General features: G+C 27.6%; 130 protein-coding genes and 1 other annotated feature (1 of these 131 cut by a window edge). Of the genes, 116 read left to right on the top strand and 14 right to left on the bottom strand.

From position 1 onward, the window contains the following. The 22 genes from thrB to MTX53_RS05620 all read left to right on the top strand — a co-directional run. Window positions 1–52, top strand: partial view of a homoserine kinase gene (gene thrB, locus MTX53_RS05515; protein ID WP_244835255.1) — the 3' end only. The gene continues 842 nt to the left of window position 1, outside the view; the window shows 52 of its 894 coding nt (coding positions 843–894); its start codon lies beyond the left edge, outside the window; its stop codon occupies window positions 50–52. Beyond that, window positions 52–489, top strand: a complete 438-nt coding sequence (locus tag MTX53_RS05520; protein ID WP_244835256.1) for an ACT domain-containing protein — start codon at window positions 52–54, stop codon at window positions 487–489. Before thrB ends, MTX53_RS05520 begins: the two co-directional genes overlap by 1 nt. 28 nt (window positions 490–517) lie before the next feature. Then, complete coding sequence (locus MTX53_RS05525) at window positions 518–2,503, top strand: methyl-accepting chemotaxis protein (protein WP_244835257.1); 1,986 nt, start codon at window positions 518–520, stop codon at window positions 2,501–2,503. A 180-nt stretch (window positions 2,504–2,683) separates the two neighbouring features. Beyond that, window positions 2,684–3,823: an ATP phosphoribosyltransferase regulatory subunit gene (gene hisZ, locus MTX53_RS05530; protein WP_244835258.1), complete on the top strand. Its 1,140-nt coding sequence runs from the start codon at window positions 2,684–2,686 to the stop codon at window positions 3,821–3,823. Continuing rightward, window positions 3,824–4,450: an ATP phosphoribosyltransferase gene (gene hisG, locus MTX53_RS05535; protein WP_244835259.1), complete on the top strand. Its 627-nt coding sequence runs from the start codon at window positions 3,824–3,826 to the stop codon at window positions 4,448–4,450. 18 nt (window positions 4,451–4,468) lie between these two features. Then, window positions 4,469–5,755 carry a histidinol dehydrogenase gene (hisD, locus tag MTX53_RS05540; protein ID WP_244835260.1) on the top strand — a complete coding sequence of 429 codons (1,287 nt, stop codon included), beginning with the start codon at window positions 4,469–4,471 and terminating at the stop codon, window positions 5,753–5,755. Window positions 5,756–5,765: 10 nt separating this feature from the next. Continuing rightward, a complete protein-coding gene (gene hisB / locus MTX53_RS05545; protein WP_244835261.1) occupies window positions 5,766–6,353 on the top strand; it encodes an imidazoleglycerol-phosphate dehydratase HisB in 588 nt (195 codons plus the stop codon). A gap of 15 nt (window positions 6,354–6,368) precedes the next feature. Then, window positions 6,369–6,989, top strand: coding sequence for an imidazole glycerol phosphate synthase subunit HisH (gene hisH, locus MTX53_RS05550; RefSeq protein ID WP_244835262.1), 621 nt, complete (start codon window positions 6,369–6,371; stop codon window positions 6,987–6,989). Continuing rightward, the gene (gene hisA, locus MTX53_RS05555; RefSeq protein WP_244835263.1) at window positions 6,986–7,708 is read left to right on the top strand and encodes a 1-(5-phosphoribosyl)-5-[(5-phosphoribosylamino)methylideneamino]imidazole-4-carboxamide isomerase; all 723 of its coding nucleotides are present in this window, start codon (window positions 6,986–6,988) and stop codon (window positions 7,706–7,708) included. Before hisH ends, hisA begins: the two co-directional genes overlap by 4 nt. Window positions 7,709–7,720: 12 nt before the next feature. Next, window positions 7,721–8,482, top strand: a complete 762-nt coding sequence (gene hisF, locus MTX53_RS05560) for an imidazole glycerol phosphate synthase subunit HisF (protein WP_244835264.1) — start codon at window positions 7,721–7,723, stop codon at window positions 8,480–8,482. A 10-nt stretch (window positions 8,483–8,492) separates the two neighbouring features. Beyond that, entirely contained in the window at window positions 8,493–8,822 is a 330-nt protein-coding gene (gene hisI, locus MTX53_RS05565; RefSeq protein WP_244835265.1) for a phosphoribosyl-AMP cyclohydrolase, read from the top strand. 16 nt (window positions 8,823–8,838) lie between these two features. After that, window positions 8,839–9,165 carry a phosphoribosyl-ATP diphosphatase gene (gene hisE / locus MTX53_RS05570; protein WP_244835266.1) on the top strand — a complete coding sequence of 109 codons (327 nt, stop codon included), beginning with the start codon at window positions 8,839–8,841 and terminating at the stop codon, window positions 9,163–9,165. Between the two features lie 67 nt (window positions 9,166–9,232). Further along, complete coding sequence (locus tag MTX53_RS05575) at window positions 9,233–10,420, top strand: DegT/DnrJ/EryC1/StrS aminotransferase family protein (RefSeq protein WP_244835267.1); 1,188 nt, start codon at window positions 9,233–9,235, stop codon at window positions 10,418–10,420. A 256-nt stretch (window positions 10,421–10,676) separates the two neighbouring features. Then, a complete protein-coding gene (locus MTX53_RS05580) occupies window positions 10,677–11,507 on the top strand; it encodes a hypothetical protein (protein ID WP_244835268.1) in 831 nt (276 codons plus the stop codon). A 93-nt stretch (window positions 11,508–11,600) separates the two neighbouring features. Continuing rightward, a complete protein-coding gene (gene tig, locus MTX53_RS05585) occupies window positions 11,601–12,884 on the top strand; it encodes a trigger factor (RefSeq protein ID WP_244835269.1) in 1,284 nt (427 codons plus the stop codon). A gap of 126 nt (window positions 12,885–13,010) precedes the next feature. Next, a complete protein-coding gene (gene clpP, locus MTX53_RS05590; RefSeq protein ID WP_244835270.1) occupies window positions 13,011–13,616 on the top strand; it encodes an ATP-dependent Clp endopeptidase proteolytic subunit ClpP in 606 nt (201 codons plus the stop codon). 32 nt (window positions 13,617–13,648) lie between these two features. After that, entirely contained in the window at window positions 13,649–14,938 is a 1,290-nt protein-coding gene (gene clpX, locus MTX53_RS05595) for an ATP-dependent Clp protease ATP-binding subunit ClpX (RefSeq protein ID WP_244835271.1), read from the top strand. 136 nt (window positions 14,939–15,074) lie between these two features. Next, a complete protein-coding gene (gene lon, locus MTX53_RS05600; RefSeq protein ID WP_244835272.1) occupies window positions 15,075–17,390 on the top strand; it encodes an endopeptidase La in 2,316 nt (771 codons plus the stop codon). A 14-nt stretch (window positions 17,391–17,404) separates the two neighbouring features. After that, a complete protein-coding gene (yihA, locus tag MTX53_RS05605) occupies window positions 17,405–18,001 on the top strand; it encodes a ribosome biogenesis GTP-binding protein YihA/YsxC (RefSeq protein ID WP_244835273.1) in 597 nt (198 codons plus the stop codon). Window positions 18,002–18,141: 140 nt separating this feature from the next. Next, window positions 18,142–18,618, top strand: coding sequence for a hypothetical protein (locus MTX53_RS05610; RefSeq protein WP_244835274.1), 477 nt, complete (start codon window positions 18,142–18,144; stop codon window positions 18,616–18,618). A gap of 29 nt (window positions 18,619–18,647) precedes the next feature. After that, window positions 18,648–18,887, top strand: coding sequence for a hypothetical protein (locus MTX53_RS05615; protein WP_244835275.1), 240 nt, complete (start codon window positions 18,648–18,650; stop codon window positions 18,885–18,887). Between the two features lie 81 nt (window positions 18,888–18,968). Continuing rightward, complete coding sequence (locus MTX53_RS05620) at window positions 18,969–19,427, top strand: hypothetical protein (RefSeq protein ID WP_244835276.1); 459 nt, start codon at window positions 18,969–18,971, stop codon at window positions 19,425–19,427. Between the two features lie 109 nt (window positions 19,428–19,536). On the opposite strand, the gene MTX53_RS05625 is transcribed toward MTX53_RS05620, so the two are convergent. Both MTX53_RS05625 and MTX53_RS05630 read right to left on the bottom strand, forming a co-directional pair. Continuing rightward, entirely contained in the window at window positions 19,537–20,481 is a 945-nt protein-coding gene (locus MTX53_RS05625; RefSeq protein ID WP_244835277.1) for a hypothetical protein, read from the bottom strand. Between the two features lie 58 nt (window positions 20,482–20,539). Beyond that, window positions 20,540–20,950: a Fur family transcriptional regulator gene (locus MTX53_RS05630; RefSeq protein ID WP_244835278.1), complete on the bottom strand. Its 411-nt coding sequence runs from the start codon at window positions 20,948–20,950 to the stop codon at window positions 20,540–20,542. Between the two features lie 177 nt (window positions 20,951–21,127). Here MTX53_RS05630 and MTX53_RS05635 point away from each other — a divergent pair, with 177 nt between their 5' ends. Then, window positions 21,128–21,445 (top strand): hypothetical protein, encoded by a 318-nt coding sequence (locus MTX53_RS05635; RefSeq protein WP_244835279.1) that lies wholly within the window; start codon window positions 21,128–21,130, stop codon window positions 21,443–21,445. 55 nt (window positions 21,446–21,500) lie between these two features. On the opposite strand, the gene MTX53_RS05640 is transcribed toward MTX53_RS05635, so the two are convergent. Continuing rightward, window positions 21,501–22,982 (bottom strand): nicotinate phosphoribosyltransferase, encoded by a 1,482-nt coding sequence (locus MTX53_RS05640; RefSeq protein ID WP_244835280.1) that lies wholly within the window; start codon window positions 22,980–22,982, stop codon window positions 21,501–21,503. Between the two features lie 109 nt (window positions 22,983–23,091). Here MTX53_RS05640 and MTX53_RS05645 point away from each other — a divergent pair, with 109 nt between their 5' ends. Beyond that, window positions 23,092–25,095, top strand: coding sequence for an ATP-dependent helicase (locus MTX53_RS05645; RefSeq protein ID WP_244835281.1), 2,004 nt, complete (start codon window positions 23,092–23,094; stop codon window positions 25,093–25,095). A gap of 114 nt (window positions 25,096–25,209) precedes the next feature. Next, window positions 25,210–26,295: an aspartate-semialdehyde dehydrogenase gene (gene asd, locus MTX53_RS05650; protein WP_244835282.1), complete on the top strand. Its 1,086-nt coding sequence runs from the start codon at window positions 25,210–25,212 to the stop codon at window positions 26,293–26,295. Window positions 26,296–26,353: 58 nt separating this feature from the next. Here the strand turns inward: asd and MTX53_RS05655 are convergent, their stop codons facing one another. Then, window positions 26,354–26,965: a hypothetical protein gene (locus MTX53_RS05655; RefSeq protein ID WP_244835283.1), complete on the bottom strand. Its 612-nt coding sequence runs from the start codon at window positions 26,963–26,965 to the stop codon at window positions 26,354–26,356. A gap of 161 nt (window positions 26,966–27,126) precedes the next feature. Here MTX53_RS05655 and MTX53_RS05660 point away from each other — a divergent pair, with 161 nt between their 5' ends. The 10 genes from MTX53_RS05660 to MTX53_RS05705 all read left to right on the top strand — a co-directional run bounded on the left by MTX53_RS05660 (window position 27,127) and on the right by MTX53_RS05705 (window position 37,940). After that, complete coding sequence (locus tag MTX53_RS05660; RefSeq protein WP_244835284.1) at window positions 27,127–29,175, top strand: cell division FtsA domain-containing protein; 2,049 nt, start codon at window positions 27,127–27,129, stop codon at window positions 29,173–29,175. Window positions 29,176–29,195: 20 nt separating this feature from the next. Then, window positions 29,196–30,377: a M20 family metallopeptidase gene (locus MTX53_RS05665; RefSeq protein WP_244835285.1), complete on the top strand. Its 1,182-nt coding sequence runs from the start codon at window positions 29,196–29,198 to the stop codon at window positions 30,375–30,377. 166 nt (window positions 30,378–30,543) lie between these two features. After that, complete coding sequence (gene rny, locus MTX53_RS05670) at window positions 30,544–32,079, top strand: ribonuclease Y (protein WP_244835465.1); 1,536 nt, start codon at window positions 30,544–30,546, stop codon at window positions 32,077–32,079. A gap of 136 nt (window positions 32,080–32,215) precedes the next feature. Continuing rightward, window positions 32,216–32,476 (top strand): HPr family phosphocarrier protein, encoded by a 261-nt coding sequence (locus MTX53_RS05675; RefSeq protein ID WP_244835286.1) that lies wholly within the window; start codon window positions 32,216–32,218, stop codon window positions 32,474–32,476. A gap of 138 nt (window positions 32,477–32,614) precedes the next feature. Beyond that, entirely contained in the window at window positions 32,615–34,045 is a 1,431-nt protein-coding gene (gene purB / locus MTX53_RS05680; RefSeq protein WP_244835287.1) for an adenylosuccinate lyase, read from the top strand. 159 nt (window positions 34,046–34,204) lie between these two features. Further along, window positions 34,205–35,356 carry a DUF6398 domain-containing protein gene (locus MTX53_RS05685; protein ID WP_244835288.1) on the top strand — a complete coding sequence of 384 codons (1,152 nt, stop codon included), beginning with the start codon at window positions 34,205–34,207 and terminating at the stop codon, window positions 35,354–35,356. A gap of 114 nt (window positions 35,357–35,470) precedes the next feature. Then, window positions 35,471–36,127, top strand: a complete 657-nt coding sequence (locus tag MTX53_RS05690) for an HAD family hydrolase (protein ID WP_244835289.1) — start codon at window positions 35,471–35,473, stop codon at window positions 36,125–36,127. A gap of 38 nt (window positions 36,128–36,165) precedes the next feature. Continuing rightward, complete coding sequence (locus tag MTX53_RS05695; protein ID WP_244835290.1) at window positions 36,166–36,930, top strand: potassium channel family protein; 765 nt, start codon at window positions 36,166–36,168, stop codon at window positions 36,928–36,930. A 66-nt stretch (window positions 36,931–36,996) separates the two neighbouring features. Beyond that, complete coding sequence (locus MTX53_RS05700) at window positions 36,997–37,629, top strand: GTP pyrophosphokinase family protein (protein WP_280527287.1); 633 nt, start codon at window positions 36,997–36,999, stop codon at window positions 37,627–37,629. A 77-nt stretch (window positions 37,630–37,706) separates the two neighbouring features. Further along, window positions 37,707–37,940, top strand: coding sequence for a hypothetical protein (locus MTX53_RS05705; RefSeq protein WP_244835291.1), 234 nt, complete (start codon window positions 37,707–37,709; stop codon window positions 37,938–37,940). Window positions 37,941–37,995: 55 nt separating this feature from the next. Here the strand turns inward: MTX53_RS05705 and MTX53_RS05710 are convergent, their stop codons facing one another. Then, on the bottom strand, window positions 37,996–38,529 hold the full coding sequence (locus tag MTX53_RS05710; RefSeq protein ID WP_244835292.1) for a DNRLRE domain-containing protein: 534 nt from the start codon (window positions 38,527–38,529) through the stop codon (window positions 37,996–37,998). 165 nt (window positions 38,530–38,694) lie between these two features. Between MTX53_RS05710 and MTX53_RS05715 the strand changes: the two genes are divergently transcribed. Beyond that, entirely contained in the window at window positions 38,695–39,390 is a 696-nt protein-coding gene (locus tag MTX53_RS05715) for a hypothetical protein (protein WP_244835293.1), read from the top strand. Window positions 39,391–39,400: 10 nt separating this feature from the next. Continuing rightward, the gene (locus MTX53_RS05720; protein ID WP_244835294.1) at window positions 39,401–40,714 is read left to right on the top strand and encodes a folylpolyglutamate synthase/dihydrofolate synthase family protein; all 1,314 of its coding nucleotides are present in this window, start codon (window positions 39,401–39,403) and stop codon (window positions 40,712–40,714) included. A gap of 45 nt (window positions 40,715–40,759) precedes the next feature. Here the strand turns inward: MTX53_RS05720 and MTX53_RS05725 are convergent, their stop codons facing one another. After that, window positions 40,760–41,008 (bottom strand): TIGR03905 family TSCPD domain-containing protein, encoded by a 249-nt coding sequence (locus MTX53_RS05725; protein ID WP_244835295.1) that lies wholly within the window; start codon window positions 41,006–41,008, stop codon window positions 40,760–40,762. A 142-nt stretch (window positions 41,009–41,150) separates the two neighbouring features. Between MTX53_RS05725 and MTX53_RS05730 the strand changes: the two genes are divergently transcribed. After that, entirely contained in the window at window positions 41,151–42,053 is a 903-nt protein-coding gene (locus tag MTX53_RS05730) for a YncE family protein (protein ID WP_244835296.1), read from the top strand. A 12-nt stretch (window positions 42,054–42,065) separates the two neighbouring features. Here MTX53_RS05730 and MTX53_RS05735 read toward each other — a convergent pair whose 3' ends face one another. Beyond that, window positions 42,066–42,593 carry a DUF4364 family protein gene (locus tag MTX53_RS05735; protein ID WP_244835297.1) on the bottom strand — a complete coding sequence of 176 codons (528 nt, stop codon included), beginning with the start codon at window positions 42,591–42,593 and terminating at the stop codon, window positions 42,066–42,068. A 102-nt stretch (window positions 42,594–42,695) separates the two neighbouring features. On the opposite strand from MTX53_RS05735, the gene MTX53_RS05740 reads away from it, so the two are divergent. Continuing rightward, a complete protein-coding gene (locus MTX53_RS05740; protein WP_244835298.1) occupies window positions 42,696–43,475 on the top strand; it encodes a polysaccharide deacetylase family protein in 780 nt (259 codons plus the stop codon). Window positions 43,476–43,555: 80 nt separating this feature from the next. Further along, complete coding sequence (locus tag MTX53_RS05745) at window positions 43,556–44,215, top strand: single-stranded DNA-binding protein (protein WP_244835299.1); 660 nt, start codon at window positions 43,556–43,558, stop codon at window positions 44,213–44,215. Window positions 44,216–44,295: 80 nt separating this feature from the next. Here the strand turns inward: MTX53_RS05745 and dapD are convergent, their stop codons facing one another. Continuing rightward, the gene (dapD, locus tag MTX53_RS05750) at window positions 44,296–45,006 is read right to left on the bottom strand and encodes a 2,3,4,5-tetrahydropyridine-2,6-dicarboxylate N-acetyltransferase (protein WP_244835300.1); all 711 of its coding nucleotides are present in this window, start codon (window positions 45,004–45,006) and stop codon (window positions 44,296–44,298) included. A gap of 162 nt (window positions 45,007–45,168) precedes the next feature. Here dapD and MTX53_RS05755 point away from each other — a divergent pair, with 162 nt between their 5' ends. Further along, entirely contained in the window at window positions 45,169–46,308 is a 1,140-nt protein-coding gene (locus tag MTX53_RS05755) for an aminotransferase class I/II-fold pyridoxal phosphate-dependent enzyme (RefSeq protein ID WP_244835301.1), read from the top strand. Between the two features lie 58 nt (window positions 46,309–46,366). On the opposite strand, the gene dapB is transcribed toward MTX53_RS05755, so the two are convergent. Both dapB and dapA read right to left on the bottom strand, forming a co-directional pair. Further along, window positions 46,367–47,122: a 4-hydroxy-tetrahydrodipicolinate reductase gene (gene dapB, locus MTX53_RS05760; protein WP_244835302.1), complete on the bottom strand. Its 756-nt coding sequence runs from the start codon at window positions 47,120–47,122 to the stop codon at window positions 46,367–46,369. A gap of 10 nt (window positions 47,123–47,132) precedes the next feature. After that, window positions 47,133–48,011: a 4-hydroxy-tetrahydrodipicolinate synthase gene (dapA, locus tag MTX53_RS05765; protein ID WP_244835303.1), complete on the bottom strand. Its 879-nt coding sequence runs from the start codon at window positions 48,009–48,011 to the stop codon at window positions 47,133–47,135. Window positions 48,012–48,192: 181 nt separating this feature from the next. On the opposite strand from dapA, the gene MTX53_RS05770 reads away from it, so the two are divergent. The 3 genes from MTX53_RS05770 to hslO all read left to right on the top strand — a co-directional run bounded on the left by MTX53_RS05770 (window position 48,193) and on the right by hslO (window position 50,171). Further along, window positions 48,193–48,453, top strand: coding sequence for a small, acid-soluble spore protein, alpha/beta type (locus MTX53_RS05770; protein ID WP_244835304.1), 261 nt, complete (start codon window positions 48,193–48,195; stop codon window positions 48,451–48,453). Window positions 48,454–48,533: 80 nt separating this feature from the next. Further along, window positions 48,534–49,268: a class I SAM-dependent methyltransferase gene (locus MTX53_RS05775; RefSeq protein ID WP_244835305.1), complete on the top strand. Its 735-nt coding sequence runs from the start codon at window positions 48,534–48,536 to the stop codon at window positions 49,266–49,268. An 18-nt stretch (window positions 49,269–49,286) separates the two neighbouring features. Next, window positions 49,287–50,171, top strand: coding sequence for an Hsp33 family molecular chaperone HslO (hslO, locus tag MTX53_RS05780; RefSeq protein ID WP_244835306.1), 885 nt, complete (start codon window positions 49,287–49,289; stop codon window positions 50,169–50,171). A gap of 109 nt (window positions 50,172–50,280) precedes the next feature. Here hslO and MTX53_RS05785 read toward each other — a convergent pair whose 3' ends face one another. After that, complete coding sequence (locus tag MTX53_RS05785) at window positions 50,281–50,994, bottom strand: DUF6873 family GME fold protein (protein ID WP_348521806.1); 714 nt, start codon at window positions 50,992–50,994, stop codon at window positions 50,281–50,283. A gap of 88 nt (window positions 50,995–51,082) precedes the next feature. Here MTX53_RS05785 and ytxC point away from each other — a divergent pair, with 88 nt between their 5' ends. The 30 genes from ytxC (at window position 51,083) to MTX53_RS05935 (ending at window position 78,861) form a co-directional block, all read left to right on the top strand. Then, window positions 51,083–51,976, top strand: a complete 894-nt coding sequence (gene ytxC / locus MTX53_RS05790) for a putative sporulation protein YtxC (RefSeq protein ID WP_244835307.1) — start codon at window positions 51,083–51,085, stop codon at window positions 51,974–51,976. A 145-nt stretch (window positions 51,977–52,121) separates the two neighbouring features. Next, window positions 52,122–52,643, top strand: a complete 522-nt coding sequence (infC, locus tag MTX53_RS05795; protein ID WP_244835308.1) for a translation initiation factor IF-3 — start codon at window positions 52,122–52,124, stop codon at window positions 52,641–52,643. Between the two features lie 20 nt (window positions 52,644–52,663). After that, window positions 52,664–52,861 carry a 50S ribosomal protein L35 gene (rpmI, locus tag MTX53_RS05800; RefSeq protein ID WP_244835309.1) on the top strand — a complete coding sequence of 66 codons (198 nt, stop codon included), beginning with the start codon at window positions 52,664–52,666 and terminating at the stop codon, window positions 52,859–52,861. Window positions 52,862–52,889: 28 nt separating this feature from the next. After that, complete coding sequence (rplT, locus tag MTX53_RS05805; RefSeq protein ID WP_244835310.1) at window positions 52,890–53,249, top strand: 50S ribosomal protein L20; 360 nt, start codon at window positions 52,890–52,892, stop codon at window positions 53,247–53,249. An 88-nt stretch (window positions 53,250–53,337) separates the two neighbouring features. After that, window positions 53,338–54,684: a TrkH family potassium uptake protein gene (locus MTX53_RS05810; RefSeq protein ID WP_244835311.1), complete on the top strand. Its 1,347-nt coding sequence runs from the start codon at window positions 53,338–53,340 to the stop codon at window positions 54,682–54,684. Window positions 54,685–54,698: 14 nt separating this feature from the next. Next, the gene (locus MTX53_RS05815) at window positions 54,699–55,367 is read left to right on the top strand and encodes a TrkA family potassium uptake protein (protein WP_244835312.1); all 669 of its coding nucleotides are present in this window, start codon (window positions 54,699–54,701) and stop codon (window positions 55,365–55,367) included. A 16-nt stretch (window positions 55,368–55,383) separates the two neighbouring features. After that, complete coding sequence (locus tag MTX53_RS05820; protein ID WP_244835313.1) at window positions 55,384–56,157, top strand: RNA methyltransferase; 774 nt, start codon at window positions 55,384–55,386, stop codon at window positions 56,155–56,157. A 54-nt stretch (window positions 56,158–56,211) separates the two neighbouring features. After that, window positions 56,212–56,439 (top strand) — a binding site (T-box leader). Between the two features lie 68 nt (window positions 56,440–56,507). Further along, window positions 56,508–57,527 (top strand): phenylalanine--tRNA ligase subunit alpha, encoded by a 1,020-nt coding sequence (gene pheS, locus MTX53_RS05825; RefSeq protein ID WP_244835314.1) that lies wholly within the window; start codon window positions 56,508–56,510, stop codon window positions 57,525–57,527. A gap of 38 nt (window positions 57,528–57,565) precedes the next feature. Continuing rightward, window positions 57,566–59,944 carry a phenylalanine--tRNA ligase subunit beta gene (gene pheT, locus MTX53_RS05830; protein ID WP_244835315.1) on the top strand — a complete coding sequence of 793 codons (2,379 nt, stop codon included), beginning with the start codon at window positions 57,566–57,568 and terminating at the stop codon, window positions 59,942–59,944. A gap of 245 nt (window positions 59,945–60,189) precedes the next feature. Continuing rightward, a complete protein-coding gene (gene mraZ, locus MTX53_RS05835; protein ID WP_244835316.1) occupies window positions 60,190–60,618 on the top strand; it encodes a division/cell wall cluster transcriptional repressor MraZ in 429 nt (142 codons plus the stop codon). A gap of 12 nt (window positions 60,619–60,630) precedes the next feature. Then, on the top strand, window positions 60,631–61,563 hold the full coding sequence (gene rsmH / locus MTX53_RS05840) for a 16S rRNA (cytosine(1402)-N(4))-methyltransferase RsmH (RefSeq protein ID WP_244835317.1): 933 nt from the start codon (window positions 60,631–60,633) through the stop codon (window positions 61,561–61,563). Window positions 61,564–61,588: 25 nt separating this feature from the next. Beyond that, on the top strand, window positions 61,589–62,092 hold the full coding sequence (locus tag MTX53_RS05845) for a cell division protein FtsL (protein WP_244835318.1): 504 nt from the start codon (window positions 61,589–61,591) through the stop codon (window positions 62,090–62,092). Window positions 62,093–62,132: 40 nt separating this feature from the next. Then, window positions 62,133–64,397 carry a stage V sporulation protein D gene (locus MTX53_RS05850; RefSeq protein ID WP_244835319.1) on the top strand — a complete coding sequence of 755 codons (2,265 nt, stop codon included), beginning with the start codon at window positions 62,133–62,135 and terminating at the stop codon, window positions 64,395–64,397. A gap of 67 nt (window positions 64,398–64,464) precedes the next feature. Next, window positions 64,465–65,916 (top strand): UDP-N-acetylmuramoyl-L-alanyl-D-glutamate--2,6-diaminopimelate ligase, encoded by a 1,452-nt coding sequence (locus MTX53_RS05855; protein ID WP_244835320.1) that lies wholly within the window; start codon window positions 64,465–64,467, stop codon window positions 65,914–65,916. Between the two features lie 15 nt (window positions 65,917–65,931). Beyond that, a complete protein-coding gene (gene murF / locus MTX53_RS05860; protein ID WP_244835321.1) occupies window positions 65,932–67,284 on the top strand; it encodes a UDP-N-acetylmuramoyl-tripeptide--D-alanyl-D-alanine ligase in 1,353 nt (450 codons plus the stop codon). A 37-nt stretch (window positions 67,285–67,321) separates the two neighbouring features. Continuing rightward, window positions 67,322–68,296, top strand: coding sequence for a phospho-N-acetylmuramoyl-pentapeptide-transferase (gene mraY / locus MTX53_RS05865; RefSeq protein WP_244835322.1), 975 nt, complete (start codon window positions 67,322–67,324; stop codon window positions 68,294–68,296). Between the two features lie 31 nt (window positions 68,297–68,327). Further along, window positions 68,328–69,458 (top strand): stage V sporulation protein E, encoded by a 1,131-nt coding sequence (gene spoVE / locus MTX53_RS05870; RefSeq protein ID WP_244835323.1) that lies wholly within the window; start codon window positions 68,328–68,330, stop codon window positions 69,456–69,458. 145 nt (window positions 69,459–69,603) lie between these two features. Beyond that, complete coding sequence (locus MTX53_RS05875; protein ID WP_244835324.1) at window positions 69,604–70,356, top strand: FtsQ-type POTRA domain-containing protein; 753 nt, start codon at window positions 69,604–69,606, stop codon at window positions 70,354–70,356. Between the two features lie 21 nt (window positions 70,357–70,377). Then, window positions 70,378–71,103 carry a DUF881 domain-containing protein gene (locus MTX53_RS05880; protein ID WP_244835325.1) on the top strand — a complete coding sequence of 242 codons (726 nt, stop codon included), beginning with the start codon at window positions 70,378–70,380 and terminating at the stop codon, window positions 71,101–71,103. Between the two features lie 12 nt (window positions 71,104–71,115). Next, window positions 71,116–71,484, top strand: coding sequence for a small basic family protein (locus tag MTX53_RS05885; protein WP_244835326.1), 369 nt, complete (start codon window positions 71,116–71,118; stop codon window positions 71,482–71,484). 4 nt (window positions 71,485–71,488) lie between these two features. Next, window positions 71,489–72,214: a DUF881 domain-containing protein gene (locus MTX53_RS05890; RefSeq protein ID WP_244835327.1), complete on the top strand. Its 726-nt coding sequence runs from the start codon at window positions 71,489–71,491 to the stop codon at window positions 72,212–72,214. Window positions 72,215–72,289: 75 nt separating this feature from the next. After that, entirely contained in the window at window positions 72,290–72,952 is a 663-nt protein-coding gene (locus MTX53_RS05895; protein ID WP_244835328.1) for a YggS family pyridoxal phosphate-dependent enzyme, read from the top strand. A 12-nt stretch (window positions 72,953–72,964) separates the two neighbouring features. Continuing rightward, window positions 72,965–73,420 (top strand): cell division protein SepF, encoded by a 456-nt coding sequence (locus tag MTX53_RS05900; protein ID WP_244835329.1) that lies wholly within the window; start codon window positions 72,965–72,967, stop codon window positions 73,418–73,420. Window positions 73,421–73,428: 8 nt separating this feature from the next. Then, on the top strand, window positions 73,429–73,698 hold the full coding sequence (locus MTX53_RS05905) for a YggT family protein (protein WP_244835330.1): 270 nt from the start codon (window positions 73,429–73,431) through the stop codon (window positions 73,696–73,698). Then, on the top strand, window positions 73,695–74,462 hold the full coding sequence (locus MTX53_RS05910) for a YlmH/Sll1252 family protein (RefSeq protein ID WP_244835331.1): 768 nt from the start codon (window positions 73,695–73,697) through the stop codon (window positions 74,460–74,462). The genes MTX53_RS05905 and MTX53_RS05910 overlap by 4 nt, the downstream gene beginning before the upstream one ends. Before the next feature lie 13 nt (window positions 74,463–74,475). After that, window positions 74,476–75,150: a DivIVA domain-containing protein gene (locus MTX53_RS05915; protein WP_244835332.1), complete on the top strand. Its 675-nt coding sequence runs from the start codon at window positions 74,476–74,478 to the stop codon at window positions 75,148–75,150. A 103-nt stretch (window positions 75,151–75,253) separates the two neighbouring features. After that, complete coding sequence (locus MTX53_RS05920; RefSeq protein ID WP_244835333.1) at window positions 75,254–76,168, top strand: RluA family pseudouridine synthase; 915 nt, start codon at window positions 75,254–75,256, stop codon at window positions 76,166–76,168. 9 nt (window positions 76,169–76,177) lie between these two features. Next, on the top strand, window positions 76,178–76,714 hold the full coding sequence (pyrR, locus tag MTX53_RS05925) for a bifunctional pyr operon transcriptional regulator/uracil phosphoribosyltransferase PyrR (RefSeq protein ID WP_244835334.1): 537 nt from the start codon (window positions 76,178–76,180) through the stop codon (window positions 76,712–76,714). Window positions 76,715–76,728: 14 nt separating this feature from the next. Further along, entirely contained in the window at window positions 76,729–77,892 is a 1,164-nt protein-coding gene (locus MTX53_RS05930; protein ID WP_244835335.1) for a class I SAM-dependent RNA methyltransferase, read from the top strand. Window positions 77,893–78,015: 123 nt separating this feature from the next. Then, window positions 78,016–78,861, top strand: a complete 846-nt coding sequence (locus MTX53_RS05935) for a MurR/RpiR family transcriptional regulator (protein WP_244835336.1) — start codon at window positions 78,016–78,018, stop codon at window positions 78,859–78,861. Between the two features lie 43 nt (window positions 78,862–78,904). Here the strand turns inward: MTX53_RS05935 and MTX53_RS05940 are convergent, their stop codons facing one another. Beyond that, a complete protein-coding gene (locus tag MTX53_RS05940; protein WP_244835337.1) occupies window positions 78,905–80,641 on the bottom strand; it encodes an NFACT RNA binding domain-containing protein in 1,737 nt (578 codons plus the stop codon). 164 nt (window positions 80,642–80,805) lie between these two features. Here MTX53_RS05940 and dapF point away from each other — a divergent pair, with 164 nt between their 5' ends. From dapF to scpB, 42 genes are all read left to right on the top strand, one after another. After that, the gene (dapF, locus tag MTX53_RS05945; protein WP_244835338.1) at window positions 80,806–81,636 is read left to right on the top strand and encodes a diaminopimelate epimerase; all 831 of its coding nucleotides are present in this window, start codon (window positions 80,806–80,808) and stop codon (window positions 81,634–81,636) included. A 15-nt stretch (window positions 81,637–81,651) separates the two neighbouring features. Beyond that, a complete protein-coding gene (locus tag MTX53_RS05950) occupies window positions 81,652–82,665 on the top strand; it encodes a DUF5050 domain-containing protein (protein ID WP_244835339.1) in 1,014 nt (337 codons plus the stop codon). Window positions 82,666–83,109: 444 nt separating this feature from the next. Beyond that, window positions 83,110–84,144: a GspE/PulE family protein gene (locus tag MTX53_RS05955; RefSeq protein WP_348521811.1), complete on the top strand. Its 1,035-nt coding sequence runs from the start codon at window positions 83,110–83,112 to the stop codon at window positions 84,142–84,144. Between the two features lie 47 nt (window positions 84,145–84,191). After that, complete coding sequence (locus MTX53_RS05960; RefSeq protein WP_244835340.1) at window positions 84,192–85,199, top strand: type II secretion system F family protein; 1,008 nt, start codon at window positions 84,192–84,194, stop codon at window positions 85,197–85,199. Continuing rightward, window positions 85,196–85,630 (top strand): hypothetical protein, encoded by a 435-nt coding sequence (locus MTX53_RS05965; protein ID WP_244835341.1) that lies wholly within the window; start codon window positions 85,196–85,198, stop codon window positions 85,628–85,630. Before MTX53_RS05960 ends, MTX53_RS05965 begins: the two co-directional genes overlap by 4 nt. Next, the gene (locus MTX53_RS05970) at window positions 85,631–86,053 is read left to right on the top strand and encodes a hypothetical protein (RefSeq protein ID WP_244835342.1); all 423 of its coding nucleotides are present in this window, start codon (window positions 85,631–85,633) and stop codon (window positions 86,051–86,053) included. After that, entirely contained in the window at window positions 86,043–86,489 is a 447-nt protein-coding gene (locus MTX53_RS05975) for a hypothetical protein (RefSeq protein ID WP_244835343.1), read from the top strand. Before MTX53_RS05970 ends, MTX53_RS05975 begins: the two co-directional genes overlap by 11 nt. After that, window positions 86,482–86,868: a hypothetical protein gene (locus tag MTX53_RS05980; RefSeq protein WP_244835344.1), complete on the top strand. Its 387-nt coding sequence runs from the start codon at window positions 86,482–86,484 to the stop codon at window positions 86,866–86,868. The genes MTX53_RS05975 and MTX53_RS05980 overlap by 8 nt, the downstream gene beginning before the upstream one ends. 13 nt (window positions 86,869–86,881) lie before the next feature. Next, window positions 86,882–87,493, top strand: a complete 612-nt coding sequence (locus MTX53_RS05985; RefSeq protein WP_244835345.1) for a hypothetical protein — start codon at window positions 86,882–86,884, stop codon at window positions 87,491–87,493. Continuing rightward, window positions 87,477–87,926, top strand: coding sequence for a hypothetical protein (locus MTX53_RS05990; RefSeq protein WP_244835346.1), 450 nt, complete (start codon window positions 87,477–87,479; stop codon window positions 87,924–87,926). The genes MTX53_RS05985 and MTX53_RS05990 overlap by 17 nt, the downstream gene beginning before the upstream one ends. Before the next feature lie 52 nt (window positions 87,927–87,978). Beyond that, a complete protein-coding gene (locus MTX53_RS05995) occupies window positions 87,979–88,278 on the top strand; it encodes a hypothetical protein (RefSeq protein WP_244835347.1) in 300 nt (99 codons plus the stop codon). A gap of 161 nt (window positions 88,279–88,439) precedes the next feature. Further along, entirely contained in the window at window positions 88,440–88,997 is a 558-nt protein-coding gene (efp, locus tag MTX53_RS06000) for an elongation factor P (RefSeq protein ID WP_244835348.1), read from the top strand. A gap of 9 nt (window positions 88,998–89,006) precedes the next feature. Continuing rightward, window positions 89,007–89,366, top strand: coding sequence for a CD1247 N-terminal domain-containing protein (locus MTX53_RS06005; RefSeq protein WP_244835349.1), 360 nt, complete (start codon window positions 89,007–89,009; stop codon window positions 89,364–89,366). A 119-nt stretch (window positions 89,367–89,485) separates the two neighbouring features. Beyond that, a complete protein-coding gene (gene spoIIIAA / locus MTX53_RS06010; RefSeq protein ID WP_244835469.1) occupies window positions 89,486–90,385 on the top strand; it encodes a stage III sporulation protein AA in 900 nt (299 codons plus the stop codon). Continuing rightward, entirely contained in the window at window positions 90,373–90,891 is a 519-nt protein-coding gene (gene spoIIIAB, locus MTX53_RS06015; RefSeq protein ID WP_244835350.1) for a stage III sporulation protein SpoIIIAB, read from the top strand. Before spoIIIAA ends, spoIIIAB begins: the two co-directional genes overlap by 13 nt. Window positions 90,892–90,905: 14 nt before the next feature. Next, the gene (spoIIIAC, locus tag MTX53_RS06020; protein WP_244835351.1) at window positions 90,906–91,103 is read left to right on the top strand and encodes a stage III sporulation protein AC; all 198 of its coding nucleotides are present in this window, start codon (window positions 90,906–90,908) and stop codon (window positions 91,101–91,103) included. A gap of 8 nt (window positions 91,104–91,111) precedes the next feature. Then, on the top strand, window positions 91,112–91,495 hold the full coding sequence (gene spoIIIAD / locus MTX53_RS06025; protein WP_244835352.1) for a stage III sporulation protein AD: 384 nt from the start codon (window positions 91,112–91,114) through the stop codon (window positions 91,493–91,495). Window positions 91,496–91,504: 9 nt separating this feature from the next. After that, window positions 91,505–92,701 carry a stage III sporulation protein AE gene (spoIIIAE, locus tag MTX53_RS06030; RefSeq protein WP_244835353.1) on the top strand — a complete coding sequence of 399 codons (1,197 nt, stop codon included), beginning with the start codon at window positions 91,505–91,507 and terminating at the stop codon, window positions 92,699–92,701. A 1-nt stretch (window position 92,702) separates the two neighbouring features. Then, window positions 92,703–93,269, top strand: a complete 567-nt coding sequence (gene spoIIIAF / locus MTX53_RS06035; RefSeq protein WP_244835354.1) for a stage III sporulation protein AF — start codon at window positions 92,703–92,705, stop codon at window positions 93,267–93,269. A 14-nt stretch (window positions 93,270–93,283) separates the two neighbouring features. Further along, window positions 93,284–93,889 carry a stage III sporulation protein AG gene (spoIIIAG, locus tag MTX53_RS06040; protein ID WP_244835355.1) on the top strand — a complete coding sequence of 202 codons (606 nt, stop codon included), beginning with the start codon at window positions 93,284–93,286 and terminating at the stop codon, window positions 93,887–93,889. A 39-nt stretch (window positions 93,890–93,928) separates the two neighbouring features. Beyond that, window positions 93,929–94,450: a SpoIIIAH-like family protein gene (locus MTX53_RS06045; RefSeq protein WP_244835356.1), complete on the top strand. Its 522-nt coding sequence runs from the start codon at window positions 93,929–93,931 to the stop codon at window positions 94,448–94,450. A gap of 108 nt (window positions 94,451–94,558) precedes the next feature. Further along, entirely contained in the window at window positions 94,559–94,930 is a 372-nt protein-coding gene (locus MTX53_RS06050; protein WP_244835357.1) for an Asp23/Gls24 family envelope stress response protein, read from the top strand. Between the two features lie 50 nt (window positions 94,931–94,980). Then, entirely contained in the window at window positions 94,981–95,379 is a 399-nt protein-coding gene (gene nusB / locus MTX53_RS06055; RefSeq protein ID WP_244835358.1) for a transcription antitermination factor NusB, read from the top strand. Between the two features lie 17 nt (window positions 95,380–95,396). Continuing rightward, the gene (locus MTX53_RS06060) at window positions 95,397–96,245 is read left to right on the top strand and encodes a tetrahydrofolate dehydrogenase/cyclohydrolase catalytic domain-containing protein (protein ID WP_244835359.1); all 849 of its coding nucleotides are present in this window, start codon (window positions 95,397–95,399) and stop codon (window positions 96,243–96,245) included. After that, on the top strand, window positions 96,235–97,431 hold the full coding sequence (xseA, locus tag MTX53_RS06065) for an exodeoxyribonuclease VII large subunit (RefSeq protein WP_244835360.1): 1,197 nt from the start codon (window positions 96,235–96,237) through the stop codon (window positions 97,429–97,431). The genes MTX53_RS06060 and xseA overlap by 11 nt, the downstream gene beginning before the upstream one ends. Before the next feature lie 13 nt (window positions 97,432–97,444). After that, window positions 97,445–97,666 (top strand): exodeoxyribonuclease VII small subunit, encoded by a 222-nt coding sequence (xseB, locus tag MTX53_RS06070; RefSeq protein ID WP_244835361.1) that lies wholly within the window; start codon window positions 97,445–97,447, stop codon window positions 97,664–97,666. Next, on the top strand, window positions 97,656–98,525 hold the full coding sequence (locus MTX53_RS06075) for a polyprenyl synthetase family protein (protein WP_244835362.1): 870 nt from the start codon (window positions 97,656–97,658) through the stop codon (window positions 98,523–98,525). Before xseB ends, MTX53_RS06075 begins: the two co-directional genes overlap by 11 nt. A 12-nt stretch (window positions 98,526–98,537) precedes the next feature. Further along, window positions 98,538–100,409, top strand: coding sequence for a 1-deoxy-D-xylulose-5-phosphate synthase (gene dxs, locus MTX53_RS06080; RefSeq protein ID WP_244835363.1), 1,872 nt, complete (start codon window positions 98,538–98,540; stop codon window positions 100,407–100,409). A 1-nt stretch (window position 100,410) separates the two neighbouring features. Then, window positions 100,411–101,220 carry a TlyA family RNA methyltransferase gene (locus tag MTX53_RS06085; RefSeq protein ID WP_244835364.1) on the top strand — a complete coding sequence of 270 codons (810 nt, stop codon included), beginning with the start codon at window positions 100,411–100,413 and terminating at the stop codon, window positions 101,218–101,220. Window positions 101,221–101,237: 17 nt separating this feature from the next. After that, complete coding sequence (locus MTX53_RS06090; RefSeq protein ID WP_244835365.1) at window positions 101,238–102,065, top strand: NAD(+)/NADH kinase; 828 nt, start codon at window positions 101,238–101,240, stop codon at window positions 102,063–102,065. A gap of 22 nt (window positions 102,066–102,087) precedes the next feature. Beyond that, window positions 102,088–102,537: an arginine repressor gene (locus tag MTX53_RS06095; protein ID WP_244835366.1), complete on the top strand. Its 450-nt coding sequence runs from the start codon at window positions 102,088–102,090 to the stop codon at window positions 102,535–102,537. Window positions 102,538–102,553: 16 nt separating this feature from the next. Then, window positions 102,554–104,281, top strand: coding sequence for a DNA repair protein RecN (gene recN / locus MTX53_RS06100; RefSeq protein WP_244835367.1), 1,728 nt, complete (start codon window positions 102,554–102,556; stop codon window positions 104,279–104,281). A 154-nt stretch (window positions 104,282–104,435) separates the two neighbouring features. Continuing rightward, window positions 104,436–105,605, top strand: coding sequence for a SpoIVB peptidase (spoIVB, locus tag MTX53_RS06105; protein ID WP_244835368.1), 1,170 nt, complete (start codon window positions 104,436–104,438; stop codon window positions 105,603–105,605). A gap of 329 nt (window positions 105,606–105,934) precedes the next feature. Beyond that, window positions 105,935–106,756 carry a sporulation transcription factor Spo0A gene (spo0A, locus tag MTX53_RS06110; protein ID WP_244835369.1) on the top strand — a complete coding sequence of 274 codons (822 nt, stop codon included), beginning with the start codon at window positions 105,935–105,937 and terminating at the stop codon, window positions 106,754–106,756. A 404-nt stretch (window positions 106,757–107,160) separates the two neighbouring features. Next, entirely contained in the window at window positions 107,161–107,931 is a 771-nt protein-coding gene (locus MTX53_RS06115; RefSeq protein WP_244835370.1) for an ABC transporter permease, read from the top strand. Continuing rightward, the gene (locus tag MTX53_RS06120) at window positions 107,924–108,670 is read left to right on the top strand and encodes an ATP-binding cassette domain-containing protein (RefSeq protein WP_244835371.1); all 747 of its coding nucleotides are present in this window, start codon (window positions 107,924–107,926) and stop codon (window positions 108,668–108,670) included. The genes MTX53_RS06115 and MTX53_RS06120 overlap by 8 nt, the downstream gene beginning before the upstream one ends. 4 nt (window positions 108,671–108,674) lie before the next feature. Further along, window positions 108,675–109,649, top strand: a complete 975-nt coding sequence (locus MTX53_RS06125) for an NrtA/SsuA/CpmA family ABC transporter substrate-binding protein (protein WP_244835372.1) — start codon at window positions 108,675–108,677, stop codon at window positions 109,647–109,649. 177 nt (window positions 109,650–109,826) lie between these two features. Further along, window positions 109,827–110,459 carry a stage II sporulation protein M gene (gene spoIIM / locus MTX53_RS06130; RefSeq protein WP_244835373.1) on the top strand — a complete coding sequence of 211 codons (633 nt, stop codon included), beginning with the start codon at window positions 109,827–109,829 and terminating at the stop codon, window positions 110,457–110,459. Window positions 110,460–110,536: 77 nt separating this feature from the next. Further along, window positions 110,537–111,415: a tyrosine-type recombinase/integrase gene (locus MTX53_RS06135; RefSeq protein ID WP_244835374.1), complete on the top strand. Its 879-nt coding sequence runs from the start codon at window positions 110,537–110,539 to the stop codon at window positions 111,413–111,415. Between the two features lie 195 nt (window positions 111,416–111,610). Continuing rightward, window positions 111,611–112,801: a D-alanyl-D-alanine carboxypeptidase family protein gene (locus tag MTX53_RS06140; RefSeq protein WP_244835375.1), complete on the top strand. Its 1,191-nt coding sequence runs from the start codon at window positions 111,611–111,613 to the stop codon at window positions 112,799–112,801. 109 nt (window positions 112,802–112,910) lie between these two features. Beyond that, window positions 112,911–113,663, top strand: coding sequence for a segregation/condensation protein A (locus MTX53_RS06145; protein ID WP_244835376.1), 753 nt, complete (start codon window positions 112,911–112,913; stop codon window positions 113,661–113,663). Next, complete coding sequence (scpB, locus tag MTX53_RS06150; RefSeq protein WP_244835377.1) at window positions 113,656–114,243, top strand: SMC-Scp complex subunit ScpB; 588 nt, start codon at window positions 113,656–113,658, stop codon at window positions 114,241–114,243. Before MTX53_RS06145 ends, scpB begins: the two co-directional genes overlap by 8 nt. 15 nt (window positions 114,244–114,258) lie before the next feature. Here the strand turns inward: scpB and ytfJ are convergent, their stop codons facing one another. Both ytfJ and MTX53_RS06160 read right to left on the bottom strand, forming a co-directional pair. Further along, complete coding sequence (ytfJ, locus tag MTX53_RS06155; RefSeq protein ID WP_244835378.1) at window positions 114,259–114,714, bottom strand: GerW family sporulation protein; 456 nt, start codon at window positions 114,712–114,714, stop codon at window positions 114,259–114,261. A gap of 9 nt (window positions 114,715–114,723) precedes the next feature. Next, the gene (locus MTX53_RS06160; RefSeq protein ID WP_244835379.1) at window positions 114,724–115,245 is read right to left on the bottom strand and encodes a DUF2953 domain-containing protein; all 522 of its coding nucleotides are present in this window, start codon (window positions 115,243–115,245) and stop codon (window positions 114,724–114,726) included. Window positions 115,246–115,343 lie beyond the last annotated feature (98 nt).

Genomic DNA, 115,343 nt, shown 5'->3' on the forward strand with positions numbered 1-115,343 from the left:
AAAAGAGTTAATGATTGACTTAAATGGTGCACAGGTAGAAGGAGATTTTTAATGAACGGAAATTATTTAGTTATAGATAAAACTGTACTTCCAGATGTTTTTGAAAAAGTACTTGATACAAAAAAGCTATTAAAAAGCGGTAAAGTTAAAGAAATAACTGAAGCTGTTAAAATAACTGGAATAAGCAGAAGTGTTTATTATAAATATAAGGAGTATGTTTTTGATTTTTCAGAATCTTCAGAAGGAAGAAAAATTACAATAAATGTATATATAAAAAATGAAAAAGGAGTTTTATCAAATATAAGTAAATATATTTCAAAAAAAGGTGGAAATATACTGACAATATATCAAGGCTTGCCACTTAATGGTAGAACCAACATAATAATAACAATAGATATATCAACTTTTAATGGTGATATAAAAACTTTAACAGAAGATATAGAAAAAGTTAAATATGTAGAAAAAGTAGAGTTCCTTGGTATGGAGTGATAAAAAAATTTTAGGGGATTGAGGAAAAATGAAAACAAAATCAATAAAAAACAAGATACTAATGAGTGTTCTTCCAATTGTAAGTATTGTATGTATTATTTTAGCTGCATATGCTTATATAATTGTTAGAAAGTCACTTATAGAAAAGTCGTCTGATATGCTTCAAGAAATTGCAAGGGTAGCTTCTAATGAAGTAGATAATGCTATAGAAAAAGATTTAGCTGTAATTGAATCAGCATCAAAGGATACTAATTTTATTAATAATGGGGAAATAACGTTAGAAGATTTAGACGAATTAAAAAACATGGTTGAATCAAAAGAATTTTATAATTCTGGAATAGTTTATGAAGATGGTAGTATACATTATATTGATGGATCTATTATTGATATAAGAGATAGAGACTTTTTTAAAGAGGCAATGAACGGTAAATCTTTTGTCAGCAAACCGTTTATCAGTAGGATAGATAGAAGAGTAATTGTAGCAATGTCAAGCCCTATAGAAGTTAATGGAAATGTAGTTGGCGCAGTTGTTGGACTTAAAAGTGGGAGTGAGTATTCAACTATTACAAATAAGATAAATGTTTTAGATGCAGGTTCTGCATTTATGGTTTCGTCTGATGGAACTTTAATTGCAAGTAAGGATACAGATAAAGTATTAGATCAGTATAACCTTTTAGATGATCAAAATTTATCTAAAATATGCACAAATATGGCACAGGGACAGACTGGTATAGAAACTTATGTTGATGAAAATAAAAATAAACAATATGTTTCTTATGCACCAGTTTCAGATAAAGGATGGTCACTTGCTGTTCAAATTGATGAAAATACACTTTTATCGCAAGTAAAGAAAATTCTGATAGCGACAGTTATTATAGCAGTAATAGGAATTGCTCTTGTTATATATTTTACTTATAGAATTACAAATAAAATTTCAAAGAATATTGAAAACATAAAATCATCTCTTGAAGTAATAAATTCTGGGGACTTTACAGTAGAACTTGATGAAAATGGATTAAAAGATAATACTGAAATAGGAAGTATGAATAGGGCAATTGAAGGCACTATAGATAAAATGGGAGTTATCTTTTTAAATATGAAAAAGAACTCAACTACTATAAATGATGAATCTACAAATCTTGCATCTATATCAGAAGAGCTTTTAGCTTTAACAAATAATATATCAGAGGCTATAGGTGAGGTTGCAAAAGGAAATACAAGTCAGGCATCTGATTTAACATCAATAACTGGTGAGTTAAATGAATTTTCAACAAGTATGAATGAGATGAATTCTGATATTAAAAAAATAAATGTTCATGTTAAAGATGTTGGCACAAAATCTCAGACAAGCAATAAAGAACTTAATAAGATTGCTCAGGTGCTTCAGGAATTAAATCAAAATTTTGATAGGTTTATTAATTCGTTAAATAACATGAATAAGGATGTAAATGAAGTTAATAAAATGACAGATTTTATTAATCAAATATCTGAACAGACTAATCTTTTAGCTCTTAATGCAGCAATTGAAGCAGCAAGGGCTGGAGATGCAGGGAAAGGATTTGCAGTTGTAGCTGAAGAAATAAGAAAACTTGCAGAAGCATCTAAAGAATCAGCAGGAAAAATTAATAATGTAATTAAAAATGTTTTAGACGGAACAAGTGAGATGGTTGATAAAGCATCTATAATGCAAAAAGGTATGAATAAGCAAAATGATGTTATAAATAGTTCTTTAAAGGCATTTAAAGATATCAATAAAAACATAGACATAATAGTACCTAAAATTGAATCAACAGTAGAAAATTTTGATAATCTTGATTCAAAGAAAAACAATATCATGGAAAAGATTGAGAATGTATCTTCAGTTTCAGAAGAAATTTCTGCAACTTCAGAAGAAATTGCAGCATCTTCAGAGGAACTTACAAAAGCAGGTGATGAAGTTGCAAATTCTGCAATGGAACTTACAAAAGCAACAGATTCTATGAATAAAAAACTTTCTGCCTTTAAAGTAAAATAATAAAGAAAAAGTTAAGTATTAATCGCATACATAGAAAATATTTCTATGTATGCGATTTTTATATATTTATTATTGACAGAAAAATGAAAATAAGCTACACTATTATTATATTATTAGTTTAGCACGTTAAATCGATAAATTAATAAATTAATAAATTAATAAAATAAAGGGGCTTTATTTATGAACAAAAGGAATATGCTTCCGGAAGGAACAAGAGACATTATACTTGATGATTGTATAATTAAAAGGACGCTAGAGAGAAAAATAGATGATTTATTTAAAAGCTGGGGATATAGCGAAATAGTAACACCTACACTTGAATTTTATGAAACTTTTAATAATAAGGTTAGTCTTAATGAAGAAGATATGTACAAATTTTTTGATAATAAAGGACATATTTTAGTATTAAGACCTGATATGACAATTCCAATAGCAAGAGTTATGCAGACTAAATTAAAAGACGAAAAACTTCCTGTAAAAATGAGATATTCGTCTAATGTTTTTAGAGTTCATGAGAGTCTTTTAGGAAAAAGAAACGAATTTACTGATTGTGGAGTAGAAAATATAGGTAGCAGTGATATTGAAAGTGATTTTGAGATGATAGTTTTAGCACTTGAAGCTCTAAAGAATCTGGGACTTAAAAATTTTAAACTTGAAATTGGAAATATTGGATTTTTTAAAAGCGTACTTAAAAGTGTTGATATAGGTGATGATGAGAAGAAAAAGCTCGCATCATTAATTCAGAATAAAAGTCTTAAAAATCTTGAAGATTATTTGGATAGTTTAAATATAAGTGAAGAGTATAAAAGATTTTTTAATAAGCTTCCATGGATGTTTGGTGGAAGAGAGATATTAAATGAAGCTAAAAAGCTTGTATTTAATAGAGAACTTAAAGAAAATCTAGATTATCTTGAAGATATATATAACAATGTTGAAAAAATGGGGTATGGAGAAAATGTTACATTTGATCTTGGATTAGTGCTTAGATTAAATTATTATACAGGAATTATTTTCAGAGGATATTGTGATAAAGTTGGGGATACTATTTTAAGAGGCGGGAGATATGATAAGCTTATAAAAATAAAAGATAAATATGTTCCATCTGTAGGTTTTTCAATAACTGTAGATTCTCTTATTGAAAATATGAAAGAAAGTGGAACATATAAAAAAGAAGAAAAAGTTATCTTATATTATAATCCAGATAAAAAAATTGAAGCCGTTAATAAAAGCAATGAGCTTAGAAAAAATGGTCAGATTGTAAGTATGATATCAAGTAATTATATTTCAGATTTTAAGATTGTAAAAGGGGTTGAAAAGTAAATGAGCATAAGCATTGCACTAACTAAGGGAAGACTTGAAAAAGAAACAATTAAGATTCTTAAAAAGGCAGAATATGATCCTTCTGAAATGATAAACAAGGGTAGAAAACTTGTTTTTAAAGATAAGAAAGCTGATATAAAGTATTTTTTAGTAAAAGCTGCTGATTCAATTACGTATGTTGAACATGGAGTTGCAGATATTGGAATTGTAGGAAAAGATACAATATTAGAGAGCTCAGATGGTTTTTATGAAGTACTTGATTTGGGATTTGGGAAATGCAAATTTATTGTAGCCTCTCTTCCACAAAATGATATATTTAAAAAAGTAGGGCATATAAAAATTGGCAGTAAGTATCCAACAGTTGCAAAAGAGTACTTTAAAAAAATGAATATGGACGTAGAGGTTATAAAGATAGAGGGTTCTGTAGAACTTGCACCAATTTTAGGTCTCTGTGATGCAATAGTAGATATTATGGAAACTGGAACTACATTAAAAGAGAATGGGCTAGTAGTATTTGATACTGTATGTGATATAAGTGCAAGACTTATAGTAAATAAAGCAAGTTTTAAAATGAAGCAAAAAGAAATAGAAAGCTTTATTCAAAAAATAAAAAATGTTATAGATTAAATTTTGGGGGAATAAAATATGCTAAGTTTAATGGAATTAAATAATGATAATAAAAATGAACTTATAAAAAAACTTCAGTCAAGAATGCAGGAGACTGATGAAAAAGTTATAGAGAGCGTAAATTATATAATAAATAAAGTTAGAAATGATGGAGATAAAGCACTTTTTGAATTTACAGAAAAATTCGATAATGTTAAGCTAGACTCTCTTTTAGTAACAGAAGAAGAATTAGACAAATGTTTTGATAAAGTTGAAGATAAATTCATTGAAGCAATAACGCAGGCAAAAGAAAATATAGAGTATTATCACAAAAAACAAAAATCAAATGGATATATTTTAACAAAAGAGGATGGGGTGTTTTTAGGACAGAGAGTGCTTCCATTAAATAGAGTTGGTGTATATGTTCCAGGAGGTACAGCAGCTTATCCTTCATCAGTTCTTATGAATATTGTACCTGCAAAAGTAGCAGGAGTTAGTGAAATTGTTATGGTGACACCACCTGATAAAAATGGTGGAATTAATCCTTATATAGGAGTTACAGCTAAAATAGCTGGAGCAAAAAAAATATATAAGATTGGAGGAGCACAAGCTATAGCTGCTTTAGCATATGGAACTGAATCATTAAAGAAAGTAGATAAAATAGTAGGCCCTGGAAATATATTTGTTGCAACTGCAAAAAAACTAGTATTCGGACAGGTTGATATTGATATGATAGCTGGACCATCTGAAATACTTGTTGTTGCTGATGAAAAATCTGATCCATCATTTGTTGCAGCAGATTTAATGAGTCAGGCTGAACATGATAAACTTGCATCTTCTATATTAGTAACTACATCAAAAGATCTTTATAAAAAAGTTGAAAATGAACTTGAAAAACAGGTAAAAACACTAGGGAGAGAAGAGATTATAAGGGAATCATTAAAAAATTTTGGAAAAGCTATAATATGCAGCAGTATCGATGAATGTATAGATATATCAAATGAAGTTGCACCTGAACACTTAGAACTTATGATAGATGATCCAATGCTTTATTTAGGAAAAGTAAAAAATGCAGGATCAGTATTTTTGGGAAGATATTGTCCTGAACCAGTAGGAGACTATTTTGGAGGCACAAATCACGTCCTTCCAACAAGCGGAACTGCAAGATTTTTCTCGCCACTCTCAGTAGATAGTTTTATCAAAAAATCATCATTTTTATGTTACTCAGAAAAAGCTATTAGAGAAAATGGAGAGAAGATAATAACTTTAGCTGATAAAGAAGGACTTACAGCACATGCTAATTCTATAAAAGTAAGATTAAAATAGGGGTGTTTTTATGAGTCAAAGATATGCAAGTATTGAAAGAAATACGAATGAAACAAAAATTAAATTTGAAATAGATCTTGATGGTGAAGGAAAAGCAGATGTAAAAAGTGGTATAGGCTTTTTAGATCATATGCTTAATCTTTTTGCATTTCACAGTAGAACTAATATTAATTTAAGATGTGATGGAGATCTTTATGTATGTGATCATCATTCTATAGAAGATATAGGAATTGCAATGGGATTAGCATTTAAAGAAGCTCTTAAAGATAAAAAAGGAATTAATAGATATGGAAGCTTTTTTATACCAATGGATGAAACTCTTGCGTTTTCATCTATTGATATAAGTGGTAGACCATATTTAGTATTTGACTGCAGTTTTAATCGTGAAAAAGTAGGAGAAATGTCTACTGAAATGACAGAAGAATTTTTTAGAGCTTTTGCAATGAATTCAGGAGTAACACTTCATCTTAAAGTTTTATATGGGTCAAATGATCATCATAAAATAGAAGCACTTTTTAAAGCATTTGCAAGATCGATAAAAGAAGCCAAAGAGATAAAAGATGGGGATGCAGTTCCATCAACTAAAGGAGTTCTCTAAAAAGGGGGTTATATAATGATTACTATCATAGATTATGGAATGGGAAATTTAAAAAGTGTACAAAATGCACTGAAATTTTTAAATATTGAAAGCAAAATCTCAAAAAAAGAAGAAGATTTTGAAAATTGTGATGGATTAATTCTTCCAGGAGTTGGAGCTTTCCCAGATGCTATGGATAATATTGAAAAAGCATCTATAGATAAATATATAAAAAAACAAGTAAGTAATGGAAAAATGATTCTTGGTATCTGTCTTGGCATGCAGCTTTTATTTGAAAAAAGTTATGAGGGCATTGAAAAAAATGGTCTTGCACTTTTAAAGGGAAACATATTAAAGATGGAAGACGATAAGGAGAATAATATAAAAATACCTCATATTGGTTGGAATAGTCTTAAATTTAAAAAAAATGATAGTATCCTTAAAGGATTAGATGAGGAAAGTTATGTTTACTATGTTCATTCATATTTTGCTAGCAATATAAATGAAAAAAATCTTATATGTTATTCCGAGTATGGCAATAATAGGATTCCAGGAATAGTAAGAGATAAAAACATAATAGGGGCACAATTTCATCCGGAAAAAAGCGGAGAGATAGGTCTTACTATATTAAAGAATTTTGGGGAGTTGATTAGATGATAATATTACCAGCAATAGATATAATAGATGGAATGCCTGTTAGGTTATACCAAGGAGATTACAGTAAAAAAGAGATAGTGTCTAAGGATGTATTAAGCGCAGCATTTTCTTTTGAGAAAGCAGGGGCGTCATATATACATCTAGTAGATTTAGATGGTGCAAAAAATGGTACAAATGCGAATCATGAACTAGTAATTAAAGTTGCTAAAAATGTAAATATTCCTGTAGAACTTGGAGGCGGCATAAGAGACATGGAGACAATTGAGTATCTTCTTGATAATGGAGTATCGCGTATAATTCTTGGAACAAGTGCCATTGAAGATGAGGAACTTTTAAAAAAAGCAGTAGAAAAATATAAAGATAGAGTTGCTGTAGGAATAGATTGCAAAGATGGTAAAGTTTGCGTACGAGGCTGGCTTGAAAAAAGTGACCTTAATTATATAAATTTTGCTAAGAAAATGGAATCATTATCTGTATCAACTATAATTGTTACAGATATAAGTAAAGATGGAACACTTGAAGGACCTAATGTAGAGATGCTTAGAGAATTAAAAAATAATGTTAATATAAATATAATAGCATCAGGCGGAATATGTAATATGGATAATATAAAAGAACTTGCAAAACTTAATCTTTATGGAGCAATAACAGGAAAAGCAATTTATAAAGGGACATTAAATTTAGAAGAGGCGGTTAAATATACAAATTCCGTTATGTAAGGGGGCAATTTTATGCATACAAAAAGAATAATTCCATGTCTTGATGTAAAAGAAGGAAAAGTTGTAAAGGGAATAAATTTTGAAGGACTTGTAAATGTAGGAGATCCCGTGTCACTTGCTAAGAAATATTATAAAGAAGGGGCAGATGAACTTGTATTTTTAGATATTACAGCAACGTATGAAAAAAGAAATATAATGATAGATGTTGTTTCTAAAGTTGCAAAAGAAATATTTATTCCATTTACAGTTGGCGGTGGACTTAGAAATATGGATGATATAAAAAATATTTTAAGAGCAGGTGCTGATAAGGTAAGTTTAAATTCAGCGGCAGTAAGAGATAAGAATCTTATAAAAGAGGGAGCATTTTATTTTGGAAATCAATGTATAGTTCTTGCATGCGATGCAAAAAAAAGACAGGATAATACAGGATGGAATGTAGTAATAGATGGTGGAAGAACAGATACGGGAATGGATGTTTTAAAATGGGTAGAGGAAGCAGTTAGCCTTGGAGCTGGTGAGATTTTATTAACATCAATGGATTCAGATGGAACTAAAAAAGGATTCGATTTAGAACTTACAAAGGCAGTCTCATCTATAACAAATGTTCCGACAATAGCATCAGGAGGATGTGGAAAGCTTGAAGATTTTTATGATGTGTTTAAGGATAATACTGCTGATGCAGCACTTGCAGCTTCATTATTTCATTATGGAGAACTTAAAGTTTCAGAAGTTAAAGATTATTTAAAAAATAAAAATATTAGTGTTAGAATATAGGGCAGGTATTATGGATATAGAAGAAAAAATAAAAGATATTGATTTTAAAAAAGGAAATGGACTTATTCCAGCAATAATTCAGGATTATATAAATAAAGAAGTACTTATGCTTGGATATATGTCAAGAGAAAGTCTTGTAAAAACACTTGAAGGTGATACAACATGGTTTTATTCAAGATCAAGAAAGTGTTTGTGGAATAAAGGAGCAACATCAGGACATTTTCAATATGTTAAGGATATAAAAATAGATTGTGATAATGATACAATTTTAATTTTAGTAGAACAAAAAGGAGCTGCTTGTCATACTGGAAATAGAAGCTGCTTTTATAGAAATTTATAAATTTGGAGGGAATAAAATGAGTGATAGCATAAATGAATTATTTAAAGTAATATTAGATAGAAAATTAAATGGTGAAGAAAAATCATATACTAAATATTTATTTGATAAAGGTCTTGATAAAATTTTAAAAAAAGTTGGAGAAGAGTGTACAGAAGTTATTATTGCAAGTAAAGATGATAAAAAAGAAGATCAAGTTTATGAGATATGTGATCTAATTTATCACGTCCTAGTTCTTATGGCAGAGCTTGGCATTTCTACAGACGATATAGAAGAAGAATTAGAAAAAAGAAGTGATAAGGCAAATAATTTTAAAGGAGAAAGAAAACCTGTTACAAAATTATAATTGAGTCTTTTATAATTGAATGTTATAATATACTCTTAAAGAATAATTTAGAGAGGGATGTATTATAATGAAACAGAATAAGAAAATACCATTTTCTCCACCTGACATTACAGATGATGAAGTTAGAGCTGTTAGTGATGTTTTAAAATCAGGATGGATTACATCAGGCCCAAGGCTTGCTGAATTCAATAAGAGAATTGCAGAGTTTTGTGAAACTAAGCATGCATTTGCTGTTAATAGTGCTACAGCGGCTATGGAATTAATATTAACTGTTCTTGATATTAAAGAAGGAGATGAAATAATAACAACTCCTTATACATACACTTCAACTTCAAGTGTAGCAGTTCATAGAAATATAAAGCCTATAATGGTTGATGTGAAAAAAGATTCTTTTATGATGGATCCAGAAAAAGTGGCAGATAAGATAACTGATAAGACAAAGGTTATAATGCCAGTTGATATAGCAGGAGTTCCATATGATTATGATGCCTTAAAAAAGGTTTTAAAGGATAAAAATAGAGAAGATATAATGATTCTTGTAGATTCAGCACATTCTTTTGGTGCTAAATATAAAGGAAAAAGAGTTGGAAGCCAGTGTGATTTTCATTCGTTCTCTTTCCATGCTGTTAAAAATCTTACAACAGCAGAAGGTGGAGCGTTAGTTTTTAATGATAATCATTATATGGGTCAGGAAGATTTATTGAAAAATCTTCAGATCACATCAATGCATGGACAATCAAAAGATGCCATGAGCAAATTAAAAGCTGGAGCATGGGAATATGATATTGTAAATCCAGGAATGAAATGTAATCTTACAGACATAGCTGCTGCTATAGGCTTAAAACAACTTGATAGATATGAATCTATGCTTGAAAAGAGAAAACAAATATTTAAAGTATATACTGATATTTTAGGAAAAGAAGATTTTTCTATAATTCCGTTTAGTAAAAATGATGAAGGAACTGAAACATCTTATCATTTATATTTATATAGAGTAAAGGGTTTAAGCCTTGAAAAGAGAAATGATGTAATTTCTGATATGGCAGAAAAGGGAATAGCTACAAATGTTCATTATAAGCCTTTACCTATGATGACAGCATATAAGAATTTAGGATATGATATTAAAGATTATAATAATGCATATAATCAGTTTATAAATGAAATATCACTTCCAGTTTATAGCACATTATCTCTAGAAGATGCTAAGTATGTAGCTGAAAATCTTGTAGATTCAATAAAGAAAGTATTAAAATAGAGAAAAATTTATAGAAAATCAGCATACATATCTAAAAAAATACAAATATAAATATTTTTTGACAAATATGTATCTATCTGGTAAAATTTAAGAGCCTGCTTTTGAAAATTTTATTATTTTAAAAGCGACTCTTTTTCGAGTTTTAAGGAAAGTTTATTATTAATATTATTTTAATATTTATCGACTGGATTTATATAATGTAATAATATATAATGAAATAGTCGTAAATTTTATTCAGTTGTTGGAGGTAATAATTTTGGGACGACCAAGTATTTTTAGTAAAGAATATGAAAAGCGTATGAAAAGACGGAAAAAGAATATAACGCTTATTGTAGTTGTCTTATTATTAGCAGTATTAGTAGTAGGTATAAAATTTTTAATAAAACCTATAAAAACATCAAATATCAGAGATAAACTTCAAGCATGGATTGATAGTGATGCAGAATATAATAAAACTTCAGTAGATGATATAGAGCAAAATGAGAAGCCTTCTCAGAGTGAAGATACTTCTGAAGATAGTAAAAGTGAATCAGAAGAAAATGAAAGTAAAAAAGAGACAGTGGATCTTGTATTAAATGATGGTACAACACTGAAGGCATCATATGAAACTGATAGTGAAGATAAAAAGATATTTACAGAAGTTGATACTAGTGGATCTGATATTTATTATGATATAAGCCCATCTAAGCAAAGTATTATTGTATTAGATAAGACTCAGAACATGATATTATATGATGCTAATGGCAATAATAAGATTATAACAAAAAATCAATATGTTTCGTCAAAAGGTTCATCATTTAATAAAGATGATATTTTAAATACTAATCCATCGTATATATGGAATGAAAGCCCTAAATTTTTGTCTGATAATAAAATTATATTTGTAACAAACAGACCTTATTTTGGCACATCAGCAAATAATCAATATATTTGGATTACAGATTTAAATACTAATCAAGATATAGTATTATGGAATAATAAGGGAAGATCCATATCTATAGGAAATAAGGATGATAAGGGAATTGCAGTAGAGATAGATGGAAAGTCATTTCATGTTGATACTGATGGAAATATATTAAATGATTAAATTTTTTGTAAATATGTTTGATAAAAATTAGGTGTTTATGGTATAATGACTTAGTTAAATGAGATGCGCAAGTTTTAGGAGGAAAGAATAAAAATGAATGCAAAAGTTGAAAAAATAGAAACAAATGAAGTTAAAATTGAAATTAAAGTTGAAGCTGATAAATTTGATGCAGCTTTAGTTAAGGCGTATAACAAAAATAAATCAAGATATAACTTACCTGGATTTAGAAAAGGAAAAGCTCCAATGGCTATGGTTAAAAAAATGTATGGAGCAGGAGTATTCTATGAAGATGCAATTAATTTTGCAATTGATGGATCTTATCCAGAAGTATTAAAGGAACAGAATATAAGACCTGTTGATTATCCAAAGATAGATGTAGTAGAAGTTGGAGAAGGAAAAGATTTAGTTTATACAGCAACTGTTACAACATATCCAGAAGTTGAACTTGGAGAATACAAGAATCTTGATGCTAAAAAACCTGTATATGAAGTTGATGAAAAAGAAATCGACAAACAAATAAAAGAAATGCAGGAAAAGAACGCAAGAATAGAAGATAAAAAAGAAGGAACAATTGAAAAAGGAAATATTGCAGTTATAGATTTCAAAGGATTTATCGATGGAAAAGAATTTGAAGGTGGAGAAGGAAAAGATTATCCACTTGAAATTGGTTCAGGATCATTCATTGATAATTTTGAAGATCAGTTAGTAGGACTTAAAGCAGGAGATAGCAAGGATGTTAATGTTAAATTCCCTGAAAATTATGGTAAAGATGATTTCAACGGAAAAGATGCTAAGTTTGAAGTAACTGTTAAAGAAATTAAAGTAAAAGAATTACCAGCATTAGATGATGAATTCGCTAAAGAAGTTTCAGATAAAGATACATTTGCTGAATTCAAAGATGAATTAAAAAATAATGCTAAAAAAGCTAATGAAGATAAGGCTGAAAGAGAATTTGAAGAAGCAGTTATTACAAAAGTAATTGAAAATTCAAAGATGGATGTTCCAGAAGTAATGATCGAAAAAGAAATTGATGCTATGATGAAAGATCTTGAAGGAAGATTAAAATATCAAGGATTAGATATTAAGCAGTACATGAAGTATACTGGAAATACGGTTGAAAAAATGAGAGAGTTCATGAAAGAAAATGCTGAAAGAAAAGTTAAGGCTGATTTAGTATTAAATGCTATTGCAAAGAAAGAAGATATAAAAGCAGATGAAGATCAGATTAATGCAAAAGCATTAGAACTTGGAAAAATGTACGGACCAAAAGATCCAGAAAAGATGGCTAAGATTTTAGTTAAAGCTCAGAGAAATATGATTGAAAGTGATTTAATTATTGAGAATACAATTAAATTAATAAAAGACAATTGTAAATAATCGTTAATTTTACTATTTAGATTGATTGCCAGAATTATTTCTGGCAATTATTTTAAATATATATTAACAAAAATTTAAATTAATTATATAATTAAATAATAGTTAATTATTAAAGGAGGTTATTTTATGAGTTTGGTGCCTATGGTTGTAGAACAAACAAGCAGAGGAGAACGTTCTTATGATATATTTTCTAGATTATTAAAAGATAGAATTATCATGTTAAGCGGAGAAGTAAATGATGATAGTGCAAACTTAATAGTAGCACAATTATTATTCTTAGAAAGTGAAGACCCAGATAAAGATATTTATTTATATATAAATAGTCCAGGAGGTGCAATTACTTCAGGAATGGCAATCTATGATACCATGCAGTATGTAAAATGTGATGTATCCACAATTTGTATTGGAATGGCTGCATCAATGGGTGCATTTTTATTATCATGTGGGGAAAAGGGAAAAAGATTTGCACTTCCTAATTCTGAGATAATGATACATCAGCCTTTAGGCGGATTTCAAGGTCAGGCAACTGATATAGAGATACATGCAAAAAGGATTTTAAAGATTAAAGAATCTTTAAATGAAATATTAAGTAAAAACACAGGAAAATCATTAGATAAGATTAAATCTGATGTTGAAAGAGATAATTTTATGACAGCTGAAGAAGCCAAAGAGTATGGGCTTGTTGATAAAGTTATAACTGCACATAAAAATTCAAAAAATGAGAATAATTAGTTCTTCTAAAATTAATGAAGTGAGGTGAATTTATGGCTAAGAACGATGACAAAAAACAGCTAAAATGTTCATTTTGTGGAAAGACTCAAGACCAGGTTAAGAGATTAATTGCAGGACCTGGAGTGTATATATGTGATGAATGTATTGAACTTTGTTCTGAAATAATAGCAGATGAATTTCAGGATTCTTCTGATTTTGATCCGAAAAGTGTACCTAAGCCTTATGAGATTAAAGAATATTTAGATTCATATGTAATAGGACAGGAAAAAGCAAAAAGATCATTAGCTGTTGCTGTTTATAACCATTATAAGAGAATAAATACTATTAGTGATGATAATGATGTAGAACTTTCAAAGAGTAATATTCTTCTTGTAGGTCCTACAGGCTCAGGAAAAACATTACTTGCACAGACTTTAGCAAGATTTTTAAATGTTCCATTTGCAATAGCAGATGCAACAACATTAACAGAGGCTGGTTATGTTGGAGAAGATGTAGAAAATATTCTTCTAAAACTTATCCAAAATGCTGATTATGATGTTGAAAAAGCTGAAAGAGGAATTATTTATATTGATGAGATAGATAAGATTGCTAGAAAATCAGAAAATCCATCAATAACAAGAGATGTTTCTGGTGAAGGAGTTCAGCAAGCACTTTTAAAAATTCTTGAAGGAACAGTAGCTTCAGTACCACCTCAGGGCGGAAGAAAGCATCCTCATCAGGAGTTTATACAGATAAATACTGCTAATATATTATTTATCTGTGGTGGTGCTTTTGATGGAGTAGATAAGATAATTGAAAAAAGAACAAGAAAGAGTTCAATGGGATTTGGTGCAGACATTCAGTCAGTTACTGAAAAAGATATAGGTGTAGTTCTTCAGGAGATTACTCCAGGAGATTTACTTAAGTTCGGTCTTATTCCTGAATTTGTTGGAAGACTTCCTAAGCTTGTTACATTGCAGTCACTTGATAAGGATGCATTAATTGAGATTTTAACTAAACCAAAGAATGCACTTGTTAAGCAATATAAGAAGCTTTTTGAATTAGATGATGTAAAGCTTGAATTTGATAATAAAGCTTTAAAAGCTATAGCAGAGGAAGCAATTGATAGACAGACTGGAGCAAGAGGACTTAGAGGAATTATCGAAGATCTAATGACAGATACTATGTACGATATTCCTTCAGATAATTCAATTGTAAAAGTTACAATTACAGAAGATTGTATAAAGAAACACGATAAACCTATAGTAGATAAGCTTGAAAACGGTGAAGAAAGACCAGCTATTGTAAAAAAGAGAGCAAAAAAAACTATTGAAACTGCATAAAATATAGAAGTTTATAAGCTAAGCCATTGTAGTATTATTACAATGGCTTTCTTTTTAAAATTATTGAAAAAATATTAATTTATGTGTATACTAGAAAAGTCATAAAGAATTTAAGGATAGGTGGGGTAGTATTACTATGAAAAAAACAATAACACTTCCTTTAATACCTCTGAGAGGATTAATTGTCTTTCCAAAGGTAGTTTCACATTTTGATGTAGGAAGGAATATATCTATAAATGCAATAGATAATGCTATGCTTAATGAACAGAAGATATTTGTATCAGCTCAAAAAAGTATAGATACAGAAGAACCATCTGTAGATGATATATATAAGGTTGGAGTAATATGTAAAATTAAACAAGTTCTTAAGACATCTGATAAAACTTTAAGAGTTTTAGTTGAAGGTATTCAAAGAGCTGAAATTGTTTCTTTTACGAAAAATGATGATAAGAATTATATAAGTACTGATGTTAATAAGATTACTGAAAGAAATAGCAGAAGTGAAAAAATATGTGCTTATTCTAAAGTGCTTAAAGATTCTTTTTTAGAATTACTTAACTTATTAGAAGATGATTATTACGAGGCTGTAAAAAATATTGATCCTATGGAAAATATAAGCGGATTTTCTGATATGGTATCATCATATGCATTTACAGATAATAAAATAAAACAAGAAATACTAGAAACAATAAATATTAAAAGCCGTATTGAAAAAATTATAGAAAGGCTTAAATATGAGATTGAACTTGCTAAAATTCAAAGGTCTTTAGCTGAGAAGTTAAAAGTATCTCTTGATAAAGAACAAAAAGAATACTTTTTAAGACAACAAATGAAAGTAATTTCAAACGAATTGGGCGATGAGGAAGATAAAGATACACTAATTGAAAAACTTAAAGAGAGATTTAAAAAACTCAGAGCACCAAAAAATGTAAAAGAAAAGTTTGAATCTGAATTAAAGAGACTTAGAACTTTAGGATTATATTCATCTGAAGGAAATGTTGTTCTTACATATCTTGAGTGGATACTTGATATTCCATGGAGAAAATCAACTAAAGAAGTAATTGATATAAAAAAAGCAAAAAATATATTAGATTTTGAACATTCAGGTCTAGAAAAGATAAAAGAAAAAATACTAGATTATTTAACTGTCAAAAATTATAATAAAGCTTCTGATGCACCTATATTGTGCTTAGTGGGACCTCCAGGAGTAGGTAAATCATCAATAGCTAGCTCAATCGCAAAAGCAACTAATAGAGCATATTCAAGAATTTCTCTTGGAGGAATAAAAGATGAGGCTGAAATAAGAGGACATAGAAGAACATATGTTGGCGCAATACCAGGACGATTTGTTTATGCTTTAAAAGAAGCTAAGTCTATGAATCCACTTATACTACTTGATGAAATTGACAAGATTGGTTCTGAAAATAATATAAGTCCAAGCGATGCTCTCTTAGAGGCACTAGATTCAAAGCAGAATAATAAATTTAGAGATAATTACCTAGAGCTTCCACTTGATTTATCAAAAGTAATGTTTATCGTTACAGCTAACACACTTAAAACTGTACCTAGACCACTTATAGATAGAATGGAAATAGTAGAAGTGTCTGGATATACGAGTGATGAAAAGCTTTCTATTGCTAAAGATCATTTGATACCTAAGATAAATGAGAAGTATAAAAGTGCTTCTAAGGATATAAGTATATCAGATAATGCTATTAAAAAGATAATAGATTCTTATACACGAGAAGCTGGAGTACGTGATCTTGAAAGAAAATTAGAAACTATTTTTGTAAAATCATTATCAGAATCAATAAATAAAAAGCTTAATTCTATAAAGATTAATCAGAAAAACGTAGAAAAGTATCTTGGAAAGATAGAATTTGAGATTGAAAAAATTGAGCCAAAAGATAAAATTGGTGTTGTAAACGGAATGGCATGGACTGAATATGGTGGAGATACACTTGAACTTGAAGCTGTTTCTATGACTGGATCTGGAAAGCTTGAACTTACAGGTAAGCTTGGAGATGTTATGCAAGAATCTGCAAAAACAGCATTTAGTTATGTAAGAGCAAATGCAGAAAAATATGGAATCAATGACAAATTTTATTTACATAAGGATGTTCATATCCATGCACCTGAGGGAGCAATTCCAAAGGATGGACCATCTGCAGGTGTTGGTATGGTAACTGCAATAGTCTCAGCTTTATCTAATAAAAAGGTTAAACATAATGTGGCAATGACAGGAGAAGTTACTTTAACTGGAAGAGTTTTAAAAATAGGTGGACTTAAAGAAAAAACTATTGCTGCATATAGATCTGGAGTTGATACGATAATAATACCTAAGGATAATTCAGAAGATGTAGGCGATATACCTGAAAAAGTTTTAAGTAATATAAAAGTTATAAAAGCTGATAGGGTAGATGATGTATTAGATAATGCATTAGTTGATTAAGAAAGGATAATTTTATGAGAATAAAACAATCAGAATTTATTATCTCAGCAGTAAAAAAAGCGCAGTATCCTATAGATAATAGAGCAGAAATAGCATTTGTAGGAAAATCAAATGTAGGAAAAAGTTCTCTTATAAATGCTATTACAAATAGAAGGAAACTTGCAAAAGTTAGTCAGACTCCTGGAAAAACAAGGTTAATTAATTTTTTTCTTATAAATAATGATTTTTATCTTGTTGATCTTCCCGGATATGGATATGCAAAAGTATCAAAATCTGAAAAAGAAAAATGGGGCAAGATAATAGAAACTTATCTTACAGGAAGAGAAGAGCTAAAAAGAGTTGTATTATTAGTCGATTCAAGACATAAACCAACATCAGATGATATTTTGATGCATGAATGGATAAAGCATTTTGGATATGATGAGATTATTATTGCAACTAAAAGTGACAAATTAAAGAATTCTGAGTTTAAGAAGAATGAAAAAGTAATAAAGGATACATTAGGTTTATCTGAATCTGGTAAATTATATTTTTTCTCATCTTCTAATAAAAAAGGAATTGATGAATTAATTAATAATTTATTCCTTGATTATGCAAAAGATTTAGATTAATTTAAGGATTATAAATAAGAGAAGTCGTGTGAATATAAAATTCATATGACTTCTCTTATTTTATATCATTAAATAAGTGTCAAAAAAATTTGAAAAGAATAGTATATAGTATAAAAAAATATTTCCAAGGAGGAGTTAATATGGAAATGAACGATATCCTTAATGGGTTGAATTCAACTGACGAAGGATGCAATAGCAATGATACTGCTAACAATAATAGTTGCTGTCAGGACTGCTTTGGCGGATTAGGAACAAATGCTGGCTGTGGCTGTGGCGGAAGTTGTGGATGTAGCGGAAATGGTGGATGTGGATTCAATAGTTGGATTTGGATTTTATTAATATTATTTTACTGTGGATGTGGTGGTAGTGGAATTTTAGGAAATAGTGCAAACAATAATTCTTGTTGTACTTGCTGCTGCAAAAATCCATGCTGCTGTAAGAAAGAAGAAAATTCATGCTGCTGCCCAAGTAATAACACTAGTGGCGGTGGAATATTAGGAAACTGTTCTTCATGGTTATTCTTATTAGTAATTTTATTTATATGTAATGGCTGCCGTGGAGGATCACTTTGCGGATCATGTAACAACAATGGACTCTGTGGTTCAATGGGATACTAGTAAGTTTAATTTAGAAAGGAGAGATATTTATGTCTAAGAAAAAAGACAAATGTTGTTGCAAGAAAGTTGATTGTTGCTGCTGCAATAATAAAAATAATTCAAACTGTGCAGTAGTTGCTCCAATATTATTTTTATTAATAGCATGTGGATCAGGGCTTTTAAGTTGTAATAAATCTTATTTGATTATTTTACTATTCTTATTATGTGGTGGAAGTTTCTTTAATTTCTTAGGTAGCAATAATATGTCAAATAATTGCTGCTGCTGCTAATTTAAGAGGTAAGTGGAGGACTTTTGTCCTCCAAAAAACAAAAAAAGTTTTACATATAATTATTTTGATGGAGGGCTATTAATGGCAAAACACAAACACAGGGATCAAGAAAAAAGTCAGGGTGATAATAATAATGGATTTAATAATAGCAGCAGTCCGTTTCAGATAGATCCTATGAATATTATTAGCATGCTATCTGGAGGAAATTTAGATATTAATAGTTTATTATCACAAATGAATATGAATGGTTTTAATATGGGTGCATTATCACCTTTTGCAGGAATGGCTGGACTTAATAATAATGGATTTAATAATAATAATAGTAATATTAATAATAATGAAGATGAAACAGATACAATTTTTGATGGCAAAAATGAAGATTTAACTGAAAAAAATTTAGACTTAGATAGAGAATATATAGATGAGAATATAGAATTTTTAGTAAATTTGAAAAAATTTGTTCATCCAGACAGAATTAGATTTATAGATCAAATAATAAAGTTTTATAAAGAAGGAAAATTTAAAAAAAATAAAGAGTAATGTATAGATATTTTTTATATGGTAATAATAAATATTGTAACAGAAAATAAATATCTGTTACATAGTACTTAATGAAAGTAAATTTCATTAAGAACCCCCCATCCCCTTTTTAGGCCGCTTTATCGCGGCCTTTTATAGATATTGAAGAAATTTTAAAATCAGAATCAGATTTTTTTAAAGTAATAGTTATTATACATTCTTTTGATATACTACTATTTTGATGTTCAGACTTTGAAAATGATAAAAAACATTTTATTGATATTGGATTGCTTTTTTCATCCCACTTATAATCATAAAAGAAAGCATTTTGAAAATAATATGAGTATTTTTTCTTGTCAAGATTCCAAAGCATTGAAAGTTCTTTTTTGGGAATGGAAACAGAAAAAATATCAGGAAGAGTGTCTATATCATATTTTAATTGAATTATATCTATAAATTTTAGAATATTATTTAATGATGGAACTTGATTATTAGATGACGTAGTATCTAAATATTTGTTATTTACAAGCATGAATGAATCAATCGATGAATTTCCAATTTTTGATTCTAAAGAATAGCATGTTGGAGATTTAGTATTATTTGAATCGAGAATACCAAATATATTTTTAGATGAAGAATAAAAATTATTAAAACTCTTATTCTTCATATTATAATTGAAACAGTATAAAATATTATTGCCGTTTTTACTTCCTTGCAATATTATATCCTTAACTCCATTTCTTGATAGATCATATAGAAATACCTTTGGTTTAAGACTTTGATTTATATCAAAAAGTTTTTTGTCATCAGTTAATGAAGACAAAAGAAGAGTATTTTCTATTGATTTTAAACTAAAATCAATTTTATTATTTCCGTTTATTTGTTCTAATTTTTCTTTTTTGCCATCACCATTTAAGTCATAATTTGATAAATCCGCAGATAAAACTGGATTTATTGTTTTTATAGTAGAAAATTTATATCTTGTAAAATAAAATATTAAACTTAAAAAAACAAAGAAAGAAAATACAAATATAAATTTATATAGAAAAATTTTTTTTGATTTAGCACAACTCATTATGTATCACCTCATAAGAAATATATGAGGCTTTTAAAAAAATAAGTACAATTATATTTTATCTACAGTTTTTACATATCCCAAAAAAATAAACTTTACTGCTTAAAATCTTATAGTCAGTATATTTTTCAGCTATAGTATTTATTTCATCTAATGAAAATTCAGGATCAAAATCATCAACTTTTCCGCACTTTATACACTTAATATGAGGATGATTTTTTGCATTAGCATCGTATCTAAAAGAATCTTCGCCAGCATTTAATTCCTGAATAAGTCCTACCTTAGATAAAGTTTTTAATGTCTTATAAACAGTAGCAAGACTTATTGTAGGAAATGTTTTTTTAATATTACTATATACAGTTTCAGCAGAAGGATGTGCTGTAGTCCCTCTGAGATATGTATATATTGCAAGCCTTTGAGGTGTAAGTTTTAATTTTTTTTCTTTGAAAATAGATGCAATTGTATCCATAAAAATCTCCTTAGTATATTTATTCTTATATAATATAACATTAATTTATATGAATAGTCAATATTAAATAAGAATTATTCTTTCATACTATATAAACGTTGTATAAATTAGAAATATCTGATAAACTAAAATAGTAATATATATTTAAAAATGATATCTATATTGGAGGCGTATTTTATGGCTAAATATAAAGTTGGAGATGAACTATTAATAGTTAATGATCCTACTAAAGATAATAAGAAGTTAAAGGACTTGACAAAGCTTACTGTTGATGGTGACTTCGCTCAGATTTCATGGGGAATAAAGATTATTGATGTTGAGTATAATAATCCAAATGTCACATTAACATATAAAAACTGTAAAGGTGAAATAAATAAAGTCTTTTCTGTATGTAAAGACTCAGAAAATTTTGATAATGAAAAAGTCCTTGAAAAAGCTCTACTTAGAGCATTTCAGAATGAAATAATTAATATTTCTGTGATAAAGAATAATTAAATTATTAAAAAATGACTGATGAATTATTTTCATCAGTCATTTTTTAATAAATTCTTTAATTTTCATTATACGAATCAGAATATTTTCTAAGTAGTGTCTGTTTTAAAGTCCATAGGTTTTCTGATAAATCTACATAGTAAGTATGAGGATTTTCAAATCTTAAAACTTCTGGCCAAAGTTTTGCAGTTTCACTTTTTACTATATCTCTAATCTCAAGTGCTGTAGGAGAGGTATAAGTCTGTTTTCCATTTTTAAATATTTGAGTTTGAATTTCTTTTGCATAGAAATTCTTTATTTTCTTTCTCTTCCATGTATGTATAGGATTAAAGATAGTAAGTGGCTTTGTAGTATCAATTTTTTCATTTCTTAAAGTAATTAAATCTGCGATAGCTTTATCTGATGATTTATCAAATAGTCTTACTATTTTTTTAAAGCCTGGATTTGTTATTTTTTCATCATTTTCGCTGATTTTTATCTTTGGTACGATTTCTCCATTTTTATCTTCTACTGCTGAAAGTTTATATACTCCACCAAATACGGGTTCTGATTTTGCAGTTATAAGTCTTTCACCTACTCCAAATGAGTCTATTACAGCTCCTTGACTTAAAACGTCCTCAATTATATATTCATCAAGTGAATTTGAAATTATGATTTTACAATCATTATATCCTGCATCATCTAAAATTTTTCTACATTTTTTAGTGAGATAAGTAATATCACCTGAATCAATTCTTATACCGATTGGACGCTTATTTAATGGTTTTAGTACATCATTAAATACTTTAATTGCATTTGGAAGACCAGATTTTATAACGTTATATGTATCTATTAAGAGTACACAGTCATCTTGATTTATTTCAGCCCATGCTTTAAAGGCATCATATTCAGTATCAAATAACTGTACCCAGCTATGAGCCATTGTACCAACAGCAGGAATATTAAACATTCTGTCTGAAATTGTACATGCAGTAGAACTACATCCACCAATAACAGCAGCTCTTGCACCATATATTGCACCATCATATCCTTGTGCACGTCTTGATCCAAATTCCATAACAGGTCTATTTCCAGCAGCTCTTGTTATTCTATTAGCTTTTGTAGCTATAAGTGTCTGATGATTTATAGTTAAAAGTACCATTGTTTCAAGAAGTTGAGCCTGAATAACTGGTCCTCTTACAGTAACAAGTGGTTCTCCTGGGAATACTGGGTTACCTTCTGGGACTGCCCATACATCACATGTAAAGTTAAAATCTCTTAAATATTCTAAGAAACGTTCATCAAAGCAATCTTTTCTTCTTAAATATTCGATATCATCATCGGAAAATTTAAGATTATTAAGATATTCTATAAGCTGCTGAACTCCTGCCATTATGCAGTATCCACCACCATCAGGAATTCTCCTGAAAAACATATCAAAATAAGCTGTTTTATCTTTTAATTCTTTTTCAAAATATCCATTACCCATTGTAAGTTCATAAAAATCAACGAGCATGGTAAGATTTCTTTCGTCTTTAACATTAAAAACTGTATTGTTCATAATAAACTCCTTTTCATTAAAATCTTAAAACTATTGTACATCTATAAAAAGGTTATTACAATAGAAAATGGATATAATAACAGTGTGTGAAACTGAGAAAGGATGTAAAATGAAGATAAATTTAGATAAATATCAAATAAATGCGGTTAAGACAGAAAATAGAAATTCTTTAATTATAGCTGCACCTGGTTCTGGAAAAACTACAGTAATAATAAATAGAGTTAATTATCTTATAGATAAGAAGAAAGTTTTTTTGGGTAACATTATAGTAATAACATTTACTAGAGCTGCATCTATTGATATGAAATCAAGATATAAGGATAAGTTTAAAAGAGATTCATCACCTTTTTTTGGAACTTTCCATGGACTATTTTATAAAATACTTATTAGGGATGGTTTAAACATAAAAATTATTGATGAACATATAAAAATAAAAATAATTGGGAACGTATTATCTGAGTATTTTGATGATTCAGCAAAAGATAAAATAAAAGATGTACTTAATAATATATCACTATACAAAACATCAGGAGAAGATTTTAGTAAGTTTAAACCGTCTATTTCAAAAGAAATTTTTGAAAAATGTTTAAATACTTACGAAGAATATAAAAATGCAAAAGGAGAGTTTGATTTTGATGATCTAGCTATAAAAGCTATTGATCTTTTAAAGAAAAATGAAAGCCTTAGAAACGGTTATAAGAAGCTATTTAAATATATACTTGTAGATGAATTTCAGGATTGCGATCAGCTTCAAATAGAATTTTTAAAACTTATGAATGATGAAAAGAATTCGTTATTTGCAGTTGGAGATGAAGACCAATGTATTTACTCATTTAGAGGCTCAAAACCAGAATATATGGTCACATTTGATAAAATATTTAGTGATGCTAAAAAATACTATTTATCAATTAATTATAGAAGTAAAAAAAATATAATAGAATTTTCTAAAAATCTTATATCATATAATAAGGAAAGAAATGATAAAAAGATAATTGCAAATAATATTCAAGATGGTACAGTAAGATGGATTCAGACTTTTAATGAACATAGTGAGTCTGACAATATATCAAGTATAATAAAGAAATATTATGATAAAGGAATTCTTTACTCAAAAAACGCGGTTTTATATAGAACGAATTCAGAATCTTTATCGATAATTGGAAGTTTTATAAGAAACAAAATTAAGTTTTGCCTTTTAGATAAAGGATATAATTTTTTTGAACATTTTATAGCAAAAGATATAGTTTCATATTTAAAATTATCAATAGATAATTATGATATAGATAGTTTTATAAGAATAATTAATAAACCGTTTAGATATATAAGCAAAGAAAATATAAATTATGTAAGAAATTATATGGAAAGAAAATCACCATTTGATATTTTACTTGAAAAAAATGATATTCAGCCATTTTTAAAAAAAGCAATAAGCGATTTTAATAAGGATATAAATTATCTTAACAAAATATCACTTTCTTCTGCAATACAGTATATATTATCAGATTTAAAATATATGGAGTATTTAAAAAACTATTCTGAAAAATTTAAACAAGATTTCGAAGAATGTGAGGAAATTGTAGAGGAATTTAAATCGGCAGCAGAAGGATTTTCAACAATTTTTGAACTTTTAGAATATATAGATAATTTTAAAAAAGAAATAGAAAAAAATAGAAGAAAAAAACCGGAAGATGGAGTTATACTTGGAACCATACATAGTGTTAAAGGAATGGAATTTAATAATGTATATATAATAAATGTGTGTGAAGATACAATTCCATATTATAGCTTCAAAAATAATGATATTGAAGAGGAGAGAAGATTATTTTATGTTGGAATAACACGTTCAATAGATAATCTTTACGTTTATTCTCCTAAAAATAGAAGTGGAAATTTTAAAGACGCATCAAGATTTATAAAAGAAGCAAGGCTTGATAGACTAAAGTTTGACACATATGGATTTAAAAAAGGAGATAAAGTTATGCATCAGACTTTTAAAAATGGTTTAGTAGAGGAAATAGATAATGGTAAAATTACAATTAAATTTGATAAAGGAATTACAAGAAGTTTTAATCTTGATATATTAATGACAAATTCTCTTTTGAAAAAAGATTAAGAATGTATCGAAAAAATTGATACAAACAATAAAAATTATCAATTTTACTAATTTAAATTTCCATGATATCATATAAACATAAATAAAGAAATAAATATTTGGGGTGATTTTATAATGGAAAAGAAACTAAAAGTTGGAGTAATAGGAGCCACAGGAATGGTAGGTCAAAGATTCATAACTTTACTTGAAAACCATCCATGGTTTGAAGTTACTGCTTTAGCTGCAAGTAAAAGATCTGCAGGAGTAACTTATGAAAAGGCAGTAGACGGAAGATGGAAAATGGATTCTGATATACCAGAAAAAGCTAAGAATATGGTAGTTATGGATGCAGATGATGTAGATGCAGTTTGTGAAAAGGTTGATTTTGTTTTCTGCGCTGTTTCATTAAATAAAGAAGATACAAAAAAACTTGAAGAAAAATATGCAAAACATGAAACACCAGTTGTATCAAATAACTCTGCAAATAGAGGTGTAGAAGATGTTCCAATGATGATTCCTGAAATCAATTCAGATCATATGAAAGTAATTGAAACTCAGAAAAAGAGACTTGGTACAAAGAGAGGATTTATTGCAGTAAAACCAAATTGCTCAATACAAAGTTATGTTCCTGCAATTAATGCTTTAAAAGAATATGGTCCAAAGGTTATTTTAGCATGCACATATCAAGCAATATCAGGAGCAGGAAAAACTTTTAAAGAAATGCCTGAAATTCTTGATAATGTTATTCCTTATATTGGTGGTGAAGAAGAAAAAAGTGAAAAAGAACCACTTAAAATTTGGGGAACAGTTCAAGATGGAAAAATTGTCAATGCAACTAATCCAGTTATTACAACACAGTGCTTAAGAGTACCTGTAAGTAATGGACATATTGCAGCCGTATTTGTTAAATTCGATAAGAAGCCTTCAAAAGAAGAAATAATAAATGCATGGGAAAATTACAAAGCACCAGAAATAGTAAGAAATCTTCCATCTTCACCAAAGAAATTTTTAAGATATATGCAGGAAGATAATAGACCTCAGCCAAAACTTGACCGTGATTATGAAAATGGCATGGGAATTAGCATGGGTAGATTAAGAGAAGATGTACTTTATGATTATAAATTTGTATGCCTATCTCATAATACATTAAGAGGTGCAGCAGGCGGCGGAGTATTATCCGCAGAACTTTTAACTGCAGCAGGGTATATTAAGTCTAAATAATTTAAAACAAATATTTTATGGATGAAAAATATTATTTTTCATCCATTATTATTTATAGTTAGTTGTTTTTATACTTATTAAGTAATTCATATGATATTATGTTTACATTCTCTGCCCAAATATTACTTTCTGAGTACGAAGTTCCAATATTCCATATGCTTGTACCCTTATGATATAGTCCTGATGGAGAAATATATTGCTTACTTAAAAGGCTAGCAGTATCTTTTATGCAGGAAGCTTTACTTTCAAAAGTTCTGTATCCTCCACGACTTATTCTCCAACTTGATATATTATTTTGATTTGTAGCGAGTATATTTTTGCCATGCCCACTTTCAAGCCTTGTAAGAGCTATTAAAAAAATTGAATTTATAGGATTATCTAAGTTTTCGGCTTCAACGAAAGCTTTTGCACATTCTTTTGTTTGGTAAGTTGTTCCAGAAAGCATATCATAAGCTTTTTCTATACTGATATTACTTTTTATTGATATGTTGTATGGATTATATACAATTTCAGGTGATTTCGCTTTTATTGTCATTGACGATTTAAGTGTTATAGGTGCTATCTCTATTGATGAATTTTTTCCTATATTTCCTACATCGGCAGATACAGGAGTTGGTATAATTAAAAGTACAATAATAATTAGTAAAATAGCTATTTTGCTATTAAACACAGACATCATCTCCTTAATGGGAATAATTGTATATTATTTTCCAATAAATGTCAAGAGAAAATTTTCTTTTGTATATTACTGTTAATAACTTCATTGTAAGTAAATAAAAACTATTATATAATTTATATTGAGTAATTTATAAAGAAGGTTGTGCTTATAATATGGAAATAAAAAATTTTAATCAGAAAGATATTATTTTTTCATTAGATATAGGAACAAGATCAATAATAGGTACTGTCGGAATTGTTCAAGACAAAAAATTTAATGTCATTTCGGAAAAATATTTGGAACATGAAGAAAGAGCTATGGTTGATGGACAAATTCATGATATAAATTTAGTATCGCTTACAGTAAGCCGTGTAAAAAAGGCGCTTGAAGATGAAATGGGATTTAAACTTTCAGAAGTTTCAATTGCAGCTGCTGGAAGACTTTTAAAGACAATTACAATAAAGACCGATCTTGAAATTGATTCTGATACTGAAATAGATAAAGAACTTATAAGAAGCCTCAATTTAAGTGCAGTAAAGAAGGCTGAGGAAGAAATAAAAAGTTCAACTGAAGGAAAACTTTATTGTGTGGGATATTCAGTTAAGGCATATTATTTAAATGGATATGTTATTTCTAATCTTTTAGGACATAAAGGAGATAATATATCTGCTGAAGTTATAGCGACATTTCTTCCGCGTTCAGTTGTTGATTCTTTATATTCTGTTATGAATAAAGTAAATTTGAAAGTAGTAAGTCTTACATTAGAGCCTATTGCTGCCATGGAAGCTACAATTCCTAAAAAATTGAGACTTTTAAATCTTGCACTTGTAGATATAGGAGCAGGAACTTCTGATGTTGCAATAAGTTCAGATCAAACTATAAGTGCTTATGGAATGGTTCCCCTTGCAGGTGATGAGATTACAGAAAAAATAGTTACAGAATATCTTGTGGATTTTAATGAAGCAGAAGATATAAAAAGAAAACTTTTAGATAATGATGAAGTCACATTTACAGATGTAGTTGGGATAGAAAATACAATAAAATCTGATGAAATTTTAAAAGTTATAGATAGTACTATATCAAAAATCGCAGAAGAAGTTTCAAAGAAAATAATTGAACTTAATGGAGATAAATCTCCAAGTGCAGTTTTTCTAGTTGGAGGTGGAGCACACACTCCATTTATAAGTAAAAAAATTGCACAAAACTTAAATATACCTGAGACAAGAGTTGCTATAAAAGATAGAAATTCTATAAATGACTGTATATCTAATAATAATCTTGGCTCATCAGGTGTTACAGTACTTGGAATAGCACTAGTTGCAATAAGAAATTCAGGAACAGATTTTATAGATGTTGTTTTAAATGATGAACCGATAAGTTTGTTTAATTCACATAAACATACAGTTATGGATGCACTTATACAGGCTGGAGTAAATCCATCATTAATGATCGCTAAAACTGGAAAAGCAGTTAGGTTCACATATAATGGTAATAAACGAATAGTATTTGGAAATCTTGGAAAAAATGCAGAGATAAAAATAAATGGTGAAAAAGCAAACATTGAATCTGAAATAATTGAAAATGATAATATAGATGTTATGTTTGCTAAAGATGGAGATAATGCACATCCTAAAATTTCTGAATATATAAACAGCATAAATTCTATTTCAGTGTATATAGATAATAATATAGTAAATTTAGATCCTATAATTATAGTAAATGAGGATAGAAAAGATATTAATTATATTATAGAAAATGGGGATAATATTAAGATATTTATTCCAAAATCAATTTCTTATATTAAAAAGTATGTTTTAAAAACAGATGATGATTTATTTATAAATGATAATAAGGCTGATGAATCGTATATTGTAACTGAAGGCGAAAAGATATTTACTAAGAAAAAAATTGAAAGTTTAAATACTCAAAGTGAAGATTATATAGAAGAATCAGCAGTAGAAATAGGCGATATTAAAAAATTAGATAAAAAAGAAGATTTAATTAGTAAAGGAAAAAGTTTGCATGTTACAGTAAATGATGAAGAAGTTACTTTAACAGGTAAAGATGAATACGTAGTTGTTGATGTGTTTAATTTCTATGATTTTGATCTTACTATTCCAAAAGGTATTATACATATCACAGTAAATGGAGCAGATGTGCAATATACTTATTCTTTAAAAGAAAATGATGTGATAAAGATATTTTGGCAGAATATCAAATAATTATTAAGGAGAATTATAAAATGGTAGATTTTAAAAAAGAAGCACATGATATAAAAGATAAATTAATTTCAATAAGAAGACATTTTCATTCTTATCCTGAATTAGATTTTGAAACTAAGAAGACCGCAGATTATATTAAAAATATATTAAAAGAAAATAATATAGAATTCAAAACTTCAGGTGTATCAGGTGTTATTGGAATAATACGTGGTACAAAAAATGGAAATAATAAAATTATAGCACTTAGAGCTGATATAGATGCTCTTCCTATAAAGGAAGAAAACAAAGTAAGTTATGCATCTAAAATAGATGGAAAAATGCATGCATGTGGTCATGATGCACATGCAACTGTTCTTCTAGGAGCTGCAATGATTTTAAATAGACATAAGGATGAATTTTCAGGTATAGTTAAACTATTTTTTGAACCTGCAGAAGAAACAACAGGAGGAGCAGTTAAAATGATTCAGGAAGGAGCACTTGAAAATCCATCACCAGAAGGAATTTTAGGGCTTCATGTAGATGAAAATGTTAGTACTGGGAAGATAATGATAAAAAATGGAGTTGTAAATGCTGCTTCAAATCCATTTAAAGTGAAAATCATAGGAAAAGGTGGACATGGTGCATATCCATCACATAGTGTAGATCCAGTTGTTATTACAAGTCATATAATACTTGCACTTCAAACAATAGTAAGTAGAGAAATATCTCCTGTAAATCCTGCGGTAATAAGTATAGGAATGATAAATGCAGGAAGTGCTGCAAACGTAATACCAAAAGATGTCGTTTTTGAAGGCATGATACGAACAATGACTAAAGAAGACAGGGAGTTTGCAATTAAAAGATTAAAAGAAATAGTAAACGGAATAGCTCAAAGTTCAAGAGCAAAAGCAGAAATAGAGATTGTTGAAAGCTATCCTTGCTTATATAATGATGATAAATTTGTTAAATTAATAAGAGAATCAGCAGAAGAAATAATAGGAAAAGAAAATGTACTAGAGCAAAAAGCACCTAAAATGGGAGTTGAAAGTTTTGCATATTTTGCTAATGAAAAGCCTTCAGCATTTTACTTTTTAGGATCAGGAAATGAAGAAAAATGTACAACGGAGCCTGCTCATTGTAGTACATTTAATGTAGATGAAGACTGCCTTGAGATAGGCGCATCTATACAGGCTTTAGCCGCTTTTAAATTCTTAAATAATTAAATTTTATATATGATAGTAAAACTTGACATCAATATAATAATAATATAAAATGATAGAGTAATACTGGTTTATCATATTCCAAATAATTCAGTGAGAAGAATATGACACCTACTATACTTTCTTATTGATTATAAAAAAGAAGTGATTAGGAGGTGTTTATGTGAATATAGTAACTTTAATAATAATAGATATTATAGTTCTATTAATTTTAGGAATGATAGTATACAAAATTATAGAAAATGAATCTAAGAAAAAGGCAGAATTACTAAAGAATCAGGCTAAAGATGAACTTGATAAGGCTAAAAAAGATGGTGAAACTTATAAAAAGGAACTTATTTTTGAAGCTAAAGAAGAAGTTCATAAGATGAGAAGTGATTTTGACAGAGAATCTCGTGACAGAAGAAATGAGGTTCAGAGGCTTGAAAGAAGAGTTTTACAGAGAGAGGAATCGCTCTATAAAAAGGGTGATCAACTTGAAAAGAGAGAACAGACAATAAGCGACAGAATGGCAGAAGTTGAGAAAACTGAAACAGAAGCTCAAAAGCTTTATGAAAAGAGAAGAAGTGAACTTGAAAAAATAGCTTCTTTAACTGGTGATGAAGCAAGAGAAATTCTTTTGGATGAAGTTAAAAAGGAAATTTCTCATGATGTTGCAGTTATGATTAAAGACATTGAAAGCAGAGCAAAAGAAGATGCTGATAAGAAAGCAAAAGAAATTATTACAACAGCTATTCAAAGATGTGCTGCGGACCATGTATCTGAGTCGACTGTACATGTTGTGTCTCTTCCAAACGATGAAATGAAAGGCAGAATTATCGGAAGAGAAGGAAGAAACATTAGGACTTTAGAAACTTTAACAGGGGTAGATTTAATAATTGATGATACTCCAGAAGCAGTAATACTTTCAAGTTATGACCCTATAAGAAGGGAAATAGCTAGAATAGCACTTGAAAAGTTAATAGTGGATGGCAGAATTCATCCTGCAAGAATCGAAGAAATGGTTGAAAGAGCAACAAAGGATGTTGAAGTAAACATAAAAGAAGAGGGCGAACAGGCCGCTCTTGAAACAAATGTTCATGGACTTCATCCAGAGCTAATAAGGCTTTTAGGAAGGCTAAAATACAGAACAAGTTATGGTCAGAATGTGCTTAAACATTCAGTAGAAGTATCATATCTTGCTGGAGTTATGGCCTCAGAGCTTGGATTAGATGTTGCTTTAGCTAAAAGAGCAGGTTTACTACATGATATTGGAAAAGCAATTGATCAAGAAGTTGAAGGACCTCATGCTTTAATAGGTGGGGATATTGCTAAAAAGTATCATGAATCTACGTTAGTTGTTAATGCTATTGCTGCTCATCATTCGGATGTCGAAATGCAGTCCTTAGAAGCTGTACTTGTTCAGGCAGCAGATGCTGTATCTGCAGCAAGACCTGGCGCAAGACGAGAAGCTGTTGAGACATACATTAAGAGATTGGAAAAGTTAGAAGAAATTGCAAATTCATATGAAGGTGTAGAAAAGTCATATGCCATTCAAGCTGGCAGAGAGATTCGAATTATGGTTAAACCAGACAAAATTGATGATGCAGGAGCAGCTGAACTTGCACACAATTTAGTTAAAAATGTTGAAGAACAACTTGAATACCCAGGACAGATAAAAATAAATGTCATAAGGGAAACAAGATCAATAGACTATGCAAAATAAAAAAGGCTTTATTAAAAGCCTTTTTTTTACATAATTGAATAATGGGTAAACTTATGCTTGAAATTAATTGAGAAATCGTTTATACTGAAATAGTTAAGTGCTATATTTATTATATTTATGTAAAGAGGTGTGTGTTATGACAGAAAAAGAAGTTGTAGTAAAAAATGGTTCAGGACTTCATGCAAGACCAGCTACATTATTAGTAAAAAAGGCTTCATCTTTTAAGTCAGATATTAATATAGAATATAATGGCAAGAAAGCAAATGTAAAAAGCCTTATCGGAGTTTTATCTCTAGCTGTTACTGAAGGAGCAAAGATTAAATTCTCTGCTACTGGTGCTGATGAAGCCGCAGCTGTTGAAGAATTAGCAAAATTAGTTGAATCATTAGAAGATTAATTTTATAAAAGGGGTTCCTTATTTTAAGGAACCCCTTTTTTATTTTAGTATAATTACTGATTAAATACAAAAAATATGATATAATATGAGAGTTATGATAGAAAAAATTCGCAGATTATTACTTTTGGAGGTTTTTTAATGAGAAATTTATACAGTACACCTTTAAATTCAAGGTATGCATCTAAGGAAATGAGTTTTATATTTTCCGAAGATAAAAAGTTTACTACTTGGAGAAAATTATGGGTAGCTCTTGCTGAATGCGAAAAAGAGTTAGGCCTTAATATTACAGATGAACAAATAAAAGAGTTAAAAGCTCATGTAAATGATATTAATTATGATGATGCAGCAAAAAGAGAAAAAGAAGTAAGACATGATGTAATGAGCCATGTATATGCATATGGACTTCAGTGCCCTCATGCAAAAGGAATAATTCATCTTGGTGCTACTTCATGTTTTGTTGGAGATAATACAGATATTATAATAATGAGAGATGCTCTTTATTTAATAAAAGAGAAGATAGTTACAGTATTAAATCATCTTAAAAATTTTGCATTAAAGTATAAAGATATGCCAACACTTGGATTTACACATTTTCAGCCTGCACAGCTTACAACTGTTGGAAAGAGAGCAACACTTTGGATGCAGGATCTAGTAATGGATATTGAAAATATAGATTTTGTTATTGAGAATTTAAAGCTTAGAGGCGTTAAAGGAACTACAGGTACACAGGCAAGTTTTATGGAACTTTTTGATGGAAATCAGAAAAAAGTTAAGAAGTTAGATCATATGGTAGCTGAAAAAATGGGCTTTAAGAAATCATTTGCAGTTACAGGTCAGACTTATCCAAGAAAACTTGATTCAATTATCTTAAATACATTATCAGAAATTGCACAAAGTGCCTATAAGTTTAGCAATGATTTAAGACTTCTTCAAAATATGAAAGAGATGGAAGAGCCATTTGAAAAACATCAGATAGGATCTTCAGCAATGGCATATAAGAGAAATCCTATGAGAAGTGAAAGAATGAGTTCTCTTTCAAGATACGTTATAGTTGATTCATTAAATCCAGCTATAACAGCAGGTACACAATGGTTTGAAAGAACTCTTGATGATTCTGCAAATAAGAGATTATCAATTTCTGAAGGATTTTTAGCACTTGATGGAGTACTTAATTTATATATAAATATTGCAGAAAATATGGTTGTATATGATAAGGTAATAGGATCTCATGTACAGAGAGAACTTCCATTTATGGCAACTGAAAATATTATGATGGAAGCTGTAAAAAATGGCAAGGATAGACAAGAACTTCATGAAAAGATAAGAGTACATTCAATGGCAGCAGCCCAAAGAGTTAAAGGTGAAGGACTTAATAATGATTTAATAGATAGAATCATTAATGATAAATCATTTGGACTTACTAAAGAAGAAATTCTTGGAATTATAGATCCTTCTAAATTTATAGGAAGAGCTCCAAGCCAGGTTACAGAATTTATAGATGAATATGTAAATCCTATAATAGATTCAAACAAGGAAGCTATAAAGATAAAGAGTGATATAACTGTTTAATCGTATATATTTCTGCAGATATTAAACATACTGAATGTTATTCTCCCAAATAATAAATATGTAGAAATTACATTAATATATGTGGTATAATAAAAAAAGTGCAAAAAAATATAAAGGTTTTGTATTTTGATACAGAACAAACAAAGGAGTTATCAGGAAATGCAGAAATTATCTAAAGCAGTAGATGATAAGTATGAAGATATTAGTAATAAACTGAGCGATTTTTCAGATAAATTTCTTACATCTGATTATAAAAGTTTATTAATAAGATCATTAAAATTGATATATGAGAATAATAAAGAGAATTTAATGAAAGGTAAAAGTGAATCATGGGCTTGCGGTTTAGTTCATGCGTTAGGAACTATAAATGGGCTTTTTGATTCAAAAAATGATATTTCTCTAAAAGTTTCTGATTTATATAAAGCATTTAATATAAGTAGTAGTACAGGTCTTAATAAATCAAAAGACGTAAGAAAATTATTATCGCTTGATGAGAATTCTGATAAATGGAAAATATCAAAAAATATGCAGAATGAACAATTTAGGTTTTTAGTAGATAGAAGATATTTTAAAGCACAAAAAGTTGCTGATTATGCATGGAATATGAAAAACTTTAAAGACAGTCAGGTTTATGCTAAGGATGCATTAAAAATATATGAAAATTGTTCAGATGCATATATAATATTATCAAAAAATCCAGCTTTAACAGATTCTGAAAAGATTGAAATTTTAAATAAAGCAGTAATGGCAGCACAGAATGTATTAGGAATTAAAGATGACTTAGATACTGTAGATAAAAGAATTTATAGTTTACCAATAGCAAGACAGTTTTTTGGTGCTAAGTATACTTTAGCAAAACATTTATGGAAGATTGGAAAAAGAGAAGAAGCTATTACTAATCTTAAAGATGTAGTCAATTTTGATAAAAAAGATTTATTAATGGCTAAAGGACTTCTTTCACATTGGCTTATAGAAAATAATCAGTATAATGAATGTCAAGAACTGTTAAAGAAATATAATGATAGATCTCTTATGCTTATTTATGCTGAAGCTGCTCTACTATTTAAAATGAATGATAAAAGCGATGCTGAGAAAGCTTTAAGAAGAGCATATAAGAGAAATCAATATGTATTTGATTATATATTAGGAATTAAGAAGTTACCTAAGGTTTTACATAAAGTAACGAAAAAAGGTTCAAATGAAGAAGCTATATTTTATGCGAAGCTAGGACTTAATATATGGGATAATGAAGAAATGAAATCGTGGATTAAAGTTAAAAAACTCGATTTTGAAATTGAGAAAATGATTTAAAAAAAACCTGCATTTTATGCAGGCTTTTTTATTTAAGCTTAAACTATAATTTATTTTTCAGTATCTTACTTTTTTGTATAATTAAAATATTTAAATTTAGGAGATGATTCTACTTTGGAAGAAGATTTACATATATTATTTGATTTAGATGGAACAATTACTGACTCTTGTACAGGAATAATTAATTCCATAATATATTCGCTAAAGTATTTTGGAATAGATGAAAAAAATATGGAAAAATTAAAAAAATTTATAGGACCGCCACTTTTGGAATCTTTTAGTAAATATTATGGCTTTAATAAAGAAAAATCACAAAAAGCATTATATAAATATAGAGAATATTACGCCGATAAAGGAATATTTGAAAATTTTTTATATGATGGAATAGAAGATTTATTAAGAAGACTAAAAGAAAAAGGAATACATATAGTTCTTGCAACATCAAAACCAGAAGTTTATGCAAAGAAAATTCTTAAATATTTTAATATAGATAAGTATTTTGATTTTGTATCTGGAGCAGATTTTGAAGAGACAAGGGTTAATAAAGATGAAATTATATATTATGCATTAAAAGAACTAAATATTACTAATAAATCAAAAGTTATAATGATAGGTGATAGGCAGTATGATATTTTAGGAGCTAAAAAAAATGGAATAAAGTCGATAGGAGTATTATATGGATTTGGAACATTAGAAGAACTCAAAACAAATGGTGCTGATTTTATTGCAAAAAATGTTTCGGATATTTTTAAAATTATTAGTAATGTATAATAATTTTTTTTATTACAATAATAATAATGGTGATAAATTTGAAGCTCAAAGAAGATAAAAGTAGATTTGATATTCTTATTGGATTATTATCTTTAATTTCTGGATTAATTGTGATTATAGATGAAAAGAATAATTTTAATTATGAATTTTATATTTTATTATTAATAATTAGCTGCTTTATATGGTTAATATTTTTTGTGGAATTTATTTATAAATTTTCTCTTTCAAAATATAAATTAAGTTTCTTTTTATATAATAAAATAGATCTGTTATCATTAATACCATATTATATTTTTATTTATATGCTTAAGAATTATGATGCATATAGATTTCTTATTTTAATACATATTTTGAAGATAATTAAATTTTCAGTTATGATGATTAAATTTGAAAAACGTATTTTTAATAATGTAAAAAATAATCGCATTTTATATCTTTTTACAATAACCATATCAATTATTATAATTGGTTCAATGAGCATATCTATAGTGGAAAAAAAATCTTTTTCTGATTCATTGTGGTTAACTATAGTAACAATTACAACTGTAGGGTATGGAGATATTAAGGTCAATACGAAACCTGGAAGATTTATAGCAGGAATACTAATGGTTATAGGAGTAGGCTTTGCAGGTCTTCTAACTGGTGCTATCTCTTCTTATTTTATAAAGGGTTCTTTTAAAAAGAATAGTAATTTTGAAATTGAAAAAATAAAGAAAAAACTTGATTCTTTTGACGATCTTACAGATAAAGAAATATTAGACATATGCGATAAACTTAAGAAACTTAAAGAAAAGGAAAAATAAAACGGGGGGACATTTGTGGAAACCAAAAAAAATTTATGCGAGAAATTTTTTCCCCAGGAAAAAAGTATCACGCAGCAGTATGAAGAAAAATTTGATGAAATAGAACGTATAAGTATGATATATAGATCTGCTATAAAAGAAATAAGTACAAAAATATCAGTACTTAATGACGAATTTAGCGTAGATAGAAAAAGAAATCCTATAGAGTATATAAAAACTAGAGTTAAATCTCCAAAGAGTATAATGGGAAAACTTGAGAGAAAAGGTTTTGAAATGACTATGAGATCTGCAATGCAAAATTTAAACGATATTGCTGGAATAAGAGTAATATGTTCTTTTGTAAGCGATATTTATGAAATTGCAGATCTTTTAATAAATCAGGATGATATAACTTTAATTCAGAAAAAAGATTATATAAAAAATCCAAAGAAAAATGGCTATAGAAGTCTACATCTTGTACTTGAAGTACCAGTATTTTTTTCTGATAGCGTAAAGCCAATACGTGCAGAAGTACAGATTAGAACTATAGCAATGGACTTTTGGGCAAGCCTTGAGCATAAATTATATTATAAAACAGAAATAGGAGAAGATACTTCTTATATAAGAAAAGAACTTAAAGAGTGTGCTGATGTTATTTCATCTACAGACTTAAAAATGCTTGAAATTCAAAAGGAAGTTGAAAAAATTGGATCTAAGTAAATAAAAATAGAGTAGTACATATTTTAATTCTTATGAATATTATAAATTATAAAACTATTTTTATTTGGAGGATATGAATGAATGGGTATCAGCTTATAAGCAAATTGCAGACTAAACTTAAACAAGATCCTGAATTTGCAATGAAATTTAACAGAACAGTAAATCAATTAAAAAATGTTCCAGGACTTCAAATGAAGATACTTAAGATAGCACAGCTTAGAACTGAACAAGAGAGACAGAGAGCTATAAATACACTTCCTAAGAATGCAAGAAATGCTGTTTATGAACTTCTTGAATTGCTTGAAAAATAGCTTGAAAAACATTTAGAATTAGGATGCTGCAAAGTGCAGTATCCTTTTTAATAAATTATAAAATTATTAGACATGGAGGATTAGAGGAAGTAGTTGAGCATATATTAAGTACTGAAAGTTTGTTCTTTGAATTTGTTTTAAGTGTAATTCCAAAATTATTTTTATTCTTTATCCATGAATTAATAAAATTTGTTATATTTATGCTTATATATTTGCCAACATCATTTATTCCGATATTTAGTTCTATTTGACTTTCATGATCTACTTTAGGAAATGAATTCCATGTAACAGTTGAATAATTATAATTTTCTAAGTTTTTATATAGAGAAAATGTATTATTTCTATAATATTTTATTTCTGGATATATAGAACTTATTTTAAAACATAGGTAAGCTGTTTTTACTTGCATATTATTTAGTGGTGTTAGATTAAATTTAAATAGAGACTTGTATATGATTATTCCAGAATCAGTTTCATCTTTTTTTAATCCAGACAAGAGATATTGAGAATGGCTAAAATTCTTATTTGATTCTTCACTAGATACGTAAGTTACATCACTAGCATTGAATGTAATGTTTGATTTTAACATAAGAAACTCCTTATACTTAATTTAGACAATATTGCCTCAATACATGTTATGATAGTTATTTGGAAATGTTGCATATAAATAAAATTTTATATATGTATTAAAACAAGGAGAAATATGTTAAAATTAATTTATTAAAAATTTGAGAATTTATGGAGGTATGCTATTATGAATAGTAAGAAAATAAAATTTATAGGTACAGGAGTAGTATGCGCATTAGCTACAGTTTCAACACTTTCTGCAATTAAAAAAATTAAAGATTTGTTTAAAAGAGAGTTTAATAATTTAAATTTTTCTACTGGCATAATACGACAATTTGGAACATTATATTTAGATGATGAAAAAGTTAAACGACCATTAGATTTTGTAGATTATAGTGATATAAGAGAATATAATGGTGAAAAAATTGAAATAAGAAACACAGATAAAGATAATGTTTATAAATTATCATGGATTGAAATAAATTACGAAGATAAAAAGATGCTTATAAGCGATAGAAATATATTAAAAAATATTTCTTTTGATGAACTTGACCTTTTAGGTTTTGTTAAAGGAAAAGTTATTACAATTGATGGATATAATTTCATGTTAAGATTATTAAAAGAGTCAGATATTGAAAGAGAATGGGAAAAATATATATTAAACGAAAATGATATATTAGGACTCCCAGATAAAGTAAATCAGGATGAATTTGAAAAAGATGTAGAAGATTTATGGCATAATGAAATACCATCATTTATTTATAGCAAAAAATTAGATAATACTAAATACTGTTTAGAAAAAGGTAAAGATACTAGAAAAGAATACAGAGATTTTAAAGAAAATACAGGATATAGACCAGTTTTACAGTTACTAGAAGATTAGGAGATAAAAAATGAATTATGAAGAAGCAATGTCGTATTTAAATAGTTTTCATCGTTTTGGCTCAAAAGCAGATTTGAAAAGGACTGAGCATATTTTAGAGATGCTTAAAAGTCCTCATAAAAAAGTAAAATTCATACATGTAGCAGGAACAAATGGAAAAGGTTCAATAACATCAATAATAGCCGAAATTTTGAAAGAATATGGTTATAAGACAGGTATGTATACTTCTCCATATTTAAATGAATTTGAAGAAAGAATCCAGATAAATGGTGTAAATATAAAAAAGGATGATCTAGCGTTTATTATGGATAAAGTAAAAAAAGCTATTGACACTTCAATTTCTGAAGGATATAGTTATCCTTCACAGTTTGAAGTAACTACAATTGTAATGTTTTTATATTTTTACATTAAAAAAGTAGATTATGCAGTTATAGAAGTAGGACTTGGAGGAAGACTTGATTCAACTAATGTATTAACATCATTAGTAAGCGTTATTTGTGCTATAGGGTATGATCATATGGCTATACTTGGAGACACATTAGACAAGATAGCATATGAAAAGGCAGGAATAATAAAAAATGATTCTATAACAGTTGTATATCCTCAAGATTCTGAAATAACTGATGTTATAGAAAAAAGAGCTTATGAGAAAAATTCAAAAATAAAAATACTTTCACCAAACGATGTTGAGTTTTTAGGAATATGTTTTGATAAAGATAAAATTTATCAAAAAGTAAAAATAAAAACAGAATTTAATGATTATGAGATGAAATTTTCTCTTATTGGGAAATATCAAGTGCTAAATTTATTGACTGCTGTAAATTCAGTAGAACTATTTTTTAAGAAGGAAGATATAAAAATAAATAAAAAAATAATAGAAAATGCTGCATCAAATGTAAAATGGAAAGGAAGACTTGAACTTTTAAATAGAAAACCTAAAATTCTTATAGATGGTGCGCATAATATTCAAGGCGTTTCATCGCTGAAAGAAAGTATTGAATTCTATTTCAAATATAAAAAGTTATTTCTTATTATAGGAATTCTAGATGATAAAGAAGTGGATAAAATGATAGAAACTATATGTCCTATGGCATTTAGAGTATATACACTTTCACCAATTAGCGATAGAGCATCAGATAGTGAGACTTTAGCTAAAAAAATTGTTAAATACAATAAAAATACAGTTGCATTTAATGATTATAAAGCTGCATTTATTGATGCATTAAATAAAGCAGATGACGATGATATGATTCTTATATGTGGCTCATTATATATGATAGGAGATATGAGAGAAATAATTGTAAATTATTTTGATGATATATAAATGAAATACTTTACTGTAAGTATAAAAGGACTTAATTCGATGGAATTAGGCCCTTTTTTTCCATTCTAAAAGTGCTTTAGAAAGTTGATCAGGACATGAGGTATTTTTACTTCCACATTTTATTCCAGAAAGTTTTTTATAAGCTTCATCTATAGACATTCCTTTAACAAGAGCGCTTATTCCTTGAAGATTACCAGAGCACCCACCTACAAAGTTAACAGATTTTATTTTATTGTTCTCTATTTCAAGATCAATTCTTGATGAACAGGTTCCTTTTGTTTCATAAGAAAACATGATTTATCCTCCTTTAAGTCTATCCTAAATACAAAAATATAATATAATATAATACTCAAATAAGCAAGTTCAATGTCACAATATAGAAAAGTAAGGAATAGATTATTAATGAAATATTATTTAAACAGTAGGAGAATAAATGATGAGTTCTGTAATATTATGTAATAATGGAAATGATGATATTAACGTTATAGATGTGAAAAAATTAGTTAAAAAGAGAATAATTTCATCATGCCATAATTCTGTTTCAGGGCATCATGGGCTTATAATTTATAGGGGAGACATATACACAACAGATAATTTAAAAAACAGCATAACAAAATTTAGTTTAGCATCATATAAATATGAGAATTATTATATAGGAGCACATCCAAATGACATTGCAATTTTTAATCTAAGAAAAGCATATATATGTTGTGGGGAGTCTGATTCTGTAATATTATTTAATCTTAGGACTAAAATGATAAATATCCAGATCCCAGTAGGAAGACAGCCACATAGTATTGAATTGTATAATGAAAGAAGAAGAATATTTGTTGGAAATATGGGAGAGAATACAGTCTCAGTAATTAATTGTTTTTCTGATCACGAGATAAAAAGAATAAAAGTCAGATTACATCCTGTAAAACTTAAAATATCTAGAAATAGAAGATACTTATATATTTGTAGTGCTGATTTTGACAAAGGAAAAGAGGGAAGCATTGAAATAATTTCACTAGCTAAAAATGAAGTCGTTTATGAAATAAGAGTCGGTTTTTGTCCGTCGGACATCTTTGAAGACGAAAACAATCTTTTATATGTTACTAACTTTTTGGGAGAATGCATCAGCATAATAGATTTAAAAGAAAAAAGTGTAGTAAAAAATGTCTATATAGGTGGAATGCCTAAATCAATACTCAAAATAAATCAAAATATTTTTATATCAGACTATGAAAATGGGAAAATAGACATATTAAGCACACCTTTATTTAAAAAAATAAAAAGCATAAATATAGGACCAGAACCTAATAATATGCTTTTTATTAATAAGAGCTTTATTGAATAAGCATACAAAATATTATTCGATAAAAAGAGAAAATATACTATTGTACAATTTCGATGGATTACTTTTCCATTTTTTGCATATAGAAATAGCCTGTTCTTTAGTAGGAACGGTAAGCTTTACTTCCATTAATATTGAACCATTTTCAAGTGCATTTAAATCTATTATAAATGTATCGTCTTTACCTAGTGTATAATCCGCATTTATAGTAAGTTCTTTCTTTATAATCTTAAGATTATCTTCAATAAATTTATCAAAGAAATCCATATTAGCTTTAGAAATTCTATCTTTAAATAAAGAAAGAACAGTTTTACCTTTCTTAGTTATTGAGAGAAGCTTTTTTTTATTATTATATGATATGTATTCTACAAAAGCCGATTCAATTAATTCAGATAAATATTGCTGAAAATTGAAATAGTTTAGAAAAGTGTTCTCCAGCATAATATCAGTAAATTGAGTATTGGATATAGGAGTATCCAGCTTATTTAAAACATATAACATCAATAATTTGTTCTCTGCAAGTTCTGCTGAATTTTCGTACATGATAACCTCCAAACTGTAATTATAACTTATACTTTAAATTATAACATAAATTATTTAATGGTGAATATATTAAATAAAGAATTAATAAAATGGATTGATAATATGAGCTATGTAAAAAATAAAGTTGTACTTACTATTTTTCTTATAGTGTCTGTTGTATCAGTACTGCTTTATTATAAATTTCAAAATTTTACAGTAGGAAATGAATCGCATAGCATCCCCATTTATTCTGTAGATACAGATAAAAAATGTGTTAGTATTACTTTCGATGTTAATTGGGCTAAAAAGGATAATTTAGGAGTAATACTTGATATTCTAGATAAGTATAATATTAAAGGAACTTTCTTTTTAATGGGAGGATGGATTAATTATAATGATTCAAATCTTAACTATACGAAAGACATAGCTAAAAGAGGGCAAGAAATAGGTATTCATAGCTATAGTCATTGTGATTTTACGAAAGTATCAAGCGAAAAAATAGCAGAGGAACTTGAAAAAACTAATGAAACAATTGAAAAATGTACTGGTAAGAGAACAAATTTATTTAGATTTCCGAGCGGATCATATAATAATAAATCTGTTGATGAAGTAAAAAAAAGGGGATATATTCCAATTCAATGGGATGCTGATTCTGTTGACTGGAAAGAAGAGGGACTAGATATAGAATATAAACGGGTTATGAAAAGAGTTTCAAATGGTTCTATCTTACTATTCCACAATAATGCAAAATACACACCTGAGAATTTAGAGAGAATTATTAAAGAATTAAAAGATAAAGAATATTTATTTAAAACTGTTGGCGATATGATTTATAAGGATGATTATTACATTGATAATAATGGAAGACAATATAAATTAATAAAAAACTTGAAAAATAAATAACATTTGTATTATAATGGTAATATATGCAGGACAAAGCATATAGTGGCAACAATATTCACTGATAGAGAGAGGGTTTACAAATGGATAATTTAATGTTAAATAACAAAATTTATCTTGAAGGAAAGGTAGCAACCAAATTAGAATTTAGTCATGAGATGTATGGAGAAGGGTTTTACACTTTTAATCTTGATGTAATGAGACTTAGTGATTCGGTAGATACTCTTAATGTAACAGTATCTGAAAGACTTATTACAAATATGCAGATTGATGTTGGAAGTGAAATCATTGTAGAAGGACAGTTAAGATCATATAATAAGTTTATTGATGGTTCTAATAAACTTATTTTAACTGTATTTGCCAGAAATATTGAATCATGCACTCAAAAGAGCAAAAATCCAAATGAAATATTCTTGGACGGGTATATCTGCAAAGAACCAGTTTATAGAACAACTCCTTTTGGAAGAGAGATTGCAGATGTGCTTCTTGCTGTAAACAGAGCATATAATAAGTCAGATTATATACCTACTATTGCATGGGGAAGAAATTCAAGATTCTGTCAGACATTGAATGTAGGTGACAAAATTAAGGTTTGGGGAAGACTTCAGAGCAGAGAATATCAGAAAAAAATATCTGAGGACAAAGTCATAAAGAAAGTAGCTTATGAAGTTTCTATTTCTAAAATGGAAAAGTCTGAAAAATCTGAAAAAAGCGATTCTCAAAACCAGGAAGGCGCAGTCTAACTGCAAACGAATAAATTATTTCTGCCTAAAACTAAAAAAGCCTTTGTACTAATTAGAAATTAGTGCAAAGGTTTTTTATTTTATTTTCTTAAATCATCTAAAAGTTTAGTTTTTCCTTTAGTTTTGTTATCTACAGATTTAATTATTTTAGCAGGAGATCCAGCAACTACGACACCTTCAGGTACATCTTCAGTTACAACAGAACCTGCAGCAATAACAGATCCGTTTCCAACTTTAACACCTTCAAGGATTACTGAATTAGCTCCTATAAGAACATTATCACCTATCATGCATGGATCTTTACTTGGTGGTTCTAAAACACCAGCAACAACAGCACCAGCACCTAAATGAACATTATTACCAAGTTTTCCTCTAGCACCTACTACAGCATTCATATCTACCATAGTTTCGTCTCCAATTTCTGCACCTATGTTAATTACTGCACCCATCATAATTACTGCATTTTTACCAATAGATACTTTATCTCTTATGATAGCACCAGGCTCGATTCTTGCATCAATTTCTAATAAGTCAAGCATTGGAATAGCAGAATTTCTTCTGTCATTTTCAAGTCTGAAATGTTTAATTAATTGCTTATTGTCGAGAATTATTTTTGTTATTATATCAGATTCTCCAATAAGTAAGTAAAATCCGTTTGAACCATACCATTCGATCTCACTAAGATCTGCTTTAGATAGATCTCCGTTTACGTATACTTTTACTGGTGTTGCTTTCTTTGATTCTTTTATGTATCTAGCTATTTCATATGGATCTGTTAAATTATATGACATTATATCATCCTTTCTTATTTGTAAAATAAATATTACTAATATAATTATAATAAAAATTCAGAAAAAATTAAAGAGTAATAATAAAAAATATAAATAATTGAAATAAGTATTATTACGTTGTAAAATTAATACTATATCCATAAAACGAGGAGGAGCAATATTATGAACGATAATATTTTAAATATACAAATATCAGGAATAAGAAAATTTGCTGAGAAGGTTAAAAATGTAGAAGGAGCAATATCTTTAACTATTGGGCAACCTGACTTTAATGTTCCTTGCAGTGTAAAATCTGCTATGATTGACGCAATAAATGAAAATAAGACATCATATACTTCAAATGCAGGAATAGAAGAATTAAGAGAAGAAATTTCAAAATATTTGAAGACAATAGGAATAAAGTATGATAAAGATGAAATTATACTTACAATTGGAGGAAGTGAGGGGCTATATGCAGCTTTTTCAGCACTACTATCTAAGAAAGATAAAATACTTATTCCAACTCCAGCATATCCTGCATATGAAAATATATCCAAAATACTTGGAGCTGATGTAATAAATTATGATTTAAATTCAGATTTCTCAGTAAATATTAATAATATAAAAGAAAAAATAAAATTTAATAAAGATATAAAATATTTAATGCTATCATTTCCATCAAATCCTACAGGAGCACTCATGACTTATGAAAATATGAAAGAATTAATAGAGATAATAAAAGAAAATAATCTCTATGTTATTGATGATGGAATGTATGCTTCAATAATATTTGATAAATATTATTCAGTTGCTCAAGATGAAGATTTAAAGAATCAAGTAATATATATAAGTGGTTTTTCAAAGATGTTTTCAATGACTGGACTTAGAATAGGATACGTTGCATGCGGCAAAAAAATACTTAAGGAAATTTCAAAAGTTCATCAGTATGGTGTATCATGTGCACCTTCAATTTCTCAATATGGTGCACTTGAAGGCTTAAAAAATTGCAGAAGTGATGTTGAAAATATGAGAAAAATATTTGAAAACAGAAAAAATTATTGTATGAAAAGGCTTAAAGAACTTGGTTTTGATGTTAATGAGCCAAAAGGTGCATTTTACATATTCCCTTCAATTAAAAAATTTAATATGACATCAGAAAAATTCTGTGAAAAACTTTTAACTGAGGGAAAAGTTGGGTGTGTTCCGGGATCTGCTTTTGGAAAAGGTGGAGAAGGATATATGAGAATTTCTTATTGTTATTCAGATGATACTTTAAAAGAAGCATTTGATAGAATTGAAATATTTTTGGCTAAATTAAAATAGATAGTATAAAAAAGAGAGCTTAAATATTTAATAAAAGCTCTCTTTTTGCATATATAATCTATTTAAGATTTAAAACATCAGTCATATCATAAAGACCTGGTTTTGTTATAGAACTCATATATATACATGCTTTAATTGCACCTACTGCAAAAAGTTCTCTTGATGTTGCTTCGTGTGAAAAAGTAATATTTTCAGAAGCACCTGCAAATAAAACATCATGTTCTCCAGCAATTGTACCTCCTCTTATTGCATGAATTCCAATATCATTTTTTTCTCTCTTAGATGAGCCATGTCTTCCATATACATATTTCATGTCGTTTTCTACAGAATTTTTTATAGAATCTGCAAGCATAAGAGCTGTACCACTTGGAGCATCAACTTTTTGGTTATGATGTTTTTCAATTATTTCAACATCATAGCTGTCATTTAAAATAGGAGCTATTTTCTTTAAAACATAGCATAAAACATTGATTCCAAGAGACATATTGCCTGATCTAAATAATGGGAGTGACTTACTTTTTTCATTTATAAGTTCAATTTGTTTATCAGAAAAACCTGTAGAACATATAATAAAAGGTTTTTTAGTCTTTTCTGTTAAGTCTATAAGGTTTTCTAATGCATCTGCTCTTGAAAAATCTAATAAAACATCATAATCTAAATTTACTTCAGAAGGAGATTTAAAAACAGGATAGGGCATATTGTCATTAAATTTATCTATACCAGCTATAATCTCAATATTGTTATATTTTTTGCTACATTCAGTAATCATTTTTCCCATTTTACCTGAGCAACCATTAAGTAATACTTTTATCATTATTTATCACCTACATTAAATTATTATTTTTTAAAGTTTCCTTTAAAATTTTTAAATTTTTATCTTCCATATCACATAGAGGCAGTCTTAGAGGTCCTACATCATATCCTAAAATATTCATAGCTGTTTTTACAGGAATAGGGTTTGTTTCTATAAATAGTGTATTTGTAAGTTTTAAAGTATCAAGTTGGATTTTTAAAGCTTCATCTAATTTTCCATCAAGATAATTTTGTACAATTGCATGAACTTTATCTGGAATTATATTTGCTAGAACTGAAATAACCCCTTTTCCTCCAATAGAGAGAATAGGAATAATCTGATTATCATTGCCAGAATAAATATCTATAGTATCTCGTACAAGCTCTTTCATTTTAATGATCTGACTTAAGTCTCCACTTGCTTCTTTAATAGCAGCTACATTTTTTAATTTTGAAAGCTTAAGAAGTGTTTCTGGCATTATATTAACACCTGTTCTTCCTGGTACATTATAAAGTATTATTGGAATATTTACTGAATCATTAATAGCTTTATAATGGAGTAGTAGACCTTTTTGTGTAGTTTTGTTATAGTACGGAGTAATAACAAGTAATCCATCAGCACCACATTCTTCACAAAATTTACTCATCTCTATACATTTTTTAGTATCATTTGATCCTGAACCTGCAATAACGGGAATACGCTTATTTACTGTATCAACTGTAAATTTTATTACTTTTTTCTTTTCATAATCAGTCATAGTTGATGCTTCACCTGTTGTTCCACAAATTATTATTGCATCAGTACCCATCTTTATGTGCCATTCAATTAATTCCTTGAGCTTTTTATAATTTATACCTGCGAAAGTAAATGGTGTGACAATAGCAACACCTGAACCTGTAAATATTGACATTGTTTTTTCCTCCATTTTATTTCTTATACCATAATATACAGTTAAATTCTATGTTGTAACCAAAAAGATAAATATTTATATAACTATTATAAATAAATGTAAGCTAAATATCTAGTAATGTATTAAATATAAAAAAATATTTAGGGTATACTAAAAAATATATTACAAAGGAGGTTTTTTTATGTGCAGTGTACCGCTTAAAAAAGTTATAAAGTCAAAGCTTAAAAGTAATAAAGAGCTCACTAAAGAAGAAAGAAAAAGAGAAGAATTAAAATATGAGGTCGCAGAAGAATTAGGACTTTTTGATAAAGTGAGAGAAGGAGGATGGGGAGCACTCTCTGCAAAAGAAACAGGGAAAATAGGCGGTATTATGGCCAGAAAGAAAAAAGAGCTTCATATGCCTTCAAATAGTGAAATATTAAATAGTCAGAATAAAAAATAATCAATATTTGTACAATAAAAATATTTAATATATAATATAATGATGTAAATCATTTATTATATATTAAGGATGGGATAGTAATGACATATGGCGAATTTGCAAATATTTATGATGAATTAATTTATGAAGATATTGATTATGATAAGATATCAAATTATATATTAGAAATATATAAAAAGCATAATGGATCTTTTTCGGATTATCTTGATCTTGCATGTGGAACAGGAAATGTTTCAATAAGGCTTTCATCTGATTTTAAAAATAGATTTATTGTTGATAGTTCTGATGATATGCTAGATGTTGCATATTCAAAGTTTAGAGAAAAGAAAATAAAAACTAAAATTATATGTCAGGATATGGCACATCTTAATTTGAATCATAAATTTGATCTAATAACTTCTGTACTTGATTCTACGAATTATATAATAGATACTGAAGAAATTTTGAATTATTTTTCTAGTGTAAAGAGACATTTAAAAGATGATGGAATATTTATTTTTGATGTTAATTCGTATTATAAATTAAGTGAAATAATGGGAAATAATATTTTTACATATGGAACAGATGATATATTTTATACATGGGAAAATTGTTTTGAAGAAGATGTACTTAATATGTTCCTTACGTTTTTTGTAAAATCAGAAAATGGTCTTTATGAAAGGTTTGAAGAGGAACATAATGAACGGGCATATAAGGAAGAATTTTTAGATGAATGTTTAAAAAAGACTGGATTTAAAGTAATTGATAAATTTTCTGGATATTCAGATAAAAAAGTAAATGATAAATCTGAAAGAATTGTTTATGTTGTAAAGTAATAAAAAGGAGATGGGCATATGGAAGATAAAATATTAAGAGCTACAATAAAAGATGGTATGGCAAGAATAATAGGAGGGGTTACAACTAACCTTATAAGAGAAGGAGCAGAGATTCATGACTGTAGTCCTGTAGCATCAGCTGCTTTTGGAAGGATGCTTACAGCAGGAGCAATTTTAGGCGCTACATTAAAGTCAAAAGATGATGTTATAACAACAAGAATAAATGGAAATGGAGAGATACGAGGAATTACAGTTACAGCACATAGTGATGGAAGTGTTAAAGGAGTAATAGGAAATCCTTATGTATCGATGCCTTTAAATAATAAAGGAAAGCTTGATGTAGGAGGTGCTGTTGGAAAAGATGGATTACTTTATGTAATAAAGGATATGGGGCTTAAAAATCCATACATAGGACAAGTCCCAATAAGAACTGGAGAAATAGCAGAAGACTTTGCATATTATTTTACAGTTTCAGAGCAGATACCATCTGCAGTAGCACTTGGAGTATTAGTTGGAAAAGACTTAAAAGTTATAGCTGCTGGGGGATTTATGGTGCAAATGATGCCAGGAGCAGATGATCTTTTAGCTGATCTTATAACATATAGACTAAATGAAATACCACCTGTAACAACACTTATTAATGAAGGAAGAGATGCTAAAGAGCTTTTAGAGTATGTATTTAAGGATATGGATCTTAAAATATTAGGTGAAATAACTTCTAAATATAAATGTGACTGTTCAAGAGAGAAAACAGAAAAAGCATTTATTTCAATAGGTAAAAAGGATCTTACTGAAATTTATAATGAAGGAAAAACTGAAGAGATTGTTTGTAATTTTTGCAATAAGAAATATCATTTTACGCATGATGAGATTGGTGAGCTTTTAAAAAGAAGTGAAAAATAATTAAAAATAATCAAAGAAAAAATACTGGACTTATAATTAGTCCGGTATTTTTTTTATCTTTTTAAAAAGGAACATAAGAAATGAGAATTCATATTATATTAAGGAAGATTTATATTGTGATAATTCCTCCACGATCTTTTAATTTACAGTTATCTAAATATATTGGAGTAACTTTAAATTTTGATAAGAAATCAAGAACTTTATCTTTATATTTATATTTTTGGAGAGTTCCAAAAAAAACAATTTCGTTTTTTGAAATTAATCCTCCACATCCTCCAATAAAACCATACTCAAAATCTTCAAGTATTATATCGCCAAAAGGAAGAAGAAGAACATCCATATTTTTTGAAGAGAGAACATTATATATTCCTAAATCGGATGTTATAAATGCATTATCTGAAACTTTAAGTACTGAGCAGTTTGTGTATCCTTGATTAACATTTAATATTTCACGGTTATCTATGGAACGTAAAAGTGTATTATCCGTATACTTTATATTATGAACAAAAATATCTTTAGTAATAAGAGCATTTAAAATTATATCGGATGGATATTTTTCTTTAAGGCTTGACGATGAAAGAGAATACTTTATATTATTATTTTCAAGATCTTTTAGAAAATCATATTTCATATCTTTTTGGATGATTAATTTATAGCTTTTTCCATTTTTAATAACACTAAGCTGTATATCTGGATGAGAAGATATTGCATTATATAAAGTATCACATTTTGGAACTTTTATTATTTTTAAATTGAGTTTTTTTAAGTTTACTAGTTCATTGCAAGTTATTTTAGAATCAACAAAACAAATTATAATAATCACTACCTTTATTTATAATTATATAAAAATAATATGCGTATATCAAATCAATTTTAATACATACTAGTAAGTAGAAAGGAGTTTTGAATCCATGCTTGTACTCAAATTAGAATATAGTGAGGATATAGACTTCATTATAGAATTAAGAAAATTAAAAAGTATACTAAAAGATAAGAAAATTAATATTGGTTTTGTAGAAAGTATAGATCATAAGACACATATTATAAAGATCTTATGTGATGATTCATCATACGATGATAGAATAAAAAATATTATAAATTTATATGTAAGTAATATTCTATATAGAGTAATTATAGATAAATATAAAAATAAAGAGCTTTTAGAATATTTGACTAATAATTATTTCTTTTTAAAGCAGTCAGAAATTCTAGAACTTGAGAAGAAAATAGAAAAAGTATTAAAATGTGAAAGTATTATTCCAGATGAGAATTCAGTATCATACCTTAATCAAATAAATTATATAATTGAACAAATAAGGGAATGTATAAGTGAAAGACAGGAAATAAATATAAATGGTTTTATAACATTTAGAATGAAGAATTTTAGAAACAATATAGAGAATATAATAGAAAGTATAATAGAAACTTATATGGCACGAAAAGAATACGAAGAATTTATAAAACTTTTAAGATATTTTGTTGAGATGCAGGTTTCAACTATAGAAGAAGTTAATATAGTTATTTCAGAAACAAATGTGTATAATATAGAAGATGAAAGAGGAAATAATTTATATTATAAATTTATAAAGGAATTATCAGAGAATGAGAAAAGAAGTTCTGATAATATAGAAGATATACTTATTACAGGGCTTATTACAAATTCTCCAAAAGAGATTAACATTTACGATAAATATAAAAAAATAAACGAAGAATTATTAAACACAATAAAAAGTGTTTTTGTAGATAGAGTAAATTATTTTACGGATAGTACAAAAGAAAAGAAAAATGTTGACATAAAAAAATAAATATGATATTATGAATACTGTCAAGAAGGAACAGCCGTTTCTCACCATATGATGTATGTATTACTATCAATATGGTAATGAATTTATTTTGATGATATAGGACGGCTTTTGACCGTCCTTTTATTATGCATATAATTTTCCGGAGGTGAAAAATATTAATAAAAATTTTTCAATTAATGAAAATATAAGAGAAAAAGAATTAAGAGTAATATCTGATGATGGCTCACAGCTTGGAATAATTTCAACAGCAGAAGCAAAAAGACTTGCTGAAGAAAAAGATCTTGACTTAGTAATGATTTCTCCAAATGCAAAACCACCAGTCTGCAAGATTATGAATTATGGAAAATTTATATACGAGCAGTCTAAGAAAGAGAAAGAAGCTAAGAAAAAGCAAAAAGTAGTAAGCATCAAAGAGATTAGAGTTAGTCTAACTATTGAGGAACATGACATTTCAATAAAAGCAAAGAATGCTAAGAAGTTCCTATTAGATGGAGATAAAGTTAAAATCACTGTCAGATTTAGAGGGAGAGAGATGGAACTTGGTCATTTAGGACAAAAGATTCTTGATAATTTTCAATCGAAACTCGAAGATGTTAGTGTTGTAGAGAAACCTTCTAAAAGAGAAGGAAGAAATATGACAATGGTTTTAGGCCCTAAAAAGGCATAACTTGAGAGGAGGATTTTATCATGCCAAAAATGAAAAGTAATAGAGGAGCAGCAAAAAGATTTAAGAAAACAGGAACAGGTAAGTTAAAGAGAGCTAAGGCTTTTAAGAGCCATATCTTAACTAAGAAAAGTTCTAAAACTAAGAGAAATCTTAGAAAAGCTGGATATGTAGATACTACACAAGAAAAAGTAATGAAAAAAATATTACCATATCTTTAGTTTGAAGGATGTACAGGAGGTTTAACGTATGGCAAGAGTAAAAAGAGCAGTAAACGCTCGTAAAAATCATAGAAAAGTCTTAAAACTTGCAAAAGGTTATTATGCAGGAAAGAGCAAGTTATACAAAACAGCAAATGAATCAGTTATTAGAGCATTAAGAAATGCTTATACTGGAAGAAAGAATAAGAAGAGAGACTTCAGAAAAGTATGGATCGCAAGAATCAATGCAGCTACAAGAATGAACGATCTTTCATATTCTAAGTTTATGAATGGAATAAAGAAAGCAGGAGTAGATATAAACAGAAAAATGCTTTCAGAAATAGCTATTAATGATCCTAAAGCATTTACTGAATTAGTTGAAGTAGCTAAAAAACAATTAAACGCTTAATAGCTTAATGTAATAAAATGCGGCTTAAAAGAGTCGCATTTTATTTATATATAAAAATAAATAGTTACAAACTTTTGGAGTGATATATATGTCAAAACCATTAACTCAAAAGTCGAGGCTTGATGCAGTACAGATATTAGCAATAGGCTTTTTAGTTCTTATAGTTGCAGGTGGAATCCTTTTAAGCCTTCCAATTTCTTCTGCAAAAGGAAATTATACTAATCTGTTGGACGCAATTTTTACGTCAACATCAGCGGTTTGTGTTACAGGTCTTGTAACACTTGATACAGGAACTTATTTTAGTACATTTGGGCAGGTTGTTATTATAATTCTTATTGAATTTGGTGGTCTAGGATTTATGTCCATTACTACATTTGCAGCAATACTTATAGGAAAGAAGATAACTTTAAGAGATAGACTAATTGTTCAAGAAGCTATGAATACATTTAATATAGAAGGACTTGTAAGAATGGTTTATTATGTATTTGTATTTACACTATCAGTACAGCTTTTTGGAGCTTTATTATTATCTACTCAGTTTATTCCTGAATATGGATTAATAAAAGGTCTCTTTTTTAGTATTTTCCATTCTATTTCTGCATTTTGTAATGCAGGATTTGATCTTTTTGGACACTTTAACAGCCTTACAGGTTATTCAGGTAATTCTGTTGTAATACTTACTATAAGTATACTTATAATAATAGGGGGTCTAGGATTCTCTGTTCTTATGGAAATTTATAATTATAAAAATTCTAAAAAATTTTCTATAAACTCTAAAATAGTAATATATATGACAGCGTTTTTGGTGATATTTGGGACTATATTTTTCTTTGTAATAGAATTTTCTAATAAAGCAACAATAGGAGATATGAATTTTAAAAATAAAATTCTTAATTCGTTTTTTGCAGCAGTAACTCCGAGAACTGCTGGCTTTAATACGATTTCTACAAATGATATGACAATGCCAGGAAAATTTTTAACAATTATTCTTATGTTTATAGGAGGATCTCCAGGCTCTACGGCTGGTGGACTTAAAACAACTACATTTAGTGTAATATTACTTACTATAATGTGTGTTCTTAAAGGAAGAGAAGAAACTGAAGTATTTGAAAGAAGGCTATCTAAGGAAACAGTTTACAAGGCATTTACAATGTTCTTCGTAGCTATGACACTTGTTCTTACAGTAGCAATGGTCCTTTCTATTACTGAAAAAAACGAACCTTTTATAAATCTTTTATATGAAGCTACATCAGCATTTGGTACTGTTGGTATTACAACAGGTGTTACTCAACATTTGTCAATAGTTGGTAAAATAATAATTATAATAACAATGTATTTTGGAAGAGTAGGTCCTATAACAGTTATTTTAGCATTTATAAGTAGAAAGAAAAAAACAGGATATAAGTATCCTGAAGCTAAAATCTTGATAGGTTAAAGGAGGAGTATTTTATGCAAAAAAAACAGTTTGTAGTAATAGGCCTTGGGAGATTTGGAATATCTCTTGCAAAGACTGTCTATGATTTGGGTCATGATGTTCTTGTAATTGATAAAGATGAAGATGTTATTCAGGATATTTCTGATAATGTAACCCATGCAGTGCAGATGGATGCTACAGATGAGAATGCATTAAAGACACTTGGAATAAGAAATTTTGATGTTGCAGTAGTTGCGATAGGTTCTAATATTCAAGCGAGTATTATGGCTACGCTTCTTGTTAAAGAACTTGGAGTTAAGTATATAATTGCAAAAGGAAATAGTGATATACATGCAAAAGTTCTTTATAAAATTGGAGCAGATAAAGTAATACTTCCAGAAAAAGATATGGGTGTCAGAGTCGCACATAATTTAGTATCATCAAGTATATTTGATTACATAGAACTTTCATCAGAATATAGTATTATGGAAATAGAAGTCTTAGGTGAATGGGAAAATAAGACTCTTAAAGATACAAAACTTAGAAGTAGATATGGTATAAATGTTGTTGCTATAAAAAATGGAGACAAGATAAATGTTTCTCCATCAGCTGACGATATTATAAGAGAGAAAGATATCATAGTTGCAATTGGTTCTGCGGATGAATTAAGTAAACTTGAAGGAATGATTGTAAAAGTTAAATAAGGATAGGTGTATTATATTGATTTTAATTGAAAGCAAGGAAAACAGTATTTTTAAAGAAATAAGGAAACTGCATGAAAGAAAAAATAGAAATAAGCTTTCTAAATTTATAATTGAAGGTTTTAGGCTTATAGAAGAAGCGTTTATTTCTAATGTGCCTATAGATTATATAATTATTTCGAAATCAGCTAAAGAAAAAATATCAAATTATAATATAGATACTGATTCGATTAAATGTTATGAGATGCCTGATAATTTACTTAAAGAACTTGCATTTACAGATTCACCTCAAGGGATAGTTGCAGTTATACAGGTAGAGAATCAAAAAATTTCTGAAAGTGGTTCTTTTTATTTATTATGTGATAAAGTGCAGGATCCTGGAAATATGGGTACTATTATAAGAACTGCAGATGCTGCAGGAGCTGATGGCATTATATTAACTAAAGGAACTGTAGATATATATAATGAAAAAGTAATACGTTCAACTATGGGATCAATATTTCATATTCCTATTTTTTATGATAATGATTTATCAGAAGTTAAAAAATTAAAATCTAATGGATTTAAATTAATTGTTACAGCTCTTGATGCAGAAAATAATTTTTTTGAACAAAAACTTGATGGAAAAATAATTTTGACAGTTGGTAATGAAGGAAATGGAGTAAGTAACGATATAGTATCATTGGCAGACATTAAAGTTAAAATTCCAATGAGTGGAAAAGCTGAATCATTGAATGTTTCTATTGCTTCTGGAATTATTATGTACGAAAGAGTAAGACAGCAAAATATATAGAATGAATTGTTGAAATTAATATATTTTGGTTGTATAATAAAATTATTAATTTAATATTAGACTGTGATTGAGAGAGTAGATATTATGATTCTTTAAGGGAAAAAAGGCCATTGACTGTAAGCTTTTTAAGACTATTAATATTGAAGTTCACTCAGGAGTCCTAATTGTGAAAAAATTTTAAAGTAGCAGTTAGCGGTTAGGTACCGTTATAAAAATGAGCTGAATTTCTATTATTATAAATAGAAATTAACTAGGGTGGTAACGCGGATATTCGTCCCTTTTTTGGGGGACGATTTTTTTTCGCAGTTTTTTATTATTAATAAAAAAATTAGTTTCGAAAGGAGAAAATTATGAAAGAAAAACTAGAAGGCATTTTAAAAAATGCTATAAATCAAATCGAAAATATTAAAGATAGCAGTGAGCTAGATGAAATAAGAGTAAAATATTTAGGTAAAAAAGGTGAACTTACTGCAGTACTAAGAGGAATGGGTAACGTATCCAAAGAAGAAAGACCTATCGTTGGTAAAATGGTGAATGAAGCCAAAGCAAAAATTGAAGAAAAAATTGCAGAAACTTTAAAAAAGGTTAAAGATGAAGAAAAAAATGAAAAATTAAAGAATGAAATAGTAGATATCTCACTTCCTGGAAGAAAAAGTGCTATAGGAAAAAGACATCCTCTTGATTTAACACTTGAAAAGATAAAAGATATATTTATTTCAATGGGATTTACTATAGAAGATGGTCCTGAAGTTGAATTTGATCATTATAATTTTGAAGCACTAAATATACCTAAAAATCATCCAGCAAGAAGTGAACAAGATACATTTTATATAAATGATAATATTGTATTAAGAACACAAACATCACCAATACAAATAAGAACAATGGAAAGCCAGAAACCTCCTATAAAAATGATATCACCGGGAAAGGTTTATAGAAGTGATTCTGTTGATGCAACACATTCGCCAATTTTCTATCAGATGGAAGGTCTTGTAGTAGATAAGGATGTTACTTTTGCAGATCTTAAAGGAACACTTGAATTATTTGTTAAAAAAATGTTTGGTGATAATGTAAAGACAAAGTTTAGACCACATCATTTCCCATTTACTGAACCATCAGCTGAAATGGATGCTACATGTTTTGTATGTGGTGGAAAAGGATGTAGAGTATGTAAAGGAAGCGGCTGGATTGAGATATTAGGATGCGGAATGGTACATCCTAATGTTCTTAGAAATTGTAATATAGATCCAGATGTTTATAGTGGATTTGCTTTTGGATTTGGACTTGATAGAATAGTTATGTTAAATTATGGAATAGATGACATAAGACTTCTATATGAAAGTGATATGAGATTTTTAAATCAATTTTAATAGTAATAGGACATTTACGTTTTAAGGAGGATATTTAAATGAAGATACCATATACTTGGTTAAAAGATTATGTTGAAATAGATGTAAGTGCAAAAGAATTAGGTGATATACTAACACTTACAGGATCTCAACTTGAAGAATTAGTAGTTCAAGGAGATAACATTAAAAATGTAGTTACAGGAAAGATAAATACAATAGAAAAACATCCTGATGCAGATAAATTAAGCATCTGCATGGTTGATATTGGCAAAGAAGAAGAAATTCAGATTGTTACTGCAGCAACAAATATGAAAGAAAATGATATTGTACCTGTAGCTCTTCACGGATCTACATTAGCCGATGGAACAAAGATAAAAAAAGGTAAATTAAGAGGAGTTATGTCAAATGGAATGTTCTGTTCAGAAGAAGAACTTGGTATTCCTACTGATGAACCAGTAAAAGGACTTATGATTCTTAAAGAGGATACTAAACTTGGTCAGGATATAAAAGAAGCATTAGGACTTAATAAGGCAATACTTGACTTTGAAATAACTTCAAACAGACCAGACTGCTTAAGTATGATAGGAATGGCAAGAGAGACAGCTGCAGCACTTAAAAAAGAATATCATATGCCAAATCTTAAGTATGAAGTAAAAAGTAAAAGTAATGTGAATGATGAATTAAAAGTAGAAGTAAATGATAAACTCTGCAATAGATATATGGCAAGAGGAGTAAAAAATGTAAAAATCACAGAATCTCCAAAATGGATGCAGGAAAGACTTTTAGACGCAGGGGTAAGACCTATAAATAATATAGTTGATATTACAAATTTTGTTATGCTTGAAACTGGAGAACCTATGCATGCATATGACAAAAGAGAAATAACTAGTGGAAAGATAGTTGTAGAAAGAGCTAGTGATAATGAGAAATTTACAACTCTTGATGAAGTAGAAAGAAATTTAGACAGCGATGTTTTATGTATAAAAGATGATAAAAATACAATAGGTATTGCAGGAATCATGGGTGGACTTGATTCAGAAATAAAGGATGATACAACAGAAGTTATTTTTGAATGTGCAGGATTTGATGGAACAAGTATAAGAGTTAACTCTAAAAAGTTAAATTTAAGAACAGAAGCATCTGGAAGATTTGAAAAAGATATAGATCCTAATCTTGCAGAACTTGCACTTAATAGAGCATGTGCATTAGTTGACGAATTAAACTGCGGCGAAATAATGGATGGAACTATAGATATTTATAACAATAAGAAAAATGAAGGAGAAGTTGTTGTTAGCTATAAATGGATCAATAAATTCTTAGGAACAGACATATCTAAAGAAGAAATGAAAAAATGTCTTGATTCTATAGATTTAACAACTAAAATTGATGAAGATAATTTAATTGTTAAAGCACCAACATTTAGAATAGATATTGCAATAAAGGAAGATATAGCAGAAGAAGTTGCAAGAATTCATGGCTATTCAAAAGTCCCTTCAACAATATTTGATAAATCTACAGGTAGAGATCCTAAATATAGAAAGGGAATGCTTGATGACATAATTATAGACTGTGCAACAGCAAGTGGATTAAATCAAGCAATAAGTTATTCCTTCATTTCACCAAAAGTATTTGATAAAATTAATTTAGATAAGGATAGTCCTTTAAGAAATGTAGTTAAAATAAAGAATCCTCTTGGAGAAGATTTTAGCGTTATGAGAACAACAACTCTTCCATCAATGATGGAATGTTTAGCTAGAAACTATTCAAGAAATAATGATTATGCAAAACTTTTTGAAATGGGAAGAATTTATCTTCCAAAAGAAGATAAGAATTTACTTCCAGATGAAAAAAATATTTTAACAATTGGAATGTATGGTTCTTGTGATTATTTAGACTTAAAAGGAATAGTTGAAAATATTACAGATAGATTAGGATTAAAGAAAGTTAAATATATAAGAGAAAGTGCAAATACAGGATACCATCCTGGAATATGTGCAAAACTTCTAATTGGCAAAAATGAAGCAGGAGTATTAGGAGAAGTACATCCTGATGTATGTGAAAATTATGGAGTGGATGAAAGATGTTATGTTGCTGAAATTAATCTCGATGTTTTATATGAAAATTCAGATTTTAATAAGAAGTATAAACCTATTCCTAAATTCCCAGCAGTTACAAGAGATATTGCGTTATTAGTTGATGATAAAATATTAGTAAGCGAAATTGATGAGACAATAAAGAAATCTGGTGGAAATTTAGTTGAAAAAGTTCAGCTTTTTGATATATATAGAGGAAAACAAATACCAGATGGTAAAAAGAGCATAGCATACTCAGTTTCATACAGAGATGAAAAAAAGACTCTTACAGATAAAGAAGTAAATAAAGTTCATGATAAAATATTAAGAGCGTTAGAATATAAACTTGGAGTACAACTTAGATAGCTTTATAAAACAATATAAAAATACAAAAAAGAAGTCATTTTAACAAAATGGCTTCTTTTTTGTATTTTATTAAATATTTCTTTATATAGATATATTATCTATTCATGATTAATTTTATAAAATATTAATTTTTTTTAAGATTTAGGGAGGATATTAAAAAGGAGTATAGAATAAGTAATAAATAGTGGTTTAAAGTGGTTTAAAGTGGCATAAGATTCCTAATATTTTTAAAGGAGCTTACTAAAATGTTTATAGGAGAGTACGATCATGCGCTGGATTCTAAAAACAGAATAGTTATACCTTCAAAATTACGTGATGGCCTTGGAAGTAAATTTGTTATAACTAAGGGACTTGATGGCTGTCTCTATGCATATCCAATGAAAGAATGGAGAATACTAGAGGAAAAGATGAAAAATTTGCCTCTGACAAATAAAGATGCTCGTGCATTTGTTCGTTTTTTCTTTTCAGGTGCCTGTGAGATAGAAGTAGACAAACAATATAGAGGTGTTATTCCACATAATTTGAAAGAGTATGCAAACATAGAAAAATATATAGTAAGCATAGGAGTTTTGACGAGAGTAGAAATATGGAGCAAGGAAAAGTGGCAAAAATATAATGAATCAAATATTGACTATGATTCATTAGCTGAAAAAATGAATGATTTAGGAATATAAGGAGTTTTTATTATGAAATTTAAACATGTATCAGTATTGCGTGATGAAGCAATTAATGGTCTTAATATTAAAGAAAATGGAATATATGTAGACTGCACTTTAGGTGGAGCAGGCCATTCATATGAAATATTAAAGAAACTTAATAATACAGGAATGCTAATAGGTATAGACCAGGATATGGATGCATTAAATGCAGCGAAGGAAAAGCTTAAAGAATTTACAAATGTTAAATATGTACATGATAATTTCCATAATATAAAAGATGTACTTAATAGCCTTGATATAGATAAAGTTGATGGAGTTTTGATGGATCTTGGTGTTTCATCATATCAGTTAGATGAACCAGAAAGAGGATTTAGTTATATGCATGATGCTCCTCTTGATATGAGAATGGATAGAGAAAAAGATTTCTCAGCATATAATGTTATAAATGATTATGATAAAGAAAGTCTCTATAAAGTAATAAGAGATTATGGAGAAGAACGTTTTGCAAATAGAATATCAGAAACAATAGTTAAGAAAAGAGCTGAAAAGCCTATAGAAACAACTTTTGAACTGGTTGACATAATAAAAGCATGTATACCAGCAAGATTTAGAAGAAATGGTTCTCATCCAGCTAAAAGAACTTTTCAAGCTATACGAATTGAAGTTAATTCAGAATTAAAGATACTTAATGAGTCTATTGAAGATAGTATAAATTCATTAAATAAAGAAGGAAGAATTGCAATAGTTACATTCCATTCTTTAGAAGATAGAATTATAAAATTAAAATATAGAAAACTTGAAAATCCTTGTACATGTCCAAAAGAATTTCCAATATGTGTATGTGGTAAAAAACCGATAGTGAAAATAATAACAAGAAAAGGAATTAAACCTAGCGAGGATGAAATGTTGTCTAATCCAAGAAGCAAAAGTGCAACACTCAGAATTGCTGAAAAATTATAGTTTATTATGTTAGGGTGTGAATAATTTGGCTAATAATGAATATTATTATACAAAAGGTAATACAGCAGTTAATCCTCATAGAAAGAATAATACCCCAGAAAGAGATAAAAAATATGAACAATTAAAAAAAGCTAGAAAAGATAGAAATAAAAGGCTTAAGGATAGGAAAAAATATGATAGAAAATATATCCTTAAAGTAGCCGTTATTATTTGTGTTTTTGGACTTTTTAGTGTTTATAGAGATGGAAAAGCTTATACTCTTCAAAGTGAGTCAAATAAAATGGATTCTGAAATAAGTAGTATAAATGAACAAAATGAAGCTTTAAAAATAAAATTATTAAAGTATTCATCATTAAGTAATGTACAGAAAAATGCTAATAGCAAGTTAAATATGGTTGTTCCTACACAGAAAGATACTATAAAGATTGATTTTAGCGAAAATTATTTTGAAGGATTAGATAATTTAGAGGAAGACACTAGTGAAAAAAAGAATATTTTTAAAAGAATATCTGAATTATTAAAGAAATAGAATTTGTATTATCTTATAAATAATTTGGAGGAATATAGAATTGAAAATGCGCAATTTTAAGGACAAGTCTAAGATAAAAAAGAGACTTAAAGCAATAATAGGTATACTTCTTATTATGTATTTTGTTTTAAGTATAAGACTTGCTTATATAATGATAATAAAAAAAGCTGATTATTCAGGTAGAGCTCAAGAACAATGGACAAGCGAAGTAAAAATAGATGCAAGAAGAGGAAAGATATTAGATAGAACGGGAAAAGAACTTGCTGTTTCAGCAAATGTTTATAGAGTAGATTTTGATCTTACATCTATTAGAAATTTTTTGAACAGAGATATTAGTAAAATGAGTGACAGCGATAAAAAAAAGTTAACTGATCTAGGAATAAATATAGATGGGAAAACAGAACTTACTACAAAGGATATTGCTCCATGCATAGCTAAATCATTAGATATGGATGAAAGTAAAGTCGTTGATAAACTTGAAACAAAACTTCCAAGTGGAGCTCAAGCAGGATCTGCTACACTTATAAGAAGAATAGAAAAAGATATGGCGGATAAAGTTAAAGCTCTTGGAATAACAGGAGTGATTGTATCACCTGATACAAAGAGATATTATCCAAACGATAATTTTTTATCACATGTGCTTGGATCAACTAATGTAGATGGTCAAGGACTTACAGGAATTGAACTTCAATATAATTCTTATCTTTCAGGAATCCCTGGTATGAGAATTACAGAACTTGATAAACAAAATAACGATCTTCCATATACAATTTCGGAATTTACATCTCCAGTTGATGGAAAAGATGTAACTCTTACAGTAGATGAAAATATACAATATTTTGCTGAAAAAGTAGCAAAACAAGCCTGCGATGATAATGCGGCAAAAGCTGCATCTGTAATTGTAATGGATCCTAAAACAGGAGAAGTTCTTGCTATGGCAACTAAACCTGACTTTGATCCTAATAATCCATATGATGGTTATGAGAATTTTGAGGGAAGTACTGATTCTGAAAAGCTTCAGAAAATGTGGCGTAACAGAGTAGTAAATGATACATTTGAGCCAGGATCTATATTTAAAGTTGTAACTGCAATTACTGCACTTCAGGAAAATGTAGTAGACGATAATACAACATTTGTTTGTAATGGAGGACTTCATTTTGGAAATACATTAATTAAATGTTGGAAGTCAGGAGGACATGGCACTCAGCATTTTGGGGATATAATTCAAAATTCATGTAATGTTGGTTTTATGCAGCTTGGTGCAATGATTGGAAAAGAAAAACTTTATGATTATATAAATAAATTTGGATTTGGTAAACCTACAGGAATTGATCTTCCAGGTGAAGCATCTGGAATAGTAAGACCACTTGATAAGGTATCAGATATTAACCTTGCAACTATTGCATTTGGACAGACAAATACATTAAATTGTATGCAGTATATGGCTGCATTTAATGCAGTTGCAAATGGTGGAGAATGGATTCAACCTCATGTAATGAAGGAAATTACACATGATGATGAAAATGGAACTAATATAGTTGATGAAACATATAAAGCAATAACAAGAGAAGTTGCATCAAAAGATAAATGTGCAGAACTTCGTGGATATCTTGAAAGGGTTGTAACAGGAGGATCTGGTGCAGCTACATTTATGGAAGGTTATCATATAGGAGGAAAAACAGGAACTGCTCAGAAAGTAAGTCCTGAAAATGGAACTTATGCAGAAGGAAAATATATTTCTACATTTGTTGGAATGGCACCTGTTAGTGATCCAAAGGTAACTGTTATGATATCAGTAGATGAACCAAGTTCTGGTGTATATTATGCATCGCAAGTTGCAGTTCCTTATGCAAAGATTCTTTTTACTGATTTATTTAATTATCTTGATAGTAAATTTGAAGATGAAAATAGTATTCAAATATCACGAGATGTTGTAATACCTGAAATAAGAGGAATGAATATTAATGAAGCTAAAAAAGCTCTTAAAGACGCAAAGCTTGATTTTGAAATAGATGGAGAAGGCACTACGGTTGTAGATATGAAACCTTATCCTGGATATACTGTAAAAGAAGGTGCAAAAATAAATCTTTACACAACAGGTGATGGGTCTTATAATAAGAATGTTGTTATGCCAGATGTTACTGGATATTCTAAAGAGGAGGCTTCAAAACTTTTAAAGAGTCTTGGAATAAATCCTGTATTTAGTGGAGATGGAGTGGTATCAGATCAGGATGTATCTGTAGGTGAAGTCTTAACTAAAGGAATGACAGTAAACTTAAGTTTAAGTTATGAGTATAAAGATTAATTATATAGCATGTGGTTTTAATCACATGCTTAATTAATGCAATAATTTGTTTTGGGAGTGATAAAAAATGAAACTTAAAAGAATACTTCAAGATATCGATTTTAAGATATTAAAAGGTACTTTAGACATAGAAGTTAATAAAGTAGAATATGATAGCAGAAAAGTTATATTAAGTGATATGTTTATATGTATAAAAGGATATCAAACAGATGGACATAAATTTATTAAAAGTGCCATTTCAAATGGCGCTAAAGTTATAGTGCTTTCAGATGATGTAGCTATAGATGATGATATAACAGTAATAAAAGTTGACGATACAAGAAAAGCATTAGCTAAAATTGGCTGCAATTATTTTGACAATCCATCAAAGAAAATGAAGATGATAGGAGTCACAGGAACCAATGGTAAAACAACTACAGCATTTATGATAAAACATATACTAGACAATGCTGGGAAAAAGACTGGTCTTATAGGAACAATTGCAAATTATATAGGAGATGAAAAACTTCACACAGATAGAACTACACCTGAGTCTTTTGAACTTCAAAGACTATTTAAAAAAATGGTAGATAGAAAAATGGAATATTGTGTAATGGAAGTATCATCCCATTCTCTAGCTCTTGATAGAGTTTATAATATTAAGTATGATATTGGAATATTTACAAACATTACAAGAGATCATCTTGATTTTCACAAAACATTTGAAAATTATTATAAAGCAAAATTTAAATTGTTTGAAAATAGTGTTATAAAAGTTGTAAATACTGATGATAAATATGGAATAAGAGTCGTCTCTGATCTTAAAAACATAAAAGCAGACAATATATTCACATATTCTATAAAAAATGATAGCGATTATAAAGCTTATGATGAAGTAATGGAAAGCATGGATATAAAATTCAGCTTAAATATGCCAGAAAAAGAAGAATTCACAATAGGAATTCCAGGAGAATATAACATCTCAAATGGACTTGCTGCGATAATTACATGCGATAAACTTGGAATAGATAAAGATGTTATAAAAAAATCAGTTTCAGAAGCAGTTGTGCCTGGAAGATGTGAAAGAGCTGGAAGAAAATTTGATTTACCATATGATGTAATAATCGATTATGCGCATACACCTGATGGTCTTTTAAATATTTTAAAGACTGCAAGAACATTTACAAAAGGAAGATTAATATCAGTCTTTGGATGTGGTGGAGATAGAGATAAAGTGAAGAGACCACAAATGGGTAAAATAGGTATAGATTTATCTGATATTGCAATAATTACATCAGATAATCCAAGAACTGAAAATCCAATGGCAATTATAGAAGATATCAAAAAAGGGCTTGATAAGGATAATTATATAATAATTGAAAATAGAAAAGAAGCAATAAGAAAAGCATTAAGTATTGCAAAAAAAGATGATGTTATTGTAATTGCTGGAAAAGGACATGAAACATATCAAATTTTAAAAGATAAAACAATTCATTTTGATGAAAGAGAAGTAATAGATCAAATATTAAGTGAAAAGTAAAAGGATGGATTTTATATGAAACTTGAATTAAGCGAAGTAGTAAAAGCAGTTACTGGTGAAGTTGTCTATAAGAATAATGATGGAAAATTTAATAAAGTTTCTACTGATACGAGAAAAATAACAAATGGAGATATGTTCATTGCGTTAAGAGGAAAGAATTTTAATGGAAATGATTATATTGATAAAGCAATAGAACTTGGAGCTTCAGTAGTAATCGCAGATGAGGTTAAACCTAACATAAAGGGAGAAGCTACAATAATAAAAGTTAAGGATACAAAAAAAGCATTAGGAGATCTTGCAAAATTTTATAGGCAGACACTTAATATAAAAGTAGTCTCAGTTACAGGCTCAGCTGGTAAAACATCTACAAAAGATCTTACAGCTGCACTTTTAAGTGGAAAATTTAAAGTATTTAAAACAGAAGAAAATTTTAATAATGATATAGGACTTCCACTTATGATATTGAAACTTGATGATTCATATGATGTTGCAGTTTTAGAGATGGGAACAAATAATTTTGGAGAAATAACTTATCTTTCCAACATTGCAAGACCAGATATTGGACTTATGACTAATATTGGTGTTGCACATATAGAATATTTTAAAACAAGGGAAAATATACTAAAAGAGAAGCTAAGTATTGCAGACTATTTTGAAAAAGAAAATATTCTTATAGTAAATGGAGAAAATGATTTATTATCTCAAATTAAGGATAATAAAAAGTATAAATTAGAAAAAGTTGGATATAATAAATTATATGATATCCATGCTGAAAGCATAGAATTAAATAGTGACAATACAAATTTTACTGTAGTCAGTAAAGATAATTCTAAACATAGATTTACTCTTCCTCTAGTTGGGGAGCATAATGTATTAAATGCACTTCTTGGAATTGAAGCATGTCTTGATTTAGGTATGACATTTGAAGAAATGGAAAAAGGACTTTCAAATTTTAAGAATTCAAAGATGAGATTAGAAATTATAGAAAAGAATGGATACACAATAATTAATGATTCATATAATGCTAATCCTGATTCTATGAAAGTTGCGCTTAATGTATTAAAAGAGTACAAAGGAAAGAGAAAGATTGCAGTTTTAGGTACTATGGGAGAGCTTGGCGATTTTTCTATAAAATCACATAAAGAAGTAGCAGAATTTGCAAATAATATATGTGATGCATTGTATACAACAGGAGAATACAGTAATCAGTATAAAGAAGGATTTAAAGAAAATACATTTATCTATAAAGATAGAAATGAATTAGTAAAAAATCTTCAAGAAAACCTTGAAGAAGGTGATGTAGTTCTTGTAAAAGCATCATTTAGTCAAAAATTTAGAGAAATAGTCAGTTATCTTAAGAATAATTAAACTAAGGAGGTGTAATGCCTGAAAGGGCAGTTACATTATGGGGGAAATACTAAATAATATGATAAATTCAAAATTTTTAATAGTACTTATAATGTCATTTGTACTATCAATTATAGTAGGACCAATTTTTATACCATTATTACATAAATTAAAATTTGGTCAGAACGAAAGAAAAGAAGGACCTAAAAGTCATTTAAAGAAATCAGGAACACCTACAATGGGTGGAATAATATTTTTTATTTCATGTTTTTTTACACTTCTTATATTAAGATATAAGTTTAGTAGTGATGCAATGATTCTATTTTATTCACTATTAGGATTTGGTTTTATAGGATTTTTAGATGATCTTTTAAAAATTCTTCATAAACACAATGAAGGACTTACACCAAAACAGAAGATGCTTTTACTCATGATTGTTTCTATTGCTTTTGCGGTTTATGGATATAATTTTATAGGAAATGATATTTTAATACCATTTATTCATAGGAGCATGAGTTTAAAAATATTTTTTATACCATGTGTAGTTATTTATTATTCAGCAGTAACAAATGCTGTAAATTTAACTGATGGTATTGATGGTCTTGCAACTTCAGTTACAGTAATTGTATTAACATTTTTTGCAATTGTAGCATTTAAAACAGGAAAGCCTGATATTTCAGCATTCTGTATTGCTCTTGCGGGGGGACTTCTTGGTTTCTTGAAATTTAATGCTTTTCCTGCAAAAGTATTTATGGGAGATACTGGATCTTTAGCTCTTGGAGGAGCTATAGGAACAATAGCATTAATGCTTAAAATGCCTTTATTTGTAATAATAGTTGGCGGAATGTATGTTATAGAAACTCTATCTGTTATAATACAGGTTACATCATTTAAACTTACTGGGAAAAGAGTATTTAAAATGTCTCCTATCCACCATCACTTCGAGCAGTGTGGATGGAGTGAAGTAAAGATTGTTATTGTATTTTCTTCAATTACTGCAGTTTTATGTCTTATAGGATTTATTGCTTTATAACTTATAAATAATAAATTTGGAGGATTTCACTATGAAGAAATTAAAAAAATCCAGTATAAAATCTAAATTTGGTGAAATAGATTATCCACTATTTTATACATTGATTCTAATTTTAGCAGTAGGAATAGTAATGGTATATTCAGCAAGTTCTTATTATGCTATATACTATAGCCCTACAAATGATAGTACGTATTTTTTAAAGAAACAGGCAATGTATTGTATAATAGGATTTATAGCTATGATTATTACTATGTCAATAGATTACCATAAATATAAAAAGATAACTCTATTAGCTATGATTGCTACGGTTATACTACTTCTTCTTGTGTTTGCATTTCCTCCAAATAAAGGTGCAAGAAGATGGATTTATATAGGACCTTTAAGTCTTCAACCATCTGAAATTGCAAAATACGTAGTAGTATTATATTTAGCTCTTGCAGTTGAAATAAAAGGTCAGAAAATAAAAAAGTTTTTTAAAGGAGTTGTACCATTTTTAGCAGTTGCAGGTATTTATGCTGCATTAATTCTAGCTGAAAATAATTTGAGTATAGCATCAGTTATTATGATAACTACATTTATAATACTTTTTGCAGCAGGAGCAACAAAGTTTCATTTGTTTGGAATTGTAGCACCGGCTATGACTTCAGCTGCACTTGTCCTTGCACTTAGTGCAAGTTATAGAAGAGATAGAATGCTTAATTTTTTAAATCCATGGAAAGATCCTCAGAATAATGGTTATCAGCTTATTCAATCATTTTATGCATTAGGTTCTGGAGGACTTACAGGACTTGGACTTGGTCAGTCAAGGCAGAAAACTCTTTATATGCCCGAACCGCATAATGATTTTATATTTTCTATAATAGGTGAAGAACTTGGTCTTATAGGTTGTATTTTTATAATTACATTATTTGTGTTTCTTGTTATAAGAGGTATAACAATTGCAATGAAAGCTAAAGATTCATATGGAATGATTCTTGCAATCGGAATTACATCAATAATTGCTGTACAGTCACTAATAAATATAGCAGTTGTTACAGGATCTATGCCTGTTACAGGAGTTCCACTTCCGTTTATAAGTTATGGTGGAACGTCACTTGTTATAAATCTTACTGCAATGGGAATTCTTCTTAATATATCGAGACAAAGAGAAATTCAAAAGTAGATTGAATGTAAAAATTTTTATATAAAAGGCTGCTCAAAACATATTTGTTGTATGGGCAGCCTATATTTCTGTAAAAAATTAATGAAATGATTTATGTAAAGTGTTATTATAGAGTATATAAATATGAAAATAGGCAGGAATAAAAATGGCGAAAACTAATAACAGATATATAATCAAAAGGAGACATAAAAAGTTAAAAAAAAGATTCGTTTTTTTATTTATAATTATTTTTGTTTCTTCTATAATTTTTGTAGTAAAATCTGAATTTTTTTGTATAAAAAAAGTATCTATTTCTGGAAATCCAGTTATGTCTGGAGAAGAAGTGAAAAAAAATACGGATTTTTTGATAGGGCAAAATATTTTTTTGATAAATGAAAAAGATATAATAAATGAAGCAAAAAAAAGTGCATATGTAAACAGTGTTACTATTAAACGAAAATTACCAAAACAAGTTGATATTAATATTACTGAAGTAAGAGCGTATTATTATATAAATGATGGAAATACTTATTATGTGTTAAGTAGTACGCTTTCTATTCTTGAGAAAACTCAAAATATTGAAAACAGAAATTTAATAGAACTTAAAGGAATTGATCTTGATAATACTGATATAGGAAGTTTAGTAATAGAGAATGATCGTATAAAGACTTTTTTTAATATATTCTCTAAAATAGTAGATAAAAATCCTACTCAGTTTGACATAAGTTCAATTGATTTAACTGATTTGGCCAGCATAAAAATATATATTGGAGATATTGAAGGGAGAATAGGAAATGATGAAAATATTCCTGATAAAATGAATAAAATCATGCATATAATACAAGATCCCCGTATCGGAATAAAAAAAGGATATATAGATGTTGGGTTTGATGGATCACCAGTTTATTTTAGTGAATAAAATTAGAAAGGTTAGATTTTTATGAAAGTTTCGAGATCTCAGATATTTATTGGAATAGTATGTGCAATATTAGGCTTTTTACTTGCTAATCAGTTTAAAGTTATTTACAATAAGAATAATTTAAATTTAAATGAGGCAAATAAAAATGATATTATACAGGAAATAGAGTCATTAAAAAAAGAAAAAGAAAGTCTTGTTAAATCAAATAATGATCTCTCAGAAAAATTAAAAAGTGTTGAGGAATCTGCGACAGATGATGGTGATATTGGTAAGCAGATTAAAAATCAGCTTGATGTTTCAAGAATGCAGCTTGGAACAGAAGATGTAAAAGGATCTGGAGTCATCATGACAGTAAGTCCTAAGTCATCTATTTTCTCAGGATCTCAGGATTTATCAGGAAGAGATTTAGGAGAAGATGAAATAGTTCATCTTGCAAATATTTTATGGTTTTCAGGTGCTGAGGCTGTTTCGATTAATGATATAAGATTAACAGCCCAGACTGGTATAAAAACAGCTGGAAATGGAATTTCAATTGGACTTCAGGGTAAAATATATCCACGTGAAAAGATTGAATTTAAGGCAATTGGTGATAAAGGAAAATTAAATGCGGGAATTCAGTTTTACGGATCACTAGATTATGGTGCACTTGTAAATTACAATGTTGATTATAAAAGTGTAGATGAAATTGAAATAGGTAAATCAACTCAGTCTCTTAAGAATGATTATATAAAACCAGTTGAAAAATAAGGAGTGTTTATATTGATATCAGTTATAGGTTTAATTTTAGGTATTATAGCAGGTTTAGTTTTAAATGTTAGTATACCAGACAAATTCTCTCCATATATGTCTGTTGCGATACTTGCTTGTCTTGATTCTGTATTTGGAGCAGTGAGAGCAAATCTTTCTAAGAATTTTCAGACAGATATATTTATTTCTGGATTCTTTGGAAATGCACTTCTTGCAGCTGCACTTGCATATCTTGGAGATAAGCTTGGAATACCAGTATATATAGCAGCGATAATAGTGTTTGGAGGAAGAATATTTGATAACTTTGCTATAATAAGAAGACTTATTTTAGAAAATTTTCAAAACAGAAAGAAACATAATTCACAAATAGAACAAAGGTGATGTGATGAAAAAAAGTAAAAAGAATATTCTAATTTTGATTTCAGCTGTAGTTCTTGGAATAATGATGGTTTCTAACTACAGCAATGATAATGATGTAGCATTTAAATATTTAAATGCTTCAGAATATCAGGGCGCAATTGAAAAGCGTGCAAATTTATATAAAGAAATAGATAGTTTAAGAGAAAGTAATAAAACTATAGAACGTCAGCTTAATAAATATAAAAAAGGTGATTTAAAAAGTAGTAAAATACTCGATGAAATGCAACTACAGATAGATGATTATGAACTTTTTACAGGTTTTAAAGCAGTAAAAGGTCCTGGAATTATAATAGAAATAAGTGATGGAGATATAGATTATAATTTTGATAATATACAAGAACAACAGAGAAAAATTCTTCATGATAACGATATGGCACTTGTAATTAATGAGCTTAGAAAATCAGGTGCAGAAGCTATAAGCATAAATGATCACAGAATAGTTCCTTGGACAGGTGTAATATGTAGATGGGCATTTATTCAATATCAAGATGGGATCATGGAATATGCTCCGTTTAAAATATATGCAATTGGGAATAAAGATGGACTTAAGGCTTCGATGCTTGATGATAATAGCCATCTTAAAAATCTTATTTTTAGAGATTTAAATGTAGATATACAGGAAAGCGATAATCTGGAAATACCTGCATATACAGGAGATTACAATTCTAATAATATGGAAATTGATAATTAAAATAAAAAATAAAGGAATTTTAATTGTTATGTAGAATAGATAAAAAGGAAAGGTTTAAAATGGTGTAAGTTAATAATGAACATAAAAGATAATATAGAAAAAATAAGAAAAACTATTCCTGAAAATGTTAAGCTTTTAGCGGTTTCAAAAACAAAACCATTAGAAGATCTTGAAGAAGCTTATAAGGTTGGAATAAGAGATTTTGGAGAAAATAAAGTACAGGAAATGATGAAAAAGAAGGAAAATTTCCATAATGATGTAAGATGGCATTTTATTGGACATCTGCAAACAAATAAAGTAAAATATTTAGTAGGAAATGTGTATCTTATTCATTCATTATCAAGTATAAAACTTCTTCATCAAATAGAAAAAGAATTTAAAAAAGGAAACGATATTGCTAATGCATTAATAGAAATTAATATTGGAAGAGAAGATAGCAAGAGTGGAATCTTTGAAGAAGACCTTGAAGAAATGCTTTCAGAAGTTGAGAAATGTGAAAATGTAAAAGTTAATGGTATTATGACAATAATACCTATAGGTTCACAAGATCAGAATAGGGAATACTTTAAGAAAACAAAGAAAATTTTTGACAGCCTAAAGGAAAGACAATTTAAAAATATTAAGATGGAAATCTTATCAATGGGTATGACACATGATTACCTCACTGCTATAGAAGAAGGTTCTACTATTGTTAGGATAGGTACAGGCATATTTGGTGAAAGAAATTATAAAATTTAGGAGGATATTTTTATGTTTAATGTAGTTGATAAATTTAAAGAATTAATCGGAGTTGGAGAAGAATACGACGATTATGATGATTATGATGAAAATGAAGAAGTGAATGAAGAAGAGGAAGAAGAAATAGAAGAACCAGTAATAAACCAGAAAAGAAATGGAAAGGTTGTAAATATTCATACATCTTCAACAACAAAAGTTACTATTACTAAACCAAATGATTATTCAGAAGCTACAGGAATTTGTGATGCATTAAAAAATAGAAGAATAGTAGTTGTAAATACTACTTTATTAGAATTAAAGATAGCTCAGAGACTTTTAGATTTTATAAGTGGATCATGTTATGCTTTAGGTGGAGAACTTCAGCAAATTGAAAAAGGTGTATATCTTCTTTCACCATCAAATGTTGAAGTTACAAATGAAATGAAAAGTGAATTAGGATCTAAAGCACTTTTTAGTTGGTCTAAATAAGGACATAAATGAGCATATTAATTTATAAAGCTTTTAATGCTTTATTTAAGTTATTTGAGTTATTAATTTTAATAGAATGTATAGCTTCATTTGCTGCACCATATTCTAATAATGATATTTTATGTACTATAAAGCGTATTACAGCACCAATTCTTGAACCTATAAGAAAATTTGAATACAGAATGTTTCCAAGTTTACCACTTGATTTTTCACCTATTATAGCAATCTTTATATTTGATTTATTAAGAAAATTTTTAATAAGGATATTATTTATATGATTACAGATGAATTATTAAGTAACTTTTCAAAAAGTGATGCTGATATAATTTTATCATTATCAAAAAAGTGCAGTTATTCTAAAAATAGGAATATAGTTGTATGCTCTGATAAATTTTACACTCCTTGTATATGGAAATATATTATGGATAAATTTTCAGATGACTATTTTACTATTCATGTTAATGGATGTTTTGATGAAGCTGAAAGAAGAATGATTCTTTTTAATTCTTCTGATAAGAATGATTTTAACATGGATCTTTTAAAGATAGAAGTATCATCTAAATTTGACAAAATAGTGCATAGAGATTTTTTAGGAGCGTTGTTATCTCTTGGAATTGAGAGAGATAGAGTTGGGGATCTTATAGTAAAGAATAATGTATGTTATATACCAGTTGTTAAAGATTTATCTGAATATATAATATTAAATCTTACTAAGATAAAAAATAGTAGATGCAAAATTTCATATTGTGATATTAATTCTTCAGATATACAGTATGAGTTTATCGAAAATATAATAAATGTTTCATCAGCTCGAATAGATAATATCGTGTCTAAAGTCGTTAATTTATCAAGACAGAAAGCACTTAATCTTATTGAGTATGGAAAAGTATTAGTTGATTATAATGAAATAAGACAAAAGTCTTTTATTGTTAAAGAGGGCGATAGAGTTACAGTCAGAGGATTTGGCAAATTTATAATTGGTGGACTTTTAGGAAATACTAAAAAAGGAAAAATGAGAATACTTATTAAAAAATATAATTAGATGAGGTGAGTGTATGAAATTAACACCAATGGATATAAACAATAAAGAATTTAAGAAATCTCTTAGAGGATATAATCCAGATGAGGTTGATGAGTTTTTAGATCAGATAGTTGATAGTTATGAAGAACTCTATAAAACAAATCTTCAGCTTAAAGAAAAACTTCAAGATACGAATGAAAAGGTTGAGCATTATGCAGACATTGAAGCTACAATAAAAAACACATTGCTTTTAGCACAGAATGCTGCAGAACAGGCAAAAGCATCTGCTAAGAAGGAATCAGAGATTCTTGTAAAAAATGCTAATGAAACAGCACAAAAAATATTAGATAAAGCTCATAATGATGTGCTTGTCATAAATGATGAATATGGTAAAGTTAAACAGGAATTTATAAAGTTTAGAACAAAATATAGAAATTTTATGACAGTTCAGATGGATACTTTTGAAGCGCTTGAAAAAGATTTTATGAAAAATACTAATATTACTGAACCTGTTGATGAGAATGAAGAAAATTCAGGAAGAAATGAAGAGATTGAAACAAACGCTGAAAAACTTGATAAAAAAGTTTGTGAAAAAGAAGCTATGATTAAAGAAGAAAATTCAGATGCAGTTAAAAGTGAAACTAAAGAAGATAAAGTAGCCGATGATGAATTAAGCCAGATAAAAAGTTTCTTTGTAAATGAAAAATAATTTTTTTAAAGCTGTTTTAAAATAAATTAGTATTCAAAACTTATTATTTTATTTTAAGCAGTTTTTTTCTGCTTAATAATAATTTTTAAGAAAGGCAGATTTTATGGAAGATATTAAAATAAAAGTTTGTGAATGTTATGATGGTTTAAGAATAGATAAATTTTTAACTAGTGAACTTAAAAAAAAGTCACGTTCACATATACAGATACTTATAAAAAATCATAATGTCACAGCTAATTCTAAAATAATAAAGAGCAATTATAAAGTTAAAACAGATGATATAATAGAAATTAAGGAAGAAGAACCAAAGCTTTTAAAAGCAGTTCCACAAAATATTAAGCTTGACATTTTATACGAAGATTCTGATGTTATTGTTGTAAATAAGCCTCAGGGAATGGTTGTTCATCCAGCAAATGGGAATCCAGATGGAACTCTTGTTAATGCTCTTTTATATCATTGCAAAGATCTTTCTTCAATTAATGGTGTTATAAGGCCTGGAATTGTTCATAGAATTGATAAGGACACTTCGGGTATACTTGTAGCTGCAAAGAATGATTATGCACATAATATTTTGTCAATGCAGCTTAAAGAACATTCAATGAATAGAGAATATATTGCTCTTGTAAATGGAATACTAAAATCTGATAGCGGAAAGATAAATAAACCACTTGGACGGAATCCTAAAGATAGATTAAAGATGGCAATAGTTGAAGGTGGAAAAAGGGCTGTTACTAATTATTCTGTTTTAGAAAGATTTAAAGAATATACTTTAATTAAATGTGTATTAGAAACAGGTAGAACACATCAAATACGTGTTCATATGGCTTCAATAGGTCATCCACTTGTTGGAGACCCTTTATATGGATATAAGAAGCAACATTTTAAGCTTAAAGGACAAATGCTTCATGCAAAAAAACTTGGATTTATTCATCCTGTTACTAAAGAATATATGGAATTTGTAAAAGATGAACCAGAATATTTTAAAGAAATAATAAATAAGCTCAGAAACATTAGGTAGGTGGAATGTATGAATATAAAAGCAGTTTTATTGGATCAAAAGGCTATAAATAGAACAATTATAAGAATTTCACATGAAATTATTGAGAGAAATAAAGGAGTAGATAATCTTGTTTTAGTTGGTATAAAGACGAGAGGATATCCTCTTGCTGTAAGAATAGCAGATTATATAAATTCTATAGAAGGAAAGAAAGTCTTAGTCGGACATGTTGATATATATCCTTATAGAGATGACATAATGTCACTTGATGATATACCAAAAGTAAAAAATCATGATATTGGAGTTCCTATAAAGGATAAAAAAGTAATTATAGTGGATGATGTACTATTTACATGCAGAACAGTAAGAGCTGCGATAGATGCTATAATGGATTCTGCAAGACCTATGTTTATTCAGCTCGCAGTTTTAATTGATAGAGGACATAAAGAACTTCCTATAAGGGCTGATTATGTAGGAAAGAATATTCCAACATCGAAATTTGAGCAGATATCAGTAAAATTAACAGAAATAGATGGGGAAGATTCTGTAAAAATATATGAACCCTAAAAGGAGAAAAAAAGATGGATTTTGATTTAATTGCAACCAGTACATTTGGAATAGAAGGAATTTTAGCAAAGGAATTAAGAGCTCTTGGTTATGAGGATTTAAAAATTGAAAACGGAAAAGTTACATTTAGTGGTGATGAAATGGATATAGCAATTGCTAATATTCATTTAAGGACTGCAGATAGAGTTCTTATAAAGCTTGCAGAATTTAAAGCTGTGACATTTGAGGAATTGTTTCAGGGAACAAAGAAGGTTGAGTGGAGCAGGCTTATACCTAAAAATGGTGTTATGCATGTTGTTGGAAAATCAATAAAATCAACACTACATAGTGTGCCTGATTGCCAGTCTATAGTTAAAAAAGCTGTAGTTGAAAGTATGAAAGGAAGCTATGATGTAGACCTATTTGAAGAGAATGGACCTGTATTTAAAATAGAAGTTGCTATATTAAAAGATATTGTAACTCTTACTATAGATACATCTGGTGATGGTCTTCATAAAAGGGGATATAGAGAGCTTGCAGGAGCTGCACCTCTTAAAGAAACTCTTGCTGCATCAATGGTTTTACTTTCAAGATGGGATAGAAAGCTATCTCTTGTAGATCCTTTCTGTGGATCAGGAACAATACTTATAGAAGCAGCAATGATTGCACATAACATTGCACCAGGAATAAATAGAAAATTTGTATGTGAAAGCTGGCCTCTTATGTCATCAAATGTATTTTCTATTGTTAGAGAAGGTGCAAGAAAGGCTCAGAAGAACAATGACGTTAAAATAATAGGTTATGATATTGACTATAAAGTAATGAAAGTTGCAATGGAAAATGCTAAAAAAGCTAATGTTGCAGAGTATATAGAATTTCAAAAACGTGATTTTATGGAATTTAGCAGTCATAGTAAGTATGGATTTATTATTTCAAATCCTCCTTATGGTGAAAGAATAGGTGATGAAGAGACTTTAAATATATTATATTCACATCTAGGAGATATGATAAAGAAATATAATAACTGGGATTTTAATATTCTTACATCTTTTGAGCCATTTGAAAAAGTAGTAAGATCATCGTCTACTAAAAATAGAAAGCTATATAATGGAAGAATAAAATGTTATTACTATCAATATTTTAATAATGAACTTATTAAAAATGATGGTGACACAGTAATAAAAGCTCTTATTGGATAGAGTTTTAATATTGAAAATATATTTACAAACATAATTATATGTGATAATATTATAGCCATATAGGCAAAGACGCCAACAAATTTTTATTTGTTGGCGTCTTTTTTTGCAAAGGAGGAGCTAAATATGAGTGATGTTTATAGAAAAATTGCAGAAAAGATACCTAAGATGAGTAAGGCTCAGGAAAAAATAGCAAAATATATTTTATTAAATCAAACTAAGACACCTTTTTTAACTGTAGAAAATTTAGCTAAATATTCTGGAGTAAGTATTGCAACTGTTACTCGATTTGTAATATTTATAGGATATAATGGATATCCTGAATTTCTAAAAGAAACACAGAAAACACTTCAGCAACATGTTGTAGATACAGAAAAAATGAATAAAGAAAATAGAGATGATGATAGCAGAGATGATAATGTATTTGATATTTTTAAAAATGATATTAATGATATTAATAGTACGATGAAAAATGTTAATTTAATAGAAGTTGAAAATGCTTTAGAGATTCTAGAAAAATGTGAAAGATTATTTATAATTGCAAATGGAAATATACGTTCTCTTGGAATGATGCTTAAAAATTCTATGGAATTCATGTTTAAAAATGTAACAATAATTGATAATATAGATCAAATAGGAAGAATGATTAATGTACCATCAGCTAATGATGTGGCTATTTCTATAAGTGTTGATAAATGTCATAAAGAAACAGTTCAAATTTTTACATATCTAAAGAAAAAGGGAATTAATACAATATCAATTACAGATAGCATGTTATCTCCGCTTGTTCCTTATGCAGATGCAAATCTTATTGCACATATGAGAAGAAATACGAAGACAGAATCATTTGTAGCACCACTTAGTCTTATTAATGTTATAATATCACTTCTTGAAAAGAGAAAAGGAGATGATTACAAAAGAAGAATAGAAAAACTTAATGAGACATATGAAGAATTTAATTTAATAGTATGAAATAAAAATGGGAGTGTTTTATTTTGTGACACTCCCATTTTATTTATATGTGTTTTATTTTAAGTCTTGAAAAATCTGCTGGATTTACTGTTATTGTTTTATTTGTATGATAAATGACCATACCTGGTTTTGCACCACTTGGTTTTCTAAGTTCTTTTACTTTTGTGTAATCAACAGATTGTTTTGGAGAATTTTTACCTTTACTATAATACGATGCTATTATTGCAGCTTCAAGTAGAGTATTATCAGGAATATCATATGAGGCAATAATAACGTGAGACCCTGGCAAATTTTTTGTGTGCAGCCACATATAATTTTTGTTTGCTGATTTTAAACTTAAGTTATCGTTTTGTATATTATTTCTTCCAACAAATATATCTATTCCATCACTTGAAATAAAATGATGAGGTTTAGATTCTTTTACTTTTGGTCCTTTATTTTTCTTCTTAAATTTTATATATCCAGTCTGAATAAGTTCGTTTTTTATTTCATCAATATCTTTATAATCTTCTGCATTTAAAATATTAGTTAAAACAGAATTTAAATAATTTTCTTCTTCATTATTTTTATTAAGTTCCATTGAAGCATGTTTTTCTGATGCTTTTAATTTATTATATTTTTTATAATATCTTTGAATATTATAAGAAGGGGATTTTGAAGAATCAAGATTAATAATTATGTATTCTTCAGATTCCTCATTATAGTAGTTTAAAACTTTTATCTGAGAGTCGCCTCTTTTTATTTTGTAAATGTTAGAAGTTAAAAGATCACCTTTTAATCTATATGTTTCTTTTTTAGTACATTCTTTAAGAGTTTTATTTAAAATTTTACTTTTCTTTATACATCTTTCTAAATTAGTATGGATAAGTTTTTGAAGATTTGATGATCTGCTTAAAATTCTGTCTTGTTTATCTTTTTTAGAATAAAAATCATCAAGAAGTTTATTAGGATTTTCATATTTTGTATATTCAAGCTCTTTTTCAAGACAAGGTAAATGTGTAAAGTAAAAGTCAACTAATAATCCCATCTTTGACGTGTAAAGATTATATGATATTTTTTCATCTAATGTACTTATATATGATTTGAATTTATCATATATTTCTCCTTTTACTAGAAGATCATTATCCATTTTAAATTCTTCGTATAAATTATTAGAAAATAATCTACTTATTCCTGTAAATGTATTTAAGAAGAAATCCTGATTGAATTCAAGTTCATTTTTGCTTATATATAAAGAAAAATCACTAAATGTAAAATCAAAAGGATTAAGTTTTTTAGATTCTGGTGGATTAATATATTTAATGCCGGGATATAAAACTCTATAACTATTCATATCTGCTGTTATGTGTTTTATACATTCCATAATTTTTCTGTCACGTTCTCTTACTAAAGTTATATTAGAATGACGGCCCATTATTTCAATTATTAATGAATACATACTGTTAAAGCCGAGTTCATCGGAATTTTGAATATCTATTATTACGATTCTATCATTGCTTTTTTGGTATATATTTTTAATTATTCCTCCCATTATGTATTTTCGAAGAACCATAAGATACATAGGGGCTTTTATAGGATTTTCTTTTTGAATATCTGTTATATGAATTCTTGCAAATTGTGGTGAAGAACTTACAAGTAATTTATAGTTTTTTCTATTTTTTCTTAAAGTTAAAATAATCTCATCTTTTTCTGGTTGGTTTATCTTATCTATTTTTGAATCTATAACTATATCACTGATATTTGAGATGAGACTATGTAAAAACATTCCATCTAATGCCATCTTGTTTCATCCTTTCATAAAGAAACTTACAATATAGTATACATTTAATTTGTAAATTAATCAATTTTAGATAAAAATAGAAATAAAAATGTTGTATAAGTTATCTATTATTTATTATAATAATAGAGTGTTGTAAAATTATTATAATAAATAGGGGGATATATATGGATTTTATTAAAATGCAAGGAGCTGGAAATGATTTTGTATTTGTTCAGGATATAGAAGACAAGATTCAAAATGAAACAGAACTTGCTGTTAAATTATGTAACAGACATTATGGTATAGGTGGAGATGGACTTATAATTGTAAGAAAATCAGATAAAGCCGATGCAAGAATGATTATAATAAATAAGGATGGCTCATACGCTAATATGTGTGGGAACGGCATAAGGTGTTTTGGAAGATATGTTTATGAAAATGGAATTGTTAAAAGTAAAAAATTTAAAGTAGAGACTGGAGACGGTATTAAAAATATTGAAGTTATAACTGACAAAAATGATGCTGTTAAATACATAAGAGTATTTATGGGTAAGCCTTCATTTGATGGTAAAGATATACCGTTAAATGGAATAGATAAGCTTTTTAATCAGAACGTAGATATAAATGGGAAAGAATATATTTTAACTACAGTTTTAGTTGGAGTGCCACATACTATAGTAATAGAAAAGGATATAGATTTTGATGTTGAAAAAGATGGCCCATCTATAGAAAAATTTAAATTATTTAAAGAGGGTACAAATGTTAACTTTGTAAAAGTTATAAATAATGATACTATAAGAGTAAGAACATGGGAAAGAGGAGCAGGTTATACATTAGCTTGTGGCACTGGATGTTCTGCATCAGCATATATTTCAAAAAAACTTGGTCTTGTTAATCAAAATGGAGAAATAAATGTTAATGCACCAGGTGGAAAGCTAATAATCGAACCGTCTGATGAAGGAATTTATATGAAAGGTGAAGCAGAGCTTGTGTTTAAAGGAAAAGTTCGTATTTAAAATCAAGGAGAGAAAATGAAACTTAATTTCAAAATAATGTTATATCTGCTATCCATTATGATTTTTGTTGTATCTATTTATGGATGTGAAAGTGCAAAAACAGAAAATGAATCATATTTAAAAGACAACTATGATATAAGCTTAAATTATGGAGCTGTAAATATAAGTGAAGATGGAAAATATAATATAGAAAATTATGTTGACGGAAAATATGATAATATAGCAGAAGATAAAGTTATTATTGATTATGATATGGATACAAAAAGTTTTCTGTCATCAGAAAAAGGTTTTCTTTATATAAATAGAAATGAGAAGAAATTTAAAACTTCTGATGAAAATTATATAGATGCAAAAATATCACCAAAAGCAAAATATTTTTCTTATTTTATAGATGATACTGGATATAAATTAAGAGTATTTAAAACAGATAAAAATGAAGAAGTTAAAATAGAATCTGATATCACAATTTCAGGAACTATATATGACTGGTTTGACGATCATACACTTATATATTATGGTGTAAAAAATGATGGAACAAACGGACTTTTTACATATGATATTGACAGTAAAGAAGAAAAAATGTTTTATGAAATAAAAGATGGTTTCTTAGCATACTTAAAATCTTATGATGAGCATATTGTGTATCTTCAGGTTAATATGGAAAATAAAAAAACACTTGTAAAGATAAATAAAGATACTGAAGAAAGCAATATTATAACAGAAAAAATAGAACATATTACTGATATGATAGAAAGTAATGGAAAAATATATTTCACAGGTAAAATAGAAGATAATAGTGATTCTTTATATGTTATTGAAAACAATAAAGTAAAGAGACTTATTTTTGATTTTCCAGTAAAAACAGAAACATCTAAAGGACTTTCAAAAGATTCTGAAGGAAATATACTTTTTGTTGGAATGAAGGATACAAATGACACGAAAGTACAAATATTTTCTTATGAAAAGGATGGAACTATATCTGTAATTTCAAAAAAATCATCTGATTTTGAATTCATAAAAATAGAATGATTATTTATTAGAGTTAAATACTGAAGAATATGGATAATATTCATATTCTGCAGTATTTTTTATATTAAAAAATTAGAAATATATGTATTAAATAATATATATAGGTAAATACTGATATATAGGAGGTGGTAATATATAGAATATTGTATAGATGATATAGATTTATATATTTGTGAGAGAATAAATAAGACTATATGTGAAAAATATAAAATAATTCCGTTTAAAGAAGAGGGCAATTCTATAATAATATTATGCTTAAATGATAAAGTTGACGATAAGGTAAAAAATTATCTTAAGATAATATATAAAGATGATATAAAGTTTACAAAAATAGATGAAAAAACTTTTTACTATTTAAAAAGTATAATATATGATTTAGATTTTGATAATCTTTTAGATTATATAATTCAAAATGCAGTTTTAAATAAGGCGAGTGATATACATATAGAGCCACATGAGAAGGATACTGATATTCGATATAGAATAAATGGTATGCTTCAGCTTATGTATAAAATAAATAAGAATAGATATATAAAACTTATCTCAAAAATAAAAAATGATTCTAATATGGATATTACAAATAGGAGAAATCCTCAGGATGGAAAAATGAGATTTATATTGGAAGATATTCACTACGATTTAAGAATATCATCTATTCCTTTAATTTTTGGAGAGAAAATAGTAATAAGAATTATATATAAAGATAAAACAGAATTTTCATTGAAAAATTTATACTTATCAGAGAAAAAAGTTGAACTTATAAAAAGAATGATAAGTTTAAAAACAGGACTTATCCTTATAAATGGTCCTACAGGAAGCGGAAAGTCAACTTCTCTTGCAGCAATATTGAAAGAATTAGATGGAAAAAATGTTAATATAACAACGATAGAAGATCCAGTTGAGATAATTATGCCACATGTAAATCAAATGAATCTTAATGAAAAGATAGGGATTACGTTTGAAAGTGGTCTTAGAAGTATACTTAGGCAGGATCCTGATATTATAATGGTCGGAGAAATAAGAGATAAGAAAACAGCAGAAATGGCAATAAGATCATCTATAACAGGACATAAAGTTTTAAGTACAATTCATACAAGTGATGCAAAAGAAGTTTTTGAAAGACTTAGCAATATGGGTATAGATAGATATCTTATAGATGAATGTATATCAGGTATAATATCTCAAAGGCTTATCCGAATATTATGTGATGAATGTAAAGAAATAGATAAAGAACATAGTAAAGAAAATTGTATAGTTTATAAGAAAAAAGGATGCTCAAAATGTAATTACTCGGGTTATGGTTCAAGAAGGCTTATAAGTTCAGTATATCTTTTTAAAGGAAAAGATTCGTTAAAGAGTACAGATATAGATAAAATTAGTAATAAGGATATGATTTACGATTTAGATAATCTTTTAAAAAAGGGAATGATAGGACATATGGATTATATGGATTTCATAAAGGGGGAAGGAATATTATAAAAAAGAATTTCTTGAAATCAAATTATAACAATAGCGAGATAAGTTTTTTGTCAGCAAGTATAGCGGATATTTATAAAACAGGAATACCTCTTAAGCATGCACTTTATCTTATTTATGATTCATTAAGTGATAAAAAATATAAAAAGAGTATTCTAGAAATAATTAATATGATTAATTCAGGAAAAAGTTTATCAGAAGGTTTTTCAGTATATAAAAATCTTTATCCGGATTTTTTTACAGGCATGGTATCTATAGGAGAAGAAAATGGAAAGCTCTATGAAGTTTTTTTAGGACTTAAAAATTTTTATGAAAAGATAAATCTTATAAGAAGTAAAATATTTTCATCATTATCATATCCTATTTTTATACTTTGTCTAATATTTATTCTTGGAATAGTACTTATAAATCTTTTGATTCCAAATTTTTATCAGATTTATATTTCTATGAATATTAAACCAGATAATGCATGTAGAGTATGTTATTTATTTATTCAATATGTTAATAAGAATTTGATTTTTTCTCTATCTGTATTTTTTATATGGGGAATAATAATTCCATATTATTTTTTAAAAGTAATAAAAAAGGCTGTTAATATTAGATTGTTTAAGAAAATAAAAATAATGAGGCTTTTTATAGAATATCGAATTATATTAATATTATCAATAATTATTTCATCTGGAGTAAATATTTCATCAGGACTTTCATTTTCAATAAAAGGTGTTAAATCAGAAATTATTAAAAATGGACTTATTTCTATAAAGAAGAGTATTTCATTTGGAAACACTTTTTATGAATCATTAAAAAATAGCGGTTTATGTTCTGAAAAAACTCTTTCGATTATAAAAATAAGTGAAGAAAGCGGAACGCTTAGTAGATCACTTACTAATATATCATCTGAAATTGAAAGAATATTAAACATAAAAATAAATAGATATTTATCATTTATTGAACCTGCTTTAATAATTCTTACAGGAATTTTGATACTTGTATTTATGATAATATTTGTCTTACCTATCTTTACAAATCTTCAGTATGGGATGCACAAAAAGATATGAAGAAGAAAGGTTTTACTATAGTAGAAAATATTATATGCATTTTTATTATTATAATTATATTTTCTTTGGCGGTTTCATCATATGCTGGAATTAGGAAGATAATGGCTAATATAGAGCTTGATCAGTTAAATTATGAAATAATGGATATCTTAGTTTATGGTAAAAAATATTGCCGAAAATATAATACGTATGGTAATTTTGAAACAAACATTAAAAAAGATAAGATTATATTTTCTACATATGATAATAAAAGATTAAAAGAAGTCATTGTTCCTAAAGAGTTTATATTTTCTAGTAATTTAAAACTTATGATTAATAATAAAGGAAAAATAACAAGGGGAGGAACTATAATTATAAAAAATAAGCGAAATAAAGAGTATCTTATTACGATAAGAGTTGGAATAGACCTTATAAGGCAGAAGGAAAATTAGATGAAAAAAGACGGAAGTGTGTTAATAGAAGCAGTTTTTGCATCTTTTATTTTAAGCATAACTATAATGTATACAGCAGGCGTAGTTGTATCATCAATGAAGTCATTAAAGTTTCAAGAAAAATATCAAAAATCATATAATACATTAGAAAATCTAAAAGAAGAAATTAAATATAATTATTCATCATCAGAAATAGAAGAGTTGATAAAAGGTGATGGAATTAATTTAAAATATGATGATGAATTTGATGAAAAACTGCTTTATGAAAATATTGAGGATATGGAAAAGGGTGATGATATAGTAATAAAAAAATCTGATAATAAAGAGGACTATGGAATTTCAATAGATATTATTATGAAAAATAATGACGAGATAATAATCAAAAAAAATTTTGTGAAAAGCTGGTGGATGGGTGAATCGTAAAAATGGTTTTACAGTTATTGAAACTACAGTATATGTTTTTATAACATCTCTTTTGATGTTTATCGGAATTTCAGTATTTGTTTTTTTATATAAAAATTATCTTAAAGTAGTAAATAAAGTTATGCTTTGTAACTATATAGAACAGTATTTTTTGTCAATTGATAACATGATAACAGAAGGAAGCGTAAAAAGTCTCGATAAGGATTCAAGTGCTTTTTTTATAAATAGAGATACTGACTTAACAGAAGCTAATGGAAAACGAATAAATAAAATGCATGATAAACTTATAGTTACATCGTGTGCAGGAAGCAGATACTTGAAAACGTATAATACTCTTATAGAAGGTATAGATAATTTTGAAGTGATTTTAAAAGGAAAAGTTTATTATTTAATAATAAGTATGAAAGATGGGAGGAAGATTATAAGAAGTGTATAAAAAAAGTGGCTCTGCACTTCTATTTACGGTGTTTATTATGTTAATAGCAAATCTTATATGTTTAAATTTAATAAAAATCCAGATAAATAATACTAAGAATTGTTATTTAAATTTTGATAAGAAAGATGTTTACAACATAAACATACGTGAAGAAGAATTTATATATAAAGCGATGAAAAAGATAAACAAAATGAAAAAAGATAATATTTCAGATTGTTTTCCTATAGAAGATGATGATTTTTCACTTCAATTTGACAAAGATAGTGGTGATATTTTCCTAATTTCATCAATACAAGATTATGAAATTAAAAAGCGAAAAATAGATTATAAGTATAAAGACGATGATATAATTCTTATTCCAACGCAATTTTATATTTGAGAAAGAGGTTTAAATGAAAAAGCAGAACGTTATATTGAAAGGAGATTCATTATTTTATAATGAAAAAGAAGAATTTGTTCAAGATTTTATAAATTTTAATGATTTTAAAAATAAGAAGATAATTATAAATGTTTTAAATGAAGAATTAAATACTACATCTTTTTACGTAGGAAGGATATTTAGCAAAAATAATGCAGTACAAAAAATAATAGAAAATAATTTTCCTCATAATGAAGACGTTCTTTATGATTACAAAATAAATAAAAATGAAGCATATATATATTCAATAAGAGCTGGTAGAAATATTTTGCCAATTATTAAAAAAAATAAAAATTTTAAGATAGTTCCCTTTCAATATATTATTATGCAATTTTTAAATAGGAAAATTCATTCAAAAGATAACATTATTTCAATAATAAAGTATGAAAATATATATTATTGTCTAATATTAAAAAATAGAATATTAATTAAAAATTACGTAAATAGGGATCTTATACGAATAATATCTGAGATAAAAAGCGCGTATGATATAAAATTTGTTTATAGCAATTTTAATATAGAAAATTCTAATTTTAAATTTAAAATTATAAATATAGAGGATTATCTGAATGAAAAATTATTATAGAAGAAATAAAGATTTTATACCAGATTCTATTTATTTTGGAGAAGTAGAAAAAGTAAGGAAAAGAGAAAAAAATCTTATAATATTTATAATATTACTTAATATTTTACTTCTCCCTTTTACAGTAAAGAAAGCATACTCTCAAATATTTCTTTATAATAAAAATACTGAATTAAAAAATGTTCAAAATATAATGCAAAGTAAGTATATTAAAACTGATGAGATAAAAAGAATATATGACCTTTTAAAATATAGAAATTTTAATAAGTTTAATATAAAGAATGGGAAAGGAACAGTAATATCAGAAGATTTAAATAAAGAAAAAAGTTATTTTAATAGTTCAGATTTTAAAATATTAAAAATAAAGGAAAAGATAGATGGTGAAAAGAAAATATTTGAGATAGGAATTGATATAAATGATAAAAAAATTAATTAAAAATTTTTTATATATTATATTTATTGTTATTTTTATTGTGCAGTCATTATATTTGTTTAAATATAAAAAAATAAGTGACGAAAAAATAACAAAAACATGTATAAATAGAAATACAAATGCAAAATATAAAAATATAATTGATGGTGCAATAGATTTTACGAATATAAATGGTGTCCATATAGATTCTGCAAAAAAAGATAGATCTATAGTAAATTATAAATTAAAAATAGATAGAAATATGGTAGATATTGATAAGCTTTTAAAAGAGTCAGAAAGATATAATATAATTAGTTATACATTTTATAAAGATGATACAGAAGATAACATATTTCTTGAAATAATAAATAAATGATCATTTAATGTATAAAAATATGATTTATTATTTGCAATTAGAAGTTTATTTTGATAAAATACTATTGTTATGTCATATGCAGAAATTATCTATTATGGCATATTATTTGAAGCTTATATGATTGAAATAATATTATTTTATAAAACTTGGAGGGATATTTAATGATATCAGCAGGAGATTTAAGAAAAGGAACAACTTTTGAGCTTGATGGACAAGTATTTACAGTAACAGACTTTTTACATGTAAAGCCAGGTAAAGGAGCTGCCTTTGTAAGAACAAAATTAAGAAATGTAATATCTGGAGGAGTTGTTGATAGAACATTTAATCCAACTGAAAAATTACAGGAAGCTGTAATTGAAAGAAAAGAAATGCAATATCTATATAATGATGGAGAATTATATTACTTTATGGATCAGGAAACATTTGAACAGATTCCTTTAAATAAAGATAAAGTCGAAGAAGCAATAAGATTCTTAAAAGAAAATATGTTTGCAACAATAAAATTCTTTAAAGGAGAAGCTTTTTCAGTTGAAGCTCCAAACTTTGTTGAACTTCAGATTACTGAATCTGAACCAGGAGTTAAAGGAAATACAGCTACAAATTCATTAAAACCAGCAACACTTGAAACTGGAGCAATTGTAAATGTACCAATGTTCGTAAATGAGGGAGATGTCATCAGAATAGATACAAGAACTGGTGAATATATGGAAAGAGTATAATAAAGATTTATGAATGATATAAGGAAAAAAATTCAAAATGTAAGACAGGAGATTGCATCATCACATGATGAAAAAAACAGAAAAATACTTAGTGATATTGCTGATGTCCTTGACCTGATGAGTGATAAACTTGAAGAAGTTATAGTTAATGAAGAAGCTATGCAGGAAAATGTACAGTTTATTGACGATGATTTAAGTGGAATTCAGGATGAACTTTTTGAAGAAGTTTCTATTGATGATCTAAATGAGATGGATGATGAATATACTGAAGTAAAATGCTCAAGCTGTGGCAAGACTGTTTTTATTGAAAAAGCAGCACTTAAGAATGAGTTTATACCGTGTCCATATTGTAATAAAAATATTAAATAGTTTTTTATAAGCCGATTTTTGTCGGCTTATTTTTTTTGTCATAAACACTATTTATTTCTAATAATATTAAATAAGATAAATAAATCAGGATGTGATATAGTGTGAATTTTGATAATGTTATGAAAATTCTTCCAATAAAAATACGAGATATTATTAATGAAAAATTAAATTCAAGTATTGTTTATGAAATAAGAATGAAAGCACAGAAAAATGTTGTTATTTATTCTAATAAAGGCGAAGAAGTTCTAAATTATATAACTGGAATAGATGATATAAATTTATGTATATCAAGAATATCTGATTTTTCATTATATGCATATGAATCAGATATAAGGCAGGGATTTATTACAATAAAAGGAGGCTGCAGGGTTGGAATTGCAGGTGAATGTGTTATAGATAAAGACAGTATAAAAACAATAAGAAATATATCTTCGCTCAATATAAGAATATCAAGAGAAGTTGTAGGATGCTCAGACTATCTTATGAGATTTTTATGTGATGGTCAGAGAGTTTACAATACTATAATTATTTCACCTCCAAAATGTGGGAAAACAACTATGATAAGAGATATCGCAAGAAATATTTCAGATGGCATGGATAATATATTTTTAAAAGGGAAAAAAGTATCTATTATAGATGAAAGAAGTGAGATTGCAGCATGTTATTTAGGAGTGCCACAATGTAATGTTGGACTTAGAACTGACGTACTAGACAATTGCCTTAAAAAGCAAGGACTTCTAATGGCAGTAAGAAGTTTATCTCCTGATGTTATTATTTGTGATGAGATAGGTACAAAAGACGATGTGGATGCACTTTATACGGCATTTAATTCAGGTGTAAAAATAATAACTACGCTTCATGGATATTCAATTGATGATCTTATAAAAAGAAATGTATTTAAAAAACTACTAGAAGAAAATGTAATTGAAAGAGTCGTAATACTTAATTCAAAAGAGAATTCATTTAATATATCTAATATTTATAAGTTAGAAGGAGAAAAGTATATATGTTTAAAATAATGCTTCTTTTAATTATTTTCTGTATAAGTTCATATATTGGGATAACTTATGCAGATAGTTTTAAACTAAGAACAAGTCAGCTAAAAGTTCTTCTCAAAGCGGTTCTTATTTTAGAAAATGACGTAATTTATGGGAATACGCCTATTCCAGAATCATTAAATAATCTTATTATAAAAATTGAAAATCCATTTTCTGATTTTCTAAAAGATGTAAGCTATAAACTTACAAATACTGATGTTACAAGCGTTTATGATGCATTTTCTTCTGAGTTTGATAAATATAAAGACAAACTGTATTTAAAGCCATATGATGTAAAGATTTTAAAAGATTTTTTAAAATCTTTAGGAACTTCACTTACACAAGGACAGGAAAAAGTATTTAATCTTGCTATACACAATATTAAGATAAATATAAATGAATCTGAGGAAATAGAGAAGAAAAACAGTAAATTATACAGATATTTAGGAGTTCTTTTAGGGGCTATTGTATGCATATTCTTAATTTAGGGGGGAAATAGTTTATGAATGATATAAGTCTTTTATTTAAAATTGGAGGAGCAGGTATTCTCCTTGTAGTTCTTGATAAGGTTTTAACAAGTAGCGGTAAGGCAGAAATTGCGGCAATTACAAATATAGCTGGTGTTGTAATAATACTTCTTATGATTTTATCTGTTATAGGAGATTTATTTAATACAGTAAAAACAATGTTTGTTATGTAGGTGATAATATGCTTATTATAAGAATCACATCATTATGTTTTATTGCATTATTTTTAATTCTTATGTTTAAAAGTCATAATAAAAATATAGCTTTTCTTATAGGACTTTTAACATGTGCATTTGTACTTTCAATGCTTGTAAGTCCTATTAAGGAAATAATAAATTTTATAAAAGTAATATCTACAAAATCAAATATTGATGCTGTTTATATAGAAATTGTATTTAAAGTTATGGGAATAGCTTATATATGTACATTCGCAAGTTCTCTTTGTAAAGATGCAGATGCACAAAATTTAGCATCACAGATTGATTTCGCAGGTAAAATAATGATATTGACTCTTGCAATACCAATACTTATGGCAGTTTTAGATTCTATTATAAAAATAATGTAGAGGTATAGTATGAAAATTAAAAGATTATCTGTATTTATCATAATTATATTATGTATAAGTACTATACTTAATTTTAAGATAGTAAAAGTGTATGCAGATGAAAAAAAAGAAAGCGCTCAGCAGAGCATTAGTGATGATACTTATCTTACAGGGAAACTTGACAATCTTTATGATTATATAAGCAAAATGAAAATAGACAGTGAACTTACTAAAGATCTTGATGCAAAACAGTATATAGAATCATATCTTGAAAATGGGCAAGGAAATTTAAAATGGAAAGATATTGTAGAATCACTTGTATCTCTTCTTTTTAAAGAAGTATCAAGCGTTGCTAAAATAATGATTTCTATAATATGTACAGCTGTACTTTGCTCTCTTTTAAAGAATCTTGAAGATGCATTTTCAAATGAAGGGATTTCAAATGTTGCATTCTATGCGTGCTATCTTGTAGTTATAATGCTTCTTTCAAAGAGCTTTATAATTTCTGTTGGTGTATGTAAGGATCTTATAAAAAATGTGTCTGATTTTTGTTCAGCACTTCTTCCAGTAATTGCTTCAACTATAGGAATAGCTGGAGGTTTTTCACAAATGGCATCACTTGATCCTATAATACTTGCATCTGTAATTACTATACCTAGAATATATTCTGTAATTATAATTCCACTTGTACTTATGAGTGTTGTTCTTCAGTTTGCAGATAATATCTCAAAAGAACATAAGATAAGTAATTTATGTTCTATTTTGAAGCAAATGACAATTTATATTCAAGGCATTATACTTACTATATTTATAGGAGTTTTGACGATAAGGGGAATAACGTCAAGTACTATTGATGCAGTTACTTTGAAAAGTGCAAAGTTTGCAATTGATAATTTTGTACCAATAGTTGGTAAAACATTTTCTGATGCTATAAGCTCAGTTGCTGGTTATTCTCTTCTTATAAAAAATGCACTAAGTAGTGTAGGACTTATTATAATACTTCTTTTAATGGCATATCCTATTATAAAAATAATACTTATGATATTTATATATAAAATTTCAGCTGCACTAATTGAACCTATAAGTGATAAAAGAATTACTAAATCAATAAGTACTGCAGGTGATGGAATGGTTATTATACTTTCATGTGCACTTAGTATAAGTTTTATGTTTTTTATTTTAATTGCTATTATGGCATCATCAGGAAGATATGTTATTGGAGGATGATATGAATGAAATTAAAAGTTTTGTCATAACTATTGTTACGGTAATAATATTTATAAGCTCTATAGAAATTATAATTCCTGATTCTAAGATGAATAAATATATAAATTTTATTCTAGGATTGATTCTTATAATAGCTATCTTAAATCCTATAGTATCATTTATGAATAATGGACAATCTAAAATAATGAGCTCTGTAAATGAGTATCAAAGTAAGATTTTAGAACAAGATGAAACACTAAATAATAATAATAATGATAAAGAGGATATTCGAGAGAATTCTTTTAGAAAGAATTTTAATAAGAATTTAGTTGAACTTTTAAAAAAGAAGTTTTCTAAATATGATTTTGAAGTAAATTCAGAATGTGACATAAATTTTGATACTACAAAGTTTAACATAAAAATGATTAATGTAATTATAAAAACAGGAAAAGTAAAGCCGATAAAAAAAGTTGAATTAAATGATGAGAAAAATTTAGATTTAGTAAATGAAAGATATAAAGATGTTGTAGATTATTTAAAAGAGCAGCTTCAGATAGATGAAAACAAAATCAGAATTTATGAAAAATAAGAGAGGTTTTATTTATGTCGGATAAGAATGATAATAAATTTACACCATGGGCATCAAAGATATTTGGGCAAAAAAAAATAAAGAATCTTCTTACCATATGTCTTATATTAGCATTTTTAGTAATTGCAATAGATGTGCTACTCCCATCAGGTATAAACATAATGAATACAAGTAGCAATGATTTTTATGAAGATGATGAATCAATTAAAAGCACAGAAGTTGAAGACTATGAACAGAAACAGAAGGAAGACCTTATAAATATACTTAAGAAAATAAATGGTGTAGGAAATGTTGATGTTATGATTTCATTTGAAAATGGGGAAGAGAAAGTACCTGCATATGATAAAACAAAACAGAATTCTACATCAGTTGAAACAGATAACGGAGGAGGAAAAAGAGAGAACAGCCAAAATACTGATAATGATAAAATAGTTATGACAAGCAGTAATGGCACTAATGAACCATTTATACTTGAAACAAAAAAGCCAAAGATAATAGGAGTGCTTATAGTATCTGAAGGAGCATCAGATAGCAAGATAAAGTATCAAATAGAAAAAGCTGTTTCAAATTTATATAACTTAAGTTTAGATAAAGTTAATGTATATAGTATGAAGAAGTAGCATATAATTTAAAAGAAAAAAGGATAGGGGGAAAATATTATGACAAAAAAACAATGTGGGATTATTTTAACTTTATTAGGGTTAATATTATGTGTAGGAATTCTTTCTGTAAAGCTTAATAATGGAGGATTAAATGATCCTGAGGATTTAAGCGCTGCAATTGTAGATCAAAATGTTTCAGATGGTGGTGAAGATGAGACAGAAGCTTTAAGCCAAAATGATGCTTTTTATGATTCTAGAAGCAGTAGAGATCAGAACGATTCTACAACTATTCAGACTTTAAAAGCAATAATTGCAGATTCAAATATATCTGAAGAAAAAAAGAATGAAGCTACAAGCGAGCTTACAAAGAAAACAGTTGCAAGAGATAATGAAAATAGAATAGAACTTAATATTAAAAATAAAGGATATGAAGATGCATTATGTATGCTAGAAGACAATAAAGCAACAGTAATTGTCAAATCAAGCGATGAACTTTCAGAAAAAGACAGTGTTGCAATTCAGGAAATTGTGCAGGATGTGTCTAAAATAAAAGATGTTATAATTCAAGTAAAACAGTAAATTTAATCTTTAATATATAAATTTGTAATGTGAAATTTTATTTGATATAATAAGCTTAAGATAAAAGAGAGTGCTTTGCATGAACTTTTTAAGGAGGTTTAGTTATACATGGAAGATGTAAATGGTAATGAGAATACAGGAGTAGTTAGAATTTCAGATGAAGTAGTAAGTGTGATAGCCGGAGTTGCAGCACAGGAAATAGATGGTATATGTGATTATCAAAAAGCAAATATTCCAAATATTTTTAAAGGTAAAAAAGCTCCTAATAAGGCAGCAAAAGTTACTTTAGAAGATGACAAGGCAATAATAGATATGAATGTAACCGTTGAATATGGTGTAAGAATCATGGATACTATTGCATTTGTACAAGAAAATGTAAAAAAGACAGTTGAAGCAATGACAGGAATTAAGGTAGAAGCTGTAAATGTATGTGTTCAGAGCATTTGTTTACCTAAAAAAGAACAAACAGAAGCTAACTAACATTTTACCCTCTGACACCTTTCAGAGGGTAATTTTATTTTGGAGGAAAAATGAATAGAAAATTATCAAGAGAAAAAGCAATGGAAATTTTATTTACAATGGAACTTAATAAGGAGACCGTAGATGACGCTATAAATAATTATTTAGAAGATTATGATAGCACATCAAAAGGACTTGATCTTATATATATAAGAAGAGTACTAAGCGGAATAAATGAAAATCAACTTCAAATTGAGAAACAAATAAATGAGAAACTTAAAAACTGGACTTTGGATAGAATTGCAAAGATTAACCTCGTAATTTTAAAAATTGCCACATATGAAATTTTATTTGAAGAAGACATACCAAAGGCAGTTTCTATAAATGAAGCGGTAGAACTCACAAAAAAATATTCGGATTTAAAGAGTGTTTCTTTTGTAAACGGAGTTTTAGACAAAATAAATAAATAAGGAAAAGTGATAATTAAATGGGACAAATTATTGATGTTAAATCATTAGCTGATAGATTAAGAAATGATATAAAGGATTTTGCAAATGACAGAAAAAAGCAAGGATTAAAAGCACCTAAAATTGCTTCAGTTCTTACTTCAGATGATCCAGGTTCAATATATTACATAGAAAGCCAAAAAAAACTTGCACAAAAGCTTTCTGTCGATTTTTTAGATATAAGACTTGAGAAAGATGTTACAGAAGAGGGCCTTATCTCAAAAATCCATGAATTAAATTCAGATTATACAGTTTCAGGAATAATAATTCAGTTACCACTTAAAAAAGGATTTAATCAAAATAGAGTAGTAAATGAAATCGCAGTAGAAAAAGATATTGACTGCCTTACATTAACAAATCAAGGAAAACTTTATACAGGAGCAGAGGGTTTTATCCCATGTACTCCAAATTCTGTTTTAAATATTTTAAAGAGTCTTCCAATTGACATAACTTCTAAAAATGTAGTCGTAATAGGAAGAAGTAATATAGTAGGGAAACCAGTAGCACAGCTTATGCTTAATGAGAATGCGACTGTTACTATATGTCATTCAAGAACAAAAAATTTAAGAGAAAAAACAAGTGAAGCAGACATATTAATTTCAGCAATAGGAAAGCCTAAGTTTATAGATGATACATATATTAAAGAAAATGCTATTTTAATTGATGTAGGAACATCAAGATTTGAAGGAAAAATCACAGGAGATATTGATTTAGATAAGGTATTAGATAAATGCTTATATGTAACAAAAGTCCCAGGAGGTGTTGGTGCGCTTACAACAACATTACTAATTAATAATGCATGTGAGGCGCTTAAAAATAATGAAAATTAAGACATTTTCTGTTTCTGAAGTAAATAATTATATAAAAGGGTTAATGGATAATGATTTTATTTTACGAAATCTCTCTGTAAAAGGAGAGATTTCTAATTTAAAGTATCATTCAAGCGGGCATATATACTTTTCTCTTAAAGATGAAATGGGTAGAATAAACTGTATAATGTTTAGAAGTAGTGCATATAAGTTGAAATTTAAGCTTAAAGAAGGAATGTCATGTATAGTAAAATGCAGAGCTTCTTTATATCCAGCACAAGGAAGTATTCAGCTTTATGTAGAGGAAATAGAAAAGTCGGGTACTGGAGATATCTATGCAGAATTTGAGAAATTAAAAAATAAATTAAGTTCGCTTGGATATTTTGATGAAAGTTTAAAAAAACCAATTCCAGTATTTCCAAGAAGAATTGGTGTTGTAACATCAGAAACAGGTGCTGTTATAAATGATATAATAAATGTTACCAAAAGACGAAATAATCTTGTCGATATTGTATTATATCCAGCAAAAGTTCAAGGTATTGATGCCTATAAGGAAATAATTCATGGAATTGAGTTTTTTAATAAGAAAAATGATATAGATGTGCTTATAGTAGGACGAGGCGGAGGTTCTTTTGAAGATCTTAATAACTTTAATAATGAATCTCTTGCTATGGCAATTTTACATTCTAAAATACCGGTTATTTCAGCTGTAGGTCATGAAACTGATTTCACTATTTGCGATTTTGTTGCAGATAAAAGAGCTTCAACTCCATCTCAAGCTGCAGAGATAGCAGTTCCTTATATTGATGATATAAAATTAAATATAGATAATATAAAAAAGAGAATATTGGATATAATTACTAATAAAATAAGTAATTATAAAAATGAGCTTGATTCACTAAATCGTATGATTAATATATATTCCCCTGCAGTAAAAATTGCAAATATGTATATAAGTCTTGACGAATTAAATGAAAAGCTTAGTAATATTTCACTTCAGAAGATAAAAAATGAAAAGACAAATCTTGTACATTTGAGTAAACTTTTAAGTGCTAATAATCCAATTGATATTTTGGATAAAGGATATGCTATAATAGAAAATAATGACGGATATATAAAATCAATAGACAGTTTAAAAGATGAAACAATGATGAAAGTGACTTTAAAAGATGGAAAAGTTTCAGGAACGTTTATGCCTATAAAGTAGAGGAGTGTTTGTTTTGGCTACGAAAGAAAGTTATGAGCATAATTTAAATAAATTAAACGATATACTTGAAAATATTCAAAGTGATGATTTAAATCTCGAAGAGAGCATGAAATTGTATGAACAAGGAGTAAAACTTATAAATAAAATGTATAAGATTTTAGATTCGTATAATGGAAAGATTACATCGATTGTAGAAGGTCAGGAAAAGCGAGGTTTAAAAAAAGATGATAATTAATGAAATAAGAGATAATATAAATGACTACTTAAAAAATTATTTCAATTCTAGAGGCTCATATAATAGAATAGTTTACGATTCTGAAAGTTATAGTTTAAATGCTGGAGGAAAAAGAATACGACCACTTCTTTTATGTCTTTCATATATGCTTTATAAAAAAGATTATAAAGAAGTTACTGATATGGCAGCTGCAATTGAAATGATACATACTTATTCTCTTATTCATGATGATTTGCCATGTATGGATAATGATGATTTCAGACGTGGAATGCTTACAAATCATAAAAAGTTCGGATATAATATTGCTGTACTTGCAGGTGATTCTCTTTTAAATGAAGCAATGATTCTTATGATGAAGTATTCTCTTGAACATGGGGAAAATGCACTTAAAGCATCTAAAATCATTGCAGAAGCAGCAGGAAGTGAAGGAATGATTGGGGGACAGATTGTTGATATAATATCTGAAGGTCAAAAAATTTCTTTAGATGAACTTAAGTATATGCATAAAAAAAAGACTGGTGCTCTTATAAAAGCAGCTGTACTTTCAGGAGCTGTACTTGCAGGAGGCAAAGAAGATCATTTGAAGATATTAGATAAATTTGGTTCTAATATAGGTCTTGCATTTCAGATAAGAGACGATATCCTTGATGTAATTGGTGATAGTAAAAATTTAGGCAAAAAAACTCATGCTGATAAAGAGCATGATAAAACAAATTTCATAACAGAATTTGGGCTTGAGAAGTGTAAAAAGATGTGTGAGGATCTTACATCTGAAAGTATAAGTCTTTTAGATACTCTGCCACTTAATACAGATAATCTTAAAGAGCTTACTTTAATGCTTCTTAAAAGAGAGAAATAAGAGGAAAGGTATATGAAATTAATAGATAAGTTAAAATTTCCAGATGATATAAATTCTTTGGATTTTGCAAAATTAGATGAGCTTAGTCAAGAAATAAGAGAATTTCTAATTGAAAGTGTTTCAAAAACAGGTGGACATCTTTCATCAAATCTTGGAGTTTGCGATCTTACATTAAGCCTTTTTAAAGCTTTTGATTTTAATAAAGATAAAGTAATATTTGATGTAGGACATCAGAGCTATGTATATAAAATTCTTACAGGTAGAAAAGATGATTTTGTAAATTTAAGAAAGTATGGGGGCTTAAGTGGATTCCCTAAAACAAATGAAAGTAAGTTTGACTTCTTTAATACAGGACATAGTTCGACTTCAATTTCAGCTGGACTTGGTATGGCAAGAGCAAGAGATATAAAAGGTGAAAAATATAATATTATTTCTGTAATAGGAGATGGAGCCTTAACAGGAGGAATGTCATTTGAAGCTTTAAATGACTTAGGCTTTAGAAAAACTAAAATGATAGTTATTTTAAATGATAATGGAATGTCAATTGCAAAAAATGTTGGAGGATTATCTAAATATCTTAATTATTTAAGAATAAAACCTTCATATAGCAGATTAAAAAATAATATTCATGCATCACTTGAAACGACTGATTTTGGCAAAAATGTAGCAGATAGAATTTCAAAACTTAAAGATAGAGTAAAAAAGATAGTAATACCATCAATGCTTTTTGAAGATATGGGACTTAAATACATAGGACCTATCGATGGTCATAATATAAAAGAAATGACAGAAATATTTAAAAATGTGAAAGAAATTGATGAACCATGTATAATTCATGTAGTTACAAAAAAAGGAAGGGGATATCAGTTTGCTGAAGAGAGCCCTGGAAAATTTCATGGAATAAAACCATTTGATTTAGAGAGTGGAGAAGTAAAAAAGAGTTTAAACAGGACATTTTCGAAGGCTTTTGGAAAGTCTATTATAGATATTGCAAAGAAGAATAAAAAGGTTGTAGCAGTAACGGCAGCTATGCCAGATGGAACAGGACTTAAAGAATTTTCTCAGATTTTTAAGAATAGATTTTTTGATGTTGGAATTGCAGAGCAACATGCAGTTACGTTATCTGCAGGAATGGCTATTTCAGGACTTGTTCCTGTGGCAGCAATTTATTCGACTTTTTTGCAGAGAGCTTATGATCAGATTCTTCATGATGTATGTCTTCAAAATCTTCATGTAGTTTTTGCTATAGATAGAGCTGGGATAGTTGGAGAAGATGGTGAGACACATCAAGGAATAATGGATGTATCCTTCTTATATTCAATGCCTAATATGACAATAATAGAACCAAAGTGTACTGATGAAGTAAAAAATGCTTTAAACTATGCAGTAAATGAATTCAAAGGACCTATAGTAGTCAGATATCCAAAAGGTGGAGATTCAGTTTTAGATTTAAAGCCGATAAAAAAGTTTGATTATGGAAAATGGGAAGTTATAAATGAAGGAGAAGATGTATGTATTATAGCATCAGGAAGGATGCTTCAAAATGCATTAATTGCAAAAGATTCAATTGAAAATGAAAAAGTAAATCCAATGATAGTAAATGCTTCATTCATAAAACCTATTGATACTATGCTTTTAGATAAAATAGCTAAAAAGAATTTTAATATTCTTATTTTAGAGGATAATATGATATCTGGAGGACTTGGAACAAACATAGTTCAGTATATAAATAGTAATGGAAATAATAATAAAATAGTCCTTAGAGGATACAATGATTTTGTACCTCAGGGAAACGTAAATATTTTATATAAAATATATGGTCTTGATTGCGATAGTATAAAACAAGACATAATAAATCTTTACAAAAATAAGAGGAGAGTTTAAGTTGAATAAAAAAGAAAGATTAGATATACTTTTAGTATCTAAGGGTATAATTACCTCAAGAGAAAGAGCTAAAGCTTGCATAATGGAAGGAAAAGTCTATGTTGATGGAAATAAAGCCGATAAAGCAGGAGAAAAATATAATGTAGACTCCAATATAGAATATAGAGGAAATAAGCTTAAATATGTAAGCAGAGGCGGTCTTAAACTTGAAAAAGCAATGAAGTCTTTTGATATAGATTTAAATGATAAAATTTGTATGGATATAGGAGCATCAACAGGAGGCTTTACAGATTGTATGCTTCAAAATGGAGCAAAAAAAGTATATTCTGTTGATGTGGGCTATGGACAATTTGCATGGAAACTTAGAACTAATGAAAAAGTTGTTACAATGGAAAGAACAAATATACGATATGTAACAAGAGATGATATAGATGATCTTATAGATTTCGCATCAATAGATGTGTCATTTATATCATTAAAGAAGATAATGGAACCTGTCTTAAATCTACTTACAGATAAAGGATCTATAGCAGCTCTCATAAAGCCTCAGTTTGAAGCTGGAAGAGAAAAAGTTGGGAAAAAAGGTGTTGTACGAGAGAGATCAACACATAAAGAAGTTGTAGAAGATATTTGCAATTTTCTATTAGCTCATAATCTTACAATAATAGGAGTAGACTTTTCACCTATTAAAGGACCTGAAGGAAATATAGAATATTTAGTTTATTTTACTAAGGATAAACTGATGCAAAGCACTTTTACTATAGAGGATGCAGATAAAATTGTAGATTTATCACATGATACTTTAGCATAATTTACGGGGGAAGATATATGTTAAATATAGGGGTAGCTATAAATACTTCTAAAGACAAAGATAGTAGTATTTTAAATATGATAGTAAAAAAATTCAAAGAAAATTTTTCTATAGATAGTATTAAGATATTTGACTGTTTTGATATAGAGAATCAGAATCTTTCATCAGTTGATTTTCTTATTGTTCTTGGAGGAGATGGAACTCTTCTTGGAATTTCAAGAGGAATTTCAGGAAAATATGATGTACCGATTTTAGGAATAAATATTGGAAATCTTGGCTTTTTATCAAGCATAGATATATCAGAAATAGATGAAGCTATTTTAAAAATCAAACAGAAAAAGTATAAAATAACAGATAGAATGATGATAGAGTGCATTATAGAAGATTTTAAAAAATCAGAAACTTTTACAGCATTAAATGATGTCGTTATTGCAAGAGGAACATTATCTAGAATGCTTAAATTAAAAGTTTCAGTTGATAAAAAAGTTTATTCAATATTTAATGGAGATGGACTTATAGTTTCTACACCTACAGGATCAACAGGATATTCTTTTTCAGCAGGAGGTCCTTTTGTTTATCCTAATCTTGAGCTTTTAACGCTTACTCCAATATGTGCTCATTCAAAAGGAATGCAGCCTATAGTTTTAAATAAAGATAGCATAATTAATATTGAGGCGTTAAATCAGGAAGAAAAAATATATCTTACAGTTGATGGACAGAAAAATATAGAAATACATAAAAATACAATTGTCAAAGTAAAAAAGAGCGATAAGAGAGTAAAAATAATTCTCTTTGATGACTATGATTATTTTAAAGTTTTAAGAACAAAAATATTAAATAACTAACAAAATGGGATGGTGATAACATTTGAAATCAAAAAGACATACAAAAATTCTTGAAATTATAAATTCTACAGATATTGAAACACAAGAGGAGCTTGCAGCAAAACTTAAAGAAGAAGGTTTTAATGTAACTCAAGCTACAGTTTCAAGAGATATAAAAAATTTAAAGCTAATTAAAATACCATCATCGCAGGGAAAATCAAAGTATGTTGTAAGAACAGCAGAAAAACATGATATTTACCAAAAACTTGCGAGTATATTATCAACAACAGTTCTAAGCGTTGAAAGTGTAGACAAAATGGTCGTAATAAAGACAATATCTGGATCTGGAGCAATTACTGCAGAAGCTATTGATAATCTCCATGAAACAGATATAGCAGGAACAGTTGCAGGTGATAATACAATATTTATTTTATTAAGAACTTTAAGTGCAGCAGAAGATTTAGTAGCAAAAATCAGGAAAAAGATGTCTTAAAGAGAGGCGTGAAGTTATGTTATTACAGCTTAATATAAGAAATTTTGCACTTATTTCGAATCTTACTGTTAATTTTAATGAGGGATTTAATATCTTATCAGGAGAAACAGGAGCAGGAAAATCAATTCTAATTGATGCAATAGATTTTGTTCTTGGTGGAAAGTTTTCAAAAAATTTAATAAGAACAGGTGAAGATAAAACTTATGTTGAAGCGCTTTTTACAGTAGAAAATTCTAATATAAAAAATGCACTTTCTGATTTATCTATAGAATATGAGGATGATATGATTATAATATCAAGAGAAACTCATAAGTGTGGAAAAAATATTCTTAAAATAAATGGAAAGAGTGTTTTAACTGGCTCAATAAAAAAATTGAGATCTAAAATATTAGATATACATGGTCAGCATCAGAATCAGAATCTTATGTCAAAAAGTAATCATATATTATATCTTGATGATTTTTTAGAAAATGAAATTAAATCACCTTTAAGTAAATTTGTAGACTTAAAAAATAAAAAAAAGAATATAGAAGATAAAATTTATGAAATAACTAAAGATGAAGATAGAGAAAAGATATTAAGCTTTTTAAAATATCAGATTAATGATATAAAAAATGCGTCTTTAAAAGAAAATGAAGAAGAAGAATTAAATAAAAAATTTGATGTTTTATCAAATAGCGAAAAAATAAATGATGCATTAGTATCATCTTATCAAAACTTAAGCGGAAACTCTGAAAGCTCTATTTTAGAACTTTTATCAAAAGCTATAAGTAATCTTTCAGAAATAGAAGATAAGTTTGAGAGTGCTAAAGACGAGAGAGAGTCACTTGAAGGTGCATACTATGTTATTCAAGAATCAGCAAGAAATATAAGAGATTATGCTGAAAATGTAGTATATGATAAAGATGAAATAGAAAAAATAAATGAAAGAATATATGAAATAAGCGGATATAAGAAAAAGTATGGTCCAACTATTTCTGATATATTAAAATATTATGAAGAAATAAAAGAAAAATATGAGAAAATAGTAAATTCGGAACAAATTCTTCAAAAATTAAATTCAGAAAGAGATTCTATAATAGAAGATATGAGTGAAATATCTGAACTTATTCATAATATTAGATTTAAAAAAGCATCTGAACTTGAAGAAAAGATATTATCTGAATTAAAATATGTTGGACTTGATAAATGTAGAATGAAAATATCAGTAGAAAAGCAGACTGAATTTAATGAAAGAGGATATGATGATGTATCATTTCTAATTTCAACAAATCCTGGAGAACCTCTTATGAATCTTGAAAAAGTTTTATCAGGAGGAGAACTTTCAAGAATAATGCTTGCAATGAAATGTGTTTTTGCAGAAAAAGATAAAATACCTACTTTGATTTTTGATGAAATTGATACAGGTATAAGTGGCATTATTGCTCAAAGAGTTGGAGAAAAAATGTATGAATTATCTAAGACTCATCAGGTCTTATGCATAACGCATTTATCACAGATAGCTATTCTTTCTGATTATCATTACTTTGTTTCAAAAAGTGTCAAAGAAGGAAAGACATATACACAGATAAAAGTACTTAATAAAAATGAAAAAGAAAAAGAAATTTCTAAGATGTTAGCTGGAGACGATGTTACAGAAAACACAATAAATAGCGTACGTGAAATGATTGAAAAAACAGAAAAAAGAAAATATCAAATTTCACATAATATATATTATAATGGGAAAAATAAAGCCATACGTTAGTATGGTTTTTTTTATAAAATTTTTTAAAATATTTTAGGTAGTTAAGTAAAAAAATTATTTATAGTAATTTTTTTTACTTATTTTCAAATTATATTATAGGATAAAGGATTGTCTATGGGGCAAATTAAAATCAGGAGAGAAGGAGGAGATAATTATGAGAAAGAAAATTATGTTTATTTCATCAGTTTTTTTAACTCCAGTCCTGATAATAATTTTGTTTTTATCACAATATCTTAATATATATCCTTCCAAAAATTATATAAGATATTTAGAAGATAATAGAAGTTTATTTTCAAGTACTCAAAATGTAGAAAACTGCAAAAATAATCCTCTATATGTAAATGATCTTAAAACGGATAAAGATGAAATACAACAAAAAATTCCACTAAAAATTTATCCTGGAGGAAATCCTGTAGGTGTAAAGGTTGCGAGCAATGGAATAATAATTGTTGGTTATTCAAAAGTATGTATTGATGGTCAAAAAGAAGAAAGTCCAGCAAAAGAAAATGGTCTTTTAATAGGAGATGTAATACTTAAGGTAAATGGAATAGAAGTTGAAAATTCTCTTGATCTTGTAAAAGAATTAAAGGAAAATAAAAATGATATAGTAGAACTTAAGATTTTAAGAGATGGAAAAATTATAAAAAAAAATATTAAACTTTTAAAAGAAGAAAATGAATATAAAATAGGTTTGTGGATAAGGGATTCTACAGCTGGTGTTGGAACAATGACATTTTTAGATAAAGATATGAAACTTTATGGTGCTTTAGGTCATCCGATAACAGATTGTGATACAAATCAAAGATTTACGATTAAAAAAGGAGTTCTTCTTGATTCTTCGATAATTAGCGTAAGAAGAAGTGAAAAAGGATCTCCTGGAGAATTAAGAGGAGTATTTGTAGATGAGGAAACACCTAAAGGAAATATAGAAAAAAATACTTTAAGTGGAATATTTGGAAAGATTGAAGATGAAAATCAGTTTAAAAATGAAAATACATTAATGGATGTAGGTTATAAAGAAGATATAAAAGAAGGTAGTGCAGAAATTATTACAACTATTGATGAATATGGTCCTAAAAGATATACAATTGAAATAGAAAAAGTTTTAAATCAAACAGAACCGGGTTCAAAAAGCATGCTTATTAGAGTGACAGATAAAAGGCTACTTGATAAAACGGGCGGAATTGTTCAAGGAATGAGTGGAAGTCCTATAATACAGAATGAAAAAATAGTAGGCGCAGTAACTCATGTTTTAGTTAATAAACCAGAAATGGGATATGGAATATACATAGAATGGATGCTTAGGGAAGCAGGATTAATTTAACAAAATGAACAGTTATATGACTGTTCATTTTGTAATATATTGAAATAAATGATATAATAAATAGAAAAAGAAAATATTATGATTTTATCATATTATTAACTTATAAAAAAATACTTTACAAATTATAGAAAATAGTGTAATATTACAAATAGTGGAAGCTGTTTAACAAATATTTATAACATAACTTGAGATATATTTGATAAAATTATCATTTTTGGAAATTTACTCACATAATTTATACATACCCTAATAATATAAAAATTTGAGAAAGTAATTTTTAGGGAGTAAAAGAGTAGAATTTAATTTCTAAGGAAAAAGGAGAGGAAGAAATGGAAAATTCAAAAATTTCAGTTGTAATTGCAGATGATAATAAGGAATTCTGCAGTATTTTAAATGACTATTTGTTAAATCAGAGGGATATTATAGTAACAGGAATAGCACAAGATGGGTTGGAAGTGCTAGATTTAATACAAAAGAAAAAACCTGATTTAGTAATACTTGACATCATAATGCCGCACCTTGATGGACTTGGTGTACTTGAAAGACTTAACAAGATTAATCTTGAAAAAAGGCCAAAAATAATAATATTATCAGCAGTTGGACAAGATAAGATTACTCAAAGTGCAATAATGCTTGGAGCAGATTATTATACTGTCAAACCATTTGATATGGAAGTCTTTATAAAAAGAATAAGAGAAATGTTTAGAAATACTGCTTTTTCTACAAATTCTGTTATGCAAAAAAGTATGGATTCATCAAGAAGATATATAGAACAATCTTATCAGAAAGATGAACCTATGGATCTTGAAACAGAAATTACCAATATAATACATGAAGTTGGTGTCCCTGCTCACATTAAAGGATATATATATCTTAGAGAAGCTATCACAATGGTAGTAAATGATATGGATCTTTTATCAGCAGTTACTAAAGAATTATATCCATCAATAGCTAAGAAATATAATACAACAGCTTCAAGAGTTGAAAGAGCTATAAGACATGCTATAGAAGTTGCATGGGGTAGAGGTCAGATAGAAGCAATAAATAGACTATTTGGTTACACTGTTCATAACGATAAAGGCAAACCTACAAATAGTGAATTTATCGCAATTATAGCTGATAAATTAAGACTTAAAAATAAAGTGTCATAAACTTATTTTACTAGGTTAAGGGTATGTAAGTTTTATAAGATATATCCAATAATTATGATTTTATATCAATAAATATAATTTTTTCAATAAGACATTATTTAATCAATTTTAAAAAAATTGATTAAGGAGTGTCTTATTTTTATGTTAAAAATTAAAATAAAGATTTAATTTACTAAATTATAAAAAATTATAATAATATTGATAAGAATTGTATTATATGATATAATTTATAAATGTCAAAAATGATAATCTGACAGAAAAGATTTATCTGATCTGAAAGAGGATAACAATCAAACATTTTATAGAAAATATATTATTAGTTATTATATTAATGCATTTTATTATGAAATATGAAAGTCCTCTTTATATAAAGAGGGCTTTATTTTTATGAAAGGAAATATTTTATGATAAAGAAGTTACACTATTTTTTACGCAGATTCTATATATTCTTAATAATATTAATTTTGTGGAAATTAGTATCTGATTTAGGAATATGGAGCAGCTACATACTTTCTCCACCTGAAAAAGTTTTAAAAACACTTATAAGTATGATAGAAGATAATAGTCTTTTAAAAAATATTGCTATAAGTTTTAGACGAGTTTTTACAGGATTTTTTATAAGCGCTTCATTTGGAATACCTCTTGGAATTTTTTTTGGAGTTAATATAAAAGTTTATGAATATTTTAAAACTTTACTAAATTTTATTCGAAATATTCCACCTATTTCACTTATTCCAATGCTAATTTTATGGTGTGGTATTGGAGAAGAATCAAAAATTATAATTATAATTCTTGCATCTTTCTTCCCTATATTTTTAAATACGCTAAAAGGGATAAAAAATTGTGATAACAATCTTATAGAAGTTGGAAAATCATTTAAATTATCATATTTTACAATAATAAGAAGAATAATCATTCCTAGTGCAGTAGTTGATATTGTAGTTGGATTAAGGCTTTCACTTGGTTATAGTTTTAGAGCAATTGTTGGTGCTGAACTTATTGCAGCTTCATCAGGACTTGGATATCTGATTTCTGATGCAAAAGATATGTCAAGAACAGATGCTGTAATTGTAGGAATACTTGCAATTGGAGTTGTTGGAATAATATGTGATACTTTATTTTTAAAATTAATTAAGATGCTCTCAAAAGGAAGGCAGGATTGTTTTTATGAATAGGCCAGAATTTATTTTAAATAACGTTTCAAAAATTTATTCTGTAAATAATAAGTCTCATATTGTTTTTGAAAATTTAAATATTTCTATAAAAGCTGATGAAATAACAGTAATTATAGGTGAAAGTGGCTGTGGAAAGACAACTCTTTTAAGAATTATTGCAGGACTTGAAGATTTTAATTCAGGTAAAGTATCATATTTTCAAGATAAAGAAATAAAAAATATTAAAACAGGAATTGTGTTTCAAGAAAGCAGACTTATGCCATGGCTTAATGTTACAGAAAATATTCTTTTTTCAATAAATAATAAAAATATAAGAAAAAATACAGAAGTTTTAAAAAAATTAGACAAATACTTAAAAATAATGAAACTTGAAAATTTTAAAAAAGCATATCCAAATGAACTATCAGGAGGAATGGCACAAAGAGTAAGCATTGCAAGAGCTATGTTTTATGAACCAGATGTATTTCTTATGGACGAGCCTTTTTCTGCATTAGATTATTTTACAAAAAAAGATATGCAAAGTGAAGTAATAAAAATTTATGAGGAAACTAAAAAAGGTATAATTTTTGTAACACATGATATTGATGAAGCATTAAAAATTGCTAATAAAATAATTGTTTTTACACCAAATAAAACTATAGAGGAATTTGAAATTAATTATGGATTTGATAGAAATATTACAGATGAAAAATTTATAAAACTTAAAGATAAAATATTAAAAATACTAAAGGAGGAATAGAAAAATGAAATTAAAAATAATAAAAGGATTACTTATTGGAATTTCTATTGTGTCACTTATAGGGTGTTCAAGTACATCTAATACTAATTCAAAGACAACAGAAAGTATAGATTACCCAAAAGAAATAAATATAACTTATGTTAAGTCTCCACTTAATGTGCCATCAATAATTCAAAAGAAAGATAACCTTTTTGGCAAAGAATTTGGTAAAGATAATATAAATGTGAATTTTGAAAATATAACATCAGGACCTGAGCAGACAGCAGCACTTGCAGCAGGAGAAATTGATTTTCTTCATGCACTTGGCGGAACATCAGCACTTATTGCAGCATCTAAAGGTGTTGATTTAAAAATAATAAATACATATAGTAGATCACCTAAAGGATTTATGATATTAACAAAAGATCCATCAATAAAGACAGCAAAAGATTTAAAAGATAAAAAAGTTGCAGGACCTAAAGGAACAATTCTTCATCAAGTACTTATTGCAGCACTTTCAAAAGAAGGATGCACAGAAAATGATGTAAAATTTATGAATATGGGAATACCAGAAGCTTCTTCAGCCCTTGAAAGTGGAAGTGTTGATGCATCACTTTTAGCAGGACCAGCAGCTTTAAAGGAGATAAATAATGGAGCAACAGTAGTTGCAGATGGCGAAGGTCTTGTTGATGGAATAATAGTAACAGCGGTAAGCACAAAGTTTGCAGAAAAATATCCAGAACTTGTAGAACGATTTAAAAAAGTTGAAAATGAAACTTTAGATTATATAAATAATAACGAAGATGAATGTTTACAAAAAGTTTCTGATGAAGTTGGACTTACATTAGATGAGACTAAAGAAATGTATAAATGGTATGATTTCAATATAGATATAACAGAAAATGATATTAACTCACTTAATGATACACAAAAATTTCTTATAGATAATAAAATGCAAGATAGTAAGATAGATATTAATAAAATTATTTTAAATTCTTAAATTAGAATAAATCTAAAAAATAATAAAAGCTATATTACATATTATATAAGAATAAATAATAAATACTATATATGAAAGAACTGATTATAAAAAATATAATCAGTTCTTTCCTTTTTTAGAATAAACTTGATTAATAAAACATAGTATAAATTAGAGTAACGGAAGGAGGAATAGGAGATGAATATAGTTTTAGGTAAAGTAGGACAAGTATTTGGGCAGAAAAGAGCATACTTTTTACTTCTTATGATTATGTTTTGTCTTGGAATATCATGTGGAATTTATACGGTAGGGTTTATGCCTGAAAGTGATAGAAATGATCTAATTAATTATTTTAATTCCTTTATAGGTTCAATGCAGAGTCAAAATATAAGTTATGCTGAATTGTTATTTAATGTTATTAAAAAAAATTTGATTTTAATAGTACCTATTTTTATTTTTAGTTTATTCTATTTTGGTGCACCATTTATATTAATTATGAATCTTATTAAAGGATTTTTTCTTGGCTATACTTTTTCTTTTATAGTAAATTCATTTAAAGGAAAAGGACTGGTTCTTGCGTTTGCATCTATTCTTCCTCAAAATCTGATATATATACCATGTTTTATTGGAATAAGTATAATAGCGCTTGCTTTATCAGTTAATAAATTTAAAATAAAAATTTTAAAGGTAAGGAATTCACATGATTTTTTTATTGAAAATTCAGGGTTTCGTATGATCATATTTTTATGCATACTGATATTCGGGATTGTTGTAGAAACGTATTTTTCACCTCAGTTAATAAAATTTGTAGTTTTAAAATTCTATTCATAAGATAAAAATTTAGTAAGTTAAAGAGAATATATGAAATATATTTAGAAACTTTATAAGTAATGGTATGGGAGAGAATAATGGTCGATTATGTAAATGATTATAAAAATAATTTAACTGAAACTGGAAAGAGTGAAAATACAATATATGCATATGTTACAGATGTAAATATGTATCTAAAATATTTAAAGAAAAAGGGATTAAATTTATTTGATAAGGATAATGCAATTGTACTTAAATATATAAACAATCTACTAGGAAATGGAAAATCAGAGCGATCAATAAACAGGATAATAATAAGTTTAAGAAGCTTCTATAATTTTCTTAAGGATAATAAGGTAATAAATGATATTCCTAAAATTGAGCATAAGTCATCAAAAGAAGAAAGAAAACTACCAGAAGTTTTAACTGTAGAAGAAGTTGATAGAATTATAAGAATAGTTGAAAAAGATTGTCCTAAAGGGGTACGTGATAATGCACTTTTAGAACTAATGTACGCTACAGGAATGAAAGTTTCTGAACTTATAGCTCTTAAAGTTGAAGATGTAAATCTTGATCTTAATTATGTAAGATGTGTTGATAACAGAAATATTGAAAGAATAATTCCTATAGGAAGAAGTGCAAGAAAAGCACTTATTGATTATCTTGCTATAAGATATAAAATTGCTGAATTTGGCGTTCATAATTTATTTGTAAATTTAAATGGGTATAAGCTTACAAGACAAGGAATATGGAGAATAGTAAAAGAGTATTCTAAAAAAGCTCATATAAATAAGGATGTTAATCTAAATACATTCAGACATTCATTTGCTGTGCATCTTCTTCAAAATGGTGCAAATGTAAGGGCTGTTCAAAAGCTACTCGGGAATCAAGTTCTTACTTATATGGATACCTATTATGAGATTATAAATAATGATAAAATTAACTATATTTATATGCATACACATCCCAGAGCTTGATATATAACTAAGTTGTAAAATTGAAAAAGAAATTAACTTTATATTTGCCACCGCTTTTTATAGCTGGTGGCAAATTATTTTTTTTAAAATAATATTTTTTTAATATATAGTCTGACATTTTTATTATTAATAAGACAAATATATAGTAATATTCTTATTGTTTATGGAAATACTATTATGGAAGGAGGAGTAAAAATGAAAATAAAAAAAGTTTTTATACGAATTTTGTCTTTTATATTGGTAACAAGTTCTTTATTTATGTTAATTCCCCAGGGAGTAAGCGCTGAAAAGACAGAAAGTAAAGACGAAAAAGGGACAGATATAGAGGCAAAGTCAGCTCTTTTAATTGAGCCTGTTACTGGAAAAATATTATATGAGAAAAACATAAATGAAAAATTTGCACCTGCATCAGTTACTAAAGTTATGACAATGCTTCTTACTATGGAAGCTGTTGATAGCGGAAAGATAAGCCTTACTGATAAAGTTACATGCAGTGAAAATGCAAAGAAGATGGGCGGAAGTACAATGCTTCTTGAAACTGGTGAAATAAGAACAGTTGAAGAACTTTTAAAAGGTGTTGCAATAGCCTCTGGAAATGATGCTGCAGTAGCACTTGCAGAGTATCTTGCTGGAAATGAAAGTGATTTTGTTGATCTTATGAATAAAAGGGCTCAAGAACTAAAAATGACAAATACAACATTTAAAAACTGCAATGGTCTTCCTTGTGAAGGGCATCTTTCAACTGCAAATGATATAGCAATAATGTCAAAAGAGCTTCTAAAACATACTAAAGTTCTTAAATATACAGGAACATATATGGAGACAATATCAGAAGGAAGAAAATCTCCAATAGAACTTGTAAATCATAATAAGTTAGTCAGATTTTTTGATGGATGTGATGGATTAAAAACAGGATTTACAAATGAAGCAAAATATTGTATATCAGCAACAGCTGTTAGAAATGGTGTGAGAATGCTTACTGTAATTATGGGAGCACCTACATATAAAATAAGAAATAGAGATGCATCTATACTTTTAAATTTTGGATTTTCAAAATTTGAAGGTAAAAAAATATTCTCAAAAGATGAAGAAGTTCAGACTGTTTATTTAAATAGACAGACTGATAGATTCTTTATTGCAAAGTGTAAAGATGATTTAATTGCAATTATTCCTAAGGGTAGTGGAAAAAATATTGAGAAAAAAGTTGTACTAAAAGAAGAAAAAGACCAGTACGAATCTGGAGAAATAGTAGGAACTGTCGAAGCATACTTAGGGGATCAGAAAGTAGGAGAAGTTGAAATCTATGCTGATAGAACTGTAGAGAAAGGTGGAATATTAGATTATATTAAATATAATATAAAAAATATTTTCAAAAAAGGAGTTTAATTTCTTGTATCAAATAATATAAATTGTTATCATATATAATAGATGGATATAGACTGTCTGGTTAATTTATTTAATCAGACAGTTATTTGATAGAAGAGGTATGATTATAATGGAATTGCCTAAAATTAAAATAGAAAATTTTGAAGGACCGTTTGATTTATTGTTGCATCTTATAAAAAAAAATAAAATGAGTATTTATAATATAAAAATCTATGAAATAACAAATCAATATCTTGATTATTTAAATCAGATGAAAGAAATGAATCTTGATATTACATCTGAATTTATAGTAATAGCTGCAACACTTATCGAAATAAAATCTAAGTATCTTCTTCCCAAAATAAAAAAAGAAGATGACGACGAGGATGAGGAGGATGTAGAGAAAGCATTACTTGAAAAGCTCGCACTATATAAAAAAATAAAGAATATATCTGTTTTCTTTAAAAATAGATATTCATCTTGTGGTGATATTTATACTAAAAAGCCTGAAATAATAGAACCTTCAAAAAAGACTGAAGATAATTCAGATATTTTAAAAGGACTTAATTTTTTAGATTTATATAATATTTATAATAATCTTTTAGAGATTTATATTAATAGACAAAATAAGAATAGTATAATTTCTAAAAAAATATATATGGACAAGTATAAGATTGGAGACGAAATTAATTACATAAAAGAAAAGATATCTACAGGGAAAATATATGATTTTAGACAATTAATAGATAAGAGTGAATGTAAAATGGAGACTATAGTTATATTTTTAGCATTTCTTCAACTTATAAAGGATAAAATGATTAAAGTTTATCAGCGGGAGAGTTTTGGAGACATATTAATAGAAAGGAGAAACATTAATGAGTAAAAAAGGTATTCAAATATCTATAATTGAAAAGAATAAAAAAAGTAAAATAAAATCTGAAATAGAATCTATATTATTTGTAAGCGGTGAACCTTTAGGACTTAATGAATTAGCTAGATATTTAGAAGAAAAGTCAGATACTGTAGAAGAAATAATTCATGAAATGGAAGATGATTATAATGATACAAGCCGTGGCATAAAAATAATATTTATTAAAGGTAAAATACAGCTTGTAACCAAGCCTCAGAATTCAAGTTTAATAGAAAAATTGCTTAAAAAGAATAAAAGACAATCTTTATCTCAAGCATCAATAGAAAGTCTTGCAATTATTGCATATAAGCAGCCAATTACACGAATTGATATAGATGAGATAAGAGGAGTAAAATCTGAGAGTGCTATATCAAAACTTATTGAAAAAGATCTTATAAAAGAAGTAGGTAGGCTTGATGTTCCAGGAAGACCGATACTTTATGGAACAACTGAAGAATTTTTAAGACAGTTTGAACTTAAAAACTTAAAAGATCTTCCACTTTTAGATTCATATGATAGTGAGAATGAAAAAGATTCAGAACTAAATAATTAGTGCTGAATCTTTTTTTTAAAATGTATCTGTTGTAAATGTATTGTTTTCTGTATTATTGTTTTCCTCATTCTTATCAGTGTTTTTCTTTAAATCACATATGAAATTTTTTACTGTATCAAGAATTTGAGGAATTGAATCTATTATTTTATCTGCAGAAGAGTTATCATCAAGTTTTAAAAGACGTATAGTATTATTTTTAATAACTAAAAATGCTACAGGTTTTACACTTACACCTGCGCCTGAACCTCCTCCAAAAGGAAATGATGAATTAGAAATAGGCTGTGCATCTGCAGAAAATTCACTTCCGCCTGATACGAATCCAAAACTCATTTTTGAGATAGGAATTATTGTTGAACCATCTTTTGTTTCAACACTATCACCTACAACTGTATCTGCATCTACCATTTTGTATAAGTTTTCCATAGTGTTTTTCATTAAATTTTCTACTGGTTGTTCATGTTCATTTGACATTTTTATCCCTTACGGGTTCACCTCTCTTAATCTTATTTTAATTCTAAAAGTAATAAGAATTATAATAATAATTTGTGCTAAAGATATAAGTAATATACCTTTTATTTTGCATGAAAAATATAAATTATCATTATATACAGGATCTATCTTGCAAGAATTATATTTTATTTTATAAATTAGAGACATAAAATAATTTATATAACTAAAAATAATATTAAATATACTATAAAAAACGGCTGTTCTTGCTGCATCTATTAAACAATATTTAAATCTAAAATCTATAAAAACTTTTGGTTTATAATGGAAATTATTTAATTTATTAATTATATTATGAAGTTTTTTTATAGTTATTTTATTTTTTAATTTATTCAAATGTTTTATATGATAATATTGTGTCAAATTATCAAGTTTTATTGAAAAAACTTTAAATATGCTAAAATCTAATGAATTATTTACTATATTAAGCTGAAATCTTATTGGAAGAGGAATAAATAATATAAAAATTATTATAATAAAAATTATTAAAATCATAAAAAAATCTCCTCTAAAATAACCACTTATCTAAGTATTTCCTTTAAATGAAAAAAGTATACATAATAAAAGTGAAAAAAAATGTTTAAAAAGTTTGT

The sequence above is a fragment of the Clostridium sp. BJN0001 genome, from assembly GCF_022869825.1.
In the GTDB taxonomy this organism is placed as follows: domain Bacteria; phylum Bacillota; class Clostridia; order Clostridiales; family Clostridiaceae; genus Clostridium.

What these genes read in the sequence shown, in the direction of transcription:
- MTX53_RS05520 (WP_244835256.1), top strand. Translation starts at nt 52, where the DNA reads ATGAACGGAAATTATTTAGTTATAGATAAAACTGTACTTCCAGATGTT.
- MTX53_RS05525 (WP_244835257.1), top strand. Translation starts at nt 518, where the DNA reads ATGAAAACAAAATCAATAAAAAACAAGATACTAATGAGTGTTCTTCCA.
- hisZ (WP_244835258.1), top strand. Translation starts at nt 2,684, where the DNA reads ATGAACAAAAGGAATATGCTTCCGGAAGGAACAAGAGACATTATACTT.
- hisG (WP_244835259.1), top strand. Translation starts at nt 3,824, where the DNA reads ATGAGCATAAGCATTGCACTAACTAAGGGAAGACTTGAAAAAGAAACA.
- hisD (WP_244835260.1), top strand. Translation starts at nt 4,469, where the DNA reads ATGCTAAGTTTAATGGAATTAAATAATGATAATAAAAATGAACTTATA.
- hisB (WP_244835261.1), top strand. Translation starts at nt 5,766, where the DNA reads ATGAGTCAAAGATATGCAAGTATTGAAAGAAATACGAATGAAACAAAA.
- hisH (WP_244835262.1), top strand. Translation starts at nt 6,369, where the DNA reads ATGATTACTATCATAGATTATGGAATGGGAAATTTAAAAAGTGTACAA.
- hisA (WP_244835263.1), top strand. Translation starts at nt 6,986, where the DNA reads ATGATAATATTACCAGCAATAGATATAATAGATGGAATGCCTGTTAGG.
- hisF (WP_244835264.1), top strand. Translation starts at nt 7,721, where the DNA reads ATGCATACAAAAAGAATAATTCCATGTCTTGATGTAAAAGAAGGAAAA.
- hisI (WP_244835265.1), top strand. Translation starts at nt 8,493, where the DNA reads ATGGATATAGAAGAAAAAATAAAAGATATTGATTTTAAAAAAGGAAAT.
- hisE (WP_244835266.1), top strand. Translation starts at nt 8,839, where the DNA reads ATGAGTGATAGCATAAATGAATTATTTAAAGTAATATTAGATAGAAAA.
- MTX53_RS05575 (WP_244835267.1), top strand. Translation starts at nt 9,233, where the DNA reads ATGAAACAGAATAAGAAAATACCATTTTCTCCACCTGACATTACAGAT.
- tig (WP_244835269.1), top strand. Translation starts at nt 11,601, where the DNA reads ATGAATGCAAAAGTTGAAAAAATAGAAACAAATGAAGTTAAAATTGAA.
- clpP (WP_244835270.1), top strand. Translation starts at nt 13,011, where the DNA reads ATGAGTTTGGTGCCTATGGTTGTAGAACAAACAAGCAGAGGAGAACGT.
- clpX (WP_244835271.1), top strand. Translation starts at nt 13,649, where the DNA reads ATGGCTAAGAACGATGACAAAAAACAGCTAAAATGTTCATTTTGTGGA.
- lon (WP_244835272.1), top strand. Translation starts at nt 15,075, where the DNA reads ATGAAAAAAACAATAACACTTCCTTTAATACCTCTGAGAGGATTAATT.
- yihA (WP_244835273.1), top strand. Translation starts at nt 17,405, where the DNA reads ATGAGAATAAAACAATCAGAATTTATTATCTCAGCAGTAAAAAAAGCG.
- MTX53_RS05610 (WP_244835274.1), top strand. Translation starts at nt 18,142, where the DNA reads ATGGAAATGAACGATATCCTTAATGGGTTGAATTCAACTGACGAAGGA.
- MTX53_RS05615 (WP_244835275.1), top strand. Translation starts at nt 18,648, where the DNA reads ATGTCTAAGAAAAAAGACAAATGTTGTTGCAAGAAAGTTGATTGTTGC.
- MTX53_RS05620 (WP_244835276.1), top strand. Translation starts at nt 18,969, where the DNA reads ATGGCAAAACACAAACACAGGGATCAAGAAAAAAGTCAGGGTGATAAT.
- MTX53_RS05625 (WP_244835277.1), bottom strand. Translation starts at nt 20,481, where the DNA reads ATGAGTTGTGCTAAATCAAAAAAAATTTTTCTATATAAATTTATATTT.
- MTX53_RS05630 (WP_244835278.1), bottom strand. Translation starts at nt 20,950, where the DNA reads ATGGATACAATTGCATCTATTTTCAAAGAAAAAAAATTAAAACTTACA.
- MTX53_RS05635 (WP_244835279.1), top strand. Translation starts at nt 21,128, where the DNA reads ATGGCTAAATATAAAGTTGGAGATGAACTATTAATAGTTAATGATCCT.
- MTX53_RS05640 (WP_244835280.1), bottom strand. Translation starts at nt 22,982, where the DNA reads ATGAACAATACAGTTTTTAATGTTAAAGACGAAAGAAATCTTACCATG.
- MTX53_RS05645 (WP_244835281.1), top strand. Translation starts at nt 23,092, where the DNA reads ATGAAGATAAATTTAGATAAATATCAAATAAATGCGGTTAAGACAGAA.
- asd (WP_244835282.1), top strand. Translation starts at nt 25,210, where the DNA reads ATGGAAAAGAAACTAAAAGTTGGAGTAATAGGAGCCACAGGAATGGTA.
- MTX53_RS05660 (WP_244835284.1), top strand. Translation starts at nt 27,127, where the DNA reads ATGGAAATAAAAAATTTTAATCAGAAAGATATTATTTTTTCATTAGAT.
- MTX53_RS05665 (WP_244835285.1), top strand. Translation starts at nt 29,196, where the DNA reads ATGGTAGATTTTAAAAAAGAAGCACATGATATAAAAGATAAATTAATT.
- MTX53_RS05675 (WP_244835286.1), top strand. Translation starts at nt 32,216, where the DNA reads ATGACAGAAAAAGAAGTTGTAGTAAAAAATGGTTCAGGACTTCATGCA.
- purB (WP_244835287.1), top strand. Translation starts at nt 32,615, where the DNA reads ATGAGAAATTTATACAGTACACCTTTAAATTCAAGGTATGCATCTAAG.
- MTX53_RS05685 (WP_244835288.1), top strand. Translation starts at nt 34,205, where the DNA reads ATGCAGAAATTATCTAAAGCAGTAGATGATAAGTATGAAGATATTAGT.
- MTX53_RS05705 (WP_244835291.1), top strand. Translation starts at nt 37,707, where the DNA reads ATGAATGGGTATCAGCTTATAAGCAAATTGCAGACTAAACTTAAACAA.
- MTX53_RS05710 (WP_244835292.1), bottom strand. Translation starts at nt 38,529, where the DNA reads ATGTTAAAATCAAACATTACATTCAATGCTAGTGATGTAACTTACGTA.
- MTX53_RS05715 (WP_244835293.1), top strand. Translation starts at nt 38,695, where the DNA reads ATGAATAGTAAGAAAATAAAATTTATAGGTACAGGAGTAGTATGCGCA.
- MTX53_RS05720 (WP_244835294.1), top strand. Translation starts at nt 39,401, where the DNA reads ATGAATTATGAAGAAGCAATGTCGTATTTAAATAGTTTTCATCGTTTT.
- MTX53_RS05725 (WP_244835295.1), bottom strand. Translation starts at nt 41,008, where the DNA reads ATGTTTTCTTATGAAACAAAAGGAACCTGTTCATCAAGAATTGATCTT.
- MTX53_RS05730 (WP_244835296.1), top strand. Translation starts at nt 41,151, where the DNA reads ATGAGTTCTGTAATATTATGTAATAATGGAAATGATGATATTAACGTT.
- MTX53_RS05735 (WP_244835297.1), bottom strand. Translation starts at nt 42,593, where the DNA reads ATGTACGAAAATTCAGCAGAACTTGCAGAGAACAAATTATTGATGTTA.
- MTX53_RS05740 (WP_244835298.1), top strand. Translation starts at nt 42,696, where the DNA reads ATGAGCTATGTAAAAAATAAAGTTGTACTTACTATTTTTCTTATAGTG.
- MTX53_RS05745 (WP_244835299.1), top strand. Translation starts at nt 43,556, where the DNA reads ATGGATAATTTAATGTTAAATAACAAAATTTATCTTGAAGGAAAGGTA.
- dapD (WP_244835300.1), bottom strand. Translation starts at nt 45,006, where the DNA reads ATGTCATATAATTTAACAGATCCATATGAAATAGCTAGATACATAAAA.
- MTX53_RS05755 (WP_244835301.1), top strand. Translation starts at nt 45,169, where the DNA reads ATGAACGATAATATTTTAAATATACAAATATCAGGAATAAGAAAATTT.
- dapB (WP_244835302.1), bottom strand. Translation starts at nt 47,122, where the DNA reads ATGATAAAAGTATTACTTAATGGTTGCTCAGGTAAAATGGGAAAAATG.
- dapA (WP_244835303.1), bottom strand. Translation starts at nt 48,011, where the DNA reads ATGTCAATATTTACAGGTTCAGGTGTTGCTATTGTCACACCATTTACT.
- MTX53_RS05770 (WP_244835304.1), top strand. Translation starts at nt 48,193, where the DNA reads ATGTGCAGTGTACCGCTTAAAAAAGTTATAAAGTCAAAGCTTAAAAGT.
- MTX53_RS05775 (WP_244835305.1), top strand. Translation starts at nt 48,534, where the DNA reads ATGACATATGGCGAATTTGCAAATATTTATGATGAATTAATTTATGAA.
- hslO (WP_244835306.1), top strand. Translation starts at nt 49,287, where the DNA reads ATGGAAGATAAAATATTAAGAGCTACAATAAAAGATGGTATGGCAAGA.
- ytxC (WP_244835307.1), top strand. Translation starts at nt 51,083, where the DNA reads ATGCTTGTACTCAAATTAGAATATAGTGAGGATATAGACTTCATTATA.
- rpmI (WP_244835309.1), top strand. Translation starts at nt 52,664, where the DNA reads ATGCCAAAAATGAAAAGTAATAGAGGAGCAGCAAAAAGATTTAAGAAA.
- rplT (WP_244835310.1), top strand. Translation starts at nt 52,890, where the DNA reads ATGGCAAGAGTAAAAAGAGCAGTAAACGCTCGTAAAAATCATAGAAAA.
- MTX53_RS05810 (WP_244835311.1), top strand. Translation starts at nt 53,338, where the DNA reads ATGTCAAAACCATTAACTCAAAAGTCGAGGCTTGATGCAGTACAGATA.
- MTX53_RS05815 (WP_244835312.1), top strand. Translation starts at nt 54,699, where the DNA reads ATGCAAAAAAAACAGTTTGTAGTAATAGGCCTTGGGAGATTTGGAATA.
- pheS (WP_244835314.1), top strand. Translation starts at nt 56,508, where the DNA reads ATGAAAGAAAAACTAGAAGGCATTTTAAAAAATGCTATAAATCAAATC.
- pheT (WP_244835315.1), top strand. Translation starts at nt 57,566, where the DNA reads ATGAAGATACCATATACTTGGTTAAAAGATTATGTTGAAATAGATGTA.
- mraZ (WP_244835316.1), top strand. Translation starts at nt 60,190, where the DNA reads ATGTTTATAGGAGAGTACGATCATGCGCTGGATTCTAAAAACAGAATA.
- rsmH (WP_244835317.1), top strand. Translation starts at nt 60,631, where the DNA reads ATGAAATTTAAACATGTATCAGTATTGCGTGATGAAGCAATTAATGGT.
- MTX53_RS05855 (WP_244835320.1), top strand. Translation starts at nt 64,465, where the DNA reads ATGAAACTTAAAAGAATACTTCAAGATATCGATTTTAAGATATTAAAA.
- murF (WP_244835321.1), top strand. Translation starts at nt 65,932, where the DNA reads ATGAAACTTGAATTAAGCGAAGTAGTAAAAGCAGTTACTGGTGAAGTT.
- mraY (WP_244835322.1), top strand. Translation starts at nt 67,322, where the DNA reads ATGGGGGAAATACTAAATAATATGATAAATTCAAAATTTTTAATAGTA.
- spoVE (WP_244835323.1), top strand. Translation starts at nt 68,328, where the DNA reads ATGAAGAAATTAAAAAAATCCAGTATAAAATCTAAATTTGGTGAAATA.
- MTX53_RS05875 (WP_244835324.1), top strand. Translation starts at nt 69,604, where the DNA reads ATGGCGAAAACTAATAACAGATATATAATCAAAAGGAGACATAAAAAG.
- MTX53_RS05880 (WP_244835325.1), top strand. Translation starts at nt 70,378, where the DNA reads ATGAAAGTTTCGAGATCTCAGATATTTATTGGAATAGTATGTGCAATA.
- MTX53_RS05890 (WP_244835327.1), top strand. Translation starts at nt 71,489, where the DNA reads ATGAAAAAAAGTAAAAAGAATATTCTAATTTTGATTTCAGCTGTAGTT.
- MTX53_RS05895 (WP_244835328.1), top strand. Translation starts at nt 72,290, where the DNA reads ATGAACATAAAAGATAATATAGAAAAAATAAGAAAAACTATTCCTGAA.
- MTX53_RS05900 (WP_244835329.1), top strand. Translation starts at nt 72,965, where the DNA reads ATGTTTAATGTAGTTGATAAATTTAAAGAATTAATCGGAGTTGGAGAA.
- MTX53_RS05905 (WP_244835330.1), top strand. Translation starts at nt 73,429, where the DNA reads ATGAGCATATTAATTTATAAAGCTTTTAATGCTTTATTTAAGTTATTT.
- MTX53_RS05910 (WP_244835331.1), top strand. Translation starts at nt 73,695, where the DNA reads ATGATTACAGATGAATTATTAAGTAACTTTTCAAAAAGTGATGCTGAT.
- MTX53_RS05915 (WP_244835332.1), top strand. Translation starts at nt 74,476, where the DNA reads ATGAAATTAACACCAATGGATATAAACAATAAAGAATTTAAGAAATCT.
- MTX53_RS05920 (WP_244835333.1), top strand. Translation starts at nt 75,254, where the DNA reads ATGGAAGATATTAAAATAAAAGTTTGTGAATGTTATGATGGTTTAAGA.
- pyrR (WP_244835334.1), top strand. Translation starts at nt 76,178, where the DNA reads ATGAATATAAAAGCAGTTTTATTGGATCAAAAGGCTATAAATAGAACA.
- MTX53_RS05930 (WP_244835335.1), top strand. Translation starts at nt 76,729, where the DNA reads ATGGATTTTGATTTAATTGCAACCAGTACATTTGGAATAGAAGGAATT.
- MTX53_RS05935 (WP_244835336.1), top strand. Translation starts at nt 78,016, where the DNA reads ATGAGTGATGTTTATAGAAAAATTGCAGAAAAGATACCTAAGATGAGT.
- MTX53_RS05940 (WP_244835337.1), bottom strand. Translation starts at nt 80,641, where the DNA reads ATGGCATTAGATGGAATGTTTTTACATAGTCTCATCTCAAATATCAGT.
- dapF (WP_244835338.1), top strand. Translation starts at nt 80,806, where the DNA reads ATGGATTTTATTAAAATGCAAGGAGCTGGAAATGATTTTGTATTTGTT.
- MTX53_RS05950 (WP_244835339.1), top strand. Translation starts at nt 81,652, where the DNA reads ATGAAACTTAATTTCAAAATAATGTTATATCTGCTATCCATTATGATT.
- MTX53_RS05965 (WP_244835341.1), top strand. Translation starts at nt 85,196, where the DNA reads ATGAAGAAGAAAGGTTTTACTATAGTAGAAAATATTATATGCATTTTT.
- MTX53_RS05970 (WP_244835342.1), top strand. Translation starts at nt 85,631, where the DNA reads ATGAAAAAAGACGGAAGTGTGTTAATAGAAGCAGTTTTTGCATCTTTT.
- MTX53_RS05985 (WP_244835345.1), top strand. Translation starts at nt 86,882, where the DNA reads ATGAAAAAGCAGAACGTTATATTGAAAGGAGATTCATTATTTTATAAT.
- MTX53_RS05990 (WP_244835346.1), top strand. Translation starts at nt 87,477, where the DNA reads ATGAAAAATTATTATAGAAGAAATAAAGATTTTATACCAGATTCTATT.
- efp (WP_244835348.1), top strand. Translation starts at nt 88,440, where the DNA reads ATGATATCAGCAGGAGATTTAAGAAAAGGAACAACTTTTGAGCTTGAT.
- MTX53_RS06005 (WP_244835349.1), top strand. Translation starts at nt 89,007, where the DNA reads ATGAATGATATAAGGAAAAAAATTCAAAATGTAAGACAGGAGATTGCA.
- spoIIIAA (WP_244835469.1), top strand. Translation starts at nt 89,486, where the DNA reads ATGAAAATTCTTCCAATAAAAATACGAGATATTATTAATGAAAAATTA.
- spoIIIAB (WP_244835350.1), top strand. Translation starts at nt 90,373, where the DNA reads ATGTTTAAAATAATGCTTCTTTTAATTATTTTCTGTATAAGTTCATAT.
- spoIIIAC (WP_244835351.1), top strand. Translation starts at nt 90,906, where the DNA reads ATGAATGATATAAGTCTTTTATTTAAAATTGGAGGAGCAGGTATTCTC.
- spoIIIAD (WP_244835352.1), top strand. Translation starts at nt 91,112, where the DNA reads ATGCTTATTATAAGAATCACATCATTATGTTTTATTGCATTATTTTTA.
- spoIIIAE (WP_244835353.1), top strand. Translation starts at nt 91,505, where the DNA reads ATGAAAATTAAAAGATTATCTGTATTTATCATAATTATATTATGTATA.
- spoIIIAF (WP_244835354.1), top strand. Translation starts at nt 92,703, where the DNA reads ATGAATGAAATTAAAAGTTTTGTCATAACTATTGTTACGGTAATAATA.
- spoIIIAG (WP_244835355.1), top strand. Translation starts at nt 93,284, where the DNA reads ATGTCGGATAAGAATGATAATAAATTTACACCATGGGCATCAAAGATA.
- MTX53_RS06045 (WP_244835356.1), top strand. Translation starts at nt 93,929, where the DNA reads ATGACAAAAAAACAATGTGGGATTATTTTAACTTTATTAGGGTTAATA.
- MTX53_RS06050 (WP_244835357.1), top strand. Translation starts at nt 94,559, where the DNA reads ATGGAAGATGTAAATGGTAATGAGAATACAGGAGTAGTTAGAATTTCA.
- nusB (WP_244835358.1), top strand. Translation starts at nt 94,981, where the DNA reads ATGAATAGAAAATTATCAAGAGAAAAAGCAATGGAAATTTTATTTACA.
- MTX53_RS06060 (WP_244835359.1), top strand. Translation starts at nt 95,397, where the DNA reads ATGGGACAAATTATTGATGTTAAATCATTAGCTGATAGATTAAGAAAT.
- xseA (WP_244835360.1), top strand. Translation starts at nt 96,235, where the DNA reads ATGAAAATTAAGACATTTTCTGTTTCTGAAGTAAATAATTATATAAAA.
- MTX53_RS06075 (WP_244835362.1), top strand. Translation starts at nt 97,656, where the DNA reads ATGATAATTAATGAAATAAGAGATAATATAAATGACTACTTAAAAAAT.
- dxs (WP_244835363.1), top strand. Translation starts at nt 98,538, where the DNA reads ATGAAATTAATAGATAAGTTAAAATTTCCAGATGATATAAATTCTTTG.
- MTX53_RS06090 (WP_244835365.1), top strand. Translation starts at nt 101,238, where the DNA reads ATGTTAAATATAGGGGTAGCTATAAATACTTCTAAAGACAAAGATAGT.
- recN (WP_244835367.1), top strand. Translation starts at nt 102,554, where the DNA reads ATGTTATTACAGCTTAATATAAGAAATTTTGCACTTATTTCGAATCTT.
- spoIVB (WP_244835368.1), top strand. Translation starts at nt 104,436, where the DNA reads ATGAGAAAGAAAATTATGTTTATTTCATCAGTTTTTTTAACTCCAGTC.
- spo0A (WP_244835369.1), top strand. Translation starts at nt 105,935, where the DNA reads ATGGAAAATTCAAAAATTTCAGTTGTAATTGCAGATGATAATAAGGAA.
- MTX53_RS06115 (WP_244835370.1), top strand. Translation starts at nt 107,161, where the DNA reads ATGATAAAGAAGTTACACTATTTTTTACGCAGATTCTATATATTCTTA.
- MTX53_RS06120 (WP_244835371.1), top strand. Translation starts at nt 107,924, where the DNA reads ATGAATAGGCCAGAATTTATTTTAAATAACGTTTCAAAAATTTATTCT.
- MTX53_RS06125 (WP_244835372.1), top strand. Translation starts at nt 108,675, where the DNA reads ATGAAATTAAAAATAATAAAAGGATTACTTATTGGAATTTCTATTGTG.
- spoIIM (WP_244835373.1), top strand. Translation starts at nt 109,827, where the DNA reads ATGAATATAGTTTTAGGTAAAGTAGGACAAGTATTTGGGCAGAAAAGA.
- MTX53_RS06135 (WP_244835374.1), top strand. Translation starts at nt 110,537, where the DNA reads ATGGTCGATTATGTAAATGATTATAAAAATAATTTAACTGAAACTGGA.
- MTX53_RS06140 (WP_244835375.1), top strand. Translation starts at nt 111,611, where the DNA reads ATGAAAATAAAAAAAGTTTTTATACGAATTTTGTCTTTTATATTGGTA.
- MTX53_RS06145 (WP_244835376.1), top strand. Translation starts at nt 112,911, where the DNA reads ATGGAATTGCCTAAAATTAAAATAGAAAATTTTGAAGGACCGTTTGAT.
- scpB (WP_244835377.1), top strand. Translation starts at nt 113,656, where the DNA reads ATGAGTAAAAAAGGTATTCAAATATCTATAATTGAAAAGAATAAAAAA.
- ytfJ (WP_244835378.1), bottom strand. Translation starts at nt 114,714, where the DNA reads ATGTCAAATGAACATGAACAACCAGTAGAAAATTTAATGAAAAACACT.
- MTX53_RS06160 (WP_244835379.1), bottom strand. Translation starts at nt 115,245, where the DNA reads ATGATTTTAATAATTTTTATTATAATAATTTTTATATTATTTATTCCT.